Here is a 115,343-nt window from a genome sequence, read left to right as displayed (position 1 = left end):
AACTTTGGGAAGGGTGAAAGCTATTGAACGAGCGTAAAGCTTCTCAATTGGAAACTGACGAGCTATGGGAACTGTGGAAAGAACACAGAGACCCTGATGCCAAAAAGAAGCTGATAGAGAGTTATCTCCATATTGTTGATTATGTATCCAGTCGTTTGGCTGTGGGATTACCCAAGAATGTATCCAAAGATGATTTAGCCAGCAATGGGGTTATGGGACTAATTGATGCGATTGAGAAATTCGACTACAAACGAGGATTGCAATTTCAGACCTATGCGTCCTGGCGTGTGCGTGGTGCGATATTAGATTCATTACGCCAAAGTGATTGGGTACCTAGATCCGTTAGAGAAAAAGCTAAAAAAATCGAGGACGCTTATCAACAGCTGGAGCAGAAGCACTTAAGGTCAGTTAGTGACGAGGAAATGAGCCAATACCTTAATATTAGTGAACTGGAATTTCAAAATATGTTGCAGGATGTGGCTGTGATGTCACTTTGCTCACTGGAAGATCCGATTCGTGAAGAGGAATCAGAGACCCGAATGTCCATACTGGTGGACGATAAAGCTAAGAATCCGGATAGCAAGGTAAATGAATTCTACCTGCGCGAAGCGCTCACCAAAGGTATTGAGAAATTAACGGTGAAAGAAAGGACCGTTGTGTCCCTTTTATATTATGAAGATTTATCTTTAAGTGAGATTGCTGAGGTCATGTCGTTATCTCCTTCAAGAATTTCGCAGTTGCATTCCAAAGCTATTTTGCGGCTGAGGGGAACGCTCGAGAAGAACCGTGATCTCCTTATGCAGAACGATTAACCGTTAGCGGTGACAAGGGGGAGCAAAATTTGATCGGTCAATATGCTTTGAATCAGTACTTGAGTATAACTTTTTCGGAGGACAAAGGGATCGCGTATTTGCAGTTCTCCAAAAAGGATGAGAATTTTTCCTGCTCATCTACAGAACTGGAAGCCTTCCTGCACAGTCACAATATTCGCTACGGTATCAAGAGTGATGTTGTCGAACGTATTTGTAGTCATCCTGAGGAGTTTTTTTGGAGTAAAGTTCCGATTGCTGCTGGTTATCCTGCTGCGCATGGCACGGATGGACGAGTTATGCTTACTGTTGATCTGGAAGAGGACCGCAAACCGCTTGAGAAAGCGGATGGTAAGGTCGACTATAAGGACTTGGTCCGGCTTCGTAATGTGCTTAAAGGAAAGTTAATAGCTAAAATTATCCCTGCCCAGCCTGGAAAGTTAGGGATGACTGTAACTGGTGATGAGCTTGCTTTCAAGGCTGGAAAGGAAGCTCATTTTAAAATCGGGAAAAATGTACTCATTGATAATGATGGCACTTCGATGTATGCAGCGATTGATGGGCTGGTCACGTTAACTGATAACGGGAAAATCAATGTGTTTCCTGTATATGAAGTGAATGGTGATGTGGATTACAGCACTGGAAATATTGATTTTGTAGGTACAGTCGTCATACGTGGGAATGTCCTTTCAGGCTTCACTGTAAAGTCTGCCGGTGACATTCGGGTTGTAGGCGGCGTTGAAGGTGCAGAGTTAATCTCTGGGGGCTCCATTGAAATTACTGGTGGAATTATCGGATATAACAAAGGCCAAGTTACCGCTGGGAAAAGTGTGAAGGTTTCTTTCATTCAAGATGGAAACGTAACCGCTGGGGAAGATGTAATTGTTTCTCAGAGTATTATGCATTCCAATATACGCGCGGGTAGAGATGTTATCTGTAACGGCTCTAAAGGTTTGATTGTGGGTGGAATCGTTCAGTCTGGAGAAAGAGTTGTAGCAAGAACTATAGGTAACACCATGTCCACTGCGACTGTGATTGAGGTAGGCGTGGTTCCAGAGCTTAGAAATGAGATTAACGAACTTCGTCAAGAGCTGCGGCAGCTGCTGGAGAACGAGGATAAAACCTCTAAAGCTTTGTATCTATTAAATCAATTAGCTACTAACGGTCAGCTCCCTGCGGATAAAGTGGCGCTTCGCGTCAAATTAAATGCTACTAAACAATCCCATCAACGTGAAGAAAAAAGAATTAAAGAACGGGTGCTAGAGATAGAAAGAATGTTAGAAGATACAGGTAGAGCGAGAGTTGAGGTTATCAAAACCATTTATGGCGGTTCAAAGATCATGATCGGCAGATATACCCGATTTGTTAAAGATCCTACGGAACGGGTTGTGTTTATTTACAGTGATGGGGATATATCTTTAACGCCGTACAATTAATCGGGCGGGCAGCATTTGCGGCCGGCCATTACTTGTGAGAGAAGGGTTAAGATGAGCCTTAAACCGGTGGAACTGCAAATTGCTTTGCCTCGCACCACGGAGGCGGGCAAGATCCAGAATGAATCTCAGCAACGTCCTGCTATCGACCAACATCAATTGGCTGGCCAAAATGTTAAACAAAGCCAGGAATTGGCCATGCGAAGCACAGAAGTGGATGAGTCTTCTGAATCCGCTTTACGTGATGGCGGTGGAAAAGGCAATCAGCATTCAGGTGGCAATTCTTCTTCAGATAAACATTCGAACCCGCCTGCAACCCGTGATGCCGAGCATCCTTACAAAGGACAACGTATTGATCTAAGTCTTTAATAAGAATCTACATGAATCTACATCTGATATGTAAAAGGAGATAAGGCACTTGCAACCATGGGTTTATATTGTGCTAGTAGGTGTCGCCGCTATTCTTTATGCCCTTTTACTTCCCGCACGTGTTAAGGAAGGAAAAGCTAATCAGCAAAGCCTCAAAGAAACAGAGGCTGCGCTTGAGCTATATATGGCAGACATAGAGCGCGAGAATGAGGAACTGGTACAATTAGTTAGTAGTATTAAACAACAATCGCAAACTCATCATAATGTACTGCAGGGACAGGTTAATGAATTACAGAGTCAAGTGGTAGAGTTGCAGAACAGCTCTTTAAAGCTAGAAGCACGAGTGGCCGAGGAAGAAAAGAGTTTGAAAGAACTTGCAGTGTCGGTTGAACAAGGTTCGAAGGTTAAAGTTGGTGTTAACGAAGATCCGTCTCTCCCAGCAGAGATGAGTTCAGTGTCGCCAGATGTGAAAGCGAAACCTATTAGTTCGATAAAATTACGTTACCCAAGATTGTTTGAACTGCATGAGCAGGGCAAATCGATAGACTCCATTGCAAAGACGGCTGGACTTCAGCGAGGGGAAGTGCAACTGATTCTGCAACTTGCCAAACAGGAGGAATCGGTATGATTAAGAACCGTTCATTCTTGTTCGGGCTAGGCACAGGACTAATTACTGGCGCTTTATTACTTCAACTAATGATCTCCGGTGGAGCGGCTCCACTTACCAAAGAACAAGTTCTACAGGGTGCGGAGAAATTGAATATGAAAGTCATCGATGAAGCTGCAGAACCTTCCTCGGGGGAAGCTGAGAATGATAATAAAGAGGAAGTCACAGAGACCGGGGGGCCGACAGCAGAAAGCAAGGAGAACGTCAGCCCCTCTGCGCCGGCTGTTGCAGCCTCCCCCACGCCGGCAGTGTCACCTACAACGCCTGAGAGCTCTGATAAAGCCATTGCGCCGAACAAGCCATCTACGCCTACTAACGGCAAGGTTGAGCAGCCAAAGGTCACTCCAAAGGCCAGTGCCGCTCCAACCGCTGTAGCTCCTGTAACGCCTAAAGTCACAGCAAATGCTAGTGTTTCTGTTCGAATTCCATCTGGCAGCACATTGACCGCAACAACAGATATTTTAGCGAAGGCTGGTGTCATTAAAGATAAGTCTACTTTTCTAGAGGCTGCAAACAAACGTAAGATTAATACCAAAATTCAATCCGGTTCTTATAGCTTTAATAAGGGAGAAAGTATTGACTCGATAATAGAGAAATTAATAACTTTAAAGTGATCGTTGCATACACTGAGATAATATGGTATAGTAATTGACGGTGTTAAAACACACGCCGGTTGATTTCGACAAGGGGTGCTTTCTTCTGAAGAAAGTCTTGCTGAAAGATGACGCATGGCGGAGGAGACACACAATAAACCAAACTTAGGAGGTGTGTGAAGATGGCAGTAATCTCCATGAAACAGCTTCTAGAAGCTGGGGTACACTTCGGTCACCAGACTCGTCGTTGGAACCCAAAGATGGATCGTTATATCTTCACTGAAAGAAACGGAATTTACATTATTGACTTGCAAAAAACAGTCAAAAAGGTAGAGGAAGCTTACAACTTTGTAAAAAGCGTCGCTGGTGACAACGGCACAATCCTATTCGTAGGAACAAAGAAACAAGCTCAAGATTCCGTAAAAGAAGAAGCAGAACGTTCCGGTATGTTCTTCATTAACCAACGTTGGTTGGGCGGAACTCTTACTAACTTCCAAACTATCCAAAAGCGTATTGATCGCTTGAAGAAATTGGAATCTTGGGAAGAAGACGGTACTTTTGAAGTACTACCTAAGAAAGAAGTTATCCTTCTTCGCAAAGAGAAAGATCGTCTTGAAAAATTCTTGGGCGGTATCAAGAATATGAAAGGTCTTCCAAGCGCGCTGTTCATCATTGACCCGCGTAAAGAGCGTATTGCAGTTGCAGAAGCTCGCAAATTGGGTATTCCAATCGTAGCTATCGTTGATACTAACTGTGATCCAGACGAAATCGACTACGTAATTCCAGGTAACGACGACGCTATCCGCGCTGTTAAATTGTTGACTGGTAAAATGGCAGACGCTGTTGTTGAAGCTCACCAAGGCGAAGACACAACTACTGCTTAAGTAGCGACTAACACATACAAGAACTTAAATGAAAAGGGTGGTTGGCAGGTGGATAACCTCTCACTGCCCTTTTTTTAGGATAAAGGCCTTGAATAATGTAAGAAAACGACAATTACCTGGAGGGAATAAACAATGGCAGTTGATGCAAAAGCAGTAAAAGAACTTCGTGAAAGAACAGGCGCTGGTATGCTTGATTGTAAAAAAGCGCTTGAAGAAGCTAATAACGATATCACTAAAGCAGCAGAATTGCTTCGTGAAAAAGGTCTGTCCGCAGCAGCGAACAAAGCAGGGCGTATTGCTACTGAAGGCGTTGTAGAATCTTACATCCACGCTGGCGGCCGTATTGGTGTACTTGTAGAAATCAACTGCGAAACTGACTTTGTTGGTAAAACAGATTCCTTCAAGGAATTTGCTCGCGATATCGCTATGCAAATCGCTGCAGCAAACCCGCGTTATGTTCGTCGTGAAGAAGTTCCACAAGAAGATGTTGAGAAAGAAAAAGAAATCCTGAAAGCTCAAGCTTTGAACGAAGGTAAGCCTGAGAAAATCATTGAAAAAATGGTTGAAGGACGTATTGGTAAATATTACGAAGAATATTGCTTGCTTGAGCAAACTTTCGTTAAAGACCCTGACAAAACAATCTCCCAATTGTTGAATGAAAAAATCAGCACCATCGGAGAAAACATCTCGATCCGTCGTTTTGCTCGTTTTGAACTTGGCGAAGGTTTGGAAAAGAAAGTGGATAACTTTGTTGAAGAAGTTATGGCACAAGTTAATCAATAATAGTTTCATCATAAATGTGAAGAATTGAATAAAGGCAAGCATCAGAAGAGCGGAACACGTACACGTAGTGTTCCGTCTTTTGCAGAAAGTGAGGGTATACATTTGGAACAGCCGGTATTTAAGAGAGTAGTCCTTAAGGTAAGTGGAGAGTCTTTGGCAGGACAAAACGGATATGGTATTGATGCCGACATGATTATTTCCATCGCTGAACAGATCAAGGAAGTTGTAGAACTTGGCGTTCAGGTTGCGATTGTTTGTGGCGGGGGGAACATTTGGCGCGGGATCGCGGGCAGCGCAAGCGGCATAGATCGCGCTACTGCAGATTATATGGGCATGCTGGCAACAGTAATGAACTCACTTGCACTGCAGGATGCATTGGAGCAAATCGATGTGCCAACAAGAGTACAGACTTCGATCTCGATGCAGCAAATTGCTGAACCATACATTCGTCGTCGTGCGATTCGCCACTTGGAGAAGGGCCGTGTTGTTATTTTTGCAGCAGGCACAGGTAACCCATTCTTCTCAACAGATACTACTGCAGCACTTAGAGCGGCAGAGATCGAAGCAGAAGTTATTCTGATGGCGAAAAATAAGGTTGATGGAGTATATTCTGCTGATCCGTTCAAAGATAGTACCGCTGAGAAATTCGAACAGCTTACTTATATGGATGTTCTGAACAAAAACCTCGGTGTTATGGATTCAACAGCTTCATCTTTATGCATGGATAACAATATACCGCTCATTGTATTTGCCATTACAGAACAAGGCAATATCAAACGTGTCGTTCTCGGTGAGAAGATCGGAACGATTGTTAAAGGGAGTGTAGATTAATGCCACAATCGGTCAAAAAAAATGCTGAAGAGCGTATGGAAAAAGCGATTTCATCGCTAAAACGTGACTTGGCGACATTACGTGCAGGACGTGCAACAACATCGCTTCTCGATCGTATTCAAGTTGAATATTACGGGGCACCTACTCCAATTAATCAGCTGGCCAACATTAGCACTCCGGATTCCCGGACACTGTTGATTCAGCCGTGGGACAAAACATCGATGTCTGATATTGAACGGGCGATCATGAAATCCGATATCGGATTGACACCTGCCAATGACGGCACCATTATTCGTCTTTCTATCCCTCCGCTGACTGAAGAGCGTCGGACGGACTTGGTTAAGCTGACTAAGAAATTTGGTGAAGAAGCGAAAGTTGCGATCCGCAACATTCGCCGTGATGCCAACGATGATATTAAAAAGATGGAGAAAAACGGTATCTCTGAAGATGAGTCCCGTGGCCATCAGGAAGTCATTCAAAAAACAACGGATAAGTTCATAGCCGAAGTTGACAAAGTGCTTGTTTCCAAAGAAAAAGAGATTATGGAAGTTTAATGATATTCAAGAGACTGAAGGCCCCTCCGTTAATGGTGGGGTTTGTCTCTTTCTGATAAGAGCTTGGAGGAAACGGAAATGATCAAACGGATTCAAGCGTGGCTGAGCCGTAAAGACAGGCAACAGTCAGTCGAGATTTCACCGGATAACATTCCCCGGCATGTGGCTGTGATAATGGATGGTAATGGACGCTGGGCTAAACGGCGCGGCTTACCGCGCGTTATGGGTCATCAGAACGGCATGAAGGCTGTCAAACGTGCTACGATCGCTGCAGACGAATTAGGTATTAAATACTTAACGATGTATGCGTTCTCGACAGAAAACTGGATACGCCCGAAAGAAGAAGTCGATTACTTGATGCGTTTGCCTGGGGAGTTTCTGGCGATTGAGCTTGATGAGCTAATCGAGAAGAATGTTCAAGTACGCATGATGGGTGACGCTGACGCTTTACCTTCATATACCCGTAAGGCTATGGAAGAGGCGGTAGCTCGAACAAAAGAGAATACTGGATTGATCTTAAATTTTGCTCTTAACTATGGTGGACGCAATGAAATAGAAGGCTGTATGCGCAGTTTAGGGAAAGATATCCAAGCTGGTATATTGTCGCCAGAAGAAATTACATCAGAGTTGATTAACAACAGACTATTAACTGCTGGTTTACCCGATCCTGATTTGCTGATACGTACAAGCGGAGAAATTCGGCTTAGCAATTTTATGTTATGGCAGGTTGCCTATAGTGAACTGTGGTTTACTGATGTGTACTGGCCTGAGTTCGACAAAGAGCATTTGCATCAGGCCGTTGCTGAATATCAACGACGAACACGCCGTTATGGTGGACTGAAGTAGCTTGTTAGGAGATGGAACCTTTGAAGCAGCGATTGATTACCGGAATTGTTGCCGGAATATTATTTTTAGGGTTATGTGTACTGGGAAACTGGCCGTATCAGGTTCTGCTTATTGCTATGGCTCTTATAGGTTTTTATGAATTTGTCAAAATGATAGGTATTTCTACGCTTTCCGGTACTACTGTTCTGGGTTACGCAGCTATTCTAAGCTTCATGATCCCATGGAATTTGCTTGGTGTTAATGAGCCGTTGTCCTGGGAGCAAGGGATTTGGATTCTGCTGTTATTGTTCCTTCTGGTCACCGTTTTTACTAAAAATAAATTAGATATTCGAGTAACAGCCTTGCTGTTTACTGGTATTGTATACATTGGAATGGGCTTCTCTTATATGGCCGTGGCTCGTGCATCGGATGACGGACATGGTTTGTTCTGGACTTTTTTGCTCCTGTTCTGCATTTGGGGCAGTGATGCGGGGGCATATTTTGTAGGCAGAAGCTTTGGCAAGAACAAGCTCTGGCCGGCCATCAGTCCTAACAAAACGGTGGAAGGTGCTGTTGGCGGGGTACTGATCTCGATGCTTATTTCTATCGTGTTTGCGCTGCTTGCTCCTGAACACTTGACGATAGGACGAGCATTGCTTATTGGGCTTTCTTGTGCGATATTAGGACAGCTTGGAGATCTTGTGCAGTCAGCTTATAAACGTGCGTATGGCATTAAAGACTCAGGTACACTTTTGCCAGGGCATGGCGGTATTCTTGATCGATGTGACAGCTGGATTATCGTATTTCCATTCGTACATATTGTAATGCTTATGCCTTACTATTAAACGAAGGGAGAGAGAGTATAACTATGAAAAAAATAAGTGTTCTAGGTTCGACGGGTTCGATCGGCACTCAGACTCTAGATGTCATCGCAATGCACCCAGACTCTTTTGAAGTAGATGGCTTGGCGGCCGGAACAAATACAACATTATTGCTGGAGCAAGTTCGTCGTTTTAACCCGCGTAGAGTCTCTGTGGCAACGAAAGAGCTGGCAGATGAGATTAGATCCAGCCTACCTTCTGGTATAGAGCTTTACAGCGGGAATGAAGGGCTTGTTGAAGTGGCGGCTGGCGGCGATGCCGAAATGGTCGTAACGGCTGTTATGGGGAGCGTAGGGCTTCAATCAACACTAGCGGCAATTGAAGCTGGCAAACATATTGGACTCGCCAATAAGGAGACATTAGTAACGGCCGGACATTTGGTCACTAATCTCGCTAATCGTAAGGGAGTTAAGCTGTTGCCGATTGATAGTGAGCATTCAGCTATTTATCAATGTCTCAATGGCGAGAACATCTCAGATATTGCCTACATTACTTTAACAGCATCCGGCGGCTCATTCCGCGACTTCACGCGTGATCAGCTTAAGGATGTGACGGTAGAAGATGCGCTTCGTCATCCGAATTGGAGCATGGGCGCGAAAATAACGATAGATTCTGCTACAATGGTGAACAAGGGCCTAGAGGTTATTGAAGCGCATTGGTTATTCGGTCTTCCGTATGAACAAGTGAATGTGCTGCTGCACCCGGAGAGCATCATTCACTCTTATGTTGAATTCCGTGACAGCAGTATTATTGCCCAGCTTGGCAATCCCGATATGCGTGTCCCGATTCAATATGCACTTACTTATCCAGCTCGTTGGGAATCTCCGGCACAGCGGTTGTCGTTAGCTGAGATAGGACGTTTGACCTTCCGTGAAATGGACTTTGAACGTTACCCTGCACTGAAGCTAGCGATAGATTGTGGAAAAGCTGGTGGAACGGCGACTACAGCTTTTAATGCTGCGAACGAAATAGCTGTTGCTCGATTCTTGAGTCATGAGATCTCGTTCCTGCGTATTGAGGAGATTATCGGAGAAGTGCTAGATCGTCATAATAACGAGCATAATCCGAATCTGGAACAAATTGAATCCTGTGATAGACGTGTTCGAGAACTGGCAGCTACGCTGTAGAACGTAGAAAGATATCCTTTTCAAAATATAAGAAAGTATAAGTTTCACTTTATACATTATCCTTATATTTCTCGCGTAAACGCGTACCGTCTCCTTAAGGGACACCGATGGCGTTATTGCTTGACTGGAAATACTTACTTTGCCCTAAAAATAGGTTGGGACAGTTGATTCTCTTGTGCCTGATCGGAGAATAATGATAAATTAAGAGGACATACTTCGGTCTTACACCTAAAGGGGGATGATACGTTTGGAAATGGTTCAGGTCGTTTTTTTAACGGTGCTCATGTTTTTTGTACTTGTGACTGTACACGAATGGGGTCACTATTATTTTGCCAAACGCGCCGGTATTCTCGTGAGGGAATTTGCTATCGGTTTCGGTCCGAAACTGTTTTCTTATAAACGGAATGAGACTCAGTTCACTCTTCGCTTACTGCCTTTTGGCGGTTATGCCCGTATGGCTGGTGAAGATCCTGAGATTGTCGAGATAGGTTCTGGACAGACCATTGCGGTAAGGCTCGGACAAGACAATAAAGTTAAAAATATTTATCTGGATGCACTAGACACCCGTAGAAATGTTATCCGTGGTGAGGCGCTGAATACCGATCTCGAGGATAAATTGCAGATTACCTTAGATGTGGACGGAGAAGTTACTACTTATGATGTTCATCCGCAAGCGATGATGATTAAAGGGACGCAACAGACACAAATTGCACCTAAAGATCGTCAATTCGGCAGCAAGACCGTGGGTCAGCGTGCGTTGGCTATTGTTGCGGGTCCTGTGATGAACTTTCTGTTAGCTTTTGTACTCTTCGCCATCCATTTGCAAATGGTCGGTATTCAAGTTGAAAATCCTACTTTTGTTAAGATTGGCGACGTCTCCGAAGGAATGCCTGCGCAAGAAGCAGGACTCCAAAAGGGCGACATCATTGTCTCCATCAATGGTGAGAAGATCGGTGCTGATTACCAAAAAATGATTAGCTTGACCTCGGAGTCCAAAGGGAAAGAAATGAACTGGACGCTGCAGCGGGGCGAGGAAACCCTTAACGTTACGCTAGTTCCTCGTAGTATGGAAGGGCAAGAAGGCGGTAAAATAGGCATCACTCCTGAGCTGCCTACTCGTAAAGCTGGTTTTGGCGAGACGATAACAGGTTCAGGAAAAGCTATGGTCGATACGACAGAAGCTATCTTTTTGGGCTTTAAACAATTGATCAATAAATTCAATATGGATGATATTGGAGGTCCGGTTCGTACGTTTGAGGTAACCGGTCAAATTGCTCAACAAGGTATTCAGTATCTTACATACTGGGCCGCTATTTTGAGTCTATATCTGGGAATATTTAACCTCTTGCCGATTCCGGCACTCGATGGAAGCCGTCTGGCATTCCTAGGTGTAGAGGCACTGCGTGGCAAACCTGTGGATCCGGGTCATGAAGGCATGGTTCACTTTGTAGGTTTTGCACTGCTATTTTTATTAATGATTGCTGTTACGTATAATGATATTTTACGTTTGATCAGCGGCTAATTTTCTTCGGGAGGCATTCCATTACATGGCAAAAGATAAACAATTCGTTACGGAAATCACGCCGCAAAGCGAGGATTTCTCACGCTGGTATATTGATGTTATTAAAAAAGGAGACTTGATGGATTACTCTCCTGTTCGTGGCTGTATTGTATTTAAGCCAGAAGGCTATGAAATATGGGAGCATATTCAGGAGGAAATGAACCGTCGCCTCAAGGAAACTGGGCATCGAAACGCTTATTTTCCAGTGTTCATTCCAGAGAGTTTCTTTCAGAAGGAAAAGGATCACATTGAAGGCTTTAATCCAGAGCTGCCATGGGTAACAGAAGCGGGTGGTGACGTACTTGAGGAACGTCTCGCAGTTCGTCCTACTTCAGAGACCATGTTTGGCCACATGTACTCCAAATGGATTCAATCTTATCGTGACCTTCCTGTACTTATCAATCAATGGGCGAACGTGGTTCGTTGGGAGAAACGTACATTGCCATTTATCCGCACTACTGAGTTTCTTTGGCAAGAAGGGCATACCGCGCATGAGAATGAAGCGGAAGCTCGTGAAGAAACTATGCGGATGCTGGATAACTACCGTGATTTTGTCGAGACCTATCTTGCCATTCCGGTTATTACCGGACAAAAGACACCTTCCGAGCGTTTTGCCGGTGCGGTAGATACGTATTCTATTGAAGCGATGATGAAGGATGGACGCGCTGTTCAGGCTGCTACTTCACATTACCTCGGCACCAAGTTTGCCACAGCTTTTGAGATTCAATATTTAAGCCGTGACAATAATTTGGAGTATGTACACACTACTTCATGGGGCTCAACCACTCGCTTGATTGGCTCCCTGATTATGGTGCATGGAGATGACCGCGGTCTTGTTCTGCCGCCTAAGGTAGCTCCAACGCAAGTTATTATGATTCCTATCGGACCTCCTAAGACCCGCGAAGCTGTGATTGGGCGGACGGACGAGCTGTTCAAGGAATTGAAGAATGCTGGCGTTCGTGTACGTGTGGATGATCGTTCAGATGTTACCCCAGGCTGGAAGTTTAATGAATATGAAATGCGTGGAGTGCCAGTACGTTTGGAGCTTGGACCACGTGACATGGAGAATGGCGTCTGCGTTCTCGTCTCACGTGTCACCGGTGAGAAGAAGGTTATTCAACAGGAAAACCTCGTAGAAGAGGTTCAAACAATGCTTGAACAGGTTCACAATGAAATGTTCGAACGTGCGCTGAAATTCCGTGAGGACCATTTCTATTCTGTAGATTCCTTGGAGGAAATGAAAGCTTCGATGGACGAAAAACGTGGATTTGCTCTAGCGGGATGGTGTGGTTCCGAAGAATGCGAGTCCAAAGTTAAGGAAGAGACAGGTGCGGGTAGCCGCAATATTCCTTTTGATCCAGCGGAGACTAAGCAAGTCTGCATATGCTGTGGCCAACCAGCCAAGCATACTGTGGTTTTTGCAAAGGCATATTAATCTTTAGGCACCGATCAACAGTCTTGTAGTATTTTAATTTAGCTTCTGGCGAGAGGAGTCGGCGGGCCGTAAGAACCCAATGCTTTTTGAACCCAGAAGCTTTTTAAAATATAAGAATTTATAGGTTTTCGCTATAAATTCTTATATTTTTACGAGAAACAGTTGTCGTCTTTAAAAGTCGACTACATCGTTTCTTCTTATCATATTGTACTTTCACTGTATATCATGGATAGTTTTAACTGGGTTATTAAAGGTGGGAGGAAAGCATGGAACAAAACCAGGAGAGAAGAAAAAGGTTCGAGCTCTTGATGAAGCAGGGTGAAATTCCACCTGCAATCATGGACCCCTACTTTTTGGATGGGTATATAGAACGTGTTGAGATCAGTCGTGGCAACCGGGACTGGCAAATCGTTATAGCGAAAGATAGTCTGGTTCCAGCACAGGTATATCGGACATTTTGCCTTAGAATGCGTGAGAAGCTACAGCATATAGCTAAAGTAAGCTTTTTGTTCATATATGATGAGAAGGTTAGCAGAGCGGAGCTTGTCCAGGAATATTGGGGACTGTTTCTGGAGTGGGTACATCGGGAGATTCCATCGGTAAACGGCTGGCTGACCCGCTCCTCACAGGAGCTTAAAGAGGATACTTTAATGTTAACGATGAGTGATTCCACTTCGATGGAGTTAGCTCGCAAAAAAAGCATCGATGGAGCAATTATTAAATTTTATGATAAGTATTTCGGTCTCTCCTTAAAGGTTAAATTACTAATGGCGGAGAACGAAAATAATAATGTTGAAGCATTCGAAGAATTTCAGCAAAAGCTTCAGCAAGAACAACGCGAGATCGTTGAGCAGATGATGACTGCTGTGGAAACAGAAGCTCCTGCTGATGATAGCGATCCTAATGAAGTAATTAAGCTTCAAGTGGGGTATGAAATTAAGGAACAGGCCGTGCCGATTCTTGAAATTCAAGATGAAGAGAAGAAAATTACAATTCAGGGTACCATTTTTGGTCTGGATCGTAAGGAGCTTCGCAATGGCAGTACCTTGTTCACTTTCAGTCTGACCGATTTTACGGATTCTCTACAAATGAAGATGTTCGCGAAGACTAAAGATGATCTGAAGGTTATGAGTCAGCTAGCTAATGGCAAATGGGTAAGAGCACGCGGGAAAGTAGAATATGACCGTTTTATGCAGATTCCTGAGCTCGTGATGATCCCTTCGGATTTAACGGAAGTTAAGGCACCGCCTGCGCGTAAAGATACAGCTCCTAAGAAACGGGTGGAATTCCACCTTCACACTACGATGAGTACGATGGATGCGGTCACTCCGATCACTACCTATGTCAAAACAGCTGCCCAGTGGGGGCATCCTGCGATTGCGATTTCTGATCATGGCGGCGTTCAGGCTTTTCCTGATGCAAACCATGCAGCTCATAAGCATAAGATAAAAATGATTTATGGCGTGGAAGCTAATGTTGTAAATGACTCTGTGAATATTGTCGAGAACGCTCAGCCTTTGGACTTGAAGACAGCTACCTATGTAGTGTTTGATATAGAAACCACGGGTTTATCGATTACCCGCAATAATATTACGGAGCTGGCGGCCATTAAAATGTGCGAAGGCAAAGAAGTAGACCGTTATTCTACTTTTGTTAATCCGCATGAGAAAATCCCTTATCATATTCAGCAATTGACCAATATTACGGATGAAATGGTTAAGGATGCTCCTGATCTTGAGCCAGTACTGCGTAAGTTTGTTGAATTTGTGGGTGATAGTATCCTTGTAGCTCATAACGCCAGATTTGATATGGGTTTTATTCAGGCCTCGTTACGTAAAATAGGTGAACCTGTGCTTCCGAATCCATCTCTTGATACGCTTGAGCTCGCGCGGTTACTATATCCAAGCATGAAGAATCACAGGCTGAACACATTAGCCGATAAATATAAAGTTCTTCTGGAAAGCCATCACCGTGCGATTGATGATACCATAGCACTCGGCGGTATATTAACAGGATTGCTCGCAGATGCTGAAAAGATGAAGGGCATGACCCGCCTTGATCGACTAAACGATTATGTGGGTAATGATCTTTCGAACACACGACCGTTCCACTGTAATATTTATGCACTAAATCAAATAGGGAAAAAAAATCTCTATAAGCTCATTTCCATGTCACATACGGAATATTTCAAACGTGTACCTTGTATTCCGAAATCCAAGCTGGAAGAGCATAGAGATGGACTGCTCGTGATTTCGGGTTGTGAACGTGGAGAGTTTTTTGAAGCAGTACTTAACAAAACGACTGAGGAAGCCATGGAGGTTGCTCATTTTTATGATGTGCTGGAGATTCAGCCATTGACCATGTACATGCACTTGGTGGACAAGGGCTTTGTAGCAGGCCCTGATGAGCTTCGCGATGTAGTCCGGAAGGTTTGCGAAATAGGGGAACAGTTGAATAAACCTGTTATCGCAACGGGGAATGTGCATTATCTTGAACCCCGGGACAAGCTGTATCGTGATATTACGATTAATGGGATCACGGGCTTTAGTCCGCTTAAAGACCAACGCAAACCGGATGCACACTTCCGCACAACAGATGAAATGCTGTCTGAATTCGAATTTCTTGGTGCTGAAAAAGCGATGGAAGTCGTTGTCACAAATACAGTTGAGCTGGCGGAGCGTTTTGAAGAACTGGAGCTATTTCCAGATAAGCTATTTACACCAATTATTGACGGGGCGGACGAAGAAATTCGCGAGACCTGCTACAATACTGCCAAATCCATTTACGGTGAAGAGCTGCCTGAGGTAGTTATTGCCCGTTTGGAGAAAGAGCTTGCACCGATTATTAAATACGGGTTCTCTGCCAACTATTTGATTTCTGAACGTCTCGTTAAAAAGTCAAATCAGGATGGGTATCTCGTAGGCTCACGGGGTTCCGTAGGTTCTTCTGTAGTAGCTACATTTCTAGGAATTTCAGAAGTTAATCCTTTGCCTGCGCATTATATTTGCCTTAACCCCGAGTGTCGCCATAATGAATGGTTCCTGGACGGTAGTGTGCGGAGCGGATTTGATTTACCAGATAAAGTCTGCCCGGATTGCGGTCAGAAGCTCAAAGGTGAAGGCCAGGATATTCCGTTCGAGACCTTCCTTGGATTTAAAGGGGATAAAGTCCCCGATATCGACTTGAACTTCTCAGGGGAATATCAGCCGAATGCACATAACTTTACCAAAGAAATGTTTGGTGAGAAAAATGTATTCCGTGCCGGAACGATTGGTACCGTAGCTGAGAAGACAGCCTTCGGATTTGCAAAAAAATACGAAGAACTTCACCAGAAACGTTGGCGTGGAGCTGAAGTTGGCCGTCTGGCGGCTGGCTGTACAGGCGTTAAACGTAGTACGGGACAGCATCCGGGTGGTATAGTCGTTGTTCCAGACTATATGGAGGTAGAAGATATTACGCCAGTACAATTCCCGGCGGATGATGTCAATGCTGAATGGAAGACCACACACTTTGATTATCACGCTTTTGACGCGAATTTGCTGAAGCTTGATATTCTGGGTCATGATGATCCGACGATGATGCGGATGCTTCAGGATTTGACAGGTGTTGATCCAACTTCTATCCCGATGAATGACCCGAAAGTAATGAGCATGTTTAACTCTACAGATGCACTTGGAGTAAGACCTGACGAAATCAGATCACCGGTTGCGACCTATGGTGTGCCCGAAATGGGTACCAAGTTCGTACGTCAAATGCTTATTGAGTCGAAGCCGTCCAGCTTTGCTGACTTACTGCAAATATCAGGTTTGTCTCATGGTACTGGAGTTTGGCTTGGTAACGCTCAAGAACTTATAAAGAATAACACTTGTAACATTAAGACCGTTATCGGTTGTCGTGATGACATCATGCTCTTCTTAATTTATAAAGCGGGAATGGATGCGAGCTTGGCCTTTAAAATTACCGAGAGTGTTCGTAAAGGTAAAGGTTTGTCTGACGAATGGATCGAGGAAATGAAAAAGTGCAAGGTCCCACAATGGTATATTGATTCTTGTCTAAAGATTCAATACATGTTCCCGAAGGCGCATGCTGCTGCATACGTAATTTCTGCAGTACGTACCGCCTACTTCAAGCTGTATCATCCTATTGAATATTATGCGACTTATTTCTCTGTACGTGCAGCAGATTTTGATATTGAATTGTGCTGTAAGGGGTATGAAGCCATCAGCCGTCAGATCGTAGAAATTGAGCAAAAAGGATTTCAAGCTTTGCCTAAGGAAAAGGCTATGTTGCCTGTCCTTGAGATGGCTTTGGAGATGACGGCACGTGGGTTTACATTCAAAAACATTGATCTTTACCGCTCAGAAGCGAATAAGTTTATTGTTGATGACAAGAGTTTGATTCCTCCGTTTTCTGCTTTAGCGGGAATTGGTGAGAATGCTGCTATCAACATAGCTGCTGCGAAAGATGCTGGCGAGTTCCTGTCTATTGAAGATTTCCAGCAGAAATCAAAGGCAAGTAAGACGGTTATTGAGCTGCTGACCGGCATGGGCTGCTTCCGCGGCTTACCGGAAAGCAATCAACTTTCCCTATTTTAAAGGCTTTAACAACACTTATTTCATGGCTAGAAAAGAGTGCTCCAAAGGGGGAGTCAAGGGCTAGCACTTGTCAGTCCAGTTTCCCTATGGTATAATTTCTTTGGTAATAATGAGATAAGTCCGTTGTGTAAAGAGTGGGGAAACCCACTCTTTATCTTTGGTATATAGCAAAAGACAAGTTCGTGGAGGTAATTTTCTTTTGAGCACACCCAAATCTAAAATTAAACAAACGGTAGAGCAGATGCTCGGGCCCTATCTCGACGACAATGGTTTCGAACTGGTGGACGTTGAATACGTGAAGGAAGGCTCCAATTGGTTTCTGCGTATATTCGTAGATAAAGAAGGCGGCATTGATATTGATGACTGCGGGATCATTAGCGAATATTTCAGTCAGAAGTTAGATGAGAATGATCCTATTCCTGAGGCATATTTCCTTGAGGTTTCCTCGCCGGGAGCAGAGCGTCCTCTCAAAAAAGCTGCGGATGTAGCTAAAGCGGTAGGTAAGGACGTGTATGTGACTGTTTATGAGCCGATTCAAGGACTCAAAGAATTTGAAGGTCGTTTGCTCTCGTTCGAGAACGAGGAACTGCTCATCTCCGCGGGCAAAAAAGAACATGTAGTACCGTACGCCAAGGTCGCAAGTGCGAGATTGGCCATTATTTTTTAACGTCTTGAAAGGGGGGCCGGAAATTCATGAGTATGGAGTTTATTGAAGCAATGAATGAGCTGGAGAGGGAGAGAGGCATCAGTAAAGATGTGCTGTTTGAAGCGATTGAAGCGGCGCTGATCTCTAGTTATAAACGTAATTTCAATGCAGCACAGAACGTGCGTGTTGACATGAATCGCAATACAGGTGTCATTAAAGTGTTTGCCCGCAAGTTAATTGTTGAGGAGGTCCTGGATACAAGGACTGAAATCTCATTGCCGGCAGCCAGAGAAATTAACCCGCATTTCCAGCTGGAAGATATCGCTGAGCTTGAAGTGACACCGCGTGATTTTGGACGTATTGCCGCACAGACTGCTAAGCAGGTTGTAACTCAACGAATTCGCGAGGCAGAGCGTGGACTTATCTATAATGCTTTTATCGACAAAGAAGATGATATCGTTACTGGACTAGTTCAACGTCAAGATATGCGGAACATTTACATTGATCTTGGTAAAATCGAAGCGGTTCTTCCGCTTAGCGAATTGATGCCAGGTGAAAAGTTCAAACAAAGCGAACGCATCAAGGCTTATATCACAAAAGTTGAGAATACAACAAAAGGTCCGCAGATTATGCTCTCCCGCAGTCATCCTGGATTACTGAAGCGTCTGTTCGAGCTTGAAGTTCCTGAAATATTTGACGGTGTAGTTGAGATTCGTTCTGTAGCCCGTGAAGCTGGCTTCCGCTCGAAGATTGCTGTGTATTCCCGCAATCCAGAAGTAGATCCCGTTGGTTCTTGCGTAGGTCCAAGAGGCACACGCGTTCAGACCATCGTTACTGAGCTTCGCGGTGAGAAGATCGATATCGTCCGTTATTCTGATCTGGTGCAGGAATATGTTGCGAATGCACTTAGCCCTTCAAAGGTTCTTGAAGTTCAAGTCTTTGAAGCGGAGAAGATGGCGAGAGTGATCGTTCCTGATTATCAATTGTCACTGGCTATCGGTATTAAAGGGCAAAATGCACGTCTTGCCGCTAAACTTACCGGCTGGAAGATTGATATCAAGAGTGAAACTCAAGCGGAGCAGGAATACGGCAGACCGAAATCTTCTATTGATGAAATGCATCAGGATTCCGTCTCCATAGATTAATTAACCTGCTTGACGGGAGGCGTTTGTTATGAAACAAAAAAAGGTTCCGCTGCGTAAATGCGTTGCTACCCAAGAGATGATGCCTAAAAAAGAGCTGATTCGTGTGGTAAGAACGCCTGAAGGTGAAGTGCTGATTGATCTGACGGGCAAGAAGTCAGGCCGTGGTGCTTACATATGCGGCAAGCTTGAATGCTTTCAGCTGGCACAAAAGAACAAAGCACTTGACCGTGCATTGAAATGTCAAGTGAGTCCTGAAATCTACGCCCAGCTAGCCCGGGAGTTTACTTCCGTGGAAGAGCAGTTTCTAGCAGCAAAGGATAGTGAGGATAATGAGTAAGGCGCTTTCTTATTTAGGGCTTGCCATGAGAGCAGGCAAGATAGTCACCGGTGACGAGGCTGTACTCAAAGCTGTACGGTCTTCAGAGGCGAAGCTGGTCGTTCTGGCAGGTGACGCTTCAGATAATACCCAAAAAAAGTTCCGTGATAAATGCGGAACTTACGATATTCCACTAGTAATCGCATTTCACCGGGATGAACTCGGTGCAAGTATTGGTAAAGACCAGCGTGTAGTACTGGCCATTACGGATAAAGGATTCGCGGAAATGATCTCCAAGCAACTCGGAGATACTGTCGGAGGTGGATTTATTGACTAAAGAAGAGAACAAAGATAAATTGCGCGTGTACGAATACGCCAAGTCACTAAACATGAGCAGTAAAGAAATTATTACTATTCTGAAGCGTTTGAATGTCCCTGTGAATAATCATATGAGTGTCATGGAGAATGGATCCGTGAACAAAGTTGAACAGTTCTTTAAGGATATCAAATCAAACGCTGCAGCCAAGCGGGATACCGGCACCAGCAGCCGGCCGGTAACAACCGGTGCGGTAACAGCCGAACCTCAAAGTGCTCAGAATGCCAACAAAAATCAACAGGAAAAGCAGGTAGGTATGAACAGTAACCAAAACAACAACCAATCGACGACGTCCCCAAGGCCCCAAAGCGGACAAGATTCCCGCAGAACACAAACAGGTTCAACGCAGAATGCACGTCCGCAACAAAGCGGTGCTCCACGTACTAACAGTACTAGCAGTACTAGCAGCAGCCGCCCGCAAGGCAGCACTACTGGCGGCAATCGCCCACAAGGTAGCAATACCGGTGGCAGCCGCCCGCAAAGCAGTAATACTGGCGGCAACCGTCCACAAGGTAGCAATACCGGTGGCAGCCGTCCGCAAGGCAGCAATACTGGTGGTAGCCGCCCACAAGGCAGCAACACTGGTGGAAGCCGTCCACAAGGCAGCAACACAAGTGGCAGCCGTCCGCAAGGACAAAGCAGTGCACCACGCACTGACAGCCGTCCACAAGGTCAATCTGGCACAGGCGGAGGTTTCACACGCGGTGATGACAGAGGTCCTAAAAAGAACACAACTGGTGGCAGACCGAATAATAATCAAAGACGTTTCGATGATGGTAAAGGTGGTAACTACCGCGGTCGTGGTGGTAAGAATGGCCGTGGCAAGAACCAGCCAATGGTACACCGCGAGAAGATCGATAACACGCCTAAGAAAATCATCGTTCGTGGCAGCATGACCGTTGGTGAAACAGCGAAATTGCTTCACAAGGATGCTTCTGAAGTAATCAAAAAGCTGATTTCGATGGGTGTTATGGCTACTATCAACCAAGAACTTGATATCGACACCATTTTGCTGCTCGCTGCTGAATTTGGTGTAGAAGTAGAAGTGAAGATTCCTGTGGACGAGGACAGCTTCGAAACAGTGGAAGAGAATGACAATGAAGAGGATCTTCAGACTCGTCCTCCAGTAGTTACTATTATGGGTCACGTTGACCATGGTAAAACTACACTACTTGATGCTATTCGTTCGACCAATGTGACGCTAGGCGAAGCCGGCGGAATCACTCAGCACATCGGTGCTTATCAAGTCGAAATCAACCAAAAGAAAATCACGTTCCTTGATACACCTGGTCACGAAGCATTTACTGCTATGCGTGCTCGTGGTGCACAGGTTACGGATATGACAATTATCGTAGTGGCTGCTGATGACGGTGTTATGCCTCAGACCGTTGAAGCTATTGCACACGCTAAGGCTGCTGGACTTCCGATTATTGTCGCTGTTAATAAAATCGACAAACCGGGTGCAGATCCTGATAAGGTGAAGCAAGAGCTTACAAGTTATGAACTTGTTCCTGAAGAGTGGGGTGGAGATACCATCTTCGTTAACCTCTCTGCGAAACAACGTATTAACTTGGAAGAACTGCTGGAAATGATCCTGCTCGTAGCTGAAGTTAATGAGTACAAAGCGAACCCTGACAAACGGGCACGCGGTACTGTTATAGAAGCTGAGCTTGATAAATCCCGTGGACCAGTTGCTCGTATACTCGTTCAGAACGGTACGTTGAAAGTCGGCGATGCCTTTGTAGCAGGTAACTGCTTCGGACGTGTACGTGCGATGGTCAATGATAAAGGTCGTAAGATCAAAGAAGCTGGACCATCTACTCCAGTAGAAATTACTGGTTTGACTGAGGTGCCACAAGCTGGCGATCCGTTTATGGCTTTTGAAGACGAGCGTAAAGCGCGTGCGATTGCTGATAGACGTTCTACTTCCCAACGTCAATCTGAGCTGAATACGAACACCCGTGTAACTTTGGATGATCTGTTCCAGCACATTAAAGATGGCGAGATCAAAGACCTTAACGTGATTATCAAAGCTGACGTACAAGGTTCAGTCGAGGCGCTTAAAGGATCCTTGGCTAAGATCGAAGTGGAAGGCGTACGCGTGAAGATCATTCACAGCGGTGCTGGTGCGATTACTGAATCCGATATTACGCTTGCAGCAGCATCGAATGCTATCGTTATCGGCTTTAACGTTCGTCCAGACGCACAGACCAAAGCAGCTGCTGAGCAAGAAAAAGTAGATGTTCGTCTGCACAACATTATCTACAACGTAATTGAAGAAATCGAAAGTGCCATGAAAGGTATGCTCGATCCTATCTATAAAGAGAATGTTATCGGTCACGCCGAAGTTCGCAGTGTGTTCAAAATCAGCAAAGTGGGTACCATTGCAGGATGTATGGTTACTTCCGGTAAAATTACCCGTAATGCTGAAATGCGCTTGATCCGTAGCGGAATCGTAGTCTTCACAGGTAAGGTTGATACTTTGAAACGTTTCAAAGATGATGCCAAAGAAGTGGCGCAAGGTTATGAATGTGGCATAACTTTGGAACGCTATAATGACGTCCAAGAGGGCGACATTATCGAAGCGTTTCTTATGGAAACTGTAGAGCGCTAAGCGAAGAGGTGAATATAGATGTCTAAAATTAGAGCAGGACGAGTGGGCGAGCAGATCAAGAAAGAGCTTAGTCAACTTATCCAAAGCGGTCTGAAAGACCCTCGAATCGGTTTTGTAACTGTAACTGGCGTAGACGTGACTAACGATCTATCGCAAGCCAAGGTATACCTAAGCGTGTTCGGGGATGAAGAGCAGAAGTCAGACTCGCTTAAAGCGATTGAGAAAGCCAATGGTTTTCTTCGCTCAGAGCTTGGCAAGGCCATTCGCCTTCGGCATACACCGGAGCTGATCTTCAAGTTCGACGAATCTGTCGCTTATGGCAGTCATATTGAGAAGCTTCTTGGAGAGCTTCATAAGAACGATTAGAAATAAGTGATTAAAGTGGGGTTCAAAATAGCGTTATGCTATTTTGAACAACCTTTAAAAAGGAGACGGCGAATGCAGAGCTATGAACAAAGTCTCCAGCAGACCCGTGCGTTTCTGCTGGAACACGACGATTACCTTGTAGTGTCGCATGTTCAGCCGGACGGAGATGCAGTCAGCTCCACCCTTGCGGTGGGCTGGCTTCTCTCATGTCTGGGCAAAAAATATACTATGCTGAATGAAGGACCGATCCCGAAGCGAATGGAATACCTATGGCATTCGGATGAAATCATCAATATGGCCTCTAGTGAACCGCCCCGTCAATACAGCAACGTCATCTGTGTGGATTGTGCGGATTTTCAGCGAGTAGGGCTGACAAATCGCTATTTTGCGAATGAGGCTTTTATCCTGAACATTGATCACCATCCAACAAATAACGGTTATGGATTCGTTAATTTAATCAAACCGGATGCAGCTGCGACAGCGGAAATTTTGTTCGACCTGCTGAAGACATTCGAGATCGAATGGGATATTGATATCGCCACAGCTATATATACGGGTCTGTTAACAGATACCGGTGGTTTTCGTTATACCAACACATCACCAAAAGTAATGGCAGCTGTATCTGAGCTATTATCCCTTGGGGTTAACGGTCCTGAACTCGCTGAGACATTGCTTGAAGAAATGACGCTGCCACAGGTTAAAATATTAAATAAAGCCTTAAATACGCTGGAATTATCTCCTGAAGGAGATATTGCCTGGCTATATGTTACACCCGAGCATATGATCGAATGTGCTGCTGCTAATGAAGATTTGGAAGGAATCGTAAACTACCCTCGTAATATTCGGGGCGTGGAAGTAGGCATTCTTTTTAAAGTTATTCACGAACATGCGGTCAAGGTTAGCCTGCGTTCTGCCGGTAAAGTTGACGTGGCTGCATTGGCGCAAACGTTTGGAGGCGGCGGTCATACCCGTGCTGCAGGTGCGCGTATAGAAGCTACGCTTGAAGAGGCAATAGCTCAGGTGCTTGAGGAGGTAAGACGTCATTTATGAGTGAATTAGAAGGTGTTCTGGCGGTTTATAAACCGGCAGGCTTCACTTCACATGATGTTGTAGCCAAGGCACGTCGGATTCTCGGCATGAAACGAATTGGTCATACGGGGACACTAGATCCCCAAGTGACTGGTGTATTGCCGCTTTGTCTGGGACGTGCGACTCGCGTTGTGGAGTATATTCAGGAGCTGCCCAAAGAATATGTGGCAACACTGAGACTGGGGGTGTCCAGTGATACAGAAGACTTAACTGGAACCATTACGGAAACTGTTGATGAGGTTCATGTAACTGAGGAAGAGATTCTTGTAGTGCTTGCCTCTTTCAAAGGCGTAATTTCTCAGGTTCCTCCCATGTACTCTGCGGTGAAAGTGGACGGCAAACGTCTTTATGAATTGGCTAGAGAAGGCAAAACCGTTGAACGGAAAAGTCGCGAAGTAGAGATTTATGAAATCGAAATGACGGATATGACTTGGGAAGGTAATCATCCCGACATCACTTTCCGGGTATTATGCTCCAAAGGCACGTATATTCGTACACTTTGTGTAGATATCGGTCGTGCGCTTGGACTGCCGGGTGTAATGGTGAAGCTGGAGAGAACAATGTCGGCAGGAATTTCTGCCAGCCATTGTTTATCCCTTGAGGATATTGCCGCGCACAAGGAAGCCGGAACATTGGAAGATCATTTAATCGCTGCTGATGAGGCAATTTCGCATTTGCCTAAGCATACCGTTATGGATGAGAAGAAGAAGGCAGCACTGCAGGGTCAACGTTTGTCTTCGCGGTTCATTGCTCCAGAAGTGAAGACAACAGGTCAAATTCGGCTATACGATCTTCAGGGATTGTTTCTTGGCATTTATGAGCTGGAAGAGACAGGTGCTATTGCCCCAGTAAAGGTGTTTGCACAAGCTTAAATCAATTTTACCAAGTGAATTGTAGGTGAGAAACAGCGTGAGAACCGTAACGTTAACCTATCCGATGTCGCCGGAGACTGCTGCCGAATGGGCACAACCTCAAGTGGCTGCTCTAGGGCAGTTTGACGGCCTGCATCGTGGACATGCCAGCGTCATTACATCCGCTGTAGCCTTAGCCCGTAAACAAGGTGTGCCGGCTGCAGTCCTTACATTTCATCCTCATCCCAAAGATGTTATGGGTAAGGGAGATTATGAAGGGTACTTGACGCCACCCTTTGAAAAGCAAGAGATTCTTGCGAGCATGGGTGTCGATATCCTGTATGTTGTTGAATTTAATGAGCAGCTTTCCCGGGTTAGTCCACAGAATTTTGTCTCTGTTATGCTTTTACCGCTACATATTGTAACAGCAGTTGTTGGCTTTGACTTTCGCTTTGGCTACCAAGGTGAAGGCGATGTTGAGATGCTTCGCAAACTGGGTGAAGGTGTTATGAATGTGGAAGTTGCTCCTCCTTTTCTGCTTGAAGGTGAAAAGGTTAGCAGCTCCGGCATTCGTAAAAGTCTCCAAAATGGAGATCTGGGGCTGGCAAACTCCTGGTTCGGACGTTGCTATCATCTGCGTGGTGAAGTGGGGCATGGTGAGAAGAGAGGCCGCACAATTGGTTTTCCAACTGCCAATTTGAAGCTCAGTGATCATTTTGTCATTCCGACCAAAGGTGTATATGCGGTCCGAGTCTTTTATAAGGATAAAGTTCTGTACGGGGTTATGAATGTGGGTGTTAAACCAACCTTTCATGAGGGTGTGTTAACTCCGAGCTTTGAGGTTCATCTTTTTGACTTCGAGGGTGACCTGTATGATCAAGAGCTTAAGGTAGAATTGGTATCTTACATTCGTCCAGAACGGAAGTTTGACTCCATTGGAGCATTGATTACTCAGATTGGCGAGGATGCAGAAACCGCGAAGAAGATTCTGGAGTATAAGTTATAGTCATCCCGGACAAGCCGTTTACTTTTGTTAATGGAGATGCTATACTAAGTAACGTTGCTGGCTTACAGCATCATAACCTTAGCTTGGTTGCACGTTCTCACCGACGGTGACGAGGCTAGTGGCGATTATATTGAAGGAGGTGAACAGGATGGCATTAACTCAAGAACGTAAACATCAATTGATCGACGAGCACAAAACTCACGAATCCGATACTGGATCCCCTGAGGTGCAAGTTGCTATCCTAACGGAGAACATCGTTAATTTGACTGACCACTTGCGTACGCACAAGAAAGATCATCACTCCCGTCGTGGATTGTTGAAAATGGTTGGACAACGTCGTAAACTTCTGGCGTATTTGAAAAACAAAGACATCAGACGTTACAGCGCCCTGATCGAAAGACTGGGATTGCGTCGTTAATTTTCCATAAGATTACTCTTAAAGCAGCCTGGTTGTATACCGTATGTCCTTCTCGGAGCGACAGCGGGACAGCTGGGTTGCTTTTTGAAAATTTAGGGAAAACTTAATATTAGGATCGATGAGATTATTCGCAAAAACGGCGACTTTACTTTTCAGTAAGGCCCAGCCGTTTCTTCTTATATGCATACAGAATAGGCAGCCTCCCTTTGGGACAAGCCTTTCCAATTTATTTAGATCGATATGTGAACCTGCTATTTTAGACTGCGGGTCTACTACTATTCAAGGAGGTATTTATGGAAAAACGTGTAGAAATGCAGCTGGGTGGAAGACGCCTTGTGCTGGAAACGGGCCGCCTGGCTAAACAAGCAAACGCAGCCGTTATGGTGCGTTACGGGGATACTTCGGTATTATGTACCGTTACGGCTTCGAAAGAGCCTAAGGATCTGGATTTTTTCCCGCTTACAGTTAACTATGAGGAAAGATTATATGCGGTAGGTAAAATTCCTGGCGGATTTATTAAACGGGAAGGTAGACCGAGTGAGAAAGCGATTCTGTCAAGCCGTTTGACAGACCGTCCAATCAGACCACTATTCCCTGAAGGATTCCGTAACGATGTTCAGGTATTGAACATGGTAATGAGTGTGGATCAGGACTGCGCACCAGATATTGCTGCTATGATCGGTACTTCAGCAGCACTAAGTATTTCCGATGTGCCTTTTGATGGACCCATCGGCGGCGTTGCTGTAGGTCGGATTAATGGAGAGTTTGTGATCAATCCGGATATGTCTCAGCAAGCAATCAGTGATGTTTATGTGGTGGTAGCTGGAACGAAGGATGCAATCATGATGGTTGAAGCAGAAGCGAACGAAGTGACGGAAGATGTGATGCTCGAAGCGATTATGTTCGGTCATGATGAAATCCGCAAGATCGTTGCAACCATTGAAGAACTGGTTAAAGTGGCTGGTAAAGAAAAAATGGCTGTGAAGCTGCATACAGTGAATGCTGACGTGAATACTGAGGTCCGTGCATTTGCTGAGGCTCGTCTGGTGGAAGCCGTTAAAATAGCTGAAAAACATGCGCGTCAGGAAGCGATTGATGTCGTTAATGATGAAGCGGTTGCGTATTTCGTAGAGAAGTACATAGAAGCACCGGAGCTTCTGAAAGATGTTAAAGAAGTCCTACATGATATCGTGAAGGATGAAGTAAGACGTCTAATTACACATGATAAGGTTCGTCCAGATGGACGTAAACTTGATGAAATCCGTCCGATTGAATGTGATACAAGTCTGTTACCGCGTACACACGGTTCCGGTCTGTTTACACGTGGACAAACACAAATCCTTAGCGTTTGTACTCTTGGGGCACTAGGTGATGTGCAAATTCTTGACGGAATCGATCCTACTGAAACGAAACGTTTCATGCACCATTACAACTTCCCGCCGTTCAGCGTAGGGGAAGCTCGTCCGCTTAGAGCACCAGGACGCCGTGAAATCGGTCATGGAGCACTTGGAGAACGTGCATTATCCAAGGTTATTCCTAGTGAAACTGAATTCCCGTACACGATTCGTCTAGTATCAGAAGCGATTGAATCTAACGGTTCTACTTCCCAGGCAAGTATCTGTGCCAGCATTCTGGCTATGATGGACGCTGGTGTGCCAATCAAAGCACCTGTAGCCGGAGTAGCAATGGGTCTGATCAAAGACGGAGAGCATGTCTCCATCCTGACGGATATTCAAGGTATGGAAGATCATCTCGGAGATATGGACTTCAAGGTAGCTGGTACAGCAGAAGGTGTTACAGCTATTCAAATGGACATTAAGATTGCCGGTATCGACCGCAAAATTCTTCAGGATGCACTTCAGCAGGCTAAAGAAGGCCGTCTGTTCATCTTGGACAAAATGAATGAAGCGATCTCTGCGCCAAGACCTAATCTGTCCAAATATGCTCCAAAAATCATTATTATCAACATCAATCCGGACAAAATCCGTGATGTTATCGGTGCTGGTGGTAAGATTATCAATAAAATTATTGAAGAAACCGGCGTAAAAATCGACATCGAACAAGATGGCCGTGTCTTTATCGGTTCTTCAGATGAAGAAATGATCCAAAAGGCGCGTTCGATTATCGAAGGACTTGTGCGTGAAGTACAAGTTGGAGAAATCTATGTGGGTACAGTTAGACGTATTGAGAAATTTGGAGCATTTGTTGAACTAATTCCGGGTAAAGACGGATTGGTACACATTTCCCAATTGTCTACTGAGCGCGTAGCTAAGGTTGAAGATGTTGTAGCTGTCGGGGATACAATTACCGTTAAAGTTACCGAAATCGACCAACAAGGCCGGGTTAACCTGTCGCGTAAAGCGGTATTGACTTCGGAAACTGGAGCTAAAGCTTAAGTTTCGATTGTAGAGGTACCTTTTCTAAAGTACCTAATAGCATAATAAAAGGAGACAGAAGCGATTGCGTTCTGGCTCTTTTTTTATATGAAATAAAGTAATGTGCATCACTATCACGCCTCTGGCCTCTGTTCTTATGACATAAATTCCTCTTTTGTCTCATAGATTGGGACAAAGTGTCTTTGTATTCGTGTGGAACGGACTACAAGTCGTTTCTACCGGGGAGGAAGTCGTCATGAAGACGGAAAAAGTGGCTTTAGTGGTTGCTTGTATTGCGATCGTGATAGGAATTGGCAGCACTCAGGGACCGGTAAAGGACATGCTTGCGCAATTGAAGCCGCAGGATGACCTAGCTGTGTGGAAGGATATTTCTAAGGCGGAGAACAATGATCTTCGGACACGGATTGAGACCGCCGCAGCCAAGCTTAATGCCCCTCCAGTGAATGCTGTGGTTGATCGGGTATGGAAGGCGATTCCGGGTTATAACGGGCTTGAAATTGATGTAGAGAGTACATATCGGAATGCTCTTTTGGCACCAAAAGAACCTATAAAATTTGTGTATCGGCAGATCGAACCACAGATATCCCTGAATCAACTGGGAGCTGAACCCATATATCGTGGGAATCCGGCTAAGCCGATGGTATCGCTGATGATTAATGTGGCGTGGGGAAATGAGTACATTGTGCCAATGTTGGATGTTTTGGATGAAGAGAACGTTAAAGTTACGTTTTTTCTGGATGGGAGCTGGCTGAGTAAAAACCCGGAACTGGCTAAAGAAATGCTAAAACGCGGTCATGAGATGGAGAATCACGCTTATACCCACCCTAATATGAGTACTTTAAGTCGTGCGCGAGCTACTGTAGAAATTGAGAAGACACAAAAGCTGTTAAAGGAATCGCTTGGAGTCACTAATAAATGGTTCGCCCCCCCTTCTGGTGATTTCGATCAGGAGACCGTAGAAATTGCAGGCAGTTTAGGGCTCAAAACCGTACTTTGGACCGTGGATACCGTAGATTGGCGTAATCCGTCTCCTGAATCTGTGGTTGCCAAAATCACAAGCAAAGCGGAACCGGGCACTCTAGTCCTAATGCATCCCACAGCCGCATCCTCTAAAGCTCTGAAGGCCATGATACGTGGAATCAAAGCAAAAGGGTTACAGCTAGGCACAGTTAGTCAAACGCTCTCAGCAGAGCGGCTAATCCCCTCTAATGTTGAGTGAGAGATGTATTTCTGGTAGGATTATAGGCACGTGTAATTAAATTAGATAGAACATGGCTATTAGCCAGGAGGACTTGAAGTGGAAAAAATAGTGTTATCCAATGGTTTACGAGTGGTAATGGAGAAAATCCCGACCGGCCGGTCCGTTTCTTTCGGAATCTGGGTAAAGACAGGCTCTCGGAATGAACATCCTGGAAACAACGGGATATCCCATTTTGTAGAACATATGCTTTTTAAAGGAACGGATCGGTACAGCGCCAAGGATATTGCTGAGCAGTTTGACGCCATCGGCGGCAATGTAAATGCGTTTACCTCAAAGGAATATACATGTTATTATGCTAAAGTATTGGATGAGCATCTGCCTATCGCTGTAGATGTGTTAGCGGATATGTTCTTCCGTTCACGGATGGACGCTGAAGAGCTGGAGAAAGAAAAGAATGTCATCCTTGAGGAAATTTCCATGTGCGAGGACACGCCGGATGATCTTGTGCATGATTTGATGTGTGCTGCTGCCTACAAGGACCATCCGCTTGCGTATTCCATCCTTGGCTTGAAGGAACGGCTAATGGAGATGAAGCCGGATGATCTTCGGGCGTATATGAAGGAACAATACACGATTGAGAATACGGTTATAAGCGTTGCCGGCAACATTAGTGATGGATTGATTGAACTGCTGGAACAGCATTTTGGTTCTTTTGATAATCATGGTACAAGTGCTCCGCTGACTCCACCAGATTACTATGGAGAGCTCTTATTTCACCGCAAGAAAACAGAGCAGAATCACATCTGTCTTTCCTTACCAGGTGTCCGTTCTGGCGATCCCCTGCAGTATGCTATGGTGCTGATTAATAATGCCGTAGGCGGAGGGATGAGCTCCCGCATGTTCCAGGAAATTCGTGAAAAGCGCGGATTAGCTTATTCGGTGTATTCCTATCACAGCTCCCAGGCAGATTCTGGTCTGTTTACGGTCTATGCTGGAACAGCGCCCAAGCAAACAAAGGATGTCATGGAGTTAATCAAGGAAATGATGTACGAACTTGCTACCAACGGCCTCAGTGAAGATGAGCTGAGAAAAGGTAAGGAGCAGCTTAAAGGCAGCCTCATCCTTAGTCTCGAAAGCACTAGCAGCCGAATGAACCGTATCGGAAAAAATGAACTTATGCTCGGAAGACATAATACATTGGACGATATGATCGCCAAAATTCAGCTAGTGACGATGGACAATATCAACAGTGTGCTGGATCATATGTTCGCGGAGCCGCTTTCTTTAGCGATGGTAGGCTCATCAGATAAAGCTATTGCAAATGTTAGGAGAGATGATCTTGTCTTATTACGTACAAATCAATAAACTTGCTGGAAACGAGGATGTAAATCTTCCTTGTAAAATGTCGGAGCAAGCTTCCGGTTATGATCTTTATGCTGCCGTTGCGGGTGAAATTGTACTTGCACCAGGAGAGCGGGCATTAATTCCAACAGGGATTTCACTGGCTATGCCAGAGGGGCTTGAAGCGCAGATCCGTCCGCGTAGTGGACTGGCCTTGAAGCACGGGATTACCTGCTTGAATACACCTGGAACTATAGACGCCGATTACCGCGGAGAGATCAAAGTGCTCTTGATCAATCTGGGGCAGGAGCCTTTTGCTATCGCTCGCAATGAGCGGATTGCCCAAATGGTATTTCAAGCCGTTCCAGTGGTTAATTTGGTGGAAGTGGAAGAGTTGTCCGAAACTCAACGCGGAGCCGGAGGCTTTGGCCATACTGGCAAGTAAGATTGTTGTTACAATTCATTTAAAAAGCTTACGAATTCATGCCCAAGGCATGATTCGTGAGCTTTTTTTATTATGCAGAGTTAATTATCCAAAGTTTTAATTCTTCGATTGTTATACAACTAACTCCGACTTCCCCATCGAATAAACTCAGCATTGTCATTGGCGCTCTGCCACTACTCTAACCCTACCGTCAAAGTAAAGACGAAGCCCCTATCGGACCCCAGTGCTCTTATTTATAACAATTCTGCTTAATTCGGCTGTTTTCGGACCCCAGTGTCACTATTTGATCAAAAACACCTGATATCGAGCCTGTTTATATCGAATAAGAGCACTCCAGTCCGAAACTCCTCCTAAAAGGCAAAAAATACACAAATAGTTGCATCTCGGTCCTTAACTCATCAGCCGTAACCCGTAACCCGTAACCCGTAACCCGTAACCCGTAACCCGTAACCCGTAACCCGTAACCCGTTAGTTCATCATCAGCCATGCGTGCCGGGGATTTCATTTCCGCTCTTCACCCATTAACTATGCCCAGCATAAGATGCTTTATAGTCGATAGTGTATGTTGAAAGGAGCGTCATCCCTATGCTTACTGGCGTCAGGATCGTGTTCCTGGGCGGGGACGCGAGACAGCTTGAAGTGATTCGGAAATGTGTGGAATTGGATGCGACGGTAAGCGCTGCCGGGTTCGATAAGTGGGAGACCCCTAGCCCAGGGGTGAGCCTGGAACAATTGACGGTAGAGCTGCTGAGTAATGCAGATGTATTAGTGTTGCCTACGGTAGGCTGTGATGATGAAGGAAATATTAGTGCTCTATTTTCTTCTGAGCGTTTAACGATTCTGGAGGAGCATTTCACTGCGCTGCCATCCGATTGTTTAGTGTATACCGGTATGGCTAAAAGTTACTTGCACGGGATGTGTACCAAGCACTCACTGAAGTTAATCGAACTGCTTAATCGTGATGATGTGGCTATTTACAACTCTATCCCGACAGCGGAGGGAGCGCTGGTAATGGCCATTCAGAACACGGATTTTACGATTCACAGCTCGAAATCAATGGTGCTTGGTTTAGGTAGAACTGGGTTTACAATGGCTCGAAGTCTACAGGGACTGGGGGCCATTGTAAAGGTTGGTGTCAGAAAACAAGAACATTATGCACGTGCTGAGGAAATGGGCTGGAAGCCTTTTATGACCAATGAGCTGCTGCTTCACGTACCCGATGTGGATCTTATATTTAACACGATACCAAGTATGATCATCACCGCGCAGGTGCTCTCGCGGCTTGCGCCGCATTGCGTAATTATTGATCTGGCATCTGCACCAGGCGGCTGTGACTTTCGTTATGCTGAGAAACGTGGGATTAAGGCGATGCTGGCTCCAGGACTCCCTGGCATTGTAGCTCCAAAAAGCGCTGGGATTATTATGGCAAAGGCGCTGGTACAGTCGATTTCGGACGAGGCTTTAATCAAGGGGGACGAATAAAATGGATTGGCACGGAAAAACAGTAGGGTATGCGATCACTGGATCTCATTGCACTTTTGCTGAGGTAATGCCACAAATTCAGCGCTTCGTAGACGGGGGAGCAAACGTAGTACCTATAGTTTCTGCCTCTGTACTAGGAACAGACACCCGCTTTGGGACATCGCAAAATTGGTTAAAACAGTTGAAAGATATAACAGGGAATGATATCATTTCTACAATTGTTGAAGCGGAGCCGCTGGGTCCTTCCAAGCTGCTGGATGTGCTGACAATAGCACCTTGCACAGGAAATACAACGAGTAAACTGGCTAATGCCATGACGGATAGTCCCGTGCTAATGGCAGCTAAATCACAGATGCGCAACGGACGTCCACTAGTTCTAGCGATATCTACAAATGATGGATTGGGCCTAAATGCCGCAAATATTGCTAAGCTTCTGGTGGCTAAACATATTTATTTTGTACCATTCGGTCAAGATAACCCTGAGGGTAAACCTAACTCGCTCGTGGCACGCATGGATCTTATCCCGGAAGCTTGCTATGCCGCTTTGCAAGGTAAACAACTACAGCCGATGATCATCGAACGGTTTCATTCAGCATAGAAAATTGACAGAGTTCGGCTGATTTTGTTGTGGACAATAAAAGGGGAGATGCACCAAATGAGCAATGAGAAATGCCAAGATAACGTAGTGGAACCAGCTAAGTTCATTGCTATCAAAAAAATATAAGCAGTATTGCTACCGTCCTCAGGTTCGAGGGCGGTACAGCCATTTAACAACTTACTTAACGAATAAGCTCACGTACCGTAATCTTTTCACGAATGATTAGTGTGTTTGCTTTGATAATAATGGGGGAATTATACATGGGTATTCTGGTACAAAAATTCGGAGGAACATCGCTATCCACACCGCAAGCTAGAGAACACGTAATCCGCAATGTCAAAAGGGAGCTGGCAAGTGGCTATAGTCTTGTAATTGTTGTATCGGCTATGGGCCGTCGTGGAGAGCCTTACGCAACTGACACTTTGCTGGATTGGGCTGTGCAGAACGGAGATGCACTTCCAGACCGGGAAAAAGATCTCTTGATGTGCTGTGGCGAAATTATTTCAGCTACTACTCTATGTGGGCTGCTGGAGAATGAAGGCATCGCTTCTACAGTGTTAACGGGAGCTCAGGCAGGATTTCTGACAGATAGCAACTACGGTAATGCCAGAATTCTGGATGTGCGTCCGGAACGCATTCTCCGTGAGCTGCGTGAGGATAAGGTAGTTATTGTTACCGGGTTCCAGGGCCAGACTGAGGCGGGTGATTTGACAACTTTAGGCCGTGGCGGCAGTGATACCTCTGCTACAGCACTGGGTGCTGCTCTTCATGCTGATATGGTGGATATTTATACGGATGTTAACGGAATTCTTACAGCAGATCCACGGATCGTTGAAGATGCTAAGCCATTAACTTACGTTAGTTATACTGAAATTTGCAATATGGCTCATCAGGGAGCGAAAGTCATTCATCCACGTGCGGTTGAGATTGCTATGCAGGCACAGATCCCAGTTCGTGTTCGTTCAACCTTTTCAGAAGCTGAAGGTACGTTGGTTACGAATCCAGAAGGATTTAACGATATCCAAGCAGGGGGAATTGTGGATCGATTCGTTACAGGGATTGCTTATGTCAGCAATGTTACACAGATTTCTGTGGAATGCCCGGACGGTAACGGAACCGGAGTGCAGCTGCAAATCTTTAAGAGTATGGCAGATAACGGAATAAGCGTTGATTTTATTAATGTAACACCTACGGAAGCTCTTTATACGGTTTTTGATGACAAATCAGAGAAGGCTATTTCTGCTCTACAGCAGCTGGGTTTGCGACCTAAGAGTTTGTCGGGTTGTGCCAAAGTTTCTGTTATCGGGGGCGGAATTAATGGTGTGCCTGGTATTATGGCGCGCATTGTTGAGGCGCTTAGCTCGCAAAACATTCAAATACTACAATCCGCGGATTCGAATACAACGATATGGGTGCTTGTGAAAAAAGAAGATATGGTGCAGTCCCTGCGTTCGCTGCATGCTATGTTTGAATTGCACCGCTGACAAGGAGGAATTCAAAGTGGATTTCGGAAGATTAATAACAGCCATGGTAACCCCTTTTGATGGGGATGGAGAAATCAACTGGGATGTAACTTCACAGCTTGTCGATTATTTAATTGAGGTACAGAAATCAGAAGCTTTGGTTGTCTGCGGAACGACAGGGGAATCGCCTACATTAAGCGATGAGGAAAAGCTGCAGCTGTTTTCTTTTGTGCTGGAAAAGGCGAATGGACGTTGTAAAGTTATTGCTGGAACTGGCAGCAATAACACGAAACATTCCATTCAGCTGACGAAGGAAGCGGAGAAAATAGGCGTAGATGGAGTGCTTTTGGTCGTTCCTTATTATAATAAACCGAATCAGGAAGGTCTTTATCAGCATTTTTCCACGATTGCTTCAGAGACTTCATTACCAGTGATTCTATATAATGTTCCAGGTCGAACAGGTGTAAGTATGAGCGTGGCCACTACCCTGCGGCTTGCTGAGATTCCGAACATCGTTGCTACGAAAGAATGCGCGTCTGTAGATCAGGTAACACTTATTGCCTCTGATTGTTCAGATGATTTCCGTGTATATACGGGTGATGATGCCTCAGGTCTTGCCAGTCTGGCTGTCGGTGGATACGGAATTATAAGTGTATCTAGCCATGTGGTTGGTGCGCAGATGTCAGAAATGATTTACGCTTATACCTCCGGCAATGTTCAGCTTGCTGGAGAGATTCATCGCCAGCTGTTCCCGATTTTTAAAGGAATGTTTGAATGCCCACAACCGCTGCCCAATCCTTCAGCTGTAAAATATGCTTTAGGACTCAAGGGGATCCCTGTGGGCGGAGTCAGATTGCCGCTTATTTCGCCAACGGAAGCGGAAGCGGCTTTTATTGAAGCACTATTTCACTAAGAATTAATCATTGCTGATGTACGTTCTAAACCGGCTACTCTATTGAGGGAGCCGGTTTTTTCATTTATATTTTTTTTCTGAAATATTGAGGCGAATTTAAGGAAAGAATTTGGATACGAGGCGGATGACTTGTCTTTTGCCAAAAAAATCATGTATAATGATCTTAAGTGACTGGGTGCGGTTAAAATTAAATATGCGGTAATCTTCCGTCAATGTAATACATTGTGAGACAGGATAGGTCCCAAGATGAGTCTGTTTAAATAAATGACATGTCTTCGCGCGAGGGGCGCGACGGTGAATTTTGACGGCGTTTGTCCGCTTCAATATGAACTTTACTGCCCGGAATCGGGAGCTTTCGCATTGCGCATTTTACAGATTTCAGGAATTTCCTCGTCGATTGGAAGTTATTGGCTGTTTGAAAGAAATGTGTTCAGCGCCGCTGAAATAATCGAAGTTCGATATTTACCAATAAAAGTATGACGTCCAACATCATAGGAGGGTTAGATTCATTTGTCCAAAAAAAACAACAACGATAAATTGACGATTTTCGCATTGGGCGGAGTCGGAGAAATCGGGAAAAACATGTATGTTATTCAATACGGAGCTGACATTGTAGTCGTGGATTCGGGACTCAAGTTTCCGGAAGAGGATATGCTCGGTATTGACATCGTAATTCCTGACATCTCGTATTTGACAGAGAACCGTGACAAGGTAAGAGGTATTGTGCTTACTCACGGACACGAGGATCACATCGGTGGTCTGCCTTATGTCCTGAAGAATTTGAATGTTCCAGTCTATGGAACAAGATTGACTTTAGGTCTTGTAGAGAACAAATTGAAGGAAGCGAACCTGCTGGGTGACACCAAACGGATTCTGATCAACGAAGATTCAGAAATTCAATTGGGGAACTCACTTAAGGTAACTTTCTTTAGAACCAACCACAGTATTCCTGATTCCGTGGGTGTATGCATTGAGACTCCGGAAGGAAATGTTGTTCATACGGGCGATTTCAAATTTGACCACACCCCAGTCAACGGTCAATTTGCAAATCTGCATCGGATGGCAGAGATTGGCCAAAAGGGCGTACTTGCTCTTTTGTCAGATAGTACGAATGCTGAGAAACCAGGCTTTACCCCATCTGAGAAGAATGTCGGTATTGTGCTGGAAGACATTTTCCGCAAGGCTGAGCAACGTGTCGTTGTAGCAACTTTTGCTTCCAATGTGCACCGTATTCAACAAGTGGTTAATGCAGCAGAATCTACGGGTCGTAAGATTACAGTAATTGGCCGTAGTATGGTCAACGTTGTATCCATCGCTTCAGAGCTTGGATATTTGAACGTACCTGACGGAATGCTTATCGAACCGGAAGAAATGAATAGAATGGGAGCAAATCGTGTAGTTGTTCTTTGCACAGGCAGCCAAGGCGAGCCAATGTCTGCATTGACACGTATGGCACGTTCTAGTCATCGCAAAGTAGATATCCTGCCAGGCGATACCGTTATTATTGCGGCAACACCTGTGCCAGGTAATGAGAAGTATGTAGGCCGTACTATCGATGAATTATTCCGTCTTGGTGCTAATGTGATTTACAGCGGTTCCAACTCCGGCGTTCACGTATCCGGTCACGGTAGTCAAGAAGAACTTAAGCTTATGCTTAACCTGATGAAACCGAAATTCTTCATTCCGATCCACGGTGAATACCGCATGCAGCGCAAACATGCTTTGCTGGCAGAATCGGTTGGCGTAGAGCCACAGAACATTTTCATCACTGAAATCGGTGAAATTGTTGAAATCCAGGGCGGTGCCGCTCGTAAGGCTGGCAAAGTAACAGCTGGTAACGTATTGATTGACGGACTAGGTGTAGGCGATGTTGGTAACATTGTATTGCGTGACCGTAAGTTGCTGTCTCAAGATGGTATCTTGGTTGTCGTGGTTACACTTAGCAAGCAGAATGGTGCAATTGTTTCTGGACCTGACATCATTTCACGTGGTTTTGTTTATGTTCGGGAGTCCGAAGGGCTGCTCGACGAGGCTAACCGAATTGTATCCAGTACATTGCAACGCCTGATGAGTGAAAAAGTAAATGAGTGGGCTTCCCTTAAAACAAGCGTAAAAGATTCGCTGGGCCGTTTCTTATATGAACAAACGCGCCGCAGACCGATGATTTTGCCAATTATCATGGAAGTGTAAGGAGAGTTTCTCCTTCAATGAATATATAGCTAGGGCTGAGCCCCTTTTCCCCGGAAATATTGGACGGTTTCCACGGGAGAAGGGGTTTTTGTATGTTCATAAGCTGAAAATTGCATAATGCAGCACCCTGAAACGTCATACTAAGGATTGTTAGTAAGGCAACAGCAGACTAGAGCTGCATATAACAAGGGAGAGCTGCGAAGATGAATTACATCGAAGGATCAAATGGAGCAAAAAATGAGGAAGTTGTCCCAGGAGAAACTAATCCGAATCCTAATGAAAATATGCCGCCCACTACAATGGGAGCGATTAAGGAGCTTGGACAAACAGTAGTCCCAAGTGGAGAGCCTGATATTTTTTGCTTAACGATTATTGGTCAGATTGAAGGACATATTGTTATGCCTCCACAGAACAAAACAACAAAGTATGAGCATATCATTCCGCAGCTGGTGGCAGCTGAGCAGAATAAAAACATCAAAGGCCTGCTTATCATTTTAAATACGGTAGGTGGAGATGTAGAAGCGGGATTAGCAATTGCGGAAATGATTGCATCCCTCTCCAAGCCAACGGTAACCGTAGTCATTGGAGGCGGGCACAGCATCGGGGTGCCGATTGCAGTTTCCTCCACTTATTCGATTATTGCTGAAAGTGCAACGATGACGATTCATCCGATTCGAATGAATGGTTTAGTGATCGGAGTGCCGCAAACTTTCGAGTATATGGAGAAAATGCAGGAACGTGTCGTTAAATTTGTGACTTCCCATTCGCGTATTTCTGAAGAACAGTTCCGTGATCTCATGTTTAAGACAGGTGAGCTCAATCGTGATATCGGGACGGCTGTGGGGGGCTTGGATGCCGTTAAATATGGTCTGATGGATGAGGTCGGCGGGATCGGAGCGGCACTTGCGCATCTTAACCGAATGATCGGCGGGGATTTCTCAGCATCGACTCCAGGAGGGATTACGCAATGACACTGTACACAGTAGTTGCAATGGAACAGGTGTGGGAGGGGGCATTTAACAATTATGCCGCAACCCGAGAAGTTAGTGTGCAGGGCATGCTGATGCAGGTTGAACCGATGGAGGAAGGACGTGCGCGGATTGTGAGATTATTGGATTGTCCGCTGAACCGTTATCTAGATCCGGCGTTCTCTCCAGGTTCGATAATTACATTAACATAAAGATTCATTTTCTGACAAAAGAGAACATAGGTACGCCACGCCATTATATGGTATAATGTTGTTCCGGGGGTGGCTGGCGTGGCTAAACGAAAAAAGAAGAAGAAAAAAGCGCTGCTCGGCAGCGTTTTAAAATATGAAATATATGGAATTTTATTAATAACTATTTCCGTCATTGCACTGTCTGGTGAAGCAGCCGTAGGGCGCTCACTTTCAAGTATGGCGGGTTACTTATTAGGGAGATTTTATTTTGTGTTGCCGCTTATCGGCATTTTTTATGGACTTATGGTGATGATCCATCGAAGATGGCCTTCCTCGTGGAACAGCAGGCATACTGGCGTGCTTCTGCTTCTATTGTCTATGTGCCTTATGAGCACAATATCTGCAATGGAGCAGAAGCTTGGCCCGTTGTCTTTGTTACATCCTGGCAATGTAATGACACAAATACATAATGATCTTTCGGGATCACTTTCACCTGGCTCGAACGAAAGCAATGTCTATATGCTGGGTAAGGATATAAGCGGAGGGTACATCGGCGGGTTGGAGTATGCAGCGCTGTTATGGCTTTTTGGTAGTCTGGGCGCTAAGCTGCTTATGATCGTCATGCTGGCGATCAGCTTTATGCTAATTACCAACTTGTCCTATGTGGAGATTTTTACGCTTTTGCGAGTGCGCTTGGTTAAGTTTGTGGAGGGGATTCGTCTCCATGCTGCAAACCGTCCGAAGGCGGTTCCCGTAGCGGCCAGACCTTCTAGAGCCGCTGCTCCAGCTAAGGCTCGGCAGGTGAAGCAGCCTGTCTATGATGACGAGGAGGAAGAAGACGAAGACGATCGGTATTTGCCTAATCGCAAACAACCTGTCCTTATGAAAAAAATATCTGGCTGGTTCTCAGGCTCCACGCGTTCACAGGTGGAAGCAGATTCTGAGGATGACGATCAGGGTCCAATTGTGACAAGTGCTTCAACCGGTCCGATTATTTCGGGATTAACTCCAGATAGTCATGTAATTCCATTAGACGATATCGATCATGATTTTGATGATGCGGATCTGGATATTGAACCTGTGACGCCTATTATTCGTGACTTCTTTGAACATATCCGTTCAGAAGGGTTAAACGAAGAAGACCGGGAAGAGTGGAGTGAATTCTCACCCGCAGCTCGTGGTGAAGCAGCTAAACCTGCTGTAGCCGGACCTAATGCCGTTAAGCAGCAGCCTACGGATGAGTCTGAGGAGAATGTAAGCATAGACTTGGAAGGCCTGCTAGGTGCTTCTCCAGATGGAGAGATTATTCCTGCTCCTCCAGCACCACCGCCACCGAAGCCATATAAGCTGCCATCGTTCCGTCTTCTAGCCAAACCTAACAATGGTGGCAAAGCTGGAGATCAGAATGATTATATGCAGACAGCCCGTAAGTTAGAAGCAACACTTGAAAGCTTTGGGGTACGGGCTAAGGTGCTGGAGGTAGTAAGAGGCCCAGCGGTTACGAGGTATGAGATACAACCGGATATTGGGGTTAAGGTTAGCCGTATTGTAAATCTGACGGATGACATTGCCCTTGCACTTGCAGCCAAAGACATTCGGATGGAAGCGCCGATTCCGGGTAAATCTGCAATTGGGATAGAAGTTCCGAACTCTGAGGTGTCTATTGTTACCATGCGCGAAGTTATGGAAACACAGATTTTTCAGGAGGCTGAATCCAGATTATCGATTGCTTTTGGCCGTGATATTTCCGGCCAGACCATTATTGGCAATCTGGCTAAGATGCCCCATTTATTGGTGGCCGGTGCAACTGGCTCCGGTAAATCTGTCTGCATCAACGGGATTATAACAAGCATCTTATACAAAGCTAAACCTGATGAAGTTAAATTCCTCATGGTCGATCCTAAGATGGTAGAGCTGAATGTGTACAATGGAATTCCCCATCTTTTGGCTCCGGTTGTCACAGATCCAAAGCGGGCTAGCCTAGCTTTGAAGAAGATTGTTGTGGAAATGGAGAAGCGTTATGAGCTATTCTCCAAATCGGGAACACGGAATATGGAAGGTTATAATAAGCTAATGGCTGAGAATCCAGCGGCAATTCTCCCGTATATCGTTGTTATTGTGGACGAGCTTGCGGATTTGATGATGGTTGCAGCCAATGATGTCGAGGATGCAATTTGCCGACTTGCACAAATGGCGCGGGCGGCTGGAATTCATTTAATTATCGCTACACAACGCCCTTCAGTAGATGTAATCACAGGTTTAATTAAAGCTAATATTCCGTCCCGGATCGCTTTTGGCGTATCGTCCAATGTGGATTCACGTACCATTTTGGATATGCCCGGTGCAGAGAAGCTGTTAGGCCGAGGTGATATGTTGTTCTTGCCAATGGGCGCATCTAAACCTATTCGTGTACAGGGAGCTTTTATGAGCGACCAAGAAGTAGAGACTATTGTTCAATATGTCAGCAGTCAAGGTGAAGCCGAATACGATGAGTCCATCGTTCCTGAAGTGGATGATACAATCACAGAGGATCAGGAGCCGCAGGATGAATTATACGAGCAGGCCGTACAAATTGTGCTGGAGGCTAAACAGGCTTCAGTGTCGCTGCTACAGCGTCGTATGCGTGTCGGTTATACCCGTGCAGCCCGGTTGATTGACTCTATGGAGGCTCGTGGAGTCATCGGTCCTTACGAGGGCAGCAAGCCGCGTGAGGTGCTGGTGTCACTTGAGCAATATCAGCATAACAAGATCAGCTCCTAAGCTGGACAAGCCCGTCGAAACCTTCAATAGACAGTAAAAGAGATGGCCACTTTATGAAGTGGACCATCTCTTTTTTGTATCCTGAGTACTTATTTGACTCTTGGTGCAGCAAGCAAAGCTTCAACAATATAATCCAGTTGCACATTTAGAGAATAGATATCACTGTAATAACCTAATCCAAAATCAATTTCCATCAAACGGCCTTCTTTCACGGCAGGGATATTGTTCCAAATTGGGTTTTGGGTCAGATCAGCCATACCATCATAAGAGGAGCGGAAGATATAGTCACCGCTGTATTTGCCAAGGACTTCAAAGGATACGGATTCGCCATCCGCACCAGTCGCCGTATCTATTTTCTGTTGAATGATTTCCGGCGCCTTCATGCCTAAATATTCATAAATGATTTGCGAACCACGTCCGAATTGTTTGCTTGCCACAACAGCCATACTGTTGTCTTTTCCACCTTCCATGATGGATATTGTGTGATCCAGAATACCAGCTTCTTGCAGCTTTTGTTTGCTGTCTTCAACTTTTTTATGGAAATCAGTAAATAATTCTTTTGCTTGATCTTCTTTGCCTACGACTTGTCCAATAAAGGACACCCGTTCTTCTGTTGACATTTTTTCATACGGAACTAACACTGTTGGTGCAATTTGGTGGAGGGCTTCATAAGTTTCCTCTGACGGCACGATGATAAGATCAGGATTTAGAGCAAGGATTGCTTCAGGGCTAGCCTCAAACCAGGTGCCAAGCTTTTGCACATCTTTTAGCTCATCTTCAAATGCAGCACCCTCGGATACATCGGATACACCTATAGGTTTAATGCCTAGAGCCAGTACATCACCGAGCAAATAAAGAACTACGACTCTTTGTGGACTAGTGGGAACGGCAATGTCTCCTTTAACTGTGGAAATTATCCGGGTTTGTGCTTCGACAGCAGCTTTATCTGTATTTGCTCCTGTACTTGTTTCTGCTGAGGGGGTTGGTGTCCCATTGCTTGACGCATTTGAATTTGTGGTTCCCGTGGAACAAGCGCTTAACACTATGGTAAAGCATAATAACAGGGTGAGCAGTAATGATGGTTTGGCATTTCTAAACATTGGTAATTCCCCTTCTCCGTTATATTGATAATGATTATCATAATCAATATAACGGAGAGGTTGTGTTCGGGCAATGTCAATTTGTGCACCTTGGGATGGCATATCACGCCAACTGGGTTGGGTGATCAATTTATTTTTGTATCGGACAGGGGAGGTTCCGTAATATTTTTTGAACATTTTTCCTAGATAATAGCCATCAGGATAACCTACTGCAATTGCGATGTCATGCAAGCTCGCCTCAGTGTTCAGGAGCAGTATTTTCGATTTTTCCATGCGGATGCTGATTAAGTACTGAGCAGGGCTAGTCTGCAGCCGTGTTCTGAATAATCTGGATAATGTTCTAGGGCTGCTGTTTACCGCTTTAGCTAATTTTTCAAGAGAGAAGATTTCCTTATAATAAGTCTGCATTTAGCGAATTGCTTGATCTAGCGGATCAGGTTGTATTAACTGTGTTTCCAGCGTATGCAGCTGCCTAAGCAGCTCATAAATCCATTGATAAAACAGTGTTTTAACATGCAGCCGATCCAAAAGACCTGTTTTGCCCCAATCAGTAAACATGTTCTCCATCTTATCAAATAAGGGCAGTGGACTAGTAGGCGTAAATCCATATTGAAGATTAAAGGGATTATTGTGTTCCATAATTGCTTTTAGATTGTTGCGTTAGGCGAGTGAAAGGTTTGCTTTATATAAAATTAAGTAATACTCCAGTAGTTCCTCCGTGCGTAAAAATTGAATGTTCATTCCTTTTCCACCATGAAGGATATGAAAGTTGCCGATCTCGTGCGGGACCTCGTCAATCAGTATTTCGGCCTTGCCGTTTATGATCAATAAGAATGCGCTTGAGGGCAGCTGATAATGTGAATTCAGATCACTTGATCGTTGAAAAGTATGGCGTATATCAATAATTTCTATTAATGCGTGGTTCCACAATAAAATGTGGTCCTTTAAATTCATGATTAATATCAACTCCAACGTTTTCTTATTTCGATTATAGTTGATAATTATTCTCAATTACAATGAAACGCTATTACTTCTTTTTTAGTAATGCATAGGATGTCCTGACAGTCGTCATAATAACTTTAGCCATCCATGCAGAACTCACAAAAGAAAGGTAGAGCGAACCCCTATGAAGAAACATAAGTTGTGGATCTTTGCTTCTTTAACCCTTGCACTTGCTGCCGCGCCGTTTGCAGGAATGCTGCTCCAGGGTAATGGCATACTACAGACCAAGCAAAGTGCTGCTGCGTCATTTGTCCATGAACTAAATCATCCTGAAGAAGAGGCCTTGCCTGCCTTCAGCACGACTCCGATTAAACTCGGTTCTTCTGGTCAGGATGTTTATGAGTTGCAAGGACGTTTAAAACATCTGGGCTTTTATGAAGGGAAAATAGACAGTCAGTTTGGTCCGAAAACGAAAAATTCAGTAACGTGGTTTCAATGGAAGTTTGGAATGAAGTCTGATGGCATCGTAGGCGCTAAGACTAAGCTGAAATTGTATAACGCAACTAAGAACTGGAAGCCAACAGAGTCGGCTTCAGCAACCGGAAATAATACAGCAAACAACAACACCGGTAACAAAACAAATACAACCAATAATTCGGATTCAGCGTCTCTGTCTTCAGGGAATACGATGGGATTATCAGAAAATGATCTCAAAATTATGGCTAATGCCGTCTATGGTGAGTCAAGAGGTGAACCTTTCGAAGGACAAGTTGCTGTTGCTGCAGTAATCTTGAACCGGGTAAAATCTCCGAGCTTTCCAAATACGCCGTCTGGCGTTATTTTTCAGCCGGGAGCTTTTACAGCTGTAGCTGACGGGCAGATTTATTTGGAGCCAAATGAGCAGGCACGAAAAGCAGTGCAGCAAGCGCTGAATGGCTGGGATCCTTCGGGTGGATGTTTGTATTATTTCAACCCTAAAACGGCGACCTCCAAATGGATTTGGACTCGTCCACAGGTCAAGACTATCGGCCAGCATATTTTCTGTATGTAGATAAGTAAAGAAGTAAATCCAGAGAGCAACCGGGAAGAGGCATCCGGTTGCTTCCTTACTTTGGAATGGTTTAGAATGGTTATTAATTCATAAACATGTTAATGAGCAACTATCCACGCGGTAAAGGAGTTTTGGACTTGACTAATAATGTATTTCAGCATGGCAACGTTGCAGGTATGCGTATTCACGTGATGCCTACCAAGGCGTTCAAGACCTACGCCATCTCACTTTATGCCGGCGTCCCACTTAATGAGGATACGGTAACCCCTACAGCACTTGCTCCATTTGTGCTCCGCAGAGGTACCGCTTCTTATCCAGAGACTACTCAATTCCGCGAGCGTTTGGAGGAGCTGTATGGCGCTGGATTTGGTTTTGATATTTATAAAAGAGGCGATTATCAGATTGTTCAGTTTCGCATGGACACCATTAATGACTCCTTCGTGCAGAGTCAGGAGAGCTTGCTTGAACAATCCTTTGCTTTCCTAGGAGAAGTCCTGACCCGTCCGTTGGTGGAGGATGGAAGCTTCCGTTCCTCCTATGTTGCAACAGAGCGTGAAACAGTGCGCAAGAAGCTGGAATCTATCGTAAATGATAAGATTCGTTATGCTGCAGAACGCTGTATCGAAGAAATGTGCCGTAACGAGCCCTATCGTCTTCATCCACTGGGTCAAAGAGCGGATTTGGATCGGATTACTCCAAAAAGTTTGTACGAATCCTATAACTCATGGCTGGATGGAGCTATTTTGGATCTCTATGTAGTGGGAGATACGACTACTGAGGAAGTTGAAAAGCTTGTGCAGCATCACTTCGGACGCATTCAGTCGGAGGTGGGCTTATATAGCTCCAAGTTTGTCCCAGTATCCGTCAGCGAGGTACGGACGGTAGAGGAGAAGCTGGATGTCAGTCAGGGCAAGTTGAACATGGGTCTGCGCACATCAATTACGTACAAGGACGATACATATGCGTCCGCACTTATGTACAACGGAATATTAGGAGGGTATCCGCACTCCAAACTCTTCGTCAATGTACGGGAGAAGGCCAGTCTTGCATACTATGCTTCTTCACGCTATGACGGTCACAAGGGGATTGGAACGATACAATCAGGTATCGAAACGCAAAATTACAACAAAGCTGTTGAAATTATAGAGAAACAATTGGAAGAGATGAAAGCTGGCAATATCAGTGATCTGGAGTTAAGCCAGACCAAAGCCATGATCCGCAATCAGCTTTCCGAGATTCCGGATTCTGCTTTTGAGATGATCTCTTACGACTTCAACCGCCAGTTGTCAGGAAAAGAACGGACAGCGGATCAGCTGCTAGAAGAGGTGGAACAAATCGGTGCAGGGGAAGTAAAAGCTGCAGCGGAGACCTTTCAGCTGGATACGATTTATTTCTTGACAGGGAAGGAGGAATAGAGATGGAACAGATTCAATACGACAGACTTCAAGAGACCCTTTATCATGAGGTGATGGATAATGGGCTTCAGGTTTATGTATTGCCAAAACCAACATTCAAAAAAACTTACGCCACATTTGCAACTAAATATGGTTCTGTAGATAACCATTTTTATGTCGCAGGTGGAGAAGAGACCACTGTTCCTGATGGTATAGCTCACTTTTTGGAGCACAAAATGTTTGAAGAGCCAGAAGGCGATATTTTTGCCACTTTTGCCTCAAATGGAGCTTCAGCTAACGCCTTTACAAGTTTTGATCAGACGGTTTATCTTTTCTCGGCAACAGAGAACATAGAGACTAACCTTAGTACACTCGTTGATTTTGTACAACGACCTTATTTTACGGATGAAAATGTAGAAAAGGAAAAAGGGATCATTGGTCAAGAAATCAATATGTATGCAGATAATCCAGACTGGCGCGTGTACTTTGGCCTTATTGAGGCGATGTATTCGAAACATCCGGTTCGGATTGATATTGCCGGAACTATAGAGTCGATTAGTACGATTACGAAAGAAACACTGTACACTTGTTACAACTCTTTTTATCATCCCAGCAATATGCTGTTGTTCGTAGTGGGTGGTGTGGATCCGGAGAAGGTATTCTCCTTGATTCGCAGCAATCAGCAGGGGAAATCTTATGGTAAACAAGGTGAGATTAAGCGTATTTTTGAAGAGGAGCCGGAACAAGTCGCTACGAAGCGCTTAGAAAGCAAACTCGCAGTTTCGATGCCTAAGATTATGTTTGGATTTAAGGAAAAAGTTGATGGTCTTACAGGTGAAGCTGCGCTTAAGCGTGATCTCGCCACAAAGCTTATGCTTGATTTGCTGGTTGGCAGCAGCACAGCGTTGTACCAAAAACTCTATGATGAAGAACTGATCTCAGACAGCTTTGGCCATGAATTTAATAGTTCAGAACAATATGCTTTTTCAGCTATGGGTGGAGATACCAAAGACCCGGATTTGCTGCTAAAACGAATTAAAGAAGAAGTGGATCAGATCTTAAAGTCTGGCTTTGCTGATAAGGATTTCGAGCGGGCACGGAAAAAGAAAATAGGCGGATATTTGCGCATGCTGAACTCCCCTGAAAGTATCGCACATGAATTTACACGTTACCAATTCCGCGGTGGTGACCTGTTTGAAGTTCTGCCTATTTACGAATCGATTACTTTAGCTGAAGTGAATGAGCGTTTACATGCCCATGTAAATTGGGAGCAGCTCGCTGTTTCACTAGTGGTGAGTCCTTAAATGGCGCTTTTGGGAGAGAGCAACAAACCATTAGGAGAAATGACAGTTCTGGTGACAGGGGGCAGCGGGGGAATCGGTGGCGCCATTGCAGAACGGTTTGCTTCTGTAGGCATGAATATTGTTATTCACTACAAGCATTCACATGAAGCTGCTAATGATGTCGCTCGGCGTTGTATGGCCCTTGGAGCAAAGGTAATGACTGTAAATGCGGATATGAAGGATCGCAGTCAGATTGTACGAATGGCGGAGAAGCTTGAAAGTATTGGAATGCAGCCGGATATTCTTGTCAACAATGCCGGTAAATCTCATTATGGGATGCTGGCTGATGTGAGTGAAGAGGAATGGGACGATATTATGGCCATTAACTTGAAAGGTACCTTTATGTGCAGCCAGATTTTTATGCCGTACATGGTATCCCAGCGTTATGGTCGAATCATCAACGTTTCTTCCGTGTGGGGAATATCGGGAGCCTCTTGCGAGGTCGCTTATTCAGCCAGTAAAGGCGGAGTAAATGCTTTTACTAAGGCGTTAGCCAAGGAATTAGCACCTTCTGGCGTAACTGTGAACGCGGTAGCTCCAGGAGCGGTTAATACGAATATGTTGTCTAACCTACAGGAGGATGAGGTCCGGATGCTGGAGGATGAGATTCCGGCGGGACGTTTGGCTACACCGAACGAGATCTCCTCACTGATTTACTTTTTAGCACTGCCTGAATCCGGGTATATTACTGGGCAGATCATTAGCCCTAACGGTGGCTGGATTACGTAATGCTTAACTTGGAGAAAAGCTCCAGCATAAGAATCTATCGTCTGAGACATATTATAAGTGTTGTTTTTTAATCTCTCGTAAGGCGGCTTACAGCCTGTATGCAGGTGTTTGACCGTAAACATGAAGGAGGATTTAAGATGACACAAGACGATAGCGTAATCAAAAATTTTGACACCTGGAAGAAATTCCTAGGTAAACGGGTTGTACAGGCGGAGAAACTTGGGATGAGTCAAGACACAATCTCTAAGCTGGCTTTTGAAATCGGGGAATTCCTTGATGAAAAAGTGGATCCAGCAAACACTCAAAACCGTGCGATCAAAGAGCTATGGGATGTCGGCAACGATGAAGAAAAGCAAACGATTGCTAAACTCATGGTCAAGTTGGCGAAAGACAACGCCTAAGTTTGCGGAAAAGCTCCCCCTGTGGGAGCTTTTCTGCAATTATTACAGGACTGACCTTGCCTTTCATTTTTATTTTATATATCATTAACATGACCCGTGTAAAAGACCGCTTTGCCGGGGCAGCTTTTTTTGCTGTATTGGCAAAGGGTAGGGAAAAGGAATCTATGAGGTGTACAAGTGGAATATAAACAGTGGTATATGGAATACAAGATTCACAAGAACAGACCCGGTCTGCTTGGTGATATCGCTTCAATGTTAGGGATGCTGGAAGTTAACATTCTGACGATTAATGGAGTTGAAGGAAAAACTCGCGGAATGTTGCTGGAGACCAATGATGATGAGAAAATTATGCTGATGGGCGAAATGCTCAAAAAAGTTGATAATATTACAGTTTCAGCTCTGCGGTCTCCAAGGCTCGTGGACAAGCTGGCTGTACGCCATGGGCGATATATTGAACGGGATTCAGATGATCGGAAGACGTTTCGTTTCACCCGCGATGAGCTAGGTCTATTGGTTGATTTTCTCGGTGAACTGTTTAAAAAAGATGGGAATCAGGTTATAGGACTTCGTGGTATGCCCCGTGTAGGAAAGACGGAATCCATTATAGCTGGCAGTGTCTGTGCTATGAAACGCTGGACATTTGTCTCCTCCACATTATTGCGGCAGACGGTGCGCAGTCAATTGGCTGAAGATGAGATGAACCCACATAATGTATTTATAATTGATGGTATAGTTAGTACGATCCGCTCTAATGAGAAACATTATAATTTATTGCAAAATGTTATGAGCATGCCAAGCACAAAGGTTATTGAGCATCCAGATATTTTCGTACGCGAATCTGAGTATAGTTACGATGACTTTGATATTATTATTGAGCTGCGGAATAATCCAACGGAAGAAATCTTGTACGAGTCATTTACGACGAGCTACAGTGATGATTTATAGAACACAAACGATGAAGAATACACTTCCGAGCATGTTTTTTTATAAAGCTGGTTAAGGAAGTTTACATTCATAGAACTTACAGGAGGTGATGGTATGTCGGAACTGGGCCGGCAATTGAAAGAGGCACGTCTGCAAAAAGGGATGAGTCTTGACGATGTCCAGGAAGTAACAAAAATTCGCAAAAAGTATTTGGAAGCCATCGAGTCTGGAGACTACAAGGTGCTTCCAGGAAGTTTTTATGTGAGGGCGTTTATCAAAACGTATGCAGAAGCAGTAGGCATGAGTCCTGACGAACTGCTCGAGGAGCATGGGAACGTACCTGCACCACCCGCAGACACGACCATGGAGACGGTGATTCAAAAGCGCAGCCGTAGACCCGAAACCGAACGGAATGCAAAATGGCTGCCAACGGTGCTGATGTGGACATTCCCTATATTGATTATTGTGGTGATTTACATTTATGCTTCTAGTTTAAACAAAGCAGACCCTGATCAAGTTGATCAAACAAATATCACCAATAATGTGCAGGATCCTAATACAGCACAAACATCTCCACCCGCATCAGGAGGCGGTGTAGTAGCGCCTACTTCCTCGGCAGGTGCAGAAGCAACTACTGAGCCAACTACGGAGCCTACGCCAACACCGACACCAACGCCGTCTCCTCAATCGATCACGGTTACACCAGATGGGAAGTCAGGCAAAACAACGAAATTTAAGGTTACAGCTCCTGCTGGAAGCGAAGTTAAGGTTGAGATTGTTGCTACTGGAGAGAGCTGGCTTGAAGTTTATAAAGGCGAAAACTCTAAAGGTGAAAAACTCTCCTTCGGAACTACAGGAGCTGGAGATCATCTGAGCTTCGTTCTTGGTAGTGAGGGCATGTATATTAAGTCTGGATATTCCCCAGCAACTGAGATTACCGTAAATGGTCAAGTAATCACGGATGAGAAGACGTCCTCACGTCTCCTGCTTAATCTTGATGACGGTTCTGGAAGTGAAGGTACCCAAAGTGAAGGGACAGGCGAATAACAAATAGGATGTATAGACTTTGGCTTTAGGGAGAACATAAGACTGTTTTCAGTTTTAGCCAAAGTGAGGTGTACATCTTATGACAGTTAGCTGGATTGTAGCTGGCCTTGGGGTTGTTGTCAGTCTCATCGGATACTATTTGACACCAGGTGCTTGGGGATACGGAATTCTCGGATTCGGTATTGCACATATTGTGCTAGGAATTCTGGATATGTTTCGTAATCCGGTCCGAAGCAGATAGAAGCTGTAGAAATGAACGTCTCCAACGGCGTACTTCCGGTGGAGACGTGTTTCTACCCTTTGAACCAAACTCACTCGAAGGAAAAGCTCCACTTAGTGGGGCTGTTTTCTATGTCGGGTGAGCTACATAATGATTTATCCAAAATTAGACTTAATAGTACCATTCTCTTATAATAGTAGCAGACTAATTGTATAAAGGACGTGGAGTTTAATGAGTTCAGAATGTTCATTTGATATTGTATCCAAAATGGATATGCAGGAGTTAACGAATGCTATTCACCAAACAGAGAAAGAGATCGACAACCGCTTTGATTTTAAGAACAGCAAAAGCAGTCTGAAGCTGGAGAAAGATGCACTTATTATCGCCTCTGAAGACGAATATAAGCTCAACGCTGTTATTGATATTTTACAATCAAAGATGGTGAAAAGAGGCATTACCCTAAAGAATCTGGATTTCGGTAAAGTAGAACCGGCTTCCCTGGGATCTGTACGTCAACGTTTAGGGCTTAAGCAAGGCATTGATCAGGAGAATGCGAAAAAGATTAATATTCTGATTCGTGATTCAAAATTAAAGGTGAAGAGCCAGATCCAAGGGGATCAAATTCGTGTGACCGGTAAGAGCCGCGACGATTTGCAGCAGATTATTCAGATCTTGCGTAAAGCTGATTTGCCGCTGGATCTACAATTCATGAACATGAAATAGAATTTTGTGCCCCGCAGTGCTTATTAGCACTAACAACGCGGGGTGCTTTCTGTTTTTTTGACACCTATTTATTGCTATAATATACTTGCTTAAGTAGAAATGGATTAGCCTGATTTAGGCAATTTGTATGAACGATTTAGGGGAGGAAAACTTCAGTGAATTTGCCCAACCGCATCACGCTAGCTCGTATTTGCCTGATCCCGATTATGATGTTTTTTTTACTGGTGGATTTCAGTTTTTATCCAGAACCGATACATTGGGGCTCGTTTCAGCTATCTGTTAATCATTTGGTAGCAGCTGTAATCTTTTTGCTTGCGGCCAGCACGGATGGAATAGACGGCTACATTGCTAGGAAATATAATATGGTCACCAATCTCGGTAAACTCCTTGATCCACTTGCGGACAAACTGCTGGTATCTGCAGTTCTGATTTCACTTGTGGAGCTGGGCAGATGCGATTCATGGATTGCTATTGTAATCATCAGTCGTGAGTTTGCAGTCACCGGACTTCGCCAGATTGCATTGCTAGAGGGAAAAGTGGTTGCCGCCAGCAAATGGGGCAAGATAAAGACGGTTGTACAAATTGTTGCGATCTCACTGCTGTTGTTGAATAATTTCCCATTTCAATTTGTCAGTATTCCTGTAGACGATATTGCTATTTGGGCCGCAGCGCTGATCACTATTTATTCTGGAATTGATTATTTTGTGAAGAATAAGGATCTGCTACAGCTGCATAATGCGTAAGCATGTAAGCTGGATGTACAAGGAAAGGTAATAGGTGAAGCACCTATTACCTTTTTTGAAATCCAAAAGCAGTGTACCTACATTATAACGAGGAGGCGAAAGCCAGGTATGAAAGCGGAGATTATTGCAGTAGGGACAGAGCTTTTGCTCGGTCAAATCGTGAATAGTAATGCCCAGTTTTTGTCTATAGAGCTAGCTGCCATCGGGATCGATGTATACTTTCAAACCGTTGTCGGTGATAACAGCAGCCGCCTGCAGCAAGCCATCGAGATCGCTCAGAGTCGGGCCGACGTTATTATCTTTACGGGCGGAATTGGCCCCACTGAGGATGATCTGACTAAAGATGCACTGGCTGCATCGCTAGGTAGAACGCTCCATATTGATCGTTTGGCGATGGATCATGTACAACGTTTCTTTGATGATCGTAAGATCGTTATGACCGAAAATAACCGCAAACAGGCACTTATAATTGAAGGAACTACACCGTTGCCGAATGAAATCGGTCTTGCGGTTGGGATTGCTTTTGAGCATGAGAAGAAATATTATATTGTGCTTCCAGGTCCACCTCGTGAGATGAAACCGATGTTCGTAGATAAAGCAGTACCGTGGCTACAGCAGCACGCCTTGACGAACGAAACACCGCTTTATTCAAAAATGCTCAAATTTGCCGGCATCGGAGAATCACTGCTGGAGGACAAGCTCATCGAACTGATTCGCAGTCAGACGGATCCAACGATTGCTCCGTATGCCAAAGAGGGAGAGGTAACTGTTCGTATTTCGACAAAGGCCCCTTCTGAGCATGAAGCTACAAAAAAGCTGGAGATACTGGAACAACAAATCAAGGAGATTTTGCCGGAACATTTGTATGCGAACATTGATGTGCCGCTGGAGCAATTGATTGTGGATTGGATGGCGGATGCCGGCCTGACCTTAAGTGCGGCAGAGAGCTGCACCGGAGGTTTGCTGATGGAGAGCATAACAAATATTCCAGGCAGTGCATCGATGTTTGCCGGCGGAATCGTCTGCTATTCGAATGACTTAAAGAAAAAGCTACTGAATGTGCCAAGTGCTTATTTGGAGGGACCCAATGCTCCTGGAGCCGTAAGTCGAGAAGTTGCCGAGGTGTTGGCTGACCAAGTGAGAATGATTGCAGACAGCGATTTCGGCTTATCTGTTACGGGTGTGGCTGGACCGGGTTATTCTGAGCGCAAGCCTGTTGGACTTGTATTTATCGGCTTGGCTGAACGGGGACGTAAGACAGAGGTCTATGAGCTTAATCTTAAAGGTACACGGGAAAATATCCGGTTGCGTACTGTAAAGGCTCTGCTGTATCGTCTGTGGCGGAGACTTGAGGAACGCAAGGTGGAGACACCTCTTGAGGGTTCAGACTTGTAATGGGAGATTAGCCCAGTTATAATAAACACATACGGAAGAACCGTGGCACTGAGATTTCTTTGCTGCGGTTTTTTGTATATTTGCAGAGATTTTGATCACGATGGCTACTCATGATCATAAGTCGTTGATGTCCGGTGAAGTGGGGAATTTAACTAACTTCTATCTCCGGAGGGAGGCTTACAATAAAAGGGATAAATAACGCCCGAGACAAAAAAAACGAATGTATGTTCGAAAAAAAGCTTGGCAAGACCTTAAAAACACGTTATTATATTACTATAAACAGTGAAGGAAGTGGTCTGATTGTCAGATCGTCGTGCAGCGCTTGATATGGCGCTTCGTCAAATAGAAAAACAATTTGGTAAAGGTTCGGTAATGAAACTGGGAGAATCCACGCATATGCAAGTGGAAGTTGTACCTAGCGGATCTTTGGCACTTGATATTGCGTTAGGTATAGGCGGACTTCCAAAGGGACGTATTATTGAAGTATATGGACCGGAATCTTCAGGTAAAACAACAGTTGCTCTTCATGCTATTGCAGAAGTGCAAAGACAAGGCGGACAAGCTGCATTTATCGATGCCGAGCATGCGCTTGATCCGAAATATGCACGTAACTTGGGCGTAAATATCGATGAATTGCTGCTTTCTCAGCCAGACACGGGTGAACAAGCGCTGGAAATCGCCGAAGCACTTGTTCGTAGTGGAGCCGTTGATATTATTGTCGTTGACTCCGTTGCTGCTTTGGTACCTAAGGCTGAAATTGAAGGCGATATGGGTGATTCCCACGTCGGATTGCAGGCTCGCTTGATGTCTCAAGCACTTCGTAAGCTTTCTGGTGCCATTAGCAAATCCAATACGATCGCTATCTTTATCAACCAGCTTCGTGAGAAGATCGGTGTTATGTTCGGTAACCCTGAGACAACTCCGGGTGGTCGTGCATTGAAATTCTACTCTTCTGTACGTTTAGATGTACGTCGCGTAGAGAGCATCAAGATGGGGAACGATGTGGTTGGTAACCGTACTAAGATCAAGATTGTGAAGAATAAAGTAGCTCCTCCATTTAAACAGGCTGATGTTGATATCATGTACGGTGAAGGGATTTCCAAAGAGGGAAGTCTTGTAGATATCGGTACTGAAATGGATATCGTGAATAAGAGTGGTGCATGGTATTCCTACGAAGGCGAGCGTCTCGGTCAAGGTCGTGAGAATGCTAAACAGTTTTTGAAGGAACATCAGGATATAGCCCTTATTATTGAGAATAAGATCCGTGAAGCAAGTAATTTATCCACTATTGTTGCTGCGCCGAAGAATGAAGATATTATTGCAGAGCAAGAAGAAGAAGAGAAATTGCTTCTCGAAATCGAATAGTATATTAAGCAATAGGACGCCCTGTGATTGATTGTTGCAGGGTGTCTTTTCTTAACAAGTAATGAAAGTAAGACGATAACCGATCTATTGCTATGAGGTGACAAACAACTATGGTAATACAACTGGATTTTGAAGCAGAAGAACAAGATGAGCAGGTGTTATCTGATTTTCCTGAAGGAGAACTCTTAGAGATCACTAAAGTAGAACGTCAAAAGAAATCTGACCACCGTTATATCATACATTTCGGAGCATATAACATGACTGTGCACGAGGACGTCATGATTAAATATCGAATGATTACTGGTAATTCTTTTATGAAGGCTGATTTGTTGGAAATTGTTGTAGCTGATGAGCGTCAACGAGCTTATGTAGAAGGCCTCCGTTATCTAGAACGTAAACCACGCACCGCTATGGAAATGACTCGCCGTTTACGCCAGAAGGAAATAGGAGAGACTATTATTGCGGAAGTGGTGCAGCGGCTGCAGGAGGAAAGACTTCTTGATGACCCTTTATATGCTAAGCAATGGGCAGAGCAACGAATAGCGAACCAGCGGAAAGGGAAGATGTGGATTCGACAAGAGCTACGTGAGAAAGGGATTGACAAAACCCTTATATCGGAAGCTTTGGAGAATATTACTCCTGAACAAGAGCTGGAGAGCGCACTCGAAACTGGGCGCAAGAAATGGAATCTCATCCGTGGAGAAGCTTCAGATAAGCGAAGAAAGACTGGAGCCTTCCTTATGCGCCGTGGATTTTCGGGCGATATGGTTCGCCAAGTGATCAATACTTTACTTGCGGAAGACAATTATAAAGGTGAAGATGAGGAGTTTTACTAGAATCACTGATTCTCTTGACATTAATGCGTATATCGACTCTCTTGACAATGTCTTTTTATAAATAATAAAATATAACATGAATCGGCATAAAATTAGAATCCTTTTTCCTTCCCAAAAAGGAGACTGTTTTAAACGGTTCACGTACAACTCATATGAAATGTAATCGCCGGATAAGGCGGGCAGTGTGCATGTGCAGCATGTGCAGTATGGCAATCGGTTGTTTACCGGTTTTTTGTATGGTGATGAACGGATAGTTAAACAACTGCACAATTCCCAGGGATATACCTTGGAGAGGAACCAACGAGGAGGTGAACAGATGCTGGAATCATGGATCTGGGTCATTATCGTTCTCGTTGTAGCTGCAATATTCTTTGGGTTCGGTTATTTTATTCGTAAATCCCTTGCAGAAGCTAAAATCCAAAGCGCAGAAAGAGAAGCCGTTGTCATCGTTGAGAATGCGAAGAAGGACGCTGAGGCGCTGAAGAAAGAAACAGTATTGGAAGCTAAGGACGAAGTCCATAGAATCCGTACTGAAGCTGAGAAAGAAACTCGTGAACGTCGGAATGAAATCCAACGGCAAGAGAGACGTTTGCTGCAAAAGGAAGAATCTCTGGATAAAAAAATGGAATCGCTTGAAAGAAAAGAAGAACAAGTAGCTAACAAAGAGAAACGAATTGATGAAACCCAACAGCAAATTGATGTTATTTACAAAAACCAAGTCACTGAATTGGAACGTATCTCCAATTTAAGCATCGAAGATGCAAGAAGTATCATTCTTAGCAATGTTGAGCAAGAAGTTCGCCATGAAACGGCACAAATGATCAAAGAAATTGAACAGCAGGCGAAAGAAGAAGCGGATAAGAAATCCCGTGAAATCATCACACTCGCTATCCAACGCTGTGCAGCTGATCACGTAGCGGAAACAACGGTTTCAGTTGTTACGTTGCCGAATGAAGAGATGAAAGGTCGGATTATCGGTCGTGAAGGCCGTAATATTCGTGCTTTGGAAACTCTTACAGGTATCGACCTCATTATTGATGATACGCCGGAAGCAGTTATTTTGTCAGGATTTGATCCAATCCGCCGTGAAGTGGCCCGTACGGCACTTGAGAAATTGGTGGCTGATGGACGTATTCACCCCGCTCGTATTGAAGAGATGGTGGAGAAATCCCGCAAAGAAGTGGACGAACGGATTCGGGAATATGGTGAACAAGCTACTTTCGAAGTGGGCGTTCACGGTTTGCATCCAGATTTGATCAAGATTCTGGGGCGTCTGAAATTCCGTACAAGCTATGGTCAAAATGTATTGAAGCACTCCATGGAGGTTGCTTATTTAACAGGACTGATGGCCGGTGAGCTTGGGGAAGACATCGTGCTTGCAAAACGTGCAGGATTACTCCATGATATCGGCAAAGCGCTGGATCATGAAGTGGAAGGTTCGCATGTTGAGATCGGCGTTGAACTAGCGAAGAAATATAAAGAACATCCGGTTGTTATCAACAGTATCGCATCTCATCATGGAGACTGCGAAGCTACCTCGGTTATTGCTATGTTGGTTGGTGCCGCTGACGCATTGTCGGCTGCTAGACCTGGTGCTCGCCGTGAAACACTGGAAACGTATATTAAACGTCTAGAGAAACTGGAAGAAATCTCAGAGTCATTCGAAGGCGTTGAGAAATCATTTGCTATTCAAGCGGGCCGTGAGGTGCGCGTGATGGTACAGCCAGAGAAGATTGACGATGCAGAGGCATTCCGTCTTGCTCGCGATATTACGAAGATGATTGAAAGTGAACTGGATTATCCAGGACATATCAAGGTTACCGTTATTCGTGAGACACGGGCTGTTGAATACGCTAAATAGGCAATAAGTAGATAACATACGCTTCGGAAATAACGATATTTATGATCGTTTCCTGGTACATGTTTCTGCTAGGAATATAAGGTTAAAGGATAAGATATAACTTATACTTTCTTATATTTGATGAAAATTGGCCCCTAAGCGGGGCCTTTTTTCTTTTAAATATGAAGACTTATCCGCTAGATGAAGAGGTTAAGATTAGGAGGAGAGAAACATTAAAGTACTATTCATTGGAGATATCGTAGGTAGTGTAGGCAGGAAGGCACTTCGGGAGATGTTGCCCTCATTAAAAAGCAAATATCAACCACATATAATTATAGTTAACGGTGAAAATTCTGCTGCCGGTAGAGGTATTACTAAAGCGATCGCAAATGAATTTTTTAACTGGGGCGTTCACGGAATCACCATGGGCAATCACACATGGGACAACAAGGACATCTTCGAGTTTATCGACGATGAGGCCCGGATTATCCGTCCTGCTAATTTTCCTCCAGGAACACCGGGAAGAGGATATACAGTTGTTAAAGGTAACGGCAAAGAGCTGGCTATAGTTAACCTGCAAGGCCGTACATTTTTGCCTGCGATTGATTGTCCTTTCCGTGTGGGTGAAGAAATTGTGGAAGAGCTACGTAGAGATCATAAATGCATTCTCGTTGATTTCCATGCAGAGGTTACCTCTGAGAAAATCGCCATGGGCTATTTCATGGATGGTCGCGCATCAATTGTAGTAGGGACCCATACTCACGTTCAGACGAATGATGATGTGATTTTGCCGGGTGGAACGGCTTACTTGACCGATGCGGGCATGGTTGGTTCAAGCGAAGGGATTCTGGGTATGGAAAGAGATGCAGTACTTTATAAGTTCACTACACAGCTTCCAGCACGATTTGTTGTTGATGAAGGCAAGTGGCAGCTTCACGGTTTATTTGCAGAGTTAGACGAGAGTACTGGCGCGGCTACCCGTCTGGAGAAAATACGGCTACGTGAAGATGAATGGGTAATGAGCTAGTAGTAGGATAAGATAAGTGATTTTCCGGGTAAATTCGCCGAATAAGGGTAAAGTGTGATATTTATTATATCGAAAAAGAGTATCTATTGTACCATTTTCTCCAGAGTAGTCCGCAAAAAGAAGGAATTATTTCTTCTCTCGCGAATAACATCTAAAGTAGTGGAAGAACACCATTATTTTCCCAGGGGAGGTACTTACTATGGATGTATTAAAAGTATCAGCTAAATCCAATCCAAATTCCGTCGCCGGCGCTTTAGCAGGTGTTCTTCGTGAACGTGGATCGGCCGAACTACAAGCTATTGGAGCTGGAGCACTGAATCAAGCAGTCAAAGCAGTTGCCATTGCCCGGGGATTTGTTGCACCAAGCGGAGTAGATTTGATCTGCATTCCGGCATTTACAGACATTGTGATTGATGGAGAGGATCGAACCGCGATTAAATTGATTGTAGAACCCAGATAATAGAAGCATAGAACGGATGAACCTGTTTACTTATGTAAACAGGTTTTTTGCTTTTGATATATAGTCTGGCGTTTTTAAGCATAGAATCTGGAATAGGGCTGCATGAAAGCGAGGGCTTGGGATGAGAACCGATAAGCTACAGGTTGCGGATTTTCATTGTGATGTTCTGAGTAAAATGCAAGCATCACCGGATATGGATTTTAAGAATGATCCTCGGCTGGATGTTACCGGAGATCGGTTGGTAGCGGGCGGTGTGGAATTGCAGATTTTTGCAATATATCTTTCGGCAAGTAGAGGTAGACCTAGCTTTGAGAATGTTTTAGGACAAATTGATTTGTTCCGGCAAAAAATAATAGGCGCAGAGAGCCTTCAGTGGCTGCGTTGGAAGGAGGAGGTAGGAAAACGAACAGCTGGAGCATCTCCATGGGGAATGCTCTCTCTGGAGGGTGTAGACGGTCTAGAAGGGAACTTGTTTTATGCAGAGCTCTGCTATGAGCTTGGCGTGCGGTTTTTGGGGATCACTTGGAATTATGCCAATTGGGCAGCGGACGGTGTACTGGAGCAGCGCAACGGCGGATTTACGGAAAAAGGGCGCAAGCTGATCGAATGGTGCAACGACAGCGGAATGCTGCTTGATGTGTCGCATTTGTCTCAGGCAGGTTTTTGGGAGCTAGCCGACTTAAGCACACGTCCGTTTATAGCTTCCCACTCGAACGCCGCAACAATCTGTGGGCATGTTAGAAATTTAAATGATGAACAGATTAAAGCTTTGATTGCAATGGACGGAAGAATGGGCCTGACCTTTTATCCGTGGTTTGTATGTGATGATGGAAAAGCTCGTATGGATGATTTGTTAAAGCATATTGATCATGTATGTAGTCTAGGTGGCGAAAAGCATATGATGTTTGGTTCGGATTTTGACGGCATTGACACTTGGGTAGAGAATATGGAGCATCCGGGGAAATACCCTGAGCTTGCGGAGCACCTGCTACGTTACTATTCAGAAGCTTCCGTAAAAGGTTGGTTATATGAGAATGCGGTCTCCTACTTGCGCACAAACTTACCTTCTCAGGTGTCTAAATCATGACAATCCTGTTCTAAAAGTATGAATTGTCGAAAAAAAGGCCCTCGTTATGACGTGGGGCTTTTTATTTTTGGTTAAGAAGATGTATAATGGTTAATGGCTTGTACAGATACTAGAGAAAATACAAGGAGTGACTTTACTATGAGTAAGACTGTACCCGTAGGTGTGTCGGCTAGACATATTCACCTTACGCAAGAGCATGTGGAGGCTTTGTTTGGCCCAGGATATCAACTAACGGAGTTCAAACCCCTCTCTCAACCAGGACAGTTTGCAGCAAATGAGCAAGTAGCAGTTATCGGCAGCAAAGGTAAATTTGACAAAGTAAGAATTTTGGGACCTGCTCGTCCGGCTTCCCAATTAGAAATTTCCCGTACTGACTCCTTCGCACTTGGCGTGAAAGCTCCAGTTCGCGAATCTGGAAATATTGATGGAACACCTGGCATTACGCTTAAAGGACCTGCTGGCGAAGTAGAATTGGAACAAGGCGTTATCATCGCCGCTCGTCACATTCACTTCCATACTTCTGAAGCTGAAGCTTGGGGCATTGCTGATAAGCAATTGCTTAAAGTTCGTCTCGGAGGCGACCGTGGTCTCGTATTGGAGAACGTAATTGCACGCGTATCAGACAGCTTTAAACTGGATATGCATATTGACACTGACGAAGCTAACGCTGCAGGTGCCAACAACGGCGATACTGCTGAAATCGTAGAATAGTCATCATAGTTATAGCAAAGATAAGAAGCGGGGGAGAAATCCTCCGCTTTTTTTGCGTGTCTGATCGGCGCGCTGTAAAGATTGTGTGGTTGATCTGCGTGCTGTAAGGATTGTGTGTCTGATCGGCGTGCTGTAAGGATTGTGTGGTTTACCCGACGGCTTGTACTTATCGGACTCTGTTGCAGCTATTTCAGCATTTTGATCTATTTTGCCAAGGTTTCGGACTGCATAGCTCTTATTGCTTTATATTTGTACTGATTTGGGCTTCGAAGGTGTGAATAACTGCATCTGAGTCCGATAGCGTGTCCAAAATCCATGAATCCTCATAATAAGGGCGTCTGAGTCCGATGGCTCAGCAGGCTTAACAGGCTCAACAGTCTCAGCAGTCTCAGCAGGCTCAACAGGATCGACAGGATTAACAAAAGATACGCCGCAGGATAAATTGAAGAGGAGTATTTTACGGTTAGCAAAAAAATTTCTGTAAGAGCAGAACGGATAGTATCCTGAAATGGATTTTTAATGAAAATTGGTGTGATGATAAAGAAAATCTATTATTATGTAACTTATTGTGTTATGATTATGGTTTATGACGTGACAAAAGGATTTATTGTTAAGAATATATGTATTAGAAATTAAGGAGACCCAATGACATTTAATGAACTGAATATTGTGCCTGCAATTTTGAAGGCTTTAAGCAAAGAAAACTATACATCACCTACACCAATACAGGAGCAGTCGATTCCAGCTGTATTAGCGGGTAGAGATTTACTTGGATGCGCGCAAACGGGAACAGGAAAAACAGCTGCATTTTCCGTGCCTATTATTCAATTGCTAAGCGAACAATCGAGCCCAAACAAATCCAATAATGTGCGACGCATCCGCTCGTTGATTTTAACACCGACAAGAGAACTAGCGATTCAAATTGCTGATAACATAAAAGCGTATAGCCAATATACAGATATCCGCTCAGCTGCCATTGTTGGCGGTGTGTCACAGAAAGTGCAAGAGCGCGCACTGAATCAAGGTGCCGATATTCTTATTGCTACCCCTGGTAGACTTATCGACCTGATCAATCAGAAACGTGTAGATCTGCAATATGTACAAATTTTAGTTCTGGATGAAGCTGACCGGATGCTGGATATGGGCTTTATTCATGATGTGAAACGAATCATCGCCAAAATGCCTACGAAGAAGCAGACTCTGTTTTTCTCGGCAACGATGCCAACTGAGATTTCTAAATTGATCAAAACATTGCTTGTGAATCCAGTGAAGGTGGAAATCACACCTGTGTCATCTACTGCGGATAGAATCAATCAATCGATCTATTTATTAGAGAACGGAAATAAGCAAAACCAATTGAACCTGCTGTTACAGGATAAATCCATCGTCTCAGCTTTGGTGTTTACTCGTACCAAACGTGGTGCAGACCGTGTTACCCGCGATCTGGCTAAAGTGAACATTGCTGCTCAAGCCATACACGGCAATAAATCTCAAAATGATCGCCAGAACGCCTTGCGGAATTTTAAAAGCGGTGCGACTCGTGTTCTCGTAGCTACGGATATAGCTGCCCGGGGAATTGATATTGATGAGCTGTCTCACGTAATCAACTTCAACTTACCGAACATTCCGGAAACCTATGTGCACCGGATCGGTCGTACAGGCAGAGCGGGATTGAGCGGAACGGCAATTTCTTTTTGCGAAGCTGAAGAGCTTCCTTTCCTTAAAGATATTGAAAAATTGATTGGAAAATCGATTCCGGAAGTTAAGGACCATCCTTATCCGATGTCTCGTAAAACGCAAATGAAGACAGATCGTTCGGCGAAACCGTCAGGTTCGAAAGCAGCAGCTTCGAGACCATCGTCTTCCAGACCGTCGAATTCCAAACCAGCAACTGCTAAACCTGCGGCAACAAAACCGGCAGCAACAAAATCAGCGGCATCTAAACCAGCTAAAGCAAAACCTAAGTCTAACCCTCCATTGAAGCCAAAGTCCGAGTGGTTCACAAAAGGAAGACAAAAAACGAGCAGCAGATAAGTTAGTTTGAATGCGTATCGTTTCTATAGCAAAATAAAAAAACCGTCAGAGTAAATCTGATGGTTTTTATGTTTTATTTCCTGATAATTTACAACAAAAAACAGCCGCTAAACAGTTCCTCACTGTACAACAGCTGTTGTTATTTCATTTATGCGGTTGCTTCAATTGTATTGTCCTGAACATAGGGGCTCAGTTCTTGCTGAAGTCCTGCGCTGATGGAAGTCATAGGGAGGCGAAGCGTATCCGAGGACAGTAGGCCGTTTTGGCTAAGCATCCATTTAATTGGAGCGGGATTCGATTCCTTGAATAATAGGCGGATGATCGGCAGTAGTTGTTCAAAGCTTTCTTTAGCGAAGTCCACTTGACCAGATGTAAAGGCTTCAAAGATACGAAGACATTCTGCCGGGAAAACGTTGGCAGTAGCGAGCATCCCCCCAGCTGCTCCGCAGCTAAGCATTTCATAAAAGAGGGAATCATCGCCGCCAAGCACAGGTTTAGCACCTGTACGGACTAACTCTGTAACCATTTTTGTACTGCCTGAGCAGTCTTTTAAACCGACAACATTATTCATTTCTAAGATTGTACGTGCAGTATCTACCGTCATGGCCGTACCTGTACGACTTGGAATATCATAAGCCATGATTGGTATGCCTACTTCTGCAGCTTTGCGGAAATGGGCAATGATACCCTCTTGTGAAGGACGACTATAATAAGGTACGACTACTAGTGCACAATCAGCACCAAGGTTTGCAGCAATTTCCGTGCGTGCAACCGTAGAGGCTGTATCATTGGTACCTGTACCAACTATTAAGGGGATTGATGTGGATTGTAGAAGCTCACGGGAAGTGTTTACTAGAAGCTGCATTTCATTTACGGTTACAGTGGGCGATTCTCCGGTGGTTCCATTAACGACCAGACCTTGTATGCTGTTGTTAATAATGTTCTTTACATAACGCTGATACGAATCCAAATCAACTTCACCAGCAGCATTGAACGGGGTGACCACGGGGACATAAACTCCATAAATCTGTTGTTCTGTAAGCATAAATTATCGGCCTCCAAAATATTTTAATTCCTCTACATACACTTTACCATGGAAAGTAGCATCGTCGTTAGCTATAATAAATGATATGGATCATCAAAAATATTGATGTTAGGGTGAGGTAATGGATTTAACCTATTTACGAACCTTCCGCGAGGTGGCTAAACGTCAGAGCTTTACGCGAGCTGCTGAAGAATTGGGATATGCACAATCAAGTGTGACGATGCAGATTCAGAAGATAGAGAAGGAATATGGAGTACCTTTAATAGAGAGGCATGGCCGTCAGCTGCGGCTTACCCCGCCAGGAGAAGAGTTATTGAAGCTGTTCGTGGAGATTTTGGATTTATATGATCGTTCAAAAGAAACCATCGCCCAGCAAATCGGAGGTACGCTAACTATTGGGACGATAGATTCTTTAGCGGCTTTTTATTTACCTCCTTACCTGCAGCAGCTAAGGACTAAATTTCCGAAGCTGGATATTCATCTGCAAACGATGCAGGAAGCTAATCTTCTTGCCAAAATAAAAGATGGCGAAGTAGATCTAGGCTTAATGTTGGATCGCACCACTGCGGATTCCATCCTTGAGCGTACGATCGTCAGAGATGAGCCGCTTGTTTTGATAGCTCCCATTCATCATCCGCTTGCCCAGATGGATACGGTAACCCTACAGGATCTGAATAACTGTGAGCTAATAGTCTCGGAGGAAAGCTGTATTTACCGGAGTTTGTTCGAGAATTTGTTAAAAGAGCACGGGATCATATTCCGCATAGGTTTTGAGCTTTCGAATCTGGAGGCCATTAAACGTTGTGTAATGAATGGTCTTGGAATTGCTTTGTTACCCAAAATCGTGGCAGAGGAAGAAATTGAACGGGGAAGCTTGGCTGAGCTGTCCTTTGTTCATCCCGAAATTCATTTTGATCTGCAGCTTCTGATGCACCCTAAGAAGTGGAAATCACAACCACTGCAATTTCTAATCCAAATGCTGTTTGCAAATCATTAGTTTATTTCCATCAGGGTCTTTTACTACAAACCATTTTTGATCTTGAATTTCGGTTACTATATCTACACCGAGCTCCTTTATATAGTTGAAAGAGGCTTGCAGATCATCGGTTATAAGCATAAGAGCAGGTGTTGTAATTGGAGGAGCCCCTTCAGGCTCTAAACCTCCCCACATGGGCATGGTGTCCAGAATGATCCCAGTGCTTCCTTGCATAGTTAACGGACATAAATGACCGTTTATAATCGAATGATCTGCTTCTTGGAGTTCTAGGACTTGGCAATACCAGTTACGGGCTTTTTCAATATCGTGTACGGGGATAAATACACTGCCAATCAAATTCTTAATGGGACTTGTTGCTGAAGAATTTACAATGGACTGTGCTTGTTCATGCATTTGAATCCCTCCAGAGAAGATGCTAGACCTTTATTTGTAATTTATGTATCTAATCTATTTAAAACATAGAATCATCCTATGTGCAAGTTGAATGTTATTTATCGATCAAATCCTAAATTTGTATGCAAAATACAGCTTTATTTAATGAAAGTCGCTGTAAATATTGACATTGAAAATCAGTTTATGTTATATAAAAAGAAGAATTAGCACTCATCTAAGAAGAGTGCTAATCACGATGTGCTGGACAAGAAGGTTATTTTGAAAGGAGATTTATTTATTCATGGCCAAAAAAGAGTTTAAAGCCGAATCGAAAAGATTGCTGGAAATGATGATTAACTCCATTTATACACAACGGGAAATATTCCTGCGTGAGCTGATTTCCAATGCAAGTGATGCGATTGATAAGATCTATTACAAAGCATTAGCTGATGAAGGCCTGGTCTTCAATAAAGAGGATTATTATATTAAAGTGACCGCCGATAAGGCGAACAGAACCTTGACGATTTCCGATACAGGTATCGGGATGACACAAGAGGAGCTGGAGAATAACTTAGGTACAATCGCGAAGAGTGGATCTCTTGCTTTTAAGAAAGAGAACGAAGCTAAAGATGGCCACAACATCATCGGGCAGTTCGGGGTGGGCTTCTACGCTGCGTTTATGGTGGCTGATGACGTTATAGTGATCAGTAAGGCATTAGGCAGTGACGAGGCCTTTAAATGGGAGTCTAAGGGCGCTGACGGCTATACCATCGAGACTGTCGAGAAGGATTCTATCGGCACTGATGTGATTTTGAAGATTAAAGAGAATACGGAAGAAGATCAATATGATGAATATTTGGAAGAATACCGCCTGAAATCCATCATTAAAAAATACTCCGACTTCATTCGTTTCCCAATTAAAATGGACGTGAAGGAGCAAAAGCCAAAAGAAGGCACGGAGAACGAGTTCGAAGAAGTTATTCAAGAACAAACCGTAAACAGCATGGTGCCTATCTGGCGCAAGAACAAAAGCGAGCTGACTACAGAAGACTATGATAACTTCTATGCAGAGAAACGTTACGGCTTCGATAAGCCGCTTAAACATATTCATATCAGTGCTGATGGTGCTGTAGTGTATAATGCAATCCTGTTCATTCCAGAAAATACGCCGTTTGACTATTACACAAAGGAATATGAAAAAGGTCTTGAGCTCTATTCCAATGGTGTGCTGATCATGAACAAATGTGCGGATCTGCTGCCTGATTACTTCAGCTTTGTAAAAGGTATGGTGGACTCAGAGGATCTTTCCTTGAACATTTCCAGAGAGATGCTCCAGCATGACCGTCAGCTGACTCTGATCGCTAAGAACATTAAGAATAAAGTGAAAAGCCAACTGCAAAGCCTGCTGAAGGATGAAAGAGAGAAATATGAGCAGTTCTATAATGCTTTTGGCAGACAGCTTAAGTTTGGTGTCTATAACGATTATGGGATGCACAAAGACACCCTTCAAGATTTGTTGATGTTCTACTCCTCTAAGGAGAAGAAGCTGGTTACGCTGGACGAATACGTCTCAAGAATGCCAGAAGATCAGAAATATATCTACTATGCTTCCGGAGAGTCGATCGACAGAATCGAGAAGCTCCCGCAAACCGAGCTTGTATCGGATAAAGGGTATGAAATTCTCTACTTCACTGATGATATTGATGAATTTGCGATCAAGATGATTCAGTCTTATAAGGAAAAAGAATTTAAATCCGTATCCAGCGGAGATCTGGGGATCGAAGCCGACGAAGCGGACAAGCCAACGGAAGCGGAAGAGAACGAAAACAAGGAGCTTTTTGAAGCGATGAAGGACATCCTGTCCGGCAAAGTGAAAAATGTCAAAGCTTCCAAACGTTTAAAGACTCATCCGGTATGTCTCTCTGCTGAAGGTGAACTGACAATCGAGATGGAAAAAATCCTGAAATCGATGCCGAATGGCCAAGAGGTGCAAGCGGATAAGGTACTCGAAATCAACATCCATCACGAAGTGTTCCAGTCCTTGAAGGCGGCAGCAGAGAACGACAATGAAAAGCTCGGTTTATACACGAACCTGCTGTACAACCAAGCCCTGTTGATCGAAGGTCTACAGGTTAGTGATCCTGTTCAATTCACCAATGATATTTGCAAAATCATGAAATAATATGAAGTACAGAGACCATCCAATTGTATTATGATTGGGTGGTCTTTTTTATTTCAGTATTTCATTTTGTTGTGCGAAAAAGGTAGTAATCAATTTCAGAGTCATTATTTGTGCAACCGCTGATCGAATAGATAATTTCACCTTGTGTGCTTTTTTTACTCGTCACTTCGGAGCAGGTATCGGTTCTGACTCCTGTGTTGCTTCCACCGAATGCATCATTAGAAGTATCATAGCTGTAATTAATCACGTTACCGTCAAATTTTAAATCCTTAAATATGGGATCGCCTTCATCTGTGTAACTTGTAACGCGTATATTGTCTGCTTTGTTGCTGGAGAGATTAGTTATAAATTTCTCGAATTTATCGAGGTTGTACACTTTTTCAAAAGAAACAATATCCCCTCTACTGATGGCTTCTTTGGAAGTATAGGGTTCACTTTTGGGAACAGAATTAACTTTATGATCGGAACAACCCCATACTCCTGCTAGTAAAAGAACAGATAGTGTAAGCAAATTTACTTTTTTCACTGAGGGACCTCCTTGTAACGTATTTATATAAAAGACGGAGATTAACTGGAAAAGTTACAGAGAGCTTGATGTTTCGCATTGACAATAAACAACAAATTGAGTATTATTTTCTCTAACTTGAATATGTAAAAGCAAAGAAGAGAAAGAGTACCACGGCAATTCTTTCAACAGAGAGCTCCGGTCGCTGAAAAGGAGTAAAGAAAACCCTTGGGAATATGGTCTCAGAGCTGCGCATCGAAACCTTATGGGTTGTAGGCTGCGCCGGAACCTGCATCCGTTACAGTGCTAGGGTATAAACGTTAATTAACGTCGTACCTGAAGAGGTAAATGTCATGAGGCATTTATAAAATTAGGTGGTAACACGTGAGTAGAACTCTCGTCCTTTGTGGATGGGAGTTTTTTTGTTGTCTAAAAAAAGGAGGAGAAGGTTAATGAGTAATGTGTTTATAGGTGGCGCTTGGCCGTATGCGAATGGATCTTTACATCTGGGGAGATTATCAAGTGTGTTGCCTGGGGATGTGCTGGCACGATATTTTCGCTCCAAAGGGGATAACGTATTATATGTATCAGGCAGTGATTGCCATGGCACACCCGTAGCAGTTCAGGCTGCGAATGAAGGGATTACGCCGGGAGCTTTTGCAAGCAGATATCATGAAGAATTTCTGAAGTGTTTTGAACAGCTGGGATTTAGTTATGATCTATATACTCGAACGGATCAACAGCAGCATCATAAGGTTGTGCAAGCGTTGTTTACAAAGCTGCTAGAGAATGGTCATTTATATAAAAAAACCATTGCTCAATGTTACTGCGAGGTGGATCAGCGCTTTTTGCCAGACAGATATGTGGAAGGGACTTGTCCGGTATGTGGTGAGCGGGCGCGAGGGGATCAATGTGATTATTGTTCTACGATTCTAGATCCTGCCGATTTGTTAGACAGAGTCTGCAAATTATGTGGGAATACACCAACAGAAAGGCCGACAGAACATTATTATCTTAGCTTATCTAATTTTCAGTCTGAATTAACGGAATATGTAGAGGAAGCACAATTTTGGAGAGAAAATGCTATAAAACTGACCAAACGTTATTTACAAGAAGAGCTGCAGGACCGCGCGGTAACAAGAGACTTGTCTTGGGGTGTAGATGTTCCTGTGGCTGGATTTGAAGATAAAAAAATTTATGTTTGGATTGAGGCGGTAAGTGGTTATTTATCAGCCAGTAAGCAGTGGGCTGCACAGTCCGGAGGAAGCTGGGAGGATTTTTGGTTAGAGGAAAAAGGGGCGATTACCGCTTATTATGTGCATGGTAAAGACAATATTCCTTTTCACACTTTAATATGGCCGGCTGTGTTATTAGGAGCAGGAGGTTTGCATTTACCGGACAGGATTATATCTAGCGAATATTTAACCCTTGAAGGGCAGAAATTCTCCACTAGCCGAAATTGGGCGGTCTGGGTACCTGATATTTTAGAGCGGTATCAGCCAGATTCTATTCGTTATTTCTTAATTGCCAATGGACCTGAGAAGCGGGACACGGATTTTTCCTGGAGAGAGTTTATTTATAGCCATAATGGAGAGCTGCTTGGAGCATTTGGTAACTTTGTGAACCGTTCATTGGCTTTTGTAGATAAGTTTTATGAAGGGAAAGTGCCAAATGGGCAATTAGATAAGGGGTGGAAGGACAATATCGACCTCTTGTATCTGGAATCAGGACGGCTTATTGAGGCTGGGAATCTAAAAGATGCGCTGGAGTTTATTTTTTCTTATGTGCGCAAGGCAAACCAGTATTTCGATCTGCAAAAACCATGGATACAGATAAAAGAGGATCAGGTTTCTTGTGATTCTGCAATATACACATGTGTGCAGATTATTGCGAACTTAGCGAATTTGTTGCATCCGTTTCTACCGTTCTCTTGTGACAAGATCAGGGGGTTCCTGTCGTTAGAACTACCGAATTGGCAGCCTTGCTCGGTGCCCCCTTACCAACAGGTTACTGATTTACAATTATTGTTTGAACGAATTGATATTAGCCGTATTAAAGAAGAAGAGGATAGGCTAGATCAACAGCAAGTGAATAAATAGAGCTGGTATTTATCCATTCCTGAAGCTTTCAATAAACTTGGAAGCCAATGATGATAAGTATTTATCCTTAATCCAGACGGCGGCGACCCGCGTGCGTAGTGATTCACTACTGATTTTTTTATAGATCAAATTACGGTTACTCGTTAATTCGAAAGCGGATTTGGGGATGATTCCAATGCCAAGACCAGCGTTTGCCCAGAGCAGTGTTGTTCTAGCATCATCATTCATACAGAAAATCAGCGGATCGAAGCCGTTCTCAAGACATGTTTCCCGGATAAGCTGCTCAAAACGGCGGTAGATAATAAGCGGCTTATCCTTTAACTCACCGATCTCAATAAAGTTTTCATCCGTTTTCCAGTCATACTCAGGTGTCATTACGGCAATCATAGGTTCAGCTTGTGTGTAAAGACATTCTAAATTTGTACCATTAAAGGGTGTCCTAACAATCCCGACTTCGACAATACCTTTATTCAGGAGGTCAATGATTCTAAAGGTATTTCCTTCATGAATCTCAAACTTCACACCTCTATACGTTTTGTGGAACTCACATAGCCGATCTTGAAGCAACGTAGCTCCAGAGGAAGAAACAGTACCAATGGCTAGGGTTCCTTTTAAACCTTTGACAAAATCAGTGAGCTCACGGGCAGTGGAATCTGCCAGCTCCAGGATTTGTTGGGCACGGTCCCGCAATATGGCTCCAGCTTCAGTGAGCTGCACGCTGCGTGGACCTCGTTCCACTAGCTTTACACCGAGTTCTTCCTCTAGGAGCTTTAGCTGCTGGCTCAGCGGAGGCTGGGCCATTTGCAGTTTTTTGGCTGCAGATGTAATCTGTCCTTCCTCAGCTATCGCCATAAAATATTTAAGTTGTCTAATATCCATATAAAAATCCTCCGAACTTGAGATATGCTAATCGTATGGGAGCGATACGAATCCAATATTATTAATATGTGAGTAGATATGCCATAATCATAACTGTTCTTATACATATTTCAAATGGTTAAATACTTCTTATGTTGGGTGTGGATGAATTTGTTCAAAATTGCAGTATATTTAAAGCCGTACAAAAAAGAAGCGATCATTGGACCGATCTTCAAACTGATGGAAGCGATTCTGGAGCTGATTTTGCCTACCATTGTCGCATTGATCATCAACAACGGGGTTGGCAATCATGACAGCGCCTATGTTTACCGCATGGGTGGCCTAATGGTGCTGATGTCACTGCTTGGCTTCGGCTGCTCCATGGTATGCCAATACTATGCAGCCCGGGCTTCACAGGGATTCGGTACGACACTACGCAATAAGATGTTTAGACATATCACCTCTTTGTCGTATGCTGAGCTGGATACCTTAGGTACACCTACACTGATTAATCGGATTACCAATGACGTAAACCAGCTGCAAATTGCTGTGGCTATGCTAATTCGTCTAGTTATTCGTGCACCGTTTATCTGTATCGGGGCTATCCTAATGTCCATGATTTTGGATTTTAGATTATCGCTGATTCTAATTGCGGCAACACCGGTTTTTGGCATTATTTTATATTTTATTATCACCCGCAGTGCTCCTTTGTACCGAAAATACCAGCAGAAGCTGGATGCCCTTGCGCTCGTACTGAGTGAGAATTTATCGGGGATTCGAGTGATTCGTGCTTTTGCCAAAAGACGTACAGAAAAAGAACGTTTTGATGCTTCGTCCGATGATTTGACTACTACAGCGATCCGGGTTTCGCGGATTTCAGCTTTGCTTGGGCCGATGACTACACTTGTAGTAAATGCGGCAATCATTGCTATTTTGTGGGTAGGCGGAATTCATATCGATGGGGGCCGATTGTCTCAAGGGGAGATCATTGCTTTCATCAATTACATCACTCAAATCTTGCTGGCGCTGATAGTGGTCTCCAACTTGGTTATTATTTTTACAAAAGCCTCATCCTCAGCTAATCGTGTAAATGAAGTGCTGGGTGTTAAGGTCTCCGTGTCTGAGGAAGGAAATGCAGTGATTGCTGAACCTGCCCCTGCTGCCCCTGCTATACAATTCGATCACGTATCCTTTGGGTATAATACGACAGGTGAATCGGCATTAGAGGATATATCTCTAGTAATTAATCGCGGAGAGACCGTGGGCCTGATTGGCAGTACGGGTTCAGGTAAGTCAACTTTTGTGAATTTGATCCCTCGTTTTTATGATGCGGTTCAAGGTGAAGTGAAAGTGGATGGTGTGAATGTCCGAGATTATAAGCTGCATCAGCTTCGTGAGAAGATTGGGATTGTACCGCAGAAAGCTGTGCTGTTTACAGGAACGATCGCTGAGAATATACGTTGGGGCAAGGAAGATGCAACTGAGGAAGAAATCATGCAGGCAGCCTCTATTGCTCAAGCGGAGGAGTTTATACGTAAATTACCCGAAGGGTTGAATACGCAAGTATCTCGTGGGGGATTAAATTTATCCGGTGGACAAAAGCAGCGCTTAACCATAGCTCGTGCAGTAGTAGGAAAGCCATCGATTCTTATTTTGGATGACTCCTCCAGTGCGCTGGATTTCTCCACAGATGCGGCACTTCGAAAGGCTCTCAAAGAGAGCAGCCAGGAAATGACCGTACTCCTTGTCTCGCAGAGGGTAAGCACTGTAAGGCAAGCGGATAAAATAATGGTATTTGAGGAAGGGCGGATCGCCGGTGTCGGAACCCATGAGGAGCTGATGCGTGGTTGTGAAGAGTATAAAGAAATCTGCCTGTCCCAGCTATCAAGTGAGGAGTCGGGCCAATGAACAAAAATAACATTTGGAAAAGACTTATTGTATACACAGGGCATTATAAAAAAATAGCTATAGGTGCAGTAATCTGCGCAATACTCAGTGTGATTGCCAGTCTAATTGGCCCGCTGCTCATCGGCAGCGCCATCGATTTTATGATCGGGCCGGGAGAGGTTGATTTTGACGCCGTACTTAGACTGCTTTTGATTCTGGCAGGGGTGTATATTGTCGGCAGCTTTTTCGGATGGCTTCTTACCTACCTGACTAATCGAATTGCCTATCGGACTGTATATGACTTACGGCGGGAGCTTTTTGATAAATTAAATGTTTTGCCGTTAAAATTTCACGATAACCACCCGCAAGGGGACAGCATCAGCCGGTTTGTTAATGACATGGATGCGGTCTCTGATGGACTGCTGCAAGGCTTCTCAACACTGCTCACGGGGATCATCACTATCGTGGGGGCAATTGTACTTATGTTGTACATTAGTCCTTTAATGACCCTAGTTGTTCTTCTGTCAGCACCCGTTACATTTTTTGTGGCAAGATTCATTACGATGCGCTCCCAGAAGATGTTTAAGGAGCAGGCTAAAATTCTGGGCGGTCTCAACGGATACGTGGAGGAAATGATTGGCGGACAAAAAGTGGTCACAGCTTATCATTATGAAGACCGTGCACTGACCCAGTTTGAAGAACGAAACGAGACTTTGTACCAGACTGGCGTGAAATCACAATTTTACGGTTCCTTGTCCAATCCGACAACACGGTTAGTAAATAATATTACCTTCTCTGTTATCGCGATGATCGGTAGTGTTATGGTGATTCGCGGGCTTGTGACGGTAGGGGATTTGTCCAGCTTTTTGATCTTCTCCAACTTGTTCGCTAAGCCGTTTAATGAAATTACAGGTGTGATTACGCAGCTTCAATCGGCAACGGCATCAGCGCAGCGGATCTTCGCCATTCTAGACCTCTCGCCTGAACCAGCGGATGCAACAGACGCCAAAATTATGAATACAAGCCAAGGGACGATTACCTTTGAAAAAGTATCCTTTGCTTATAATCCTGAACGTCCTCTGATTAATGATTTCAGTCTGGAAGTGAAACCAGGTACCCGGGTTGCAATTGTAGGGCAGACGGGAGCGGGGAAGACCACACTGGTTAATCTGCTTATGCGTTTTTATGATGTGGATAAGGGTTCCATCAAGATTGACGGTGTGGATATCAAGACGATTACCCGTGACAGTCTGCGGCGTAATTTCGGGATGGTGTTGCAGGACACCTGGCTGTTTGGCGGCACAATTAGAGAAAATATTGCCTACGGCAAACCTGAGGCTACCGAAGAAGAGGTCATCGCTGCTGCTAAGGCTGCAAATGCTCATAGCTTCATTAAACGCCTGCCTGAGGGATATGATACAAAGATCAGTGGCTCAGGAGATAATTTGTCGCAAGGACAAAAGCAGCTGCTTACCATAGCACGAGTGATGCTCGTAGATCCGCCTATGCTCATTTTGGATGAAGCCACCAGCAGTATTGATACGCTGACTGAGGTACGGATTCAGAAGGCTTTTCTAAAAATGATCGCTGGTCGGACCAGCTTTGTAATTGCTCACCGTTTGTCAACGATTCGAGAATCGGATCTCATTCTTTTCATGAAGGACGGAGACATTGTCGAAAGTGGCACGCATGACCAACTCCTAGCCAGCGGTGGATATTACGCCAGATTATATAACAGTCAGTTCGCATCAGCTTAGACTTTGCATTAAGAAAAAGAGCATTCAATCCCTAAATTGGGGGTGAATGCTTTTTTTGGTTGAGTTAGTTTTGTTTGGTTTGGTTTGGGTGTAGCCCGCCGTCACCAAAGTCGTTTGCTCAGTGTTCCAATGTAGTTAGCTCACCGTCCCAAAGTAGTTTGCTTAGCGTTCCAAAGTAGCTATCTCATCGTCACCAAAGTAATTTGCTTACCGTTCCAAAATAGTTTGTTTCCCCTTACGGACCGTATTGCAGCTAAATGGTGTTTTGGTGCCTTTTTTCAAAGTAACGGACTGCATAGCGCTTATTTGGCTGATTTTGCAGCAAAAAGGAGCGGATGTGGCACAATAGCTTCATTTGAGTCCGAACGGGGTGGAAAAGAGCGTGAATTTGCGAAATAAGGGCGCCTCGGTCCGATACGTAGCAATGGCTGCCACCACCAAAGGTAGATTGCTTCTGATCCGGAGTAGATTGCTTAGAAAGTCGTTTGTTTAGCGTTCCAAAGTAGCTATCCCATCGTCAGTCTTCTTAGCGTTCCAATTTAGTTAGCTCATCGTCAGTCTGCCTTAGCGTTCCAAAGCTGTCAGCCAACCGTCTCCAAAGTAGTTTGCTTAGCGTTCCAAAGTTAGCTATCTCATCGTCACCCAAGTAATTTGTTTACCGTTACGGACCGTATTGCAGCTAAATGGTGTTTTTGGCGACTTTTCCCAAAGTAACGGACTGCATAGCACTTATTCGGCTGAATTTGCAGGAAAAAGGAGTGGATATGGCACAATAGCTGCATCTGAGTCCGAACGGAGTGGAAAAGTGCGTGATTTTGCGAAATAAGGGCGCCTCGGTCCGATACGTAGCAATGGCAGCCACCACCAAAGATAGATTGCTTCTGATCCGGAGTAGAATGCTTAGAAAGTCGTTTGCTCAGTGTTCCAATTTAGTTGGCTCATCGTCACCAAAGTAATTTGCTTACCGTTCCAAAATAGTTTGTTTCCCCTTACGGACCGTATTGCAGCTAAATGGTGTTTTTGACGCCTTTTTTCAAAGAAACGGACTGCATAGCACTTATTCGGCTGAATTTGCAGGAAAAAGGAGTGGATATGGCACAATAGCTGCATCTGAGTCCGAACGGAGTGGAAAAGAGCGTGAATTTGCGAAATAAGGGCGCCTCGGTCCGATACGTAGCAATGGCTGCCACCACCAAAGGTAGATTGCTTCTGATCCGGAGTAGAATGCTTAGAAAGTCGTTTGCTCAGTGTTCCAATTTAGTTGGCTCATCGTCACCAAAGTAATTTGCTTACCGTTCCAAAATAGTTTGTTTCCCCTTACGGACCGTATTGCAGCTAAATGGTGTTTTTGACGCCTTTTTTCAAAGTAATGGACTGCATAGCACTTATTCGGCTGAATTTGCAGGAAAAAGGAGTGGATATGGCACAATAGCTGCATCTGAGTCCGAACGGTGTGGAAAAAGGCATGAATTTGCGAAATAAGGGCGCCTCGGTCCGATACGTAGCAATGGCAGCCACCACCAAAGGTAGATTGCTTCTGATCTGGAGTAGAATGATTAGAAAGTAGTTCGCTTAGCGTTCCAAAGTTAGCTATCTCATTGTCAGCCAAGTAGCTAACTCAACGTCCCCAAAGTAGTTTGTTTGCCCTTACGGACCGAGTTGCACTTAATCGTAATTTTATCCCACCCGTTAGAGGTAAAAATCTCAAAATAAAATATTTGCTAACGAATGAACTATCTGGACGGGCTAAACGTATTATAAGAAACGTATATTGAAGACGACGAAGCTACAGTAAATATGGCATATTGAGAGTGTTATGAGATTGGAGGGGGAGTGGCAAGATGTTGACAATCAAACATTTTACCAAAAGCTATAAGGGTGGCAAGAAGGCAGTAAATGATCTGAATTTGGTGGTCGAAAAAGGTGACATCTACGGCTTTATCGGTCATAACGGTGCAGGGAAAACAACGACTATCCGAGCAGTGGTCGGAGTTTTAGATTTTGAGGAGGGGGATATCGAGATTGGTGGGTACTCCATTAAAAAAGATCCCTTAGCCTGCAAAGCGATTACTGCGTATATTCCAGATAATCCGGATTTATACGATCATCTGACGGGCATTCAGTACTTGAATTTTATTGGTGATCTTTTTAGCGTATCGAAAGCGGATCGGGAGTTATTGATAAAGAAATATAGCGATGAATTTGAGATTACCTCTAATCTGGGGGATTTGATCTCCGCGTATTCTCATGGTATGAAACAGAAACTCGCGATTATCTCTGCGCTTATTCATAAACCGAAGCTGCTGGTTCTGGATGAACCCTTTGTGGGACTTGATCCAAAAGCGGCACACACGCTCAAGAGAATTATGGCGGATATTTGCAGCCAGGGCAGTGCGATCTTTTTTTCGACGCATGTACTGGACGTGGCCGAGAAGCTCTGCAATAAGATCGCCATTATCAAAGCGGGTGAATTGATCACTCATGGGAAAACAGAAGAGGTGAAGGGTGACAGCAGCCTTGAAGATGTGTTTTTGGAGTTGATAAAACATGATTAATATCTGGAGATTGACGAAAATTCAGCTAATCTCATCCTTTGGGTTAAATAAAGCTTTGCATACACGAGATTTGAAAGAAAGACGAAAAATGCTTTTGCTGAGCATCGGTATCTTAATAGGGATTGTCATGATGGCAGTGGTTTCGTTTGGATATAGCTTCATGATAGCAGAGACCCTTGAACAGATAGGCCGGCCAGAGCTGCTGCTTGCGATTATGATGGCTGTTACTTGCTTGATTGGATTTTTTACAACGATCTATAAGGCGAGTGGGGTATTATTTGGCTCCAAAGATTACGATCTCGTAATGTCGCTGCCTATCAAAACGAGCCATATCGTAGCAAGCCGTGTAGTTCAGCTCTACGTGCTGAATATACTGTTCTCATTGATGGTGATGGTGCCAGCAGGTGTAGTTTATGCTATAAAGGTAAATCCGGCAGTAGTGTATTATTTATTTTTCATGATAACGCTGCTATTTATCCCATTAGTGCCGATCATTGCTGCAACGATTATAGGGACATTGATTAGTTGGATTTCCTCACGTTTTAAAGGAAGTCGTTTAATAAGTCTTATTCTGACTTTTGCCGTAATCATTGTTATTATTTTGGGTTCAAGCCAAATGAATGGGAATGACCCGCAGTTACTTGCGGATATGAGCACACAAATTGCCGATCAAATCTTTAACTTATATCCTTTGACGGTCATGTATGTAGATGCTGTCTGCTCGTATCAGGTAGCTCCTTTACTATTATTTATAGGAATTTCATTACTTTCTTTTATGCTGTTTACCCTTATTCTTGGCAGCAAATATAAAGCAATACACACAGGTCTTACGACTTCTTACTCAAAGAATAAGTATCAAATGAGGTCACTTGCAGTCTCTTCACCGCTTTACACATTGTATAAAAAAGAGCTGCGCCGCTATTTCAGTTCTTCTATATATGTGCTAAATACAAGTATTGGTATGGTAATGCTACTTGTCATGGCGATCACCTTACTGTTTGTTAGCTCAGAGCAATTAGGAAAGATTATTGAGATACCAGAACTCTCTAATTATCTAAGCAGATTGGCGCCACTATTTGTTTCCCTCTTTGTAGCATTAAGCTGTACGACATCGAGTTCGATTTCGCTTGAAGGTAACCATATTTGGATTTTAAAAAGCGCTCCCGTTCCGACAAAAACTATATTATTAAGTAAAATCACAGTGAATCTCACCATTACTGTGCCGATTGTGATTGTTAGTAGTGTGCTTCTTATGATTTCTCTGGGCACTGGCTGGATGGAGAGCTTGTTATTGCTAATAATCCCCGTCCTATACGCTTGTTTTACCGCAATGGTAGGTGTGATCGTAAACTTGAAGCTTCCTAAACTGGAGTGGACCAATGAAGTCTCTGTAATTAAACAAAGTGCTTCGGTCCTTGTAGCGATGATTATAGGATTTATCAGCTTGCTGATTCCATTTGGTTTTAGTTTTCTTTTATCTGATCTAAATGGTAATCTCGTTATGTTAGGTATTGGTGTGGTGATATTAGTAGCGTGTGGAGTGATGTATAGATACATCCAGTCCACAGGAGAATTTTTATTTCGGGCTCTTTAAAAAAAGGGCATTCCAAAAGCCGAAATTGGCTGCTGGGATGCCCTTTTTTTGTGCAAGATTTATTTTCGTGAAAAATCCCTAAGTTCTACCGTCGCTCTTGTTGTTCTTGTCGTTCATTAGCTAACTGTTCAATTCCGCCCACCATTATTTTTAGACCTGTATAGAACATCTTATCGGAGCCAATTTCATTAAAAATATTGTTTTCGTACATTCGTTTTATAACATTAGGTCCATCCCCGGATAAGTGCTCAAGCGATTGTTTAAAAACCACTCTAGCATCTCCATTAGGTTCATTTTTCATGGCTAAGTCAATTCGATCCTGCTCATATTTGTCCAATTCGAATGAGATTACATAGTTTAACACGCATGCTATCAAGGAGAATTTATCACTATCGTTTAAAGGAAGATGATCCACGATCTGAAGCAAAGTATTCAGTAAAGATAGATAATTTGGTTCAGAAGGCAAGGTTCTCATCATCAGCTGAGCCGAGCAAGGATACTTATGTAAAACCCCACGAATTCGGTCCACAAAATTAAATAACTGTTCTTGCCAAGTACCTTCGAGATTCGCAGTTTCGAGGGCTTCTTTGGCGACCTCATTAGCAAGCGTCTGGAAAATGCTCTGTTTACTCTTAAAATGCCAATACAGAGAGGCGGCTTGTATTTTTAGTAGTTCTGCTAATTTACGCATACTAAATGCCTCTATGCCGATATCATCCAACAGCTCCCAAGAAGCTTTTATTATATCTTGTTCAGTGATTTGCAGATTTTTGATTCTCATCGAAACGACCTCCTGTTACTGTCTTTCTTTATCATAAGCGAAGATGAATGGCTGGTCTACCATCGTTAGATTACCGCTTTATCTTACAGTGTTAGATATTTTTATTTACAAGCAAATAAACGGGTGCTATATTAATCTTACACTGTTAGTTTAAAGGTGCGATTTTTTAAAAAAAGGAGGCAGCAGTTAGCAATTTTATTAGTAAAAATTAAAAAGGATGTGTATAGACCCATGAGTAATCTTCAAGTGGAACAATCCCAACCAGTCACCAAAGAATTTTCTATAAAAGCAATACTTCCCGTAATACTGGCACTTATAACAGGAATGCTGCTGGTTATGCTCGACAGTACAATTATGAATGTAGCGATCCCGCAGCTTGAAAAAACCTTTAATGCCAGCCTAAAAACAATACAGTGGGCCATTACGGGTTATACGCTGGCTTTATCCGTAATTATCCCATTGGCCGGTTGGTTCTCGGATAAGTTTACTGCCAAACGTGTTTTTTTAGCTTCGATCGTATTGTTTACCATAGGTTCTTTATTATGCTCTATGGCACAATCCACAACAGAGCTGATAATCTTTCGTATTTTGCAGGGATTAGGCGGAGGGATGATTGCTCCAATTGGTATGGCTATGTCATTCAAAATCGCACCTCCCGATAAAAGAGGTTCAATCATGGGATTGCTTGGACTACCGATGTTAATTGCGCCTGTTCTTGGCCCTGTACTGTCAGGATGGCTGTTGGAATATGCCAGCTGGCATTGGATTTTTCTGATTAATGTTCCCATTGGCATTATTGCAATGATTGTTGGAGTGAAATTTCTTCCGGTAATAGAGAAGGGGAATAAAGCTAAATTGGATATTTGGGGTGTGATTTTATCACCGCTCGCCTTCTCCAGCTTGGTATTTGGGGTGCATAGAGGGGGAGTAGATGGCTGGGGGGATCGTATAACGATTATATCTCTTGCGTTCAGCTTCATTGCTTTAGTCTTGTTTATTTTCGTGGAATTGCGCCAAAAAGAACCGTTATTGGAACTTCGCTCTTTTCGATCTCTAGAATTTAGTAAAGGTATGATTTTGACCTGGATTAATCAGTTCGCCTTATTTGGTTCGATTCTGTTAATTCCAATTTTTTTGCAGCAGGTCAGAGGTTTTTCTTCCTTTGAATCGGGGCTTTTAGTTATTCCCCAAGCATTAATATCCTTTGCTGGCATGATTATTGGAGGAAAGTTATTTGATAAGTTTGGAGCTCGGCCCGTTGTGTTCTCTGGACTTGTGCTGCTGTCCACCGGACTCTTTCTCTTGTCACGTTTACAAAATGATACAAGTGTATACGTTATGATCAGTTATTTTGCCATTATGGGACTTGGCCAAGGATTAACTACTATGCAGCTCGGTACACATGTGCTTAAAGCCGCTCCGAAGGATCTGATCAGCCGTGTTACCCCACTTACTGCCTCTGCGCAACAAATTGTGGGTTCCTTTGCTGTCGCTATAATGTCGGGCTTATTGACTTCCAATATAGCTACACATATGAGTCAAGGGAATCAGAAACTACCCTCAGCGGCTATGGTTGCAGGATTCCACGACACGTTCCTAGTTTCATTGGGCTTGGCGCTGTGTGGTGTGGTTCTTAGTCTCTTTTTGCGTAATCCGAAGAGCTGATCCTATCGTACTCTACCAATATTTTAGCGATGTTTATTGATTGTATCCTTGGTATAATTCAAAGATTGATAACCAAGGGGGAATCTCTTAACCCGTGAAAAATATATTTGCTAGATTTACTATAATAACCCTCGCTGTCGTGCTAGCCGCCGGAGTATTTATTCAGCATATATCGGCCGATAACGGGGTTCCTTTTGACGATATAAACACTAGTTATGCAAAAAAAGAAATCATAGATTTATATAACCGGAATATATTAACTGGCACCTCGAATACTAAATTTTCACCTACTCAATCGATTACTAGAGCTGAATTTATAACAGTTCTTGATCGACTGTTGAAGCTTGATCCAGCGTTGAGTCCGGTATCTCCTTATACCGACGTAGCCAAAAGCGCTTGGTATTACGGCTGGATTCAGGCTGCGGTTCAGCTTGAACTGGCGAACGGCACTTCGGCAACTACTTTTGCACCCGCAAAAGCAGTCACTCGGCAGGAAGCGGCTGTGTGGATAGCCAAAGCTCTAAAGCAAACAAACACTGCAACTGCCGCACAAACTAATTTTAAGGATCGGCAACAAATTGCTAGCTGGGCAAGTGCTGCTGTAGCTAAGGTTAATGATCGCGGAGTAATGAAGGGCGATAATAGCGGAAATTTTCGGCCCGCGGACCCGATAACCAGGCAAGAGACGGCAGTGCTGATGGATCGGGTGCTGCAACATACAAGCTGGGCGGCAGAGCTGGAAAGTAATCCGGACAAACGTATTGTTATAGGCTGGCAGTATGGTCTCACGACGGCACAATTTGAGAATCATGTTCTGCAATCGAACGTCAACACATTATCACCACGTTGGTATTATGTTGGGAAAACAGGGGCAGTAACGGATTCGACAGACGCCTCACTGGTAACTTGGGCAAAAAAGAATAAAAAGCAAGTCTGGGCGATGGTTGGCAATCGATCGGATCAAGAAGCGACGCATCAGATACTGTTGAGTACAACCGCAAGGAATACGGCAGTCAATCAGTTAGCTGCTTTAGTGAGTAAATATGGATTAGATGGACTAAATATAGATTTTGAAAATGTAGCGGCCGAAGATCGTGTGTATTTGACTTCGTTTATTACTTTATTAGCCGAGAAAATGCGTTCGCTAGATGTTATCCTGTCGATGGATGTATCTCCTGATCTTGGAACGGATTGGACAGAAGCTTTTGACTATGCTGCCCTAGGCAAGCAAGTGAATTATATGGTGATGATGGGTTATGATGAGCATTATGACGGGAGTCAAGTTCCGGGGTCCAATGCCTCGCTTTCTTATGATCAAAGGGCTGTGAATACAATCCTAAAAGTTGTACCTAGTCAAAAAGTTATATTGGCATTGCCCTTATATAATCGGGATTGGACATTGAACCAGAAGGGGACGGTTTTATCCTCTCAATATATTACGCTTCCGGAGCAAAATCAGATTATCAGCAGCTATGCATCGAGACCCGTGTGGAATCCTTCGCTGGGACAATATGTCGCGGGCTACTCGAAACAAGCTATAAAACATACGATCTGGATTGAGGATGGGCGTTCATTAATAACTAAATACAACTTAGCGGTTACTAAAAAACTAGCTGGAGTAGCTTATTGGTATATAGGCGGAGAAAGTTCTGATGTATGGTCCAGCTTAAGGAATGCAGAGAAATTTTACGATTATACTTTTTAAAAATATGAAAGACTGGATGCGAATAGCCGCTTAGCTATATTGCTGTCCAGTCTTTTTATTGGGTTACTAAGGCATAGCTGGTAGGATTAGATTGATTAAATCAGCCTCGCGTTACGTATTTTTTGAAGTTTTTCACGTTTAGAACTTTAACATTTTGAGCTAGAAGTTTCTTGTCGCTAACGACCCAAGTGTGATCTTTGGAGTTTTTTCTACGAATCGCAGCGAAGTTATACTTATTTCCTGCATAGATCTTAAAGCCCTGTGCAGCACAATCCGCACAAAACTTAACGCATTCACCTTTATTCCAATCTGGAAAGGAAATCTGCTGGAAGACATTTCGTTTTACGAGTAGGGTCGCACCCTGAACATTGGTTACCTGTTTATTTTCCATATGAAGATAACGAAGCAAAAGTAGCTTCTTATCAGTTAAATACATATAGTGAGCTCGTTTTCCAACGATATCAGCTTTAGTTTTATGGAGGATGTTCATACTATCCGTTAAATAGTTGGCAGAATAATAATCGTCGTCATCAAATTTAGCGATACAACTATAATTCGCTAAGTGCACACCAAAATTCAGACAAAACCCCAGTGAACGATATTCAGGTAGTTTATAGATCCGTACATTTTTATGTTTTTTTGCAGCATGTATATAGTCTTCTATTTTCAAGCTATCATTATTAATGATCACGATAAGCTCTTTACATTTGAAATTCTGTCGTTGATAGTTATCAAATATTGTTTTAATACAATCCATTCGTTTTGTACAAGTTAGAATAGACACGGCAGATGAAGTAGATTCAGCAGTTAATTTCATAACGAAATCTTTGGACGGCGTCCAACAAAATTCCTGTAGTTTTTAATATTCCGGATGATCTTATGGTTAGCTATTAGTGTACTATCACTGATGATCCATGTATGTTTTGAAGAGTTTTTTCTACGTATGGCAACGAAGTTATTTTTACTTGCAGAATAAACCTTATAACCTTTCTTTTTGCTTCTGCTGCAAAAGAGATCATCCTCACCTACGTTTTTATTAGGAAATTTTACATGATCGAATACTTTTCGGTTGAAGACGAGCGTAGCGCCAGGGAGATGGGTAACTATTCGGTGTTCATCATTTGCGAAACGAAGAATCAAAGTCTTTGAACCTAGTAAATACATATAGTGAGCCCGTTTTCCAAGGATATCAGCTTTAGTTCTTTTTAAGGTCAGAATACTTTCCGTCAAATAATGAGGGGCATAGTAATCGTCGTCATCAAATTTGGCGATGGTATGATATTTGCATTTTGTTACGGCATAGTTTAAGCATGAACCGAGAGATTGCTGTTCAGGTTTACGATATATCTTAATATTTTTGTATTTTTTAGCTAAGGTTTGGTAGGGGGATAGTGGAATTTTATTATTATTGATAATAATGATAAGTTCTTTATTTGCATATCTTTGTCTGCTGAAATTTTGGAGTAGGTTGTTTAAATAATTATGGCGATTGGTACAGGTAATAATGGAAACACCTTGTTGCTTCGCTTTGTTGTGAGGTACAGCACTCATTTAACCAACCCCTCATATGCATTTTTGGGAAAAGTCTCATAATACGATATGTCCAAGTTAGGATAGAGTAACGGCATATCAACCTCTTAAAAGCAAAAATGGACTTGTTTAAAGAACACAAAACCCACAGTGATAGCTGTGGGTTTTGTAAGAGAGACAATTCATATGAAACGTTTTGGATGTTTGTTCAGAAATAAGATTCAATGATGGATACGCTATTCTCGATTCTCGCCTTACTCTGCGTTAAATAATCTTTGGTCCAATCATCTAGGTTAGACATATCAAAACTCCGGTACATCCCTGTATAAACAATAATCTCTCTTAATCGAAGAAAAAGAGGAATTAGCTTCAGCTCATTTTCTGAAATCCTGTTCTCTTTAACGTAGCCTTTTAGAAAATGCTCCATAAAACGCTGACATTGAAGCTGCCTGTCCTCCATACTATCATCCCCGTAAACGTAGACTAGATAATACAGTTGAATGGCGATATCTTCTACAAACCAGCTGTACTGAGCTTCATCAAAATCAAACAAAGTCAGCTTACCATTGTCGACCAAAAAGTTGCCTACATTGATATCCCCATGGATGAGACCATAGGTATTTATTTCAGCGTCGAGATGCTTTAGCCGATTCATAAGCGCCTTACAGCTTTCTAAAACGCCACTTTGGGATGGAGGAATAAACTTCGTTACATTCTGCAGGTAGTAGTTCTGATGCCACGCATGTCTTTCGGACTGTGGTTTATAAGATTTTGCTAATCTGTGCATTTGTCCAGTGATCATGCCACACTGCTCATAGAGGTCTAGATCCTTCAGGCAGTCTGGGTAACCTATTCGTTTCCCTTGTGCTTTTTCAAAGGAAGATACCATAAAGTATGAATCATCAATCTCTATTTGCTCAACTAGATTACCCAGAAGAGAACCTACGGGTCTTGATACGGAAACGCCATGATCTGCCAGGTATAGAATCCATTCAAGTTCAGCCGTTAACAATTCCATACTGCGCAGCGAGCTATGAGTAAATCTTAGAATATATTGATGATTGCTAAGTTGATATTCATAAACAAAATTTTGAAATCCGCCAATGAAGCTTAGCTCATCTATGGGGATACCGTATTTCGTGCAGGCAGCACTTACAATCTGGTCATTAAATAAGGACTTAATCTTTTGTTCCAAGGGTTCTACTCCGTTCTACATTACAATGATTTTATCGAAATCGTTCTGGAGCTTTCCTGGACCTCAATAAGCAGCGGCCGTTCTTGTGGGTTGAGATTTGGGGCATGAATGGCCAGCATAAGTCTGCCCGTCAAATCACGAAACAACATTCCATGTCCGCCATCTTTGGCATAAAGAGGCTCAGGATCATGTTGCCAAGGTCCACTAATGTCACCGCTGACGGATCGGGCTAAACCCATGGCATAACCACTAGCTCCACTGCTAGACCACAACATAAGCAGCTCACCACTGCTAGTCTGATGCATAAAAGGACCGTCAGTTACGTATTGCCCTTCTTTGCCGCCTACCGTCCAAGGAGCTTGTGAAGCCTGGAAAAGCAGCATAGGTTCGCCAATAGTAGCACTTAAATCCTCCTTCAGCCGAACGGCATACATTTCTCCATCCGTCACTTCAATCCATTCACGGCAAAAGATCATCCAAGGTTTGTCTTCTTTATCTACATATAACGTTCCGTCAAGGCACTCCCAAGAAGCAGGGGTAATCGGATGATTACTGATAGGGAGATAAGGACCCTCAGGTGTTTCCGCGCTTAATATTTGTGTCCCCCGTGGAACGCCATGTCTTTTAAAAGAAGCGAACATATAATATTTTCCGTTGTAGCGGTGAACCTCTGGTGCCCAGAAATGATGATCAGCCCAAAAATCAGCATCTGGACGAAAAGCAGCAATGGGCCCGGACCATTCCTGAAGATCTGAGCTGATATATACATCGAAGCCGTGAGGTGCGCCACTCCAAGCTGTTAGGCCATCTGTGCCAAATAAATAGTATTGTCCAAGTTCAGGCACAGATAGGATATAGGGATCTCTAAAGTTAATATCAGATAATGTTTTCATTAAAGGTGCCCCCAATTTACAAGCTATCATCTGCTTAATTTTACAATATCTTCTTTAGGCTTGGAAGCGTTACTTCATTTGCTCGCCTTGTAGCAAACGTATTTTCATTACTCCGGGTGTACAGCCGTAGTTTTTTCGGAAGACACGTATAAAATAATTAGTCTCCATGCCCAGCTGAAGCGCTATATCTTGAACGGGAATCTCCACATCCTCCGTCATTAATTGCAGCGCCCGCTCCAGCCGCAGATTCTGCAAATACTTATGCGGAGTGACCCCATATTCCTGCACGAATAAACGCTGGAAATGCTGCACAGAGTACCCGACTGCTGCTGCAAGATTGGAGATCAGAAGCGGTTCTGTGTAATGTTCGTTGATCAGCCCGACGGCTGTAGTTAGGGCTTCATTTCGGACCGACTCGAAGGCTAGACGATTACCGGAGACTTCTGAACTCTTGGCAGGGCGCAGCATCAAGAGCAGTCTATAGAGTGTGATAGACAACTCTTGCATCCACATCTCGTCCTGCCGATTGGGGGCAGGAGAATTCACCGTATGCCAGATTTGGCCGATTTCTTCCCAGCATTGTTCAAAACGATCCGTTCGATAAGGAACAGAAGGGAGCAGTTCAAGCGCTTCCAGCAATCCATGAGCTTGACTGCCTTGAAAGCCGATAAAGCCAACATGCCACGGTTCATGAGAGGTAGGATAATATTCATGACCACGATCGGGCGGGAAGGCAAAAGCCATCCCCGGTTCCAGTATGATTTCTGTGCCACTTTCCAGATCACGAAATAACCCGGTTCCGGTCCGGATTAAAAAGATTTGATACACAGGAAATCCTGCTGGGCGCACATGATGGAATTGGATATGGCGACCTACAGAGTAGGGGGATAGGGGCAACGTTCCAGAGTCGCGCGGTAATTCAATCAGAGAAAAAGGCAGCAGGTTTATCACCTCATCTTCATTTTGTGCTATCACTTCGAGACTATATTCCTACTGATTGAAATGAATTTTCTTATATTATAAATAGTATAAATGATGATTCCTGAATAAGATAGCTTACGCTTCTAGCCTATCATCAGAGAATAGTCCCATTCTATAAATGGGCAGAATTGAGAGGATGATCGTACACAATGAATAAAAAACATTCCCCGATAAGCAGAAAAGCTGGTGTCATGCTGCACGGTGCTGATTATAATCCTGAACAATGGCTGAAATATCCGGAAGTATTGCGTGAGGATATCCGATTAATGAAGCTGGCGGGCTGCAATGTCATGTCCGTAGGCATTTTCTCGTGGGTATCTCTTGAACCTGAAGAGGGTGTGTTCACTTTCGAATGGTTGGATGGTGTACTTGATTCTTTTGCAGAGAATGGGATTTACGCTATCTTGGCAACGCCAAGTGGTGCCCGCCCAGCATGGATGTCGCAAAAATATCCAGAAGTCTTAAGAGTGGAGCGTAACCGTGTTCACAATTTGCATGGCTTCCGTCATAACCATTGCTTTACCTCACCAGTGTACCGGGAGAAAACTGCAATTCTGAATGCAAAGTTAGCGGAACGGTACAGCCAGCATCCAGCCATTATCGGTTGGCATATTTCGAATGAGTTCGGTGGGGAGTGTCACTGCGAGCTCTGCCAGGATGCTTTTAGAGAATGGCTGAAAGTGAAATATAATAACAGTTTGGATGAGGTGAATCATGCTTGGTGGGCTACTTTTTGGAGCCATACCTACACTTCATGGTCACAGATTGAATCCCCAGCTCCACATGGTGAGACACAAGTACACGGCTTGAATCTTGACTGGCGGCGTTTTGTTAGTGAACGGACGATTGATTTCTGCCAGCACGAGATCAATACCGTTCGTCCTTATAATCCAGAGCTGCCAATCACGACGAATATGCATATGATCGATGGCATTGATTACCGCGAGCTGGCCAAAATCCTGGATGTGGTCTCATGGGACGCTTATCCAGACTGGCATTATACCGAAGACGGTGACGATACTAGATTGGCAGCATGGACGGCGATGCACTACGACTTAATGCGCTCTTTTAAAAAGAAACCGTTCCTGCTGATGGAAAGCACGCCATCCCTTACGAACTGGCAATCGGTCAGTAAGCTGAAACGTCCCGGAATGCACAAGCTGTCTTCCTTGCAAGCGGTAGCGCATGGTTCGGATTCTGTGCAGTATTTCCAATGGCGCAAAAGCCGCGGATCAAGTGAGAAGTTCCACGGCGCAGTTGTAGACCACAGTGGCCACTCCGAGACTCGAGTATTCCAAGATGTAGCGGAAGTAGGAAAGACGCTGGCGGGAATGACGGAAGTAGTGGGTACGTCCACTCCGGCGAAGACGGCGATTATTTTCGATTGGGACAACCGCTGGGCGATAAAGGATGCGCAAGGCATCCGTAATTCCGGATTACGTTATGAGGAGACGGTGCTACAGCATTATCGTGCACTTTGGGAGCTGGGCATTCCAGTTGATATTATAGGCTCTGGAGATGATCTGTCTGCCTACAAGCTGGTTGTTGCCCCTATGTTATATCTGATTAGTGAAGAGAATGGAAAGCGCATTGAGAAATATGTGGAGCAAGGCGGCACTTTCCTCGCAACCTATTGGTCAGGAGTAGTTAACGAAACGGATTTATGTCATCTGGGAGGATTCCCTGGTCCACTGCGCAGAACACTGGGGATTTGGGCAGAGGAGACAGAAGGGCTGCACAGCCGTGATCTGAACGGGTTAGTAATGGAGGTAGGTAATAAACTTAAGCTAAGCGGTGATTACGATGCGCATGAGATAGCCGAGCTGATTCATTTGGAAGGTGCAGAGGCTTTGGGGCATTATCGCAACGATTTCTATGCGGGCCGTCCAGCGCTTACAGTCAATCGTTTTGGTGAAGGAAATGCGTACCATCTTGCTACCCGTGTGAAAGACACTTCGTTCTATGTTGAGCTATACGCAGCGATCACATCTAAGGCAGGAATTACCCGTGCGATGGATAGTGAGCTTCCAGCAGGTGTGACTGCACAACTTCGCACAGATGGCGAAAGTGATTATGTTTTTGTGCAAAATTTCAGCGGCAGTCCGCAAACGGTAGAGCTGGATGGAGCGGAATACACAGACTTGGAAACAGGTCTTTCAGCTCCGGCCCTATTGAATCTAGCGGTGAATGGACTTGCGATGTTGAAGCGTAAAGCATTAGTATAATAAAAAGGCAGGACCTGAGTTTCAGGTTCTGCCTTTTTTTTGAATAGAATCAGTTCTTAACTCTTCCCATCATAATGGTGTTATACAATTTGCCGTCCGATAGAAGTTTATCTTTCTTTAAAATCGCTTCAATTTCAAAGCCAAGCTTTTGATATAGCTTAATAGCGTTGGTGTTCGTTTCCAGCACATTTAGGGTGATCTTTTGAATACCATTAGTGTCAGCCCAGGCAATCGATTCGGCGAGAAGATTTTTTCCAATACCATATCCCCAATAATCCTGCAGCACACATACTCCAAATTCTACTTTATGAGCAAATCTTTTTAAGGGATAACCTTCGCATCTGGAGAACGCAACGATTTGATTATCAACTACTGCGACTAGAAAAAGGTTATTATTTTTCTCGGAATCGGCTTGAATAAGCTGTTCAAACCCTTTTTCGTCAATAAAGGCTTCGCCTGGTTCCCGATCTAAATTCTCGGTTTCTCCATCGATCCGCACCCTTAATTCAGATAACACTTTAGCATCATGAGAGGCCGCAGATCTAATGCTGTATTGGATTCCATTCACTGTAAATGTTTGAGGATTAATGATCATATGTCCTCCGTGACGATGGGTGATGTTAGAATTATTGCTTCGATGCCCTCAATGATCCGAGTGAAATAGGCTGCTTCATGAGGCACAAAATGAGTCCGATCCACACTTTGTTGAATGTTGATTTTTTGTCCGTTTGAATCCACTTTGAAACCATTGATTTGTAGACTATGTATTTCTCCTTGCCAAAAGCTTCGGAAGTCGGCAAACTTTGTGATAACTATTCCTGCGACCTCTTCTTCTTGCAGCTTAAAATCGTCCAGAGGATAAGGATTGTTATAAACAAAAACATGCGCTCGTTCTTTATCGATAAGATTTTCTTTGATCATACTGTAAGGAATCGTACCTAAGGGAATCAGTTCATCAAAAGCTAGCTCCAAACCGAGTTCTTCTTGAACCTCGCGAATCCCGTCCTCTACCGTTTCGTGTGTCAGCAAATGTCCAGCGGCCGTGATGTCCAGCAATCCTGCATAATCTTGTTTCTGCTCACTACGAAGCTGTAAATAAATATAGGGGATTTCTTGGGTTTTGCTTATAAACCAGCAGTGGAAGGTCTCGTGCCAATGTCCTAACCGATGTACTTCTGCCCGTGGAGCTGTACCGATTCGGTGACCCGCTTCATCAAATATAGTAAGTATCTCATTATGCATAGAAAAGCTCCTTTGTGAAAATATCTACTGCTTAAAGCCTATCATAAAAACGATCGAATTGCTTAATGTCCCCAAGTGATTTTTATTGACATCGTTAAGAAATATATGTATATTTTTGGATGTTAATCAAAGGAGGAGTTAAATGAATTTAGTAGCCATGAAGCGGGAAGACTTGGACACTTTAAGTGATGAAAGGTTAGGATGGGCCTGTATGGAGCCTACCTTTCAGCTGATTCGCGGAAAATCGCCATCGACCAAATCAGAAGTGATCTCGAAGCTCACAGAGGGGCAACAAGCCTTATGTATGTTCAGAGTGCTATATGGTCACAGCTGTAATTCCGAAGGGGAATATTATGCTTGGATTTCCTACATGCAAGACCTGCCAGGGTATTGGACAGGGGTGATAGGAGGCATACGATTTTTTGACGATTCACCCATGATTCTTTTGCTTCAGGAAACAAAGACATTTCTCGAGGAAAGAAATCATCGACTGGGTAAAGAGTGGGCGGATGCGGCCATCACGGATTTGGATCGAGACCCTCAGCTGTTAGAAGTAATTAGTGAGTTATTCGAACGATATAAGAACCTGACACCAAATACGCATAGAATTATCGGCAATTATATTCGCACTCATCCAGAGGAGTTTGTAGAAATAGGGTGTTCATAATTATGAATATGAAGAAACGTTATGAATTTCTCGTACTCATTTTTTTATTAATCGAAATCCCTGTAATTATTAATCTCTACCATAGTTATAATTCATTTGAGAATTTAGTGTTGGATCAAATCGATGAAACTGAAATCACCTCAATCGAGATTGAGAAATCTTTAGTGGATGAAAAGGTAGTGATTGAAGATCCGAAGGAAATTGAAAAGATCATTTATGCTTTTTCAGATGTAAAATTGAGAAGAAGTAGTGCTTTGGACAAATCTACGGAGACCTACTGGATAAGTATTATTGTGAATAACAGCTTGAGGTTTGGCATGAATCTTACGGATACTAACTTCCTGTATGTGACAGATCTTGATAAGAAGGACAAATACAGTTCGGGAAACTTTAGAATGACTAGTGCTTTTGATGTGAATTCCATTGCAAGCTTATTTAAATGATGCACAACGATCCACAACCACTGATACTGAGATTTTCGGACCCAGATGCCCCTATTTGCGAATTTATCGCCTTTTGAGCAGGTTTTCGGACTCCAACGTCGCTATTGCTCATGAAAGAGCTTATAATTGGTGTTTTTTGCACCAATAGCGGCTATGAGGTCCGATAGCTGTCCAAATAGCGGATAAAACGGTGTATAAGGTCAGCTGAGTCCTTTAGGTGCTGCATGTGCAGATTGGTTAGTTGAGTCCTTTAAGCTGCTGCGTGCGCAGATCGCTCAGTTGAGTCTTTAGCTGCTGCGTGTGCAGATTGTTCAGCTGTGTCCGATAGTGTTTCATATCCATACAAAAAATGGGTGCCCCTATGGGACACCCATTTTTGTATGGATTATCTAGCCATCCATCCGCCATCCACATTAAGAACGTGACCGTTCAAGTAGTCAGATGCTGCGGAAGCCAAGAATACGGCAGGACCTTTAACATCATCAGGCGTTCCCCAACGTGCTGCAGGGATACGGTCTAAGATAGAGTCCGAACGACTTTGGTCGGCACGGATTGGAGCGGTATTTTCAGTAGCCATATAGCCTGGTGCAATTGCATTGATGTTCAGACCGGAGCCTGCCCATTCATTGGCAAAAGCTTTAGTAAGACCCGCAACCCCGTGTTTACTCGCAGTGTAACCAGGGACATTGATTCCGCCTTGATAGGAGAGCATGGAGGCGATGTTAATGATTTTGCCGGATCCTCTTTCCAGGAAGTGGCGGCCTGCGATTTGCGACAGAAGGAAAACTGTGTTCAGGTTCAAATTGATGACATCAAACCAGTCTTTTTCACTATGATCTTTTGCCGGTGCACGGCGGATCATTCCTGCGCAGTTTACGAGAATGTCAACATGTCCGGTCAGCTCTAGCGCTTGGTCAAAAGTGCTTTGCAGCTTGCTGTGATCACTTAAGTCAGATTCGATACTAACTGCTTTTACTCCAAAAGCTTTTGCTGCATTTACTGTTTCTTCACTCGAATTAAGGGAGACAGACGCAACGTCTGCACCGGCTTCTGCAAATGCAAGCGCGATTCCTTGTCCAAGACCTTGAGCTGCGCCTGTTACAATAGCTGTTTTACCTGCCAAGCTGAATAATGATGACATATAAATTACGCCCCTTTATTGTAAATGGATTGTTATTCCGGGTTTACCCGCATTCAATGGTAACGCCTGCACTGCGGAACTGATCTGCCGTTTCGGGGGAGAGCCCTTTGTCCGTCAGAATCACGTCAACTTCTTGTAGGGAAGCAAAGGTACGCAGTGCAGTATGGCCGAATTTATGATGATCTACAACCGCGAATACCTTACGGGCTGTAGATACAAGGGCTTGCTTGAACTCAATTAAATCTCCGGTATAAATGGAGAGCCCATGCTCTATATGAATAGCAGTCGATGAAAGGAATGCTTTTTGAATATTAAGCTTTTGTACATAGGAGACGGCTTCAGGACCAGCCAACATATTACGGACACGATAACCACCGGGAACGACCAGACGGATGTTATCTTTGGGAACCAGTTCGCTGATGATGTATACATCATTGGTGACTACCGTTAGTGGCATATTGTCCAGACGCCGAGCAATTTCAAGCGTAGTGCTACCGCCGTCAAGAGCGATAATATCGTCCGGTTCAATATGAGCAAGCGCACGCAAGGCAATCTCCGTCTTCTCGTCAGAGTATTTATCCAGCGGGTCCTTGGAGGGCAAAATACCAAACTGGTCGCTTTGTGCCAGCACAGCTCCGCCATGTACACGTACGATCAGCCCTTGTTCCTCCAGCCTGCTTAAATCCTCGCGTATTGTTTTTCCAGTAACCTGAAGCTTATCGCTCAGTTCATTCACCGTTACATCTTTTTGGTTCAGCATAACTTCCATAATCATCTCGTGTCGTCGTATCGGGTTCATCCGCCTGCCTCATCTTTCCGTAGTTGATTTATCTCTATTGTAATTCTTTCATGGATACGGGGTCCATATCATCATATCTTTTATTATCGCCAGCCATACTCCAGATAAAAGTATAGTTATGAGTGCCGACACCACTGTGGATGGACCAGCTTGGAGAAATAACGGCTTGTTCGTTATGCATTACGATATGGCGGGTTTCGTCAGGTTCTCCCATCAGGTGGAACACAACGGAATCGTCCGGAAGATCAAAATAGAAATAGGCTTCCATCCGGCGTGGATGGGTATGTGCTGGCATGGTGTTCCACATGCTGCCTGGTTTCAGTTGGGTCATACCCATAACCAGTTGGGCACTTTGCACACCATTTGTGTGAATGAAGCGGTGGATTGTCCGCTCGTTAGAGTTCTCCAGACCACCCATCGCACCGGATTCAGAATCGGCCAGTGTGGTTTTGGTAGTAGGGTAGGACTGATGGGCAGGAGCAGAATTCAAATAGAATTTAGCAGGTTTGGAAGCGTCTGCACTTTTGAAGACTACATCTTTAGAGCCTTGACCTACATAAAGACATTCTTTGAAATCCACTTCATATTCTGTGCCATCTACAACCACGGAGCCTTTACCACCGACATTGATGATGCCCAGTTCACGGCGTTCCAAGAAATAAGTAACCCCAAGTTCTTTAAGGTCAGTAGTTAGCGCAACCTCTTCTTTTACAGGATTAGCTCCACCAACGATCATACGATCTTCATGGGTTAGGACAAGCTTTAGCTCATCAGGAGCAAAAATAACGGGAATGTGGAATTCCTTACGGAGGCGCTCAGTGTCAAATTGTTTTACTTCATTAGGATGGGATGCGAAACGTCTTTCCATTGAATGTTCAATCTCCTTTGTGTACATATTATCGTTCGTATAGGTACACTTTAGTCCATTTATGTTCATTTTACAAGTGCTAATCTTTTTTATTTCGTTTATTTATGTTTATTTATTGGTTTTTCCAATTGCAAAATGAACGGAAAGTGTGCACAATAGAGCTATTATGCTCGATTTTCATGAATGCCGGAAGATGATATAAAACTGAAACGATGGAGGTTGAAATGTAATGCCGGGGTTGAAAAATATCCAGAGTACTTATAAGGAACGTCAGCAAGAAATTATTTTTAATATAGCACTGGAAGCAGAGCAACGCCCTTTATTGGAAAGTGGACTCTGGTTCCATGATGATGTGCGAAATAACTTTTATTATGCTTCGTATCTTTTTGCAGCGGCTGTTGATGATTCTTTTGAGCTGCCTTTTGATCGTGAGCAAGCGAAACAGAAAGCACAGGATGTACTGCTGGAGATCTTAATGCTTCAGAACCGGCAGCCCGGCACGGAGTTATATGGTCATTGGCCGCTCGGTTTGAATCCGGTTCCGCGAGATGCGTCACCGCATGAGTTACCAGTGGAGCTTATGGGCAACCTGCTGGCGTATTTTTGCAAAAGATACGGAGGAGCATTAAATGCTCAACTTCGCATAGTTCTGAATACAGCGTTTGGACATATTTATCGCAGTGATTTCTACCGTAAGCCGGTGGTTACTTTTGGGCATCATGAAGCTAAATATACAGCTGCTAAGCTGATTTTTGGCACCCTGTTTGCGGATGAAATATTGCTTGAGGATGGCCGGCAGAGTCTGAAGGATACACTGGCTTATATTCGTACTAAAGGGATGCCGGAATACGGCAGTCTACCGTGGTTTTGGCATTGGGTGCAGGCATTCACCTGCGCGTTGGAACTTGTCCCGCCTGAGGATACGGAGCTTACTACGAGCCTTAAAGAAATGCTTGACCATTTATGGAATGTACGAGCTGAATTCTATCTGCGTGGCGCTTGGGTTGGTGCGCATTCTAGAGGCTGGCCGCATGATGTTCCCGGCGATGCTAATGTACTTCATGATTATGTTCAGTTTGGAGATTTCCAGCTGCCTGAGAGGATGCCGCGCACTGAGTATGCCGGTTTATTATTCTATCAAGCATCCGATGAAATATTAGCCGCAGCTATGAATCGCCAGACACCAATGGAAGTAGGGAAGATTACTCAGAAGGTTGTCCCAACGGATCCACAGCCGCAGCCTTTGCTTCATTCCTATGCTTATATTACAGAGGAGTTTGCAGCAGGCGGGATGTGGGAGCGGGTTGAGGAATTCGATAATGAGCAGCTTCGCTGGGCTTTTTCGTTACCTGTGAGTGGAGAGGGAAGCGCAAATCAGCTGTATTTCTTCCATCCGGGACAAGGCTACAATGAGGGAGATCCCCGCCATCAAAGCCGTTATATGGAGGTTCTCTATCACAAGAATGTCATCATTTCTTTATTCCCAATCCCTCAGGGTGAGAAGAATACGATCATCGGTGTACTTCCCCAAGGGGAATGGAAACAAGAGCCTAATACATTGTACGGGCAGGTTGGTGAGACGTATTTTATTATTTATTTATCTCACCCTTATCAGCTGCAGGAACGGTCCAGATTCATAGAGGTATCCGTCGCAGGGATGCCGGGCGGTGTAATCGTTGAAGCATTGGGCATTAAGAAAGCTGCCGAATGTGGTATTATTGGTTTAGAGGCTTTTGCCGCAGCTATGGCTCATAAAGAAAGGAATTTCGAAGTGGGAGAGGTATTAGCAGCGAATTATATCAACATAGATGGTGAAAGCTTAGTTTTGAGTATTAGTAGGGAGTCAGAATTACCGCAAGCTCAGCTTAATGGAATCCAGATCTCATTAGATCATTATTCAGTATAAAAAAACACAATTGCTGTGATAAATAGTAATCCGAGTCGGCCTTTTTTGGCCGGCTTCTTTAATAAGGAGCTACATGAAAGGATGTGATGCCCCATTGCACAGCCCGCAATAGATACCTAAGTATCCGTAAACGTGATTTTGTCCAAAATACTTATAATTGGGGTGAACGACGATTTATCTGGATAAACTAGACCTAACGATTTGGTAATTCAATCCTCCCTAAGCACATTTCCCTTTAGAATAGCGGTGTTAGGTTACTAAATAGTAATTAATTACATTAAACCCTATTTTTCTGAGAGACATTTGTCACAATAAAGGTTAATATCTAAGTGAGATAGAAATGATTGCGCTTACTTATTTTCTAATAAACCTAATCATAATGAATGCGAGGGATATAACAGTGATTGAAACTGAATTTCGTGTAGAAAATGACTTTCTAGGCAGTAAACAGGTAGATAAGAACGCTTATTATGGGATTCAGACACTACGCGCAGTCGAGAACTTTCCTATTACGGGCTATCGGGTTCACAAAGAGTTAATCAAAGCGATGGGGATTGTAAAAAAAGCCGCTGCGCTTGCAAATATGGAAGTTGGCCGTCTCTATCGAGGGCTTGGAGAAGTTGTAGTGAAAGCAGCAGAAGAAATCATCGAGGGTCAGTGGCATGAGCAATTTATTGTAGATCCTATTCAGGGTGGTGCAGGTACCTCGTTAAATATGAATGCGAATGAGGTTATTGCTAACCGTGCCTTAGAACTGCTTGGCCATGAAAAAGGAGACTATCGTCACTTAAGTCCCAATTCACATGTAAATATGGCGCAGTCTACAAATGATGCGTTTCCGACAGCAATTCATATTGCCACACTTTCACTGCTGGAGCAGCTGCTTGTAACGATGCACAGAATGCATGATGTGTTTGCGGTAAAAGCGGATGAATTCGATCCTGTGATAAAAATGGGCCGGACACATCTTCAAGATGCAGTGCCGATTCGTCTGGGTCAAGAATTCGAGGCTTATCGCAGAGTGCTTGAAAGAGATATCAAACGTATTGAGCATACACGCCATCATTTGTATGAAGTCAATATGGGAGCAACAGCAGTGGGTACAGGATTAAATGCTGATCCTCGTTATATTGAATTGGTGGTAGAGCACTTAGCTGAGATCAGTGAATTGCCGCTCGTAACGGCAGATCATCTCGTCGATGCCACCCAAAATACGGATGCCTATACAGAAGTGTCTGCTGCCCTAAAAGTGTGCATGATGAACATGTCCAAGATCGCTAATGATCTGCGGTTGATGGCCTCCGGTCCGCGGACTGGGTTTAATGAGATTTCATTGCCTGCACGCCAGCCTGGATCTTCAATTATGCCGGGCAAAGTTAATCCGGTTATGGCAGAGGTCATTAATCAGGTGGCTTTTCAAGTCATAGGGAACGATCATACGATCTGTCTGGCTTCCCAAGCGGGTCAACTGGAGCTGAATGTTATGGAGCCAGTGCTTGTGTTCAATCTTATTCAGTCCATCAGCATCATGAACAATTCCTTCCAAGTCTTCACAGACTTCTGTCTGGCTGGGATTGAAGCCAATAAGGAGAAGCTTGAGCGGGATGTGGAGCGGAGTGTCGGAATCATTACGGCTGTGAACCCGCATCTGGGGTATGAAGTGGTATCGCGGATCGCTAGAGAGGCGATTTTGACTGGGGAATCTGTACGGGAATTGTGCATTAAATATAATGTGCTGACCGAAGAAGAGCTTAATCTGATTCTGGACCCATACGAAATGACACACCCGGGAATTGCAGGAGCAGCTTTATTGCATAAAGAGTAGAATGTTCCGGAGGATCGAGCTTTTTGTTTGGAAAAAGCAAACCCCCGCCACCGTTTAGGGTGACAGGGGGAGATCCTAAATATGTTTTACTTATATGAATCTACTTCGCGATTGTCTGAAGTAGGTTCTTTTTTTACATTTCAGGCTTAAAAGAAAAATAAAGAACGTAACAGGCCGCGTTTTCTTGGCGGAGCCGTTAGCCTGGTAGAGGCAGTGGAATGGGAATTTTCATAAGAGGTGAGCGGTTTGCCGTTAGACACTTGCAACGGTTCTATTGATGCCGCGATTTGCTTGATCATTATTCGTAGGTCCTCAAGCTCCTCACGCTGCTGGAGCAGTTGGATCAATACTACTTCATCGGCTTTTTGATCGAGTGCACGTTCAACATTGTTGATGCGAGACAAGATATCCTTCATAGGCTCAGCATCTGTGTGCTGTAGTGGGTTTTCCTGTTGTGATGTGGAAATTTGCTGCTCATTCGTGAGTGTGAGTTGTATACATTCCAAGGCCTCTCCGTGATTAATACGGTCTTTAATATGATTGAGCAGGTCGATTTGCTGCTCCGAGAACACATAATGGCCAAATCGGTCTTTTGGAAAAAAATCAGGGAACATGGCAGCCCAACGTTTAATTGTGGTTAGACTAACTGACAGCAGCTCTGCGGCATCTTTTGTTTTTAGAATATCCATTTCGATTCCTCCAGTTCACGTAGTCATGTTATGAGTAATATTCGTTGTCCAGCAGCGGCTCCCTGCACGGTTGACAAAGGTAGTGCGTATTCGCTAAACAAAGTGTAATTACGAGCAATCTCACCCTTTTGGATTTCACTATCTTGCTTTTCCATTCCAAATTGAGTACAGATGAGCCTGCTCAGGGGTATAATTGCATTAGAGGTGAAGGCGATGAACAGGATTGAAGATGAGGAACAAATGACTGAGGAGCAATGGCAGGCTATTTTGCAAAACGATGTTGCTTATAACGACATATTTTTTTATGCGGTGAAGACTACAGGAATTTTTTGTCGACCCTCCTGCAAATCCAAAGCACCCAATCGGGAGAATGCGTGTGTTTTTCAGAATGCTGAACAAGCGCTGGCAGCCGGATTTCGTCCTTGCAAAAGATGTAAACCGACAGGTGAGCGTCTTCCTGATAAGGAATGGGTAGCTGTGATGACGGAGTACATTGATCATAATTATATGGCCCCCCTCACCCTTGAAACGTTAGCTGAGGTATGTCATGGCAGTCCTTATCATTTACATCGAACCTTTAAGAAAGTAACAGGAATCACTCCCGTGGATTATATACAGCAAAAGAGAATCGCTAAGGCATCTGAGTATTTGCTTACTACAGAGCAGGCAGTTGCTGAGATTGCATTACGTGTGGGTCTGCCCAATACATCGTATTTTATTACTTTATATAAGAAAAAAACAGGGTATACGCCCACACAGTTTCGTCAGCTTAACAAACAGAAAGTAACGTTGGCTTCTGATTTTAATTTGGAGGGACCGAATCATGGAGAATAAAACAAATGCTATTCTATACTGGACATTATTAACCGATAAGGACTGGAGTTTTTATATTGCAGCCACAGAGAAGGGTTTAAGTTATGTGGGTTCGCAGCAGCAACCCTTTGAGGAATTAAGCGAATGGGTTAGACGTCGTTTTCCGGGGAGTGAACTGGTGCAGGACGATGAGAAGATGGCGCCTTATGTGAGGGAGCTTAGTGAATATTTGCAAGGGAACCGGCAGAGCTTCGGCATTCCTTTTGATTATCAGGGAACTCCTTTTCAGCTTGCGGTGTGGAAGGCGTTATGTGAAATTCCATATGGACAAACCTGGTCCTATTCGGATATTGCCACACATATTCAAAGACCAGCTGCGGTGCGCGCGGTAGGGACTGCCATTGGCGCGAATCCGATTCTGATTACGGTGCCCTGCCACCGGGTTATTGGTAAGAATGGGACATTAACAGGATACCGGGGTGGTTTGGATATGAAGACCAAGCTACTTCAGTTGGAGAGAGGAGAGTATACAGCAGATATATGAAAATAGAGTCCAATTACACCTCCCCAAAAACCTTGCTGAATAAAGGAACAGGTTATCTGTCAGGCTACAGTCATTCCTTAAATCCATATACGGGCTGCACTTATGGCTGTTCCTATTGTTATGTACGTCAGATGCCTGTCTCGCTGTTCCGCAAAGAGGAGTGGGGGACGTGGGTAGATGTTAAACAAGAAGCGGCTGCAATTTTACAAAAAGAACTGCACAAAGCGAAGGCCAAAGGTCCCGTCTCTATTTTTATGTCGTCAAGCACAGATCCCTATCAACCGGTAGAGCACAAGGAAGAGGTGACGAGATCTTTACTGGAGGTTATGGTTCAAGATCCGCCCGATTTCCTATTCGTGCAGACGCGTAGTCCGCTGGTTCGCAGAGATATAGATTTATTATTACGTTTAGAGGATAAGGTTCGTGTAAGTATAACTGTAGAAACAGACCGAGAAGATATTCGCCAAAAATTCACACCAAGCGCCCCTTCCATTGCTGCAAGACTGAAGACGTTACAGCTTCTACGTGAAGCTGGCATCCCCATTCAAGCTACTATAGCGCCAGTACTGCCAAGCAGTCCAACTTTTCCAGCAACCTTAAGGGCTTTGGTGGATAGAGTCTGTGTGGATGACTATTTTATGGGCGACGGCAGCGGCGGCAAACGCACACGGAGATTAGGGATTTATTCCCTATATGAAGAGCTGCAACTGGAAGATTGGTATGATCCTGCAGCATATCGCAGAGTGTATGAAGGACTTCAGCAAGTTTTTTCCGAAGAGGAGCTATTCTTGAGCCAGAAGGGGTTCGAGCCTTAATCTGAAACATGGTATAATAAATGAGAGCATTCATACTTAGTATTTAATATACTTAATATCCGTAATAGCTTATTGGAGGATTAGTGTGGCAAAAGCAAAGGTGGCCAAGCGGCCCACAAGAGATGAATTTGTGCTTGAGGAGTTAGGTAATCAGTTAGTTGAAGCTAAGCAAGAAGGTTCTGAGATTTTATTGACCGTATGGGGAAAAGAAGAAGAGGTACGCGGCATGATCGTGGAAATGGATTCGCGAACCGGGAAAGTACACCTCAGTAACCATGAAGAAATCATAAAAGTTCCTTTTATGGATATCATGCAGGTTAATTATCCCAGAGATTAATGGGCACGGCAGCAACAGGAGGTCCTGAAAGCTATCATAGCTTTGGGGCCTCTTTGATCATAAAGGTAAGGAATAGAGGATATAGAAAGGGAGGTCAACAATGCAAGTAACCAAAACCAACGCGATGCGAATGCTGGATGCCAAAAAAATCGGCTATGAAGTGTTCGCTTATGACAATGAAGATGGACTAATCCATGGCACGGCTGTGGCTGAGAAGATTGGAAAGGCGGCAGAGACGGTTTTTAAAACGTTGGTCGCTCATAGCGGCGCAAATCTTTATGTATTTGTTATCCCAGTTGCCGAAGAGCTGGATCTCAAAAAGGCGGCCAAAGCCGCCGGAGAGAAAAAAATTGAGATGCTGCCAGTGAAGGATCTGCAGAAATGGACAGGGTATATCCGCGGTGGTTGTTCACCTGTTGGAATGAAAAAGCTGTACCCCACGTTCATTGATAGCAGTGCAGAAGGGCTGAACACGATGGCTGTCAGCGCTGGGAAGATTGGCCAGCAAATGGACGTAGCCCCACAGTTACTCGCTGAGGTTGTGCATGCGAAGTTTACAGAACTAATCAAATAGCCGAGCAGCAAGCTGGCCTAAATATTCCTTCAATGCTAACCCTGTTGTAGAGATCGCTCCTGGGGAGGGACTGAACTTGGCGGGCTGCAGTGCAATATCAGCGCTGGCGATATAATCCGTAGGATAGGCTTGCGCTGTTAGCCCCGCATTCTTAAAGTGCAACATCGCACGGGACATATGAAAACCTGAAGTAACTAATATAGGTTTTTTTAGTCCGGTTTGTTGAAGGATGGCTGCGGTATTTACAGCGTTTTGCTCCGTGTTGAGGGATTGATTTTCGATCAGGATGTCCTCTTCGGGTATGCCGAGACCCAGTAGTTGTCTTTGCGCGATATCCGCTTCATTACCACTGTCGGAGAATACTTGTCCGCCAGAAAATAAGATGAGCAGACCAGTCTGCCGATGGAGGCGAACAGCAGTAAGCAGGCGATTTGCCGCTGATCCGTATAAATTGCCCTCGCCGTCTATATCCGGTGTGCCAGAGCTGGCGCCCCCGCCGAGTACGACGATGACATCTCCTTGCAAAGTTTCCGGCTGCGGATATTTCCGTTCTAGACTGCCGATCAGCGCATCGCTGATTAAGGGTGTCATGGAGAAATACATTAATAGTGTAACCCCGAGTAGAACTAGTGCTGGCCGGCGGTTTTTTTTCCATAACCAAATGACTAAACCTAGCAGAAGCACGATAAACAGGCCGGGAGGAAGCACAAAGCTGTATACAAATTTGATGATGTAAATCAACAGTATCAACCGCCTTCTAAAAATATAAGTTCAGGTTGTATTGTAACATGAGATTGCAAGATTACATATTTACATGCGTATCCTTATACAAAACGGATATTGCCGCAGCTATCAGGATCATCCCCATAAAAGCGGGTGCAGCATGGCCAAGTGATACATATATTTGCCCTCCAATGACAGGCCCGATCATTCTTGCTAAAGCCTGAATAGATTGGCTACCGCCTTGAATCCTCCCTTGTTCACTAGAATCGACAGACTTGGAAAGCATCCCATTGAATGAAGGCCCAAAGATCGAATCCCCAAAACCAAATATAAACATTCCAGCGATAAAAAGCGGATAGTATGAGAACAAAGCAGATAGTGCAATAAGACTGTAGCCTATAATCTCCGAAACCATTCCAAGAATTGCGATCTGTTTATCCCTAAATTTCAGCAAAAGCTTAGGCATGATGAAACCCTGTGAAATGATGTCTTGGAAGCCCATAATTGAAAACATCAGTCCGATTAGTGCAGGCTTCCAGCTGAAAGTATCCATTGTGAATTGTGAAAAAACAGCCTGTAAAGATCCGTTGGGTATCCAGAGTAAGAATGCTGAGACCAGTAGCCTTTTTAAGTTTTTTATGGACAATATGCTTGCAAGCTGTGTAAATGGATTCAGTCTTACCAAGGTAATTTCTTTTAGTCTATTGTTCTTGTCAAGGCTCTCAGGCATAAAAAAGAATCCGTAAACAACATTTAATAAGGTTATTATTGCTCCGAAATACATAGGTACAGAATAACCAAACTTGGCAAGTAAACCTCCTAGCGTTGGACCAATGACGGTGCCTACACCTACAACTGCACTCACCCAGCCAAAGTATTTGGTTCTCTGTTCTGGTGGAATGATGTCAGCAAAATAGGCGAAGATAGTACCTATGCTTCCGCCGGTTATACCTTCTATTAAACGTCCAACAAAAAGTACCCATAACGCTCCTCCTATCCCAAAAACTAAGTATCCAATCGCGGAACCCAAAAGGCATACCAAAAGTAATGGACGACGCCCGTATTTGTCACTCAAAGCTCCAAGTGCAGGGGCTGCAAAAAATACGCAGACTGCATAAACAGACGTCAGCAGCGTGACAACTATAGCCTGTTCTCCCGGATTGCTTATATAAGGCTGCACTAAAAATGGGACAACGGGCATGATGATACTGAAGCCTATTCCGCACAGAAACACAGAGATCAAACCGAAGATTAGAGCGTGTTTATCTACGGTTTGCTCTGTGTTCTGTTCATTATGTGATCTGAATTTGAACATTAAATTCTCTCCTCAAAAGTTGATGTTTTGATTCCTTGGAAACAAATCTGGTACATCACCATTTTTATCACGGTTTTGTTTTCGTGTCAACAAAATAATAACCATAAAAATGCAGCCTTTCTCATAAGAGCCCGGCTGCATGGAGTTTCATTTTCATTATTCGAATTTATTCGGATTAAAATCTATACCCTGTTTCTTTATTTCTGCATCCAAATGCCTACTATACTTTTCTACGAAGCTAAGCATACTGTCAAATTGCTCCTCAGTTACCTTCTCAAATACGGCTTTATCCCGCTCTTGGAACTCTTTGTGCAGGTCCTCATGGATTTTATAAATTACTTTCCCTTGCTCAGTAAGCCTAAAATAGATTTCTTTTTTGTTATCCGATTTTTGGTAGCTTTCGATGAGGCCCTTTTGGATGAGCTTCTTAGTTAATTTACTTATGGCACCGCGAGTCATATAAAAGGACTCTGCAAGTTTTGTGACGTTGGAATCTGCATTTTTTTCAATGTATTCGATGCAATGTACTTCAGAAGGTTTATAACCCTTAAGACTGTCTTCCATCTTATCCTTATTAAGCCAAACCATCTTGTTATATACGTCCCTGAAACCCATCATGACCTGATCTTCTTTGTTCATGGCCTGTCCTCCCAGCGCTCTTACATTAATAAATTATATTGATTTTTTGTTTCTATTTCAACAATATTAAAGTTGAGGATAGTTTGTTTCATTGAACTTTAGATAAAAATAACAGGTGAGTAGTAACAAGCGTAGATATAATATTCTTAAGAAACTGCGGTTTCTTCTTAAGAAAGTTCATCCGCTTGAAGCTGCACCAAAGATTGTTTGTCTGTTATCATAAGATTAAGAGGATTGGACAGCTGTGGGATGATTTCTCTAAGGTAGGAGGACTGCATAATGAAGAGTATTCGGGTACTGCTCGCAGATGATGAACCGGTGATTTTGCGAGGCCTAAAAAAACTGATTTCATGGGAGAAGCTTGGACTCACCATTGTTGGAGAGGCCAGTGATGGAATTGAGCTGAAACAACAGATCGAGGATTGTGATCCTGATCTGATTATTAGTGATATAAGCATGCCAGGATATACAGGGATTGATATCATCCGCGAAATTCATGAAGCTGGCAGAGCGGTGAAGGTTATTTTTATAAGCGCTTATCAGGAGTTTACGTATGCCCGTCAAGCACTGCAATATGGTGCGCTGGATTATTTGGTGAAGCCCGTGAACAAAAATCAGCTGGAACAGGTTGTGAGCAAAGCCGTTTCCCTTATTCGTCAAGAAACAGAAGGCGAGCGCAACAAAGAGAAGCTGAACCATTATGAACAGAGAAACCGCAGATTAACGATCGAAGAATTGCTCGACAAGCTGACGGACGGCAATAAGGGAACAGCAGACACCTTGCTTGATATGGGAATTATTGCGTTAAGTCGCTACGTCAGTATTTGTTTGGTAGAGATGGACGAGTCGTCGGGGCAGCCTTCCAGATGGGAAGAACGCGAACGTAAGCTAATTGATTTTGCTCTGTCTAACATTATTAAAGAAACCGTGGAGCAAAGCGATAATAGCTATATGTTCCGCAAAGGGGAACGTTTTTGTATTCTGCTCCAGCATGAGCATGCTGAGGAACCAGCGAGAATTGCCTTAGACCTCCATGACAAAATTACAAGTTTTCTGAAATTAAAGGTGACCCTTGGGGTAGGCAATCCTGTTGACGGTATGGATGATGCTGATGAATCTTATCGCCAAGCTTTGAAAGCGCTAAATTATAAATATTTTACAGGGCCTAATCGTGTGATTCCTGTTAAAGAGAGCAGGTATGAGAGTGAATCATTGATTCAAGCTCCGCTGCATGAAATCCAGTCCGCCCTTGGGATTGCCATGAAATTACAACACAAAGAACAAATTGAGCAAGAGTGCCTGCGATTATTTCAGACGATCCGGCAGACGGCAGGCGGGAATAGAAACCAAGCCGTTTCTACCGTATACAATACATTCTTGCAGCTTGAACAGGAGCTTATTCAATTCGGTGTGGAGGCAGGTCCATCACTTCAGGATACAAATCCGATTCTTGAACGATTGGCTAATTATTCTACCTTCCAAGAGGTGGAGGAAGATTTCCGTGTGCTTTTGAGCAAAATGTCCGGGCAAATTGGCAGTCGCATGGGCAGTAAGGAACTGAAACAGCTATCCCAGGTGAAGGCTTATATTGAGGAGCATTATCCAGAAAATATTACACTGGAATCTATGGCAGGGATGATGTTTATGAATTCCTATTATTTCAGCAGCTTTTTCAAAAAACATACCGGACAGAACTTTAAGAATTATGTCACTGAGGTGAGGATGAATCATGCCCTTCGTTTATTGCTGCAAAGCGATATGATGGTTTATGAGATTGCTGATAGTGTAGGCTACAACAATGCCCGGCATTTTAGCGATATGTTTAAGAAGAAATATGGCAAGCTGCCACAAGAATATAAGCAATCCTTCAAAAGCCAATAGTCAGATGGATAGCAAAGGGGATGCCTTCATTCATGTTTATCTGGGGCCGAAGATCCAAAAGTATATTTGTTAAATTCTCCGCTTCCTTTTTATTAGTCGGCCTAATTCCGCTTTTTGCACTTAGCTACATTTCTGTGCAGACGTTTTCCGGATATGTCGAGCGTTACACAACAAGCAATTTGCAGCAAATGGTGCTATATATGAGCTATAACCTGAATTCAGCTTTTAATCAGTACAATGAGGTCTCTAAGCTGATGTATACGGGACGATATGAAGGTTTTATCGAGAGTTATTCGCAGAATCAAACCTATAATGTAAATGAGCTGGAGCAGATCAATACGATTCCTATTGAAACCTTTCTAAAAACAGTTCTCTACAGTGATTCCTACATCACCAGTGTTTATTTTCATAGGGAGTCAGACGATAAGCTCTACTATCAGGAAAAAGAAAACAGAGGGGTCAATTTTGATTTGCTGCCTTATCAAGAGTGGTTAACTAAAATGGCTCCAAATCCTTCACAAGTGGCAATTTTCCCTACCCATTCCGAAGAATATTATACAGGTTCAAAGCGCAGTGTGTTCACCATCGGCCGTACTTTAATTGATATTTCCGGGCGTGTCACCAAAGATCCCAAGATAGTAGGGACCTTGTTTATGGATGTGGATGTTTCGTTATTTAATCAGTTCTTCAGAGAATTAAATCTGGGGAGACAAGATGAATTATTCCTGCTGGATGGCGACGGAAATGTATATTTCACGAATGAGACAAGGTCGGCGAATGGAGAGGCTTTTCGGGCTAAAAAGGACGAGGAGATGATCGTTCTCAGTGAAGAGATTCCTTTTCTTAAAGGCACGGTGACTGCCAGAATTCATCGAGCGAATTTATTCGATCAGCTTTTTTCAGCACGTACGACGGTGTTTATAGCGATGTTTATTTGTGCGATTGCAATGATCATCATGGGCGTCTGGTTCTCTAGGCGGCTGGCTGCTCCGATTCGGAACTTAATTAAGCAAATGGCTATCGTAGAATCCGGTAATTTGGATACCCAGATGGTCGTGAACAGCAATGATGAAATGGGTAGACTTAGCCATGGTTTTAACCGAATGGTCGAGCGTTTACAAGCCTATATCGATGAAGCTTACGTTGCCCAGATCAAGCAGAAGCAAACGGAGTTAAATGCTCTGAAGAGTCAGATTCGTCCGCATTATTTATACAACACCCTGGAAGTCATTCGAATGAATGCGGTGGATAAAGATAATGATGAGGTCGCAGATATGATTTTATCACTCTCTAACCAGTTGAAATATGTAATCGACTATGGAGAGGATAGGGTAAGCATACGACAGGAGCTGGAGCATCTACGGGATTATTTCTATATTATCTCTGTGCGGTATGAGAATAAGTTTGAGCTTGTAGTCGATCTCTCACCCGAAGTGGATCTGAACTGGTACATTCTGAAATTGTCACTTCAGCCGATAGTTGAAAATGCTATCCAGCATGGCTTGCGCAGTCAAGGCAGAGGGACAGTTGGATTGACGATCGAAAAGAAAGATGAAATGCTGTTGGTTACGATCTATGATGATGGAATCGGTATGAGCAAGGAAAAGGTACAGCAGTTGGCTGAAACCTTGGAAGAGCCTAGTTCGCCTAGCAAAAATGTTGGACTAAAAAATGTACATGAACGAATTCGTACAGTGTACGGTGCAGAATACGGGGTATCTATCAGCAGCCGGGAGCATATTGGGACATCAATTCTATTGTTGCTTCCGATTGTAGAGGATCCGTATAAAATCTCGGATTCGGAGAATGCGTAAAGGATAGACGATGAACGGAAGACTGCGGTCTTTCGTTCTTTTTTTTACTTATTCTTAAATTCACCGCATATCCCGCTTAAAAAAGTTCATTCTAACTATTTATAAGGAATGCTATTCTATTAGCAACGGAAACGCTTTCGAGAGATGATGCGCACATCTTGCTTCAGTTTCCACGGTTCACTAAAAGGGGAGGCTATTATGATATGTACAAAAAAACAATGATGAAACTATCCGTATTGTTACTTGCCACAACAACAGTTTTGACTGCTTGCGGTGGAAATAATAATAATGCAGGAAGTAAGGCAACTAATACGCCAGCATCCGAGACGCCTTCAAATACACCGCAAGAGACCAAAAAAGAGGTTAGCTTTACGATAGGTTACGCCTCCGGAGATCCGGCCACCAAAAAAGCTATCTCAGATACGGTCAAAAAGTTTACTGCAGCTAATCCGAATGTCACTATTAAAGATTTGAGCGAAACTTCATCCGCTGCCTATCTTGACTGGCTGAAAACCAAGGATGCTGTGGGTGAATTCCCGGACCTGGTGGAAATGCGGGATACAGAAGTTTTTGCCGATGCGGGTAAGATTGTAGAGCTGCCTTCCGATCTGCTAGATTTGTTCGAAGCCCCTCCACAAGTGGATGGTAAGGTGTGGAACGCACCGCTGCAAGTGAACGCTCCCCAAGGGATTATCTACAGCAAAAAAGCATATGCGGATGCAGGGATCACCGAGCTTCCAAAAACCTATGACGAATTCATCGCCATCCAAGAAAAATTGAAAACATCGGGCATTACTCCGATTGTAGTAGGCGGAAAAGATATTTTCCATATGGGCTTCTGGGTTAACAAATTCCTGATTGATGAGGTCTACTCGAAAGATGCAGATTGGAACTCCAAACGTACCGCTAAAACGGTCAGCTTCACTGATGCTAATGTAGTTCAGGGCATAACGGACTTCAAAGAATTGTTCAAGAATTATGTCGATAAAGGTTGGCTCAGCACGGGCGACAATCAGACCGCTTCGATTCTTGTTTCTGGCAAAGCAGCACAATTGTACTCCGGTACGTGGATGTTTACACAAATCGCTGAAGCAGACCCGAACTTTGAATTTGGCTTCTATGCTCTTCCTGACCGTGAAGGGAAAATCAATGTCATTGGTCTTCCGTCACCAGCAGGCTGGTCTTTATCGGCTGAAGCCGCTAAGGATGCAGACAAAACAGAAGCCATCAAAGACTTTATCCGTTTCTTCTTCGCCCCAGAACAGTATTCGAACTATTTAGCAACGATAAATGCGATTCCTTCAACAAAAGAGAAAGTAACCTATGACACAAGTGAACAAATGCAGGTGGCTTTGGATCTTATTGCTGACCCGAATGTAGTGAAATCGTTGGCGATCAATAACTGGTGGGGAGACAATCTAATCCCTCCACAATTCCGTAACTGGTACTACAAGCTGTTGCAGGATCTCGTGGTAAAAGATGGAGATGTAGCGAAGTACATGAAAGATGCGGATACAGAGTATGACAACCAAGTGAAAGCTAATCAGATGTAAGAGCAGCGCCTGATCGAGCAACCTCTGCTGCTGCAGAGGTTCTCTTTTTAACAAGCGCGGTCTTTAAGGGAGGGAGAGTAGCCATGGCTACATCCGCAGTAAATGCTGACAAGTCATTGATAGGCACTGTGCAGCACAAAAAGAAAAAGAAAAAATGGCAGTCCTACGCTCTGCTGTTCATATTACCATCATTTATTTTGTACACCTTGTTCGTTATCGTCCCTACGGTAGGCAGTGTCTATTTAAGCTTCACCTCATGGGATGGCATTAGCGACAACGTAAGGTATATCGGCTTCGCTAACTTTGTGGAAATTTGGAATAGTCCAAGGGTGCATAACGCACTGAAAAATACGATGATCATGACTATTTCACTTGTTGTTCTAGAGAATATTGCAGCAATTGCAATGGCTATGATGGTCGATAAGGTACGCTGGTTCCGGAATTTATTCAGAAGTGTATTTTATTTCCCTACGTTGCTTAGTGGGATCGTAATGGGTTTCGTCTGGGCGATGATCCTGAATTACAACTTTGGTGTATTTAATCAGATTCTGGAGTCTGTTGGGCTTGGAACCTGGATTGTGGATTGGTTGGGCAATCCTAAATATGCGATGCTGTCGATTATTTTGTCTACCGTTTGGAAAGGCGCGGGGTATTATATGATCATTTATCTCGCTGGATTGCAAGGTATTCCGCAGGAATTGAATGAGGCGGCTAGTATTGATGGAGCAGGGGGCTGGCAACAGTTCCGGCATATTACCTTTCCGCTGCTTGCGGGGTCAATGACTGTATGTATGGTATTATCGATGATCAGTGCCTTGAAGATTTTTGATCAGATTGCCGTCATGACGGATGGTGGTCCGGGCTTTGAGACGGAGACATTAACTTATATTATTTATAAGGTTGGGTTTGGTGAATTAAGACAAGGTTTTGGTACTGCGCTGGCGATGGTCTTGTTCTTAATCATACTTATCATTACAGTCTTCCAAGTGAAGGTTCTCCAGAAGCGGGAGGTGCAGCTCTAAGATGACGATGCAGACACGCAAAAGAGTTGGGCAAATCGCACTTTTCATTGTTACATTATTAGTGGCTATTATCTTTTTCTTTCCTATTTTCTTTAATTTGATGTCAGCCTTCAAGAGTAATGCAGAGATTATGAAGGATGCCATTGCTTTTCCGAAAACCCTTTATCTGGACAGCTTTAAATATCTGTTAACCGAAACAGAGTTTCCACGGGCTATTCTGAATAGTCTGATTTTGACAGCATTTTCTATTGCGGCACAGGTCTTGATTATTCCGATGGCGGGCTACGCAATTGAACGCAGAAATGCCAGATGGACCCGGTTCATGTTCGTTTACTTTTTAGCAGGAATGATGATCCCTTTTCAGGCGTATATGATTCCTCTGTTTAAAGAGCTTAGAATGCTGGGGTTATACGGCAGCCTTGCCGGTCCAATTCTAATTTATGTAGCCGGTGCGGTGGGCTTTGGGTGCCTGCTGTATACAAGCTTTGTCAAAGGCATTCCTAGAGAAATTGAAGAAGCGGCAGAGATCGACGGATGTTCTCGTTATGCGATATTCTGGAAAATTGTTTTCCCGCTGCTAGGACCCGTCACAGCCAGTATGGTGGTCTTAAACGGACTTGGAATCTGGAATGATTTCCTGATGCCGATGCTGGTATTGCCTTCAGGACAGGCTAAAACTATGGTCGTGGAAATTTACCGTTATATCGGAGAATTCTCCTCACGTTGGGATATGATTTTTGCAGGAACAGCAATGTCGGTTGTGCCTGTGCTGATTGTGTTTATCGCCTTGCAGAAGTATTTTGTTAAGGGGATTGCGTCTGGTGCAACGAAGGGTTAATTCATAAAAAGGGATATATCCTGTAACCACTTAGTGGGCTGCGGGGTACATCCCTTTTTTTTGTATGCGTAACAATCACTAAAGCGTATTTGGATTCGCGGTTAAACGGCGGTAGCCCATTGGCGGGAGACCTGTCCAGCGTTTGAATTGCTTGCTGAAATGGGACACATCCCGGTATCCTAGCCGGTGGGCGACCGATTCGACAGATAGACTATTATCCATTAGCAGCAGTTTGGCGTGACGAATGATCAAGCGGGATAAATATTGTCTTGGCGACATGCCATAAATTTGGTGGAAAACACGATTGCAGTGAGTTGTACTGTATCCGAGTTTTGCCGCAATGTACTCAATACCGCCGCCTCTTTCGCCTGTGCTTGCAGCAGAGGAGACAGATTCTTGCAGCAATCCTTCGATGGCGTTAGCTAAGGCGACGGTATTTTCCGTAGCTTCTGTATCTGCCAGGAGGGGCATCTCCGAAAGTACCCAGCCGCTGAGCGCGGTTAGAAGTTGCAGCGAAGCATGCAATGTAATCAGGCGATTTCTGTGTGTGTCCTTTGACTCTGACAGGATGGAAGAATTTATGATGACATCTAGAGCGGAACGAATGGCTCGCAGCTCCGGGGTATTCCCACTTAGACTAACAGCGTCTGCTGTTAGCAAAGCTCGCCGTAAAATCAGATCATCAATATCAAAATGTAGGCAGTAATAAGTCATGTCACGACTAGCATTCGAACCGAGGCTGCTATGTTCTACACCGGGACGAATGAACAAAATATCACCGCTTTGCTGGATAAAAGATTTATTGCCGACCGTCATATGTTGCTCACCCTGCAGTACAACGTTAATCTCAAACATAGGATGAGTGTGTACGGGATATTGCCAATCCGGATTTACTTTTCTCCAATGCGCGGCGAAGATATGGAAAGCCGCTTGGATGTCTGGTGACATCTGGCCATCAATAGAATTATGAAAAGCGGGATCATTCGAGATCATTTCAATCCTCTTTTACTGTAAAGTTTGGCTTCATTATAACATAGGTTATTATCGATGTTTGATTTGCCCAAATAAAAGAAGGCTTTAACCCTGTTGTACTTCCGGAAAGATCGATAACATGGAGATATAGCCCGGAGGTATCCGGGACCATGCTGGAAGGAGTGTTATTATTTATGGCGCATAATCAATTTTTTAATGCCCATCATTCACCGATTGGTGCATTTGCGAGTTTCACTTTAGGATTCAAAGGAGCTAGTGGAGGTTTCGATCTGGAGATTGGAAAACCACCTAGACAAAATATATTCATAGGATTAGAACGTGCTGACGGGAAGGGATATGATACACTGCCATTTCATGAAATCGGGGGTGAGGACGAAAGCAAACGTTATGATATTGAGAATCCGGATCCTAATCCTGACAAGGAGAATATTCTGTTCCCTTTTCAAGAGAATAAGATTTCCAGAGATTTTCATGTAGCCACAGACAGCTGGAGTGCGGGTGATTTGACCTTCCGGATTCTGTCCCCCGTTCGTTCTGTACCGGATCCAGAAACTGCCTCTATAGAAGAAATGAAGGATGTGCTGCTGCCTGCAGTGCTGGTTGAACTCGAAGTGGACAACTCCTCATCCGCCACCTCGCGCCGTGCATTCTTTGGTTTTCAGGGAACAGATGTGTATAGCGGAATGAGAAGACTGGATGATGTATCATCGGAGATTACAGGCGTTGGCCAAGGAAGATTTATTGCGATTGCTGCGGAAAAAGGAACTGCAAAGTCCGCACTGCATTTCACGATGGAGGATATTCTAACGGAGGAGCTGCAGGAGAATTGGACCTTTGGACTGGGACGAGTCGGCGCTTTGATCATGGATGTTCCAGCCGGAGTAAAAGAAACTTACCGCTTTGCTATTTGTTTTCACCGTTCAGGTTATGTCACCTCAGGAATTGATGCTTCTTATTACTACAATCATTATTTCAACAATATAGAGGCAGTGGCTGAATATGCATTAGCTAGATTTGATATCCTTAAGCAAGAAGCGGAGCAAGCTAACGATAGATTTACTCATGATGACCTTTCCGCAGATCAAACCTTTATGTTAGCGCATGCGATTCGTAGTTATTATGGCTCCACGCAATTGCTGGACTACAAGAATAAGCCATTTTGGATCGTCAACGAAGGCGAATACCGGATGATGAATACCTTTGATCTTACCGTCGATCAGTTATTTTATGAGCTGCGTTTGAATTCTTGGACTGTACGTAATGAACTAGATATGTTCGTGGAAAGATTCAGCTACGAAGATACGGTGCGTTTCCCGGGTGATGATACAGAGTATCCAGGTGGAATTAGCTTCACACATGATATGGGTGTAGCCAACGTAGTTTCACGTCCGGGATATTCTGCTTATGAGGTCTATGGCATTGATGGTTGTTTCTCACATATGACACATGAACAATTGGTTAACTGGGTGCTGAGTGCAGCAACTTATGTAGAGCATACAGGCGACCGCGGCTGGATGGAACGTAATCTCAGTATTATGGAGAAATGCCTGGATAGCATGGTAAATCGCGATCATCCAGATCC

Annotated in this window: 104 protein-coding genes and 1 other annotated feature (1 of these 105 only partly in view); of the genes, 81 read left to right on the top strand and 23 right to left on the bottom strand. The window is 43.9% G+C overall.

The features are described 5' to 3' along the window. Positions 1-23 precede the first annotated feature (23 nt). From MHI51_RS18925 to MHI51_RS18745, 37 genes are all read left to right on the top strand, one after another. Positions 24-812 (top strand): FliA/WhiG family RNA polymerase sigma factor, encoded by a 789-nt coding sequence (locus MHI51_RS18925; RefSeq protein ID WP_076276207.1) that lies wholly within the window; start codon positions 24-26, stop codon positions 810-812. Between the two features lie 29 nt (positions 813-841). Beyond that, entirely contained in the window at positions 842-2,245 is a 1,404-nt protein-coding gene (locus MHI51_RS18920; protein ID WP_076276208.1) for a DUF342 domain-containing protein, read from the top strand. Positions 2,246-2,296: 51 nt separating this feature from the next. Next, the gene (locus MHI51_RS18915) at positions 2,297-2,611 is read left to right on the top strand and encodes a hypothetical protein (RefSeq protein ID WP_076276209.1); all 315 of its coding nucleotides are present in this window, start codon (positions 2,297-2,299) and stop codon (positions 2,609-2,611) included. A 49-nt stretch (positions 2,612-2,660) separates the two neighbouring features. Next, on the top strand, positions 2,661-3,239 hold the full coding sequence (locus MHI51_RS18910; protein WP_076276210.1) for a hypothetical protein: 579 nt from the start codon (positions 2,661-2,663) through the stop codon (positions 3,237-3,239). Further along, entirely contained in the window at positions 3,236-3,892 is a 657-nt protein-coding gene (locus MHI51_RS18905) for an endolytic transglycosylase MltG (RefSeq protein WP_405173184.1), read from the top strand. Before MHI51_RS18910 ends, MHI51_RS18905 begins: the two co-directional genes overlap by 4 nt. Positions 3,893-4,053: 161 nt before the next feature. Further along, complete coding sequence (gene rpsB / locus MHI51_RS18900; protein ID WP_036688493.1) at positions 4,054-4,755, top strand: 30S ribosomal protein S2; 702 nt, start codon at positions 4,054-4,056, stop codon at positions 4,753-4,755. Between the two features lie 132 nt (positions 4,756-4,887). Continuing rightward, entirely contained in the window at positions 4,888-5,538 is a 651-nt protein-coding gene (tsf, locus tag MHI51_RS18895; RefSeq protein WP_036688492.1) for a translation elongation factor Ts, read from the top strand. 102 nt (positions 5,539-5,640) lie between these two features. Next, positions 5,641-6,369 carry a UMP kinase gene (gene pyrH, locus MHI51_RS18890; RefSeq protein WP_036688491.1) on the top strand — a complete coding sequence of 243 codons (729 nt, stop codon included), beginning with the start codon at positions 5,641-5,643 and terminating at the stop codon, positions 6,367-6,369. Next, entirely contained in the window at positions 6,369-6,923 is a 555-nt protein-coding gene (gene frr / locus MHI51_RS18885) for a ribosome recycling factor (protein ID WP_076219964.1), read from the top strand. Before pyrH ends, frr begins: the two co-directional genes overlap by 1 nt. A 78-nt stretch (positions 6,924-7,001) precedes the next feature. Continuing rightward, a complete protein-coding gene (locus MHI51_RS18880; protein ID WP_076127834.1) occupies positions 7,002-7,769 on the top strand; it encodes an isoprenyl transferase in 768 nt (255 codons plus the stop codon). Positions 7,770-7,789: 20 nt separating this feature from the next. Then, the gene (locus MHI51_RS18875; RefSeq protein ID WP_076219963.1) at positions 7,790-8,593 is read left to right on the top strand and encodes a phosphatidate cytidylyltransferase; all 804 of its coding nucleotides are present in this window, start codon (positions 7,790-7,792) and stop codon (positions 8,591-8,593) included. A 23-nt stretch (positions 8,594-8,616) separates the two neighbouring features. Beyond that, positions 8,617-9,756 carry a 1-deoxy-D-xylulose-5-phosphate reductoisomerase gene (locus MHI51_RS18870; protein ID WP_076182634.1) on the top strand — a complete coding sequence of 380 codons (1,140 nt, stop codon included), beginning with the start codon at positions 8,617-8,619 and terminating at the stop codon, positions 9,754-9,756. Between the two features lie 247 nt (positions 9,757-10,003). Then, positions 10,004-11,278 (top strand): RIP metalloprotease RseP, encoded by a 1,275-nt coding sequence (gene rseP, locus MHI51_RS18865; protein WP_076127839.1) that lies wholly within the window; start codon positions 10,004-10,006, stop codon positions 11,276-11,278. Positions 11,279-11,303: 25 nt separating this feature from the next. Beyond that, complete coding sequence (gene proS / locus MHI51_RS18860; RefSeq protein WP_036688477.1) at positions 11,304-12,752, top strand: proline--tRNA ligase; 1,449 nt, start codon at positions 11,304-11,306, stop codon at positions 12,750-12,752. A 266-nt stretch (positions 12,753-13,018) separates the two neighbouring features. Beyond that, positions 13,019-17,347 carry a PolC-type DNA polymerase III gene (locus tag MHI51_RS18855; protein WP_076301622.1) on the top strand — a complete coding sequence of 1,443 codons (4,329 nt, stop codon included), beginning with the start codon at positions 13,019-13,021 and terminating at the stop codon, positions 17,345-17,347. Between the two features lie 199 nt (positions 17,348-17,546). Beyond that, entirely contained in the window at positions 17,547-18,014 is a 468-nt protein-coding gene (gene rimP, locus MHI51_RS18850) for a ribosome maturation factor RimP (protein WP_076127842.1), read from the top strand. Between the two features lie 26 nt (positions 18,015-18,040). Continuing rightward, entirely contained in the window at positions 18,041-19,138 is a 1,098-nt protein-coding gene (gene nusA, locus MHI51_RS18845) for a transcription termination factor NusA (protein WP_036688470.1), read from the top strand. 28 nt (positions 19,139-19,166) lie between these two features. Next, on the top strand, positions 19,167-19,475 hold the full coding sequence (rnpM, locus tag MHI51_RS18840) for an RNase P modulator RnpM (RefSeq protein ID WP_036688467.1): 309 nt from the start codon (positions 19,167-19,169) through the stop codon (positions 19,473-19,475). Continuing rightward, the gene (locus tag MHI51_RS18835) at positions 19,468-19,791 is read left to right on the top strand and encodes a YlxQ family RNA-binding protein (protein ID WP_036688466.1); all 324 of its coding nucleotides are present in this window, start codon (positions 19,468-19,470) and stop codon (positions 19,789-19,791) included. Before rnpM ends, MHI51_RS18835 begins: the two co-directional genes overlap by 8 nt. Further along, positions 19,784-22,444, top strand: a complete 2,661-nt coding sequence (gene infB / locus MHI51_RS18830; protein WP_076127844.1) for a translation initiation factor IF-2 — start codon at positions 19,784-19,786, stop codon at positions 22,442-22,444. The genes MHI51_RS18835 and infB overlap by 8 nt, the downstream gene beginning before the upstream one ends. A gap of 18 nt (positions 22,445-22,462) precedes the next feature. Next, positions 22,463-22,810, top strand: a complete 348-nt coding sequence (gene rbfA / locus MHI51_RS18825) for a 30S ribosome-binding factor RbfA (RefSeq protein WP_076127845.1) — start codon at positions 22,463-22,465, stop codon at positions 22,808-22,810. A 72-nt stretch (positions 22,811-22,882) separates the two neighbouring features. After that, positions 22,883-23,860, top strand: a complete 978-nt coding sequence (locus MHI51_RS18820) for a bifunctional oligoribonuclease/PAP phosphatase NrnA (RefSeq protein ID WP_405173183.1) — start codon at positions 22,883-22,885, stop codon at positions 23,858-23,860. Further along, positions 23,857-24,771: a tRNA pseudouridine(55) synthase TruB gene (gene truB, locus MHI51_RS18815; RefSeq protein WP_405173182.1), complete on the top strand. Its 915-nt coding sequence runs from the start codon at positions 23,857-23,859 to the stop codon at positions 24,769-24,771. The genes MHI51_RS18820 and truB overlap by 4 nt, the downstream gene beginning before the upstream one ends. Before the next feature lie 37 nt (positions 24,772-24,808). Beyond that, positions 24,809-25,756 (top strand): bifunctional riboflavin kinase/FAD synthetase, encoded by a 948-nt coding sequence (locus MHI51_RS18810; protein ID WP_405173181.1) that lies wholly within the window; start codon positions 24,809-24,811, stop codon positions 25,754-25,756. Between the two features lie 148 nt (positions 25,757-25,904). Beyond that, positions 25,905-26,174, top strand: a complete 270-nt coding sequence (gene rpsO / locus MHI51_RS18805; protein ID WP_036656390.1) for a 30S ribosomal protein S15 — start codon at positions 25,905-25,907, stop codon at positions 26,172-26,174. 293 nt (positions 26,175-26,467) lie between these two features. Next, a complete protein-coding gene (pnp, locus tag MHI51_RS18800) occupies positions 26,468-28,570 on the top strand; it encodes a polyribonucleotide nucleotidyltransferase (protein ID WP_076127850.1) in 2,103 nt (700 codons plus the stop codon). A gap of 235 nt (positions 28,571-28,805) precedes the next feature. Further along, complete coding sequence (locus tag MHI51_RS18795) at positions 28,806-29,789, top strand: polysaccharide deacetylase family protein (RefSeq protein ID WP_076190910.1); 984 nt, start codon at positions 28,806-28,808, stop codon at positions 29,787-29,789. 78 nt (positions 29,790-29,867) lie between these two features. Further along, positions 29,868-31,136: a pitrilysin family protein gene (locus MHI51_RS18790; RefSeq protein ID WP_036688449.1), complete on the top strand. Its 1,269-nt coding sequence runs from the start codon at positions 29,868-29,870 to the stop codon at positions 31,134-31,136. Then, the gene (dut, locus tag MHI51_RS18785; protein ID WP_172628834.1) at positions 31,111-31,557 is read left to right on the top strand and encodes a dUTP diphosphatase; all 447 of its coding nucleotides are present in this window, start codon (positions 31,111-31,113) and stop codon (positions 31,555-31,557) included. Before MHI51_RS18790 ends, dut begins: the two co-directional genes overlap by 26 nt. A 585-nt stretch (positions 31,558-32,142) precedes the next feature. Continuing rightward, entirely contained in the window at positions 32,143-33,039 is an 897-nt protein-coding gene (dpsA, locus tag MHI51_RS18780; RefSeq protein WP_405173180.1) for a dipicolinate synthase subunit DpsA, read from the top strand. Position 33,040: 1 nt separating this feature from the next. After that, positions 33,041-33,637 carry a dipicolinate synthase subunit B gene (locus MHI51_RS18775; protein ID WP_036688443.1) on the top strand — a complete coding sequence of 199 codons (597 nt, stop codon included), beginning with the start codon at positions 33,041-33,043 and terminating at the stop codon, positions 33,635-33,637. A 260-nt stretch (positions 33,638-33,897) separates the two neighbouring features. Beyond that, positions 33,898-35,121 (top strand): aspartate kinase, encoded by a 1,224-nt coding sequence (dapG, locus tag MHI51_RS18770; protein ID WP_036688442.1) that lies wholly within the window; start codon positions 33,898-33,900, stop codon positions 35,119-35,121. Positions 35,122-35,137: 16 nt separating this feature from the next. Next, positions 35,138-36,013, top strand: a complete 876-nt coding sequence (gene dapA / locus MHI51_RS18765) for a 4-hydroxy-tetrahydrodipicolinate synthase (RefSeq protein ID WP_340010494.1) — start codon at positions 35,138-35,140, stop codon at positions 36,011-36,013. A 510-nt stretch (positions 36,014-36,523) separates the two neighbouring features. After that, positions 36,524-38,203, top strand: a complete 1,680-nt coding sequence (locus MHI51_RS18760; RefSeq protein WP_405173179.1) for a ribonuclease J — start codon at positions 36,524-36,526, stop codon at positions 38,201-38,203. A gap of 203 nt (positions 38,204-38,406) precedes the next feature. Beyond that, on the top strand, positions 38,407-39,174 hold the full coding sequence (locus MHI51_RS18755; protein ID WP_076136428.1) for a ClpP family protease: 768 nt from the start codon (positions 38,407-38,409) through the stop codon (positions 39,172-39,174). Further along, positions 39,171-39,383 (top strand): YlzJ-like family protein, encoded by a 213-nt coding sequence (locus tag MHI51_RS18750; RefSeq protein ID WP_076127863.1) that lies wholly within the window; start codon positions 39,171-39,173, stop codon positions 39,381-39,383. Before MHI51_RS18755 ends, MHI51_RS18750 begins: the two co-directional genes overlap by 4 nt. Before the next feature lie 78 nt (positions 39,384-39,461). Next, positions 39,462-42,122, top strand: a complete 2,661-nt coding sequence (locus MHI51_RS18745) for a DNA translocase FtsK (protein WP_076276219.1) — start codon at positions 39,462-39,464, stop codon at positions 42,120-42,122. 89 nt (positions 42,123-42,211) lie between these two features. Here the strand turns inward: MHI51_RS18745 and MHI51_RS18740 are convergent, their stop codons facing one another. The 3 genes from MHI51_RS18740 to MHI51_RS18730 are packed head-to-tail and all read right to left on the bottom strand — an operon-like array spanning position 42,212 to position 44,176. After that, entirely contained in the window at positions 42,212-43,630 is a 1,419-nt protein-coding gene (locus MHI51_RS18740; protein WP_405173178.1) for an AraC family transcriptional regulator, read from the bottom strand. After that, entirely contained in the window at positions 43,631-43,861 is a 231-nt protein-coding gene (locus MHI51_RS18735; RefSeq protein ID WP_405173177.1) for a hypothetical protein, read from the bottom strand. 21 nt (positions 43,862-43,882) lie between these two features. Further along, entirely contained in the window at positions 43,883-44,176 is a 294-nt protein-coding gene (locus tag MHI51_RS18730; RefSeq protein ID WP_405173176.1) for a hypothetical protein, read from the bottom strand. 172 nt (positions 44,177-44,348) lie between these two features. Between MHI51_RS18730 and sleB the strand changes: the two genes are divergently transcribed. From sleB to MHI51_RS18635, 19 genes are all read left to right on the top strand, one after another. Further along, positions 44,349-45,215 carry a spore cortex-lytic enzyme gene (sleB, locus tag MHI51_RS18725; RefSeq protein WP_076127869.1) on the top strand — a complete coding sequence of 289 codons (867 nt, stop codon included), beginning with the start codon at positions 44,349-44,351 and terminating at the stop codon, positions 45,213-45,215. Positions 45,216-45,391: 176 nt separating this feature from the next. Continuing rightward, entirely contained in the window at positions 45,392-46,630 is a 1,239-nt protein-coding gene (yfmF, locus tag MHI51_RS18720; protein WP_254848801.1) for an EF-P 5-aminopentanol modification-associated protein YfmF, read from the top strand. A 2-nt stretch (positions 46,631-46,632) separates the two neighbouring features. After that, entirely contained in the window at positions 46,633-47,913 is a 1,281-nt protein-coding gene (gene yfmH, locus MHI51_RS18715; RefSeq protein WP_076276221.1) for an EF-P 5-aminopentanol modification-associated protein YfmH, read from the top strand. Further along, entirely contained in the window at positions 47,914-48,681 is a 768-nt protein-coding gene (ymfI, locus tag MHI51_RS18710) for an elongation factor P 5-aminopentanone reductase (RefSeq protein ID WP_076218615.1), read from the top strand. Positions 48,682-48,818: 137 nt separating this feature from the next. Further along, positions 48,819-49,082 (top strand): DUF3243 domain-containing protein, encoded by a 264-nt coding sequence (locus MHI51_RS18705; RefSeq protein WP_036688409.1) that lies wholly within the window; start codon positions 48,819-48,821, stop codon positions 49,080-49,082. 177 nt (positions 49,083-49,259) lie between these two features. Then, positions 49,260-50,027: a DUF3388 domain-containing protein gene (locus MHI51_RS18700; protein WP_036688406.1), complete on the top strand. Its 768-nt coding sequence runs from the start codon at positions 49,260-49,262 to the stop codon at positions 50,025-50,027. Between the two features lie 93 nt (positions 50,028-50,120). Beyond that, positions 50,121-51,053 carry a RodZ domain-containing protein gene (locus MHI51_RS18695; RefSeq protein WP_076276222.1) on the top strand — a complete coding sequence of 311 codons (933 nt, stop codon included), beginning with the start codon at positions 50,121-50,123 and terminating at the stop codon, positions 51,051-51,053. 79 nt (positions 51,054-51,132) lie between these two features. Continuing rightward, the gene (locus MHI51_RS18690) at positions 51,133-51,294 is read left to right on the top strand and encodes a hypothetical protein (protein WP_169744781.1); all 162 of its coding nucleotides are present in this window, start codon (positions 51,133-51,135) and stop codon (positions 51,292-51,294) included. Between the two features lie 210 nt (positions 51,295-51,504). Continuing rightward, complete coding sequence (locus MHI51_RS18685) at positions 51,505-51,996, top strand: YajQ family cyclic di-GMP-binding protein (protein ID WP_076127877.1); 492 nt, start codon at positions 51,505-51,507, stop codon at positions 51,994-51,996. Between the two features lie 155 nt (positions 51,997-52,151). Further along, positions 52,152-52,739 carry a CDP-diacylglycerol--glycerol-3-phosphate 3-phosphatidyltransferase gene (gene pgsA / locus MHI51_RS18680; RefSeq protein WP_036688397.1) on the top strand — a complete coding sequence of 196 codons (588 nt, stop codon included), beginning with the start codon at positions 52,152-52,154 and terminating at the stop codon, positions 52,737-52,739. 108 nt (positions 52,740-52,847) lie between these two features. Then, positions 52,848-54,134, top strand: a complete 1,287-nt coding sequence (locus tag MHI51_RS18675) for a competence/damage-inducible protein A (RefSeq protein WP_036688393.1) — start codon at positions 52,848-52,850, stop codon at positions 54,132-54,134. A gap of 300 nt (positions 54,135-54,434) precedes the next feature. Beyond that, the gene (gene recA / locus MHI51_RS18670) at positions 54,435-55,499 is read left to right on the top strand and encodes a recombinase RecA (protein WP_076127879.1); all 1,065 of its coding nucleotides are present in this window, start codon (positions 54,435-54,437) and stop codon (positions 55,497-55,499) included. Between the two features lie 110 nt (positions 55,500-55,609). After that, positions 55,610-56,335 carry a regulatory protein RecX gene (locus MHI51_RS18665; protein ID WP_405173175.1) on the top strand — a complete coding sequence of 242 codons (726 nt, stop codon included), beginning with the start codon at positions 55,610-55,612 and terminating at the stop codon, positions 56,333-56,335. A 316-nt stretch (positions 56,336-56,651) separates the two neighbouring features. Then, the gene (gene rny / locus MHI51_RS18660; RefSeq protein WP_370510565.1) at positions 56,652-58,196 is read left to right on the top strand and encodes a ribonuclease Y; all 1,545 of its coding nucleotides are present in this window, start codon (positions 56,652-56,654) and stop codon (positions 58,194-58,196) included. Between the two features lie 211 nt (positions 58,197-58,407). After that, on the top strand, positions 58,408-59,202 hold the full coding sequence (locus MHI51_RS18655; RefSeq protein ID WP_076276224.1) for a TIGR00282 family metallophosphoesterase: 795 nt from the start codon (positions 58,408-58,410) through the stop codon (positions 59,200-59,202). Between the two features lie 199 nt (positions 59,203-59,401). Then, positions 59,402-59,662, top strand: a complete 261-nt coding sequence (locus tag MHI51_RS18650) for a stage V sporulation protein S (protein WP_019910496.1) — start codon at positions 59,402-59,404, stop codon at positions 59,660-59,662. A gap of 121 nt (positions 59,663-59,783) precedes the next feature. Next, entirely contained in the window at positions 59,784-60,749 is a 966-nt protein-coding gene (locus tag MHI51_RS18645) for a dipeptidase (RefSeq protein ID WP_076276225.1), read from the top strand. Positions 60,750-60,887: 138 nt separating this feature from the next. Continuing rightward, positions 60,888-61,460 (top strand): phosphate propanoyltransferase, encoded by a 573-nt coding sequence (pduL, locus tag MHI51_RS18640; RefSeq protein ID WP_036688383.1) that lies wholly within the window; start codon positions 60,888-60,890, stop codon positions 61,458-61,460. Between the two features lie 645 nt (positions 61,461-62,105). Further along, positions 62,106-63,494, top strand: a complete 1,389-nt coding sequence (locus MHI51_RS18635) for a DEAD/DEAH box helicase (protein WP_081383205.1) — start codon at positions 62,106-62,108, stop codon at positions 63,492-63,494. Positions 63,495-63,642: 148 nt separating this feature from the next. Here MHI51_RS18635 and dapA (MHI51_RS18630) read toward each other — a convergent pair whose 3' ends face one another. Then, positions 63,643-64,539 carry a 4-hydroxy-tetrahydrodipicolinate synthase gene (gene dapA, locus MHI51_RS18630; RefSeq protein WP_076218618.1) on the bottom strand — a complete coding sequence of 299 codons (897 nt, stop codon included), beginning with the start codon at positions 64,537-64,539 and terminating at the stop codon, positions 63,643-63,645. Between the two features lie 121 nt (positions 64,540-64,660). Here dapA (MHI51_RS18630) and MHI51_RS18625 point away from each other — a divergent pair, with 121 nt between their 5' ends. Then, positions 64,661-65,536: a LysR family transcriptional regulator gene (locus MHI51_RS18625; protein WP_076127886.1), complete on the top strand. Its 876-nt coding sequence runs from the start codon at positions 64,661-64,663 to the stop codon at positions 65,534-65,536. Here the strand turns inward: MHI51_RS18625 and MHI51_RS18620 are convergent. Further along, positions 65,507-65,929 carry a VOC family protein gene (locus MHI51_RS18620; RefSeq protein WP_076218619.1) on the bottom strand — a complete coding sequence of 141 codons (423 nt, stop codon included), beginning with the start codon at positions 65,927-65,929 and terminating at the stop codon, positions 65,507-65,509. The two genes, MHI51_RS18625 and MHI51_RS18620, sit on opposite strands and share 30 nt — an antisense overlap. Before the next feature lie 280 nt (positions 65,930-66,209). Between MHI51_RS18620 and htpG the strand changes: the two genes are divergently transcribed. After that, entirely contained in the window at positions 66,210-68,090 is a 1,881-nt protein-coding gene (gene htpG / locus MHI51_RS18615; protein ID WP_076276227.1) for a molecular chaperone HtpG, read from the top strand. Positions 68,091-68,151: 61 nt separating this feature from the next. On the opposite strand, the gene MHI51_RS18610 is transcribed toward htpG, so the two are convergent. Continuing rightward, positions 68,152-68,616, bottom strand: coding sequence for a DUF4362 domain-containing protein (locus tag MHI51_RS18610; RefSeq protein WP_076276228.1), 465 nt, complete (start codon positions 68,614-68,616; stop codon positions 68,152-68,154). Positions 68,617-68,741: 125 nt separating this feature from the next. After that, positions 68,742-69,003 (top strand) — a binding site (T-box leader). A gap of 44 nt (positions 69,004-69,047) precedes the next feature. On the opposite strand from MHI51_RS18610, the gene metG reads away from it, so the two are divergent. After that, positions 69,048-70,694 (top strand): methionine--tRNA ligase, encoded by a 1,647-nt coding sequence (gene metG / locus MHI51_RS18605; protein ID WP_076190930.1) that lies wholly within the window; start codon positions 69,048-69,050, stop codon positions 70,692-70,694. Positions 70,695-70,703: 9 nt separating this feature from the next. Here the strand turns inward: metG and MHI51_RS18600 are convergent, their stop codons facing one another. Further along, entirely contained in the window at positions 70,704-71,573 is an 870-nt protein-coding gene (locus MHI51_RS18600) for a LysR family transcriptional regulator (RefSeq protein WP_076218622.1), read from the bottom strand. A 150-nt stretch (positions 71,574-71,723) separates the two neighbouring features. Between MHI51_RS18600 and MHI51_RS18595 the strand changes: the two genes are divergently transcribed. The 4 genes from MHI51_RS18595 (at position 71,724) to MHI51_RS18580 (ending at position 79,345) form a co-directional block, all read left to right on the top strand. Beyond that, entirely contained in the window at positions 71,724-73,460 is a 1,737-nt protein-coding gene (locus MHI51_RS18595; protein WP_076179894.1) for an ABC transporter ATP-binding protein, read from the top strand. Beyond that, positions 73,457-75,196, top strand: coding sequence for an ABC transporter ATP-binding protein (locus MHI51_RS18590; RefSeq protein ID WP_076218623.1), 1,740 nt, complete (start codon positions 73,457-73,459; stop codon positions 75,194-75,196). The genes MHI51_RS18595 and MHI51_RS18590 overlap by 4 nt, the downstream gene beginning before the upstream one ends. A 1,841-nt stretch (positions 75,197-77,037) precedes the next feature. Next, entirely contained in the window at positions 77,038-77,751 is a 714-nt protein-coding gene (locus MHI51_RS18585; protein ID WP_076217841.1) for an ABC transporter ATP-binding protein, read from the top strand. Further along, positions 77,744-79,345: a hypothetical protein gene (locus MHI51_RS18580; RefSeq protein ID WP_341003074.1), complete on the top strand. Its 1,602-nt coding sequence runs from the start codon at positions 77,744-77,746 to the stop codon at positions 79,343-79,345. Before MHI51_RS18585 ends, MHI51_RS18580 begins: the two co-directional genes overlap by 8 nt. 85 nt (positions 79,346-79,430) lie before the next feature. Here MHI51_RS18580 and MHI51_RS18575 read toward each other — a convergent pair whose 3' ends face one another. After that, positions 79,431-80,126 carry a TetR/AcrR family transcriptional regulator gene (locus MHI51_RS18575; RefSeq protein ID WP_076217839.1) on the bottom strand — a complete coding sequence of 232 codons (696 nt, stop codon included), beginning with the start codon at positions 80,124-80,126 and terminating at the stop codon, positions 79,431-79,433. A 231-nt stretch (positions 80,127-80,357) separates the two neighbouring features. Here MHI51_RS18575 and MHI51_RS18570 point away from each other — a divergent pair, with 231 nt between their 5' ends. Both MHI51_RS18570 and MHI51_RS18565 read left to right on the top strand, forming a co-directional pair. After that, positions 80,358-81,791, top strand: a complete 1,434-nt coding sequence (locus MHI51_RS18570) for an MDR family MFS transporter (protein WP_076277805.1) — start codon at positions 80,358-80,360, stop codon at positions 81,789-81,791. 94 nt (positions 81,792-81,885) lie between these two features. Beyond that, positions 81,886-83,496 carry an S-layer homology domain-containing protein gene (locus MHI51_RS18565; protein ID WP_081387640.1) on the top strand — a complete coding sequence of 537 codons (1,611 nt, stop codon included), beginning with the start codon at positions 81,886-81,888 and terminating at the stop codon, positions 83,494-83,496. Positions 83,497-83,596: 100 nt separating this feature from the next. On the opposite strand, the gene MHI51_RS18560 is transcribed toward MHI51_RS18565, so the two are convergent. From MHI51_RS18560 to MHI51_RS18540, 5 genes are all read right to left on the bottom strand, one after another. After that, positions 83,597-84,313 carry a glycosyltransferase family 2 protein gene (locus tag MHI51_RS18560; RefSeq protein ID WP_405173174.1) on the bottom strand — a complete coding sequence of 239 codons (717 nt, stop codon included), beginning with the start codon at positions 84,311-84,313 and terminating at the stop codon, positions 83,597-83,599. Continuing rightward, positions 84,310-85,047: a glycosyltransferase family 2 protein gene (locus MHI51_RS18555; RefSeq protein WP_076277804.1), complete on the bottom strand. Its 738-nt coding sequence runs from the start codon at positions 85,045-85,047 to the stop codon at positions 84,310-84,312. Before MHI51_RS18555 ends, MHI51_RS18560 begins: the two co-directional genes overlap by 4 nt. Positions 85,048-85,234: 187 nt before the next feature. Next, a complete protein-coding gene (locus tag MHI51_RS18550) occupies positions 85,235-86,221 on the bottom strand; it encodes a phosphotransferase enzyme family protein (RefSeq protein WP_076217835.1) in 987 nt (328 codons plus the stop codon). Positions 86,222-86,241: 20 nt separating this feature from the next. Next, positions 86,242-87,114, bottom strand: a complete 873-nt coding sequence (locus tag MHI51_RS18545; RefSeq protein ID WP_076277802.1) for a glycoside hydrolase family 43 protein — start codon at positions 87,112-87,114, stop codon at positions 86,242-86,244. Between the two features lie 69 nt (positions 87,115-87,183). Next, positions 87,184-88,089, bottom strand: coding sequence for an AraC family transcriptional regulator (locus MHI51_RS18540; RefSeq protein WP_341003073.1), 906 nt, complete (start codon positions 88,087-88,089; stop codon positions 87,184-87,186). Between the two features lie 155 nt (positions 88,090-88,244). On the opposite strand from MHI51_RS18540, the gene MHI51_RS18535 reads away from it, so the two are divergent. Further along, a complete protein-coding gene (locus tag MHI51_RS18535; RefSeq protein ID WP_339168370.1) occupies positions 88,245-90,320 on the top strand; it encodes a beta-galactosidase in 2,076 nt (691 codons plus the stop codon). Between the two features lie 49 nt (positions 90,321-90,369). Here the strand turns inward: MHI51_RS18535 and MHI51_RS18530 are convergent, their stop codons facing one another. After that, on the bottom strand, positions 90,370-90,915 hold the full coding sequence (locus tag MHI51_RS18530) for a GNAT family N-acetyltransferase (RefSeq protein ID WP_405173173.1): 546 nt from the start codon (positions 90,913-90,915) through the stop codon (positions 90,370-90,372). Continuing rightward, on the bottom strand, positions 90,912-91,562 hold the full coding sequence (locus tag MHI51_RS18525) for an NUDIX domain-containing protein (RefSeq protein ID WP_076190947.1): 651 nt from the start codon (positions 91,560-91,562) through the stop codon (positions 90,912-90,914). The genes MHI51_RS18530 and MHI51_RS18525 overlap by 4 nt, the downstream gene beginning before the upstream one ends. A gap of 142 nt (positions 91,563-91,704) precedes the next feature. Between MHI51_RS18525 and MHI51_RS18520 the strand changes: the two genes are divergently transcribed. Both MHI51_RS18520 and MHI51_RS18515 read left to right on the top strand, forming a co-directional pair. Continuing rightward, positions 91,705-92,229: a hypothetical protein gene (locus MHI51_RS18520; RefSeq protein ID WP_076217831.1), complete on the top strand. Its 525-nt coding sequence runs from the start codon at positions 91,705-91,707 to the stop codon at positions 92,227-92,229. Between the two features lie 2 nt (positions 92,230-92,231). Then, on the top strand, positions 92,232-92,672 hold the full coding sequence (locus MHI51_RS18515) for a hypothetical protein (RefSeq protein ID WP_341003069.1): 441 nt from the start codon (positions 92,232-92,234) through the stop codon (positions 92,670-92,672). A 385-nt stretch (positions 92,673-93,057) separates the two neighbouring features. Here MHI51_RS18515 and kduD read toward each other — a convergent pair whose 3' ends face one another. The 3 genes from kduD to kduI are packed head-to-tail and all read right to left on the bottom strand — an operon-like array spanning position 93,058 to position 95,480. Then, positions 93,058-93,813 carry a 2-dehydro-3-deoxy-D-gluconate 5-dehydrogenase KduD gene (kduD, locus tag MHI51_RS18510; RefSeq protein WP_036688326.1) on the bottom strand — a complete coding sequence of 252 codons (756 nt, stop codon included), beginning with the start codon at positions 93,811-93,813 and terminating at the stop codon, positions 93,058-93,060. Between the two features lie 43 nt (positions 93,814-93,856). Then, entirely contained in the window at positions 93,857-94,612 is a 756-nt protein-coding gene (locus MHI51_RS18505; protein WP_076129821.1) for a DeoR/GlpR family DNA-binding transcription regulator, read from the bottom strand. A gap of 34 nt (positions 94,613-94,646) precedes the next feature. Further along, positions 94,647-95,480 (bottom strand): 5-dehydro-4-deoxy-D-glucuronate isomerase, encoded by an 834-nt coding sequence (gene kduI, locus MHI51_RS18500; RefSeq protein ID WP_036688322.1) that lies wholly within the window; start codon positions 95,478-95,480, stop codon positions 94,647-94,649. Between the two features lie 229 nt (positions 95,481-95,709). On the opposite strand from kduI, the gene MHI51_RS18495 reads away from it, so the two are divergent. Together MHI51_RS18495 and aspA are read left to right on the top strand one after the other, a co-directional pair. Beyond that, positions 95,710-97,386: a hypothetical protein gene (locus MHI51_RS18495; RefSeq protein WP_076217829.1), complete on the top strand. Its 1,677-nt coding sequence runs from the start codon at positions 95,710-95,712 to the stop codon at positions 97,384-97,386. Positions 97,387-97,786: 400 nt separating this feature from the next. Next, a complete protein-coding gene (gene aspA, locus MHI51_RS18490; RefSeq protein ID WP_036689072.1) occupies positions 97,787-99,211 on the top strand; it encodes an aspartate ammonia-lyase in 1,425 nt (474 codons plus the stop codon). Between the two features lie 146 nt (positions 99,212-99,357). On the opposite strand, the gene MHI51_RS18485 is transcribed toward aspA, so the two are convergent. Further along, entirely contained in the window at positions 99,358-99,900 is a 543-nt protein-coding gene (locus tag MHI51_RS18485) for a MerR family transcriptional regulator (RefSeq protein WP_076277798.1), read from the bottom strand. 213 nt (positions 99,901-100,113) lie between these two features. Between MHI51_RS18485 and MHI51_RS18480 the strand changes: the two genes are divergently transcribed. The 5 genes from MHI51_RS18480 to ybaK all read left to right on the top strand — a co-directional run bounded on the left by MHI51_RS18480 (position 100,114) and on the right by ybaK (position 102,983). Further along, positions 100,114-100,734, top strand: coding sequence for a bifunctional transcriptional activator/DNA repair enzyme AdaA (locus MHI51_RS18480; protein ID WP_076217828.1), 621 nt, complete (start codon positions 100,114-100,116; stop codon positions 100,732-100,734). Further along, positions 100,724-101,257 carry a methylated-DNA--[protein]-cysteine S-methyltransferase gene (locus tag MHI51_RS18475; RefSeq protein ID WP_076217827.1) on the top strand — a complete coding sequence of 178 codons (534 nt, stop codon included), beginning with the start codon at positions 100,724-100,726 and terminating at the stop codon, positions 101,255-101,257. Before MHI51_RS18480 ends, MHI51_RS18475 begins: the two co-directional genes overlap by 11 nt. Continuing rightward, on the top strand, positions 101,254-102,072 hold the full coding sequence (locus MHI51_RS18470; protein WP_076277796.1) for a radical SAM protein: 819 nt from the start codon (positions 101,254-101,256) through the stop codon (positions 102,070-102,072). Before MHI51_RS18475 ends, MHI51_RS18470 begins: the two co-directional genes overlap by 4 nt. A gap of 85 nt (positions 102,073-102,157) precedes the next feature. Further along, positions 102,158-102,409 carry a YolD-like family protein gene (locus MHI51_RS18465; protein ID WP_036688306.1) on the top strand — a complete coding sequence of 84 codons (252 nt, stop codon included), beginning with the start codon at positions 102,158-102,160 and terminating at the stop codon, positions 102,407-102,409. A 100-nt stretch (positions 102,410-102,509) separates the two neighbouring features. Further along, positions 102,510-102,983, top strand: a complete 474-nt coding sequence (gene ybaK / locus MHI51_RS18460) for a Cys-tRNA(Pro) deacylase (RefSeq protein ID WP_076217825.1) — start codon at positions 102,510-102,512, stop codon at positions 102,981-102,983. On the opposite strand, the gene MHI51_RS18455 is transcribed toward ybaK, so the two are convergent. The 3 genes from MHI51_RS18455 to MHI51_RS18445 form a co-directional block, all read right to left on the bottom strand. Beyond that, positions 102,972-103,724 (bottom strand): YdcF family protein, encoded by a 753-nt coding sequence (locus tag MHI51_RS18455; protein ID WP_405173172.1) that lies wholly within the window; start codon positions 103,722-103,724, stop codon positions 102,972-102,974. The genes ybaK and MHI51_RS18455 overlap by 12 nt on opposite strands. Before the next feature lie 61 nt (positions 103,725-103,785). Continuing rightward, positions 103,786-105,021, bottom strand: a complete 1,236-nt coding sequence (locus MHI51_RS18450; protein WP_076182520.1) for an MFS transporter — start codon at positions 105,019-105,021, stop codon at positions 103,786-103,788. Positions 105,022-105,177: 156 nt separating this feature from the next. Beyond that, complete coding sequence (locus MHI51_RS18445; RefSeq protein WP_076217823.1) at positions 105,178-105,660, bottom strand: MarR family transcriptional regulator; 483 nt, start codon at positions 105,658-105,660, stop codon at positions 105,178-105,180. 279 nt (positions 105,661-105,939) lie between these two features. Here MHI51_RS18445 and MHI51_RS18440 point away from each other — a divergent pair, with 279 nt between their 5' ends. From MHI51_RS18440 to MHI51_RS18420, 5 genes are all read left to right on the top strand, one after another. Next, positions 105,940-107,541, top strand: coding sequence for a response regulator (locus tag MHI51_RS18440; RefSeq protein ID WP_341003058.1), 1,602 nt, complete (start codon positions 105,940-105,942; stop codon positions 107,539-107,541). A gap of 32 nt (positions 107,542-107,573) precedes the next feature. Next, the gene (locus MHI51_RS18435; RefSeq protein ID WP_341003057.1) at positions 107,574-109,355 is read left to right on the top strand and encodes a sensor histidine kinase; all 1,782 of its coding nucleotides are present in this window, start codon (positions 107,574-107,576) and stop codon (positions 109,353-109,355) included. Between the two features lie 203 nt (positions 109,356-109,558). Next, a complete protein-coding gene (locus tag MHI51_RS18430; RefSeq protein WP_076190970.1) occupies positions 109,559-110,908 on the top strand; it encodes an ABC transporter substrate-binding protein in 1,350 nt (449 codons plus the stop codon). A gap of 83 nt (positions 110,909-110,991) precedes the next feature. Next, positions 110,992-111,930, top strand: a complete 939-nt coding sequence (locus MHI51_RS18425; RefSeq protein WP_076129834.1) for a carbohydrate ABC transporter permease — start codon at positions 110,992-110,994, stop codon at positions 111,928-111,930. A gap of 1 nt (position 111,931) precedes the next feature. Continuing rightward, positions 111,932-112,768 (top strand): carbohydrate ABC transporter permease, encoded by an 837-nt coding sequence (locus tag MHI51_RS18420; protein ID WP_175619013.1) that lies wholly within the window; start codon positions 111,932-111,934, stop codon positions 112,766-112,768. A gap of 78 nt (positions 112,769-112,846) precedes the next feature. Here the strand turns inward: MHI51_RS18420 and MHI51_RS18415 are convergent, their stop codons facing one another. After that, entirely contained in the window at positions 112,847-113,761 is a 915-nt protein-coding gene (locus tag MHI51_RS18415) for a helix-turn-helix domain-containing protein (RefSeq protein ID WP_076277792.1), read from the bottom strand. 173 nt (positions 113,762-113,934) lie between these two features. Between MHI51_RS18415 and MHI51_RS18410 the strand changes: the two genes are divergently transcribed. After that, positions 113,935-115,343, top strand: the 5' portion of a protein-coding gene (locus tag MHI51_RS18410) for a glycoside hydrolase family 52 protein (RefSeq protein ID WP_076277809.1). 703 nt of this gene lie beyond the right edge of the window; the window shows 1,409 of its 2,112 coding nt (coding positions 1-1,409); the start codon lies at positions 113,935-113,937; its stop codon lies beyond the right edge, outside the window.

It is taken from the genome of Paenibacillus sp. FSL H8-0260 (assembly GCF_045040625.1).
In the GTDB taxonomy this organism is placed as follows: domain Bacteria; phylum Bacillota; class Bacilli; order Paenibacillales; family Paenibacillaceae; genus Paenibacillus_AQ; species Paenibacillus_AQ odorifer.
The sequence above is the reverse complement of the archived record's forward strand: the minus strand, read 5'-3'. Positions and strand labels throughout refer to the sequence as shown.

Bases quoted from the DNA above. Each gene is read 5' to 3' on its own strand.
- MHI51_RS18495 (WP_076217829.1), top strand. From the start codon at position 95,710: ATGCCGGGGTTGAAAAATATCCAGAGTACTTATAAGGAACGTCAGCAA.
- kduD (WP_036688326.1), bottom strand. From the start codon at position 93,813: ATGTCATCATTATTCAGCTTGGCAGGTAAAACAGCTATTGTAACAGGC.
- MHI51_RS18580 (WP_341003074.1), top strand. From the start codon at position 77,744: ATGATTAATATCTGGAGATTGACGAAAATTCAGCTAATCTCATCCTTT.
- rny (WP_370510565.1), top strand. From the start codon at position 56,652: ATGCTGGAATCATGGATCTGGGTCATTATCGTTCTCGTTGTAGCTGCA.
- MHI51_RS18600 (WP_076218622.1), bottom strand. From the start codon at position 71,573: ATGGATATTAGACAACTTAAATATTTTATGGCGATAGCTGAGGAAGGA.
- MHI51_RS18755 (WP_076136428.1), top strand. From the start codon at position 38,407: ATGAATTACATCGAAGGATCAAATGGAGCAAAAAATGAGGAAGTTGTC.
- MHI51_RS18445 (WP_076217823.1), bottom strand. From the start codon at position 105,660: ATGAACAAAGAAGATCAGGTCATGATGGGTTTCAGGGACGTATATAAC.
- pduL (WP_036688383.1), top strand. From the start codon at position 60,888: ATGAGTAAGACTGTACCCGTAGGTGTGTCGGCTAGACATATTCACCTT.
- frr (WP_076219964.1), top strand. From the start codon at position 6,369: ATGCCACAATCGGTCAAAAAAAATGCTGAAGAGCGTATGGAAAAAGCG.
- MHI51_RS18620 (WP_076218619.1), bottom strand. From the start codon at position 65,929: ATGCATGAACAAGCACAGTCCATTGTAAATTCTTCAGCAACAAGTCCC.
- MHI51_RS18470 (WP_076277796.1), top strand. From the start codon at position 101,254: ATGAAAATAGAGTCCAATTACACCTCCCCAAAAACCTTGCTGAATAAA.
- MHI51_RS18750 (WP_076127863.1), top strand. From the start codon at position 39,171: ATGACACTGTACACAGTAGTTGCAATGGAACAGGTGTGGGAGGGGGCA.
- MHI51_RS18625 (WP_076127886.1), top strand. From the start codon at position 64,661: ATGGATTTAACCTATTTACGAACCTTCCGCGAGGTGGCTAAACGTCAG.
- rpsB (WP_036688493.1), top strand. From the start codon at position 4,054: ATGGCAGTAATCTCCATGAAACAGCTTCTAGAAGCTGGGGTACACTTC.
- MHI51_RS18570 (WP_076277805.1), top strand. From the start codon at position 80,358: ATGAGTAATCTTCAAGTGGAACAATCCCAACCAGTCACCAAAGAATTT.
- pnp (WP_076127850.1), top strand. From the start codon at position 26,468: ATGGAAAAACGTGTAGAAATGCAGCTGGGTGGAAGACGCCTTGTGCTG.
- MHI51_RS18505 (WP_076129821.1), bottom strand. From the start codon at position 94,612: ATGAACCCGATACGACGACACGAGATGATTATGGAAGTTATGCTGAAC.
- MHI51_RS18555 (WP_076277804.1), bottom strand. From the start codon at position 85,047: ATGAGTGCTGTACCTCACAACAAAGCGAAGCAACAAGGTGTTTCCATT.
- MHI51_RS18835 (WP_036688466.1), top strand. From the start codon at position 19,468: ATGAGTAAGGCGCTTTCTTATTTAGGGCTTGCCATGAGAGCAGGCAAG.
- rbfA (WP_076127845.1), top strand. From the start codon at position 22,463: ATGTCTAAAATTAGAGCAGGACGAGTGGGCGAGCAGATCAAGAAAGAG.
- MHI51_RS18740 (WP_405173178.1), bottom strand. From the start codon at position 43,630: ATGCAGACTTATTATAAGGAAATCTTCTCTCTTGAAAAATTAGCTAAA.
- MHI51_RS18690 (WP_169744781.1), top strand. From the start codon at position 51,133: ATGACAGTTAGCTGGATTGTAGCTGGCCTTGGGGTTGTTGTCAGTCTC.
- dapA (WP_076218618.1), bottom strand. From the start codon at position 64,539: ATGCTTACAGAACAACAGATTTATGGAGTTTATGTCCCCGTGGTCACC.
- MHI51_RS18415 (WP_076277792.1), bottom strand. From the start codon at position 113,761: ATGATCTCGAATGATCCCGCTTTTCATAATTCTATTGATGGCCAGATG.
- MHI51_RS18475 (WP_076217827.1), top strand. From the start codon at position 100,724: ATGGAGAATAAAACAAATGCTATTCTATACTGGACATTATTAACCGAT.
- dapG (WP_036688442.1), top strand. From the start codon at position 33,898: ATGGGTATTCTGGTACAAAAATTCGGAGGAACATCGCTATCCACACCG.
- htpG (WP_076276227.1), top strand. From the start codon at position 66,210: ATGGCCAAAAAAGAGTTTAAAGCCGAATCGAAAAGATTGCTGGAAATG.
- MHI51_RS18485 (WP_076277798.1), bottom strand. From the start codon at position 99,900: ATGGATATTCTAAAAACAAAAGATGCCGCAGAGCTGCTGTCAGTTAGT.
- MHI51_RS18480 (WP_076217828.1), top strand. From the start codon at position 100,114: ATGAACAGGATTGAAGATGAGGAACAAATGACTGAGGAGCAATGGCAG.
- MHI51_RS18795 (WP_076190910.1), top strand. From the start codon at position 28,806: ATGAAGACGGAAAAAGTGGCTTTAGTGGTTGCTTGTATTGCGATCGTG.
- MHI51_RS18855 (WP_076301622.1), top strand. From the start codon at position 13,019: ATGGAACAAAACCAGGAGAGAAGAAAAAGGTTCGAGCTCTTGATGAAG.
- MHI51_RS18530 (WP_405173173.1), bottom strand. From the start codon at position 90,915: ATGATCATTAATCCTCAAACATTTACAGTGAATGGAATCCAATACAGC.
- yfmF (WP_254848801.1), top strand. From the start codon at position 45,392: ATGCGTATTCACGTGATGCCTACCAAGGCGTTCAAGACCTACGCCATC.
- MHI51_RS18820 (WP_405173183.1), top strand. From the start codon at position 22,883: ATGCAGAGCTATGAACAAAGTCTCCAGCAGACCCGTGCGTTTCTGCTG.
- MHI51_RS18650 (WP_019910496.1), top strand. From the start codon at position 59,402: ATGGATGTATTAAAAGTATCAGCTAAATCCAATCCAAATTCCGTCGCC.
- MHI51_RS18675 (WP_036688393.1), top strand. From the start codon at position 52,848: ATGAAAGCGGAGATTATTGCAGTAGGGACAGAGCTTTTGCTCGGTCAA.
- dpsA (WP_405173180.1), top strand. From the start codon at position 32,143: ATGCTTACTGGCGTCAGGATCGTGTTCCTGGGCGGGGACGCGAGACAG.
- MHI51_RS18590 (WP_076218623.1), top strand. From the start codon at position 73,457: ATGAACAAAAATAACATTTGGAAAAGACTTATTGTATACACAGGGCAT.
- MHI51_RS18695 (WP_076276222.1), top strand. From the start codon at position 50,121: ATGTCGGAACTGGGCCGGCAATTGAAAGAGGCACGTCTGCAAAAAGGG.
- MHI51_RS18440 (WP_341003058.1), top strand. From the start codon at position 105,940: ATGAAGAGTATTCGGGTACTGCTCGCAGATGATGAACCGGTGATTTTG.
- MHI51_RS18775 (WP_036688443.1), top strand. From the start codon at position 33,041: ATGGATTGGCACGGAAAAACAGTAGGGTATGCGATCACTGGATCTCAT.
- MHI51_RS18735 (WP_405173177.1), bottom strand. From the start codon at position 43,861: ATGGAACACAATAATCCCTTTAATCTTCAATATGGATTTACGCCTACT.
- MHI51_RS18420 (WP_175619013.1), top strand. From the start codon at position 111,932: ATGACGATGCAGACACGCAAAAGAGTTGGGCAAATCGCACTTTTCATT.
- sleB (WP_076127869.1), top strand. From the start codon at position 44,349: ATGAAGAAACATAAGTTGTGGATCTTTGCTTCTTTAACCCTTGCACTT.
- MHI51_RS18905 (WP_405173184.1), top strand. From the start codon at position 3,236: ATGATTAAGAACCGTTCATTCTTGTTCGGGCTAGGCACAGGACTAATT.
- MHI51_RS18535 (WP_339168370.1), top strand. From the start codon at position 88,245: ATGAATAAAAAACATTCCCCGATAAGCAGAAAAGCTGGTGTCATGCTG.
- MHI51_RS18915 (WP_076276209.1), top strand. From the start codon at position 2,297: ATGAGCCTTAAACCGGTGGAACTGCAAATTGCTTTGCCTCGCACCACG.
- MHI51_RS18560 (WP_405173174.1), bottom strand. From the start codon at position 84,313: ATGAAATTAACTGCTGAATCTACTTCATCTGCCGTGTCTATTCTAACT.
- ymfI (WP_076218615.1), top strand. From the start codon at position 47,914: ATGGCGCTTTTGGGAGAGAGCAACAAACCATTAGGAGAAATGACAGTT.
- MHI51_RS18545 (WP_076277802.1), bottom strand. From the start codon at position 87,114: ATGAAAACATTATCTGATATTAACTTTAGAGATCCCTATATCCTATCT.
- metG (WP_076190930.1), top strand. From the start codon at position 69,048: ATGAGTAATGTGTTTATAGGTGGCGCTTGGCCGTATGCGAATGGATCT.
- tsf (WP_036688492.1), top strand. From the start codon at position 4,888: ATGGCAGTTGATGCAAAAGCAGTAAAAGAACTTCGTGAAAGAACAGGC.
- rnpM (WP_036688467.1), top strand. From the start codon at position 19,167: ATGAAACAAAAAAAGGTTCCGCTGCGTAAATGCGTTGCTACCCAAGAG.
- yfmH (WP_076276221.1), top strand. From the start codon at position 46,633: ATGGAACAGATTCAATACGACAGACTTCAAGAGACCCTTTATCATGAG.
- rpsO (WP_036656390.1), top strand. From the start codon at position 25,905: ATGGCATTAACTCAAGAACGTAAACATCAATTGATCGACGAGCACAAA.
- MHI51_RS18665 (WP_405173175.1), top strand. From the start codon at position 55,610: ATGGTAATACAACTGGATTTTGAAGCAGAAGAACAAGATGAGCAGGTG.
- MHI51_RS18425 (WP_076129834.1), top strand. From the start codon at position 110,992: ATGGCTACATCCGCAGTAAATGCTGACAAGTCATTGATAGGCACTGTG.
- proS (WP_036688477.1), top strand. From the start codon at position 11,304: ATGGCAAAAGATAAACAATTCGTTACGGAAATCACGCCGCAAAGCGAG.
- MHI51_RS18585 (WP_076217841.1), top strand. From the start codon at position 77,038: ATGTTGACAATCAAACATTTTACCAAAAGCTATAAGGGTGGCAAGAAG.
- nusA (WP_036688470.1), top strand. From the start codon at position 18,041: ATGAGTATGGAGTTTATTGAAGCAATGAATGAGCTGGAGAGGGAGAGA.
- MHI51_RS18880 (WP_076127834.1), top strand. From the start codon at position 7,002: ATGATCAAACGGATTCAAGCGTGGCTGAGCCGTAAAGACAGGCAACAG.
- ybaK (WP_076217825.1), top strand. From the start codon at position 102,510: ATGCAAGTAACCAAAACCAACGCGATGCGAATGCTGGATGCCAAAAAA.
- MHI51_RS18430 (WP_076190970.1), top strand. From the start codon at position 109,559: ATGTACAAAAAAACAATGATGAAACTATCCGTATTGTTACTTGCCACA.
- MHI51_RS18685 (WP_076127877.1), top strand. From the start codon at position 51,505: ATGAGTTCAGAATGTTCATTTGATATTGTATCCAAAATGGATATGCAG.
- MHI51_RS18515 (WP_341003069.1), top strand. From the start codon at position 92,232: ATGAATATGAAGAAACGTTATGAATTTCTCGTACTCATTTTTTTATTA.
- MHI51_RS18705 (WP_036688409.1), top strand. From the start codon at position 48,819: ATGACACAAGACGATAGCGTAATCAAAAATTTTGACACCTGGAAGAAA.
- MHI51_RS18450 (WP_076182520.1), bottom strand. From the start codon at position 105,021: ATGTTCAAATTCAGATCACATAATGAACAGAACACAGAGCAAACCGTA.
- truB (WP_405173182.1), top strand. From the start codon at position 23,857: ATGAGTGAATTAGAAGGTGTTCTGGCGGTTTATAAACCGGCAGGCTTC.
- MHI51_RS18520 (WP_076217831.1), top strand. From the start codon at position 91,705: ATGAATTTAGTAGCCATGAAGCGGGAAGACTTGGACACTTTAAGTGAT.
- MHI51_RS18870 (WP_076182634.1), top strand. From the start codon at position 8,617: ATGAAAAAAATAAGTGTTCTAGGTTCGACGGGTTCGATCGGCACTCAG.
- MHI51_RS18730 (WP_405173176.1), bottom strand. From the start codon at position 44,176: ATGAATTTAAAGGACCACATTTTATTGTGGAACCACGCATTAATAGAA.
- kduI (WP_036688322.1), bottom strand. From the start codon at position 95,480: ATGGAAAGACGTTTCGCATCCCATCCTAATGAAGTAAAACAATTTGAC.
- MHI51_RS18575 (WP_076217839.1), bottom strand. From the start codon at position 80,126: ATGAGAATCAAAAATCTGCAAATCACTGAACAAGATATAATAAAAGCT.
- MHI51_RS18635 (WP_081383205.1), top strand. From the start codon at position 62,106: ATGACATTTAATGAACTGAATATTGTGCCTGCAATTTTGAAGGCTTTA.
- MHI51_RS18435 (WP_341003057.1), top strand. From the start codon at position 107,574: ATGTTTATCTGGGGCCGAAGATCCAAAAGTATATTTGTTAAATTCTCC.
- MHI51_RS18645 (WP_076276225.1), top strand. From the start codon at position 59,784: ATGAGAACCGATAAGCTACAGGTTGCGGATTTTCATTGTGATGTTCTG.
- MHI51_RS18525 (WP_076190947.1), bottom strand. From the start codon at position 91,562: ATGCATAATGAGATACTTACTATATTTGATGAAGCGGGTCACCGAATC.